The following is a 113,602-nucleotide window of genomic DNA, read 5'->3' on the forward strand; positions in this document are numbered from 1 at the left end:
TCTGAATCCGGACCGGGTTTCCCTCCCGGATATTGATATTGACTTTGACGATGAAGGGCGTCAGCGGGTGATCGATTACGTAATCGAAAAATACGGTGCCAATCAGGTGGCACAAATCATTACCTACGGTACCATGGCTGCCAAATCGGCTATTAGGGATACGGCGAGGGTGTTGGACCTACCGCTATCAGAGGCAGACAGGCTTGCCAAATTGGTGCCTGACATCAAATTAAAAAGCCTCTTTGAGCTTGCCAATGACCGTCCCCGCCTTTCCGCCAAACTTAAAAACAATAACGAGAATCTGGATAAAGCCCTGGAACTGATCCGTATCTCCAAGGGCAATGACGACAGTGCCAAAACGGTAAATCAGGCAAAGGTGCTGGAAGGATCCGTCCGAAACACCGGCATTCATGCCTGCGGAGTCATCATCACCCCCGATGACATCACGAACTTTGTACCAGTCGCATTGGCCAAGGATTCGGACATGGTCTGTACCCAGTTTGACAACTCGGTAGTAGAAAATGCCGGGTTGCTTAAGATGGATTTTTTGGGATTGAAAACCCTGACCCTCATAAAAGATGCGGTTCGAATCATACAAGAGCGACATGGCATTCAGCTGGATCCTGAAAATTTCCCCATAGACGATCAGAAGACCTACGAACTGTTTCAAAGAGGGGAGACCGTTGGCATTTTCCAATACGAATCTGCTGGCATGCAAAAGTATATGAGGGAGCTTAAACCCACTGTATTTGCCGACTTGATTGCCATGAATGCCTTGTACCGTCCGGGACCACTGGAATACATCCCCAGCTTTATCAAAAGAAAACATGGGACGGAAGCCATCTCCTATGACTTGGAGGATATGAAAGAATTCCTGGAAGAAACCTACGGAATTACGGTCTATCAGGAGCAGGTGATGCTACTCTCCCAAAAACTAGCGGGTTTCACAAAGGGCGAAGCGGACGTTCTTCGGAAAGCCATGGGAAAAAAACAAAAGGATGTACTGGACAAGATGAAACCCAAATTCATCGACCAGGCGGCTTCCAAAGGGCACGATTCCAAAAAGCTTGAAAAAATATGGAAAGATTGGGAAGCTTTTGCTTCCTACGCGTTTAACAAATCGCACTCTACCTGTTATGCCTGGATAGCTTACCAAACGGCCTACTTGAAGGCCCACTATCCGGCCGAATACATGGCTTCGGTACTGAGTAATAACATGAATGACATCACTCAGGTAACCTTCTTTATGGAGGAGTGCAAGCGAATGGGCATACAGGTATTAGGGCCGGATGTAAACGAATCCAAAAGTGACTTTACGGTAAATATGGAAGGGCAGGTACGCTTCGGCATGGCCGCGATCAAAGGAACCGGAAATGCAGCAGTGCAGGCCATCATCGAAGAACGGGAAGCCTCGGGGCTCTACAAAAATATTTTTGATTTTACCAAACGGGTCAACCTTCGGGCGGTAAATAAAAAAACCATGGAAGTGCTGGCCATGGCCGGTGGCTATGACTGCTTCAGCGAATTTCACCGCAGGCAATATCTGGAGGCTGCCGACGGAGAAGCCAGCCTGCTTGAAAAAGCCGTAAAATACGCCCAAAAGGTAATCCAGGAAGAGGAAAGTTCTCAGGTGTCGTTGTTTGGCGGAGGAAATGGAACCGATATTCCACTCCCCACCATTCCTCCACTGGAGCCCTTTAGCCAGTTGCAGCAGCTCAATATCGAAAAAGAAGTCGTGGGGCTGTACATTTCCGGCCATCCGCTGGATCAGTTCAAGGTAGAAATAGAAGCTTTTACCAATACCAGTTTACCGGAATTAACGGATCTCTCCCAGGTAAAAAACAAAGGCGAAATAAAATTGGCAGGGGCTGTCACTTCCTTTGCTCACCGTACTACCAAGAACGGAAAACCATTTGGAACACTCAGCCTGGAGGATTATCAGGGGGCACACACCTTCTTCCTTTTTGGAGAAGATTACGTGAAATTTAAACAGTATTTCATGACCGGATGGTTTTTATACCTTTCCGGCAGTGTACACCCTAATAAATACAAACCGGGAGAATATGAGTTTAAGATCAATCAGATGACCTTATTAAATGAAATCCGAGGCCGCATGATCAAAGGAGTCCGGGTGCATATAGACCTGGATGACCTTAGCCTGGACTTGATGGAAAAACTCGAAGAGATCAGCAAAAAGTACCAGGGGGAGGCAAAACTCTACATCAATATCATTGACAATAAAGAAAATATAACGCTGGACCTCATGTCGTCCCGGTATAAGATAGACCCATCCAATGATTTAATCCAGGCCCTGGAAAAGCTTCCGGAGGTGGCCTATAAAATCATTTAAGTAGGGTCGGCGGAAAATATGGACATCTGATGGAACTAATCAGATGATAATCTGATTAAGATATATATTTTCAAAATTTTAATTACAATAAGATGGCAAAAGCAATTGAAGTTACAGATACCAACTTTGAAGAAATCATCAATTCAGAACATCCGGTTTTGGTAGACTTTTGGGCAGAATGGTGTGGACCGTGTAAAATGATCGGTCCGATAGTAGAAGAACTGGCAGGAGATTACGAAGGAAAGGCCACCATTGCTAAAATGGATGTAGATGCCAATCCAGGTGTTCCTTCGCAATTTGGCATCAGAAGCATCCCAACCTTGCTAATATTTAAAGAAGGTAAAGTAGTAGATAAAGTTATCGGTGCCGTTCCTAAATCGGTACTCGCAGATAAATTAGAAGCACAGATATAATATTCTTACATCATTTACGGAATGAAGAAGGGCCTTTTCTCGAAAAAGGCCCTTTTTTTGGCTGCTTTACCGGTCATTCAGGAAATCAATTCTTTTTCCAATTGGTTGACATCGAGATCGGCAAAAACAGGTAACCGGAGCAATCTTTCCTGGTATTTTTCCGCCTGTACCAGGGGCTTTCCCTGGTACTTATCCCTAAAATAGGGACTCAGATGCAGGCATCGGTAATGAAACACCGAAAGGATCCCTTTGGATTTTAAATACGCTATCAAGTCCTCCCGGTCCCGGGGCTGATCCATCAACAAGTAAAAGGTATTGAAATTTTGCCTGGCAAAGGTGGGGATCTTAGGCAATTGGCTGGAAAACGAAGGTAAAACTTCCCTAAGATGCGATTGATACCAATACCATACCGCTGCTCTTTTTTTCTGAATGGCAGGCAGGTTTTCCAACTGCGCCCAAAGCCAGGCAGCAGCGATTTCCGAGGGGCCGAAAGCGGAGCCTAATCGTACCCACTCGTACGAGGAGCGATTTCCCTTGTCAAAATCAGAACGATTGGTCCCCCGGTTCCACACCCAATCTGCCTCCTGGAAAAACGATGGGTTATTGACCACCAACAGCCCACCTTCTCCGCAACTGATATTTTTCGTTTCGTGAAAAGAAAAGGTCGCAAAATCTCCCATACTACCCAGCGGACGGGCATCACCCTCCTTTGACATGTAATACCCATCCAACGCCGCTGCCGCATCTTCAATCAAAAACAAGTCATACCTGTTGCACAAATCAAGGATCGGCTCCATATTACATGCTACCCCACCATAATGGACCAGTACGATTGCGCGGGTTCGGCTGTTGATAAGCCTTTCGATTTTGGTCTCATCAATGCCCGGATAATCGGGTCGGCTATCGGCAAATACCAGCTGGCATCCACGGAGTGCGAAAGCATTGGCGGTACTTACGTACGCATAGCTTGGCAAAATCACCTCGTCCTCAGGTCCAAGGTTTAGCAGCAAGGCTGCCATTTCGAGTGCCTGTGTACAGGAATGTGTCAGAAAGGTTTTCCTGAATCCAAATGTGCTCTCAAAAAATTGTTGGCATTTATAAGTGTATTTCCCATTCGAGGATAACCTGCCTTGTGCCAGTGCATCCTGGACGTATACCCATTCGTTACCGGTTACATAGGGCTGATTAAACGGGATCGAATACATATATCAAAGTCCCTTGGAAGATAACCCCGGCTCCTGACCATGCTGATCCTTCGCTTTGTTCGGGTTTTTGTAGTAATTCAACTGAGAGACCCCTCCCGATACAATAAACTTCATGATTTCGGTACTGTTTACATTTTTCAAGCGCGTCACGTTCGCTCTGGGAACCAGAAACAGGTTTCCACTGAAATTATAGGAATGAGGAAAGTATACAGCTACCAAATCTTCCTCCCCAAGAACGTTGAGGTCATCCTGAGTCATGAAACCCAGGCGAGAGGTATTTTCAGACAATTTTACGATGATCGGAGTATTGAATTTTTTCTTATCTCCCACAAAAGCGGACATCAGGTCTTTGATACTGGTATAAAGGATATTCACCAAGGGAATTTTAAAGACGATTTTTTCCAGCTCTTCAAAAATAGACTTGGTGATAAAAATACTTGTCAGGTACCCTACCAGCGTTATGAAGACCAACATGACAAGGATTCCCAATCCTGGAATGTTTACCGGGATAATGTTATCGAGAAATTGAACCGTAAGTATGATAATGTATCCCGTCAGAAAAAAGGGTACGACAAAAAGCAATCCTCGCAGAAAGTAGCCTAAAATTCGCTTTGATGTAAAATCTGCCATGGCGGTTGTTAGTTAAAAGTAGTAAAGAAAGAAAAAAACCCTGCTCTCAAAAAAAGTGAACAGGGTTTTACAATTTGTACCAAATAGAGTCTGTATACGGAATATTACAAATCTATTCCCATGAAGGACATGAAGGCGATCCCCATAAGCCCGGTGATCAGCATGGTAATACCGAGACCTTTCAAACCGTTAGGGACGTTTGAATACTTCAATTTTTCCCGAATGGCAGCTAACGCCACAATGGCAAGAAAGAATCCCGTTCCGGAACCAAATCCATAAACCGTAGCCTCTGCCAGGGTATAGTCCCTTTGCGCCATAAAAAGCGACCCTCCCAAGATGGCACAGTTTACCGCAATCAAAGGAAGAAAAATACCCAGTGCACCATAAAGTGCCGGCGCGAACTTCTCAACGACCATTTCCACCAATTGAACCATGGCGGCGATGATGGCGATAAACATGATAAACCGTAGAAAGGTAAGGTCGATCGTGGCAAACGATGCTCCCAAAAAGGACAATGCACCTTCTTTCAATATAAATTCATTCAAAAGCCAATTGAGCGGCACGGTAATCGTCAAAACGAAAATTACAGCAGCACCAAGGCCCAGAGCCGTGCTCACTTTTTTGGACACCGCCAAAAACGAACACATCCCCAGGAAATAGGCAAAAACCATGTTGTCAATAAAAATTGACCGTATTGCTAAGTTAAATAATTCCATTCCTTCTAACTTTTAATGTTCCACATAACCAGTCTTGGTGCGCTGCACCCAAATCAGCAGGCCTAGAATAATAAAGGCCCCTACCGGAGATACCATTAAGCCATTGGTAGCCAACTGGAAGTCGGAACCAAAAAGGCTGGATATTCCATCGAAAATAGGAATGCCAAATAGCGAACCTGATCCCCATAATTCCCTGAAAAAGGCCACTGTCAGAATAATCCACGAGTATCCCAACGCACTTCCAAATCCGTCCAGTATCGAATCGTATGGTTTATTACCAAGCGCAAAGGCTTCCAGGCGTCCCATCACAATACAGTTGGTGATAATCAAGCCTACAAAAACGGACAATTCCTTATACATATCGTAAGCGAAGGCCTGCAATACTTCATTTACCAGGGTAACCAAAGAGGCTACCACTGCCAACTGTACGATGATTCTCACCCTGGTTGGGATTTTATTCCTTAACAGGGATATCGACAAATTGGCCATTACCATGACAAAAATCACTGATAATGCCATGACCAAGGTAGGCTGCATCTGGGTGGTAACCGCTAGCGCAGAACAAATACCCAACACCTGAATGGTTATGGGATTGTCATCTACCAAAGGGTCGGTCATTAGCTTCTTCCTTCTTTTCGAAAGAAGCGCTTCTGACTCTTTTAAAGCTATTTCTTTTTCAGCAGTGTCTGTACTCATATCGTTGTTCTATTGAAACGTTCAAATTAATTGGATGCCATTCTGGAAGAACCTTCTTTATTCTTTTCCATGTAAGCCTTGTAATGCTCCAGATAGCTTTTCAACATTCTATTTACCCCGTCGGCCGTAATGGTAGCTCCTGACAAGCCATCCACTTTATGCGGATCTCCGGAGTAGTCTTTACCTTCTCCTTTTTGCATCACTACCGATACCAATTCGCCACTTTCATCGTATATGGACTTTTCTTTGTATCGCTCCTGAACATCAGTGGAGGTTATTCTAGCACCTAGTCCCGGGGTTTCCCCGGCATGAGAAAAGGTAATCCCCTCAATTGTCTCCATATCCGTTTGTAAGGCCAGGTATCCCCAAATATTGTCCCACAGCCCGTTTCCATATACAGGAAAGATATAAGAGGCAACAGCATCTTCGTTTCCTTCTTCCTGGAAAATAAATACAGGATATAACCTGTCTTCCGGTGCCTTCTTATAGTTTTTTCCCACATCGATGGTTTCGGCAGTTACCTGCGCTCCATCCTGCTCTTCTACCTCTTCTCCTTCTATATTCACCACCTTCGAAGAAATTCGATTCTGGTAAAAGGTATTGATTTCCTCAGGCTCCATGGCATCAATTTCATCGGCCGCGATCACGGCACCTAAAATTTGCTTTTTGGTGTCTAGTTCCTCAGCCTTTTTCTGTATGGGCTTCAATACCTCAGCGGTTCCGGAAAGCAATAATCCCAAAACTACGGTCAGGATTATTGAAAATGTGATGATGTAAGCGTTAGACTGTTGCACGTTGTAACCTCCTTTTCTTGTTAGCTTTTACTACATAATGATCGATCAGCGGGGCGAATACGTTCATAAACAACACCGCAAGCATGATTCCTTCCGGATAGGCAGGATTTGTCACCCTGATAATGATCGTAAGTACACCGATCAGTAAGCCATAAACCCACTTTCCGGATTCCGTCTGAGCAGCCGAAACCGGATCTGTTGCCATAAATACAATTCCGAAGGCAATTCCTCCCATCACCAGGTGATAATGCGCCGGCATCGCCATGAATTCGTTTACCGCCAACAATTGCATAATAGCAGCCATGATATAGGCGCCGCCAAACGCACTCAGCATTATCTTCCAACTAGCCACGCCGGTGAACAGTAGAATCGCTGCCCCTAATAGGACCATTAATGTGGATGTTTCCCCAATGGAACCTGGAATAAATCCGAAAAACATGTTAGCAAAGCCAAACATATTATCCATGATTGCCGAATTGTGACTGGCAAGATTAGAAGCGGCATCTACCCCTTCTTGGCCGGATTGATACGCAACGGAAAGGGCGGTAGCACCTGAAAATCCATCTACTGGTGTTTTATCACCCAGGTAGGTCCAAACCTGATCGCCTGAAATCTGGGCAGGATACGCAAAGTACAAAAAGGCCCTGGCTGTCATGGCCACGTTAAGAATATTCATACCCGTTCCGCCGAAAACCTCTTTGGCAATCACTACTGCAAAAATGGTAGCGAGTGCGACCTGCCATAACGGTGTCGTAGCAGGAACCACCAGAGGAATCAACATTCCGGTCACCAAAAAACCTTCATTAATCGGGTGCTTCCGGACCACAGCAAAGGTAGCTTCCACCAACCCTCCGGCCGCATAGGCGACGATAACGATCGGCAATACCAGCGTTAGTCCCAGTATAAACTTATCTCCAAAACTCGCCGCTTCACCTACTGCGAGGTAGTGCATATGGCCGGTATTGTAAATACCGAATAACAAACAGGGAACCATGGCGATCACCACGGTGATCATCATCCGCTTCAAATCGATTGCGTCCTTCACCTGTGCCCCTCTGGGTGCTGTTGTGTGTTTGGGAGAAAACAGAAATGTTTCTCCAGCCTCATACAAGTAATAGAGGTTTTCTAATTTTCCTCCCTTTTGAAAAAGGGGCTTCTGCTTATCCAACAGGTCACGTAAAAACTTCATATGGTTAACTAAATTGAATGAGTTCTATACCTTTTCTAACTATTTCCTGCACCGGGTGTTTGGAAACATCCACAAATTCACAAAGTGCCAGGTCCTCCTCGATTACCTCATAAATTCCCAACTCCTCCATTTCATCAAAATCTTCTGCCATGATAGCTTTTAGAAGGTATACCGGATAGATATCCATTGGGGTCACACTTTCAAAAACACCTGTTTGGACGAAAGCTCGTTCTTCTCCTCTCACATTGGAATCCAGGGCATATTCCTTTTTTGGATGTAAAAAGGACAGCAGACCGAGCGCCTTGTGGTAGCTCAGTTTTTCCGTAGTAGGTTTCATCCACCCCAGAAATTCATAATAATCTCCTTCTGGAATGGTGGTCAGCTGGTGATCATAAAATCCAAGGTATCCATCCCGCTTAATTTTCTCGCCAGTCAACACGTTTCCCGACACCACCCGTACGTTATCCGAGTTCGTATTTCCAGCCACATAGCTATCCACACAGCTTCCAATATAGGTTTGGGCGTAAACAGGGGTCTTTATCTCGGACCCCGTTAATGCAATTAGCTTGGAGGCATCATAGTGACCATTCGTAAACAATTTCCCGATTTGGACTACCCCATAGGGGTTTAGGGTCCAAACCGTTTCGCCTTTATTGATGGGAGCAATGTGGTGAATTTGAACCCCTACGTTTCCGGCAGGATGAGGGCCGGAAAAATAATTGGTTTCCACGCCCTGAATGCTCGCCATTTCGGATGATTTAGACTCACCGGAAAGTCCCAGAAAGACACTGCCCTTGGTAAGTTTCTTCAGCACGTTGATACCAGCCTGAAAGTAGTTGGCCTGACCTTTAAGGAGGAAATCATAATCCGGAGCCAATGGGTGGGTATCAAAACAGGAGATAAAAATATTCTTGGGTTCGTCCTCCGGATCAGCTACAACTCCGTAAGGGCGTTGAATAATTTGAGGCCATACTCCCGTAGCGGTCATGTGATCCACCAGTTTTTCCCTACTGGCCGCAGCAATATCGGCTTCGGTGAATCTTTCAAAATTCTCAAAATTGATTTCGCTGTCTGCCAGGATTTTAATTTCCAGCAATTTTCTTTTTTCTCCTCGCTTGATTTCAACAATCTCCCCGGAAACAGGTGCTACGTATTGCACTTTTTCCAATTTCTTATCGAATAAAATAGGAGAACCTGCCTTTACCGTATCACCTTCTCTGACGATGACCTTTGGCCGTCGCATTCCGATGAAGTCTGTAGGTTTGATGGCAAAGGTTTTGACAGGCTGAAAATCACCGATCTTTTTTTCGGCTTTACCAACCAGGCGTATATCAAACCCTTTTTTAAGCTTGATTTGTTTTGACATATTTAATTTTTGAAACTATATGATCCTATGAAAAACGCCTCAAATCTAATAAATTACATTAGTTATTAGAAGCTAATTCCGTGTTTATTTATCAAATATTGAACGGCCGCCCAACTCTTTTACTCTTATTTATAATTGCGCTTCCACCGAGGGCGTATCCAGAAACAGGATGTGTTCCTTTACTTGCTCCATCAACCACATAGGAGTAGAAGTAGCTCCGCAAATGCCCACCTTATCTTCAGGCATGATCCATTCTCGGTTTATATCTTGCTCATTTTCGACAAAATAACTCCTGGAATTTACCCCTTTGCAGACCTGATAAAGGGCCTTACCGTTCGAACTTTTTTTGCCAGATACAAAGATGATCACATCATTTTCCTCGGAGAATTTTTGTAATTGAGGTTCCCGGTTGGATACCTGCCTGCAGATGGAATCATTGGCATTAAAATCCAGCTCTTCCATATGTCCTTTGGCTTCTCGAATTCGCTCTTCGATTTTTTGTTTCAGCGCATAAAAGCCTTTGGTGCTTTTTGTGGTTTGGCTAAATAATGTCACCGGCCTTGAAAAATCAATTTGTTCAAGGTCTTCATCATCCATCACCACGATGGCTTTTTCAAGGGTTTGACCGGTGAGACCAATAACCTCGGCATGCCCCTTTTTTCCGTAAATAACGATTTGCCCCTCCTGGTTTTGCATTTTATCGAAGGCGGTTTTTACCCGGTGCTGTAGCTTCAATACCACCGGACAGGAGGCATCGATTAATTCAATGTTGTTTTCAATGGCCATGCGATAGGTTTCCGGTGGCTCTCCATGTGCCCGGATTAGAACCTTGCAATCGTGAAGACAACGTAAATCTTCCCTGTCAATCACCACCAGACCTTTGTTGCTCAATCGTCTTACTTCCATATCATTATGGACGATATCCCCAAGACAATACAATTTCCGATCGTCAACCATTTCATCTTCGGCCATCTTTATGGCGTATTCCACACCAAAACAATATCCTGAATTTTTATCTATCGTAACTTCCATAAACTTAATCCATTCTCTCCTTTGCCAATTCCAGTATGCTCAAGACCTGCTCGTTAAAATCCAAATAACTCGTATCCAACTCCACGGCATCTTCTGCTTTTTTTAAGGGACTTATCGCCCTTCCGCTGTCTTGCTCATCTCTTGATTCCAGATTTTGCTGCACCTTATCCAAGCTTACCCGCTGCCCCTTTTCCAATAACTCACGCTGCCTTCGCTCCGCCCGAATTATAGTATCGGCTTTCATAAATATTTTCAACTCCGCATCCGGGAAAACAACGGTACCAATATCCCTGCCATCCATCACAATGCCTTTATTACTTCCCAACTTTCGTTGCTTTTCTACTAAAGCAGCCCTTACCTGGGGAATCTTGCTAATCTCACTCACTTTGGCCGAAACTTCCATTCCTCGTGCCTCCCTCTCTACATTAACTCCATTCAGATAAACTTGTTGGGTTCCATCGGCCTCATTATGTCGGAATTCAATTTCCATTTCCCGGAGGCTTCGATCAATTTCCTCTGGCTCGGAAGGATCAATTTGATTTTCTAAAAAATAAAGGGTAACCGCCCTGTACATAGCACCGGAATCCAAATACGTATAGCGCAACGCTTTAGCCACCGCCTTTGCTGTGGTACTCTTCCCACAACCGGAATATCCGTCAATGGCAATGATGATTTTTTTCATTAATAAAAAATGAATGGTACCTGCTTTCCTTTTCAAATGCAAATATAGTATATTTATGACTATTCTGGGCAGTAGACCTTATTTGTATTGGTTTTTTATTCCATTCTGGCGTACAAACCAACAGAAATAGTACTATTTAAACTTTTAACAGCGGAATGACGACAGCTTACAGCCTGAAGGGGCAATTGGTGGATATTGAAAAGAGAGAAATATATCCCGCAAAGATTGAGGTGAACAATGGCCGTATCCAGGCTGTTGATCGCCTACCTACGGCACCTCCCCACTACCTGCTTCCCGGTTTTATTGATGCCCATGTCCATATTGAATCCTCTTTGCTGGTCCCTGCGTCTTTTGCCCGACTTGCCGTGATCCATGGCACCGTTGCCACTGTCTCTGATCCCCATGAAATTGCCAACGTTTGCGGCATAGAGGGCATTTCCTTCATGATCGCCAACGGGGAAAAAACGGGGTTTAAATTTTTCTTTGGAGCTCCTTCCTGCGTGCCTGCCACTACCTTTGAAACTGCCGGAGATGCCATTTCTCCCAAACAAATTGAACAGCTCTTTCAGCAAGGGAATATCCTCTACCTGGCAGAAATGATGAATTGGCCCGGCGTATTGAAGGAGGATCCGCAAGTAATGGAAAAGATTCATCTTGCCCAGCAGTATGGAAAGCCCGTAGATGGACATGCCCCGGGGCTTACAGGCGAAAATGCCGCCAAATACGCTGCCGCCGGAATTACCACCGATCACGAGTGCACTACATTTGAAGAAGGAAGAGACCGGATTCGAAACGGCATGAAGGTGGCCATTCGTGAAGGAAGCGCCGCCAGAAACTTCGATGCGTTGATTGACCTGATGGATGAATTTCCGGAACACCTCATGTTTTGCTCGGACGACAAACATCCCGACAGCTTACTCGAAGGGCACATCAATCAGTTGGTCGTCAGGGCAGTTTCCAGAGGTAAAGATCTTTTTGACGTACTCCGTGCCGCTTGCATCACGCCCGTACGCCATTACGGACTCCCGGTGGGACTGCTTAAAGTGGGCGATCCTGCAGATTTTATACTGGTGGAAGATCTTGACACCTTTCAGGTGGTTGAAACCCACATCAACGGCCAATTAATGGCCAGAGAGGGGAAGACAAGAATCCCCCACCAGGATTGCCAGGAAGTAAACCGCTTCAAGGCTGATGTTCTTGACAAGGCATCATTTGAATTAAAACACCAGGGAGGAACCGCCACCGTTATCAAAGCACTGGACAAGCAATTGACTACCCATAAAATAAGAGTGACCGTGCCGGAAGCCTCCGGAAAAGTAATCAGCAATACCGAAGAGGATATCCTGAAAATCGCAGTGATCAACCGGTATGAAAAAAACAGCATCCCACAAGTGGCACTCATAAATGGTTTTGGGCTGAAAAAAGGAGCCTTCGCTTCTTCGGTGGCACATGATTCCCATAACCTTATTGTCGTTGGCGTTAGCGACGAGGACATGAGTAGAGCAGCCAATCTGGTTATTCGCTGCAAGGGAGGCCTTGCGGCAGTTAATGGTCCGATAGAGGAAGTGCTGCCATTAGAAGTGGGGGGACTGATGAGTAAGGCAGATGCCTTTGAGGTAGCCAGGCATTATACCCGTCTGGATAAAATGGTAAAGACAATGGGGTCCCGTCTACAATCCCCTTTTATGACCTTGAGCTTTATGGCCCTATTGGTAATCCCATCTATCAAGTTGAGTGACAAAGGACTTTTTGATGGTGAAACGTTTGAATTCATTCCAATATTTGATAATCAGCAGCCTTGAAAATTTTAAAATGACAACCCTACTGTGAGCTTTTGGAATAAAATAAAACCCCGGGCCGCCCATTTTTTTTATTGGGAAAATAGCCCGGTCATGGAAAAGCAGATTTTTAATTCCACCTTGGTCATCGTCTTCATTTTTATGCTGGCCATGATGGCCTTTAATGCGATTATTGGCAATTGGTTTTTAATCGGAATTTCGTTTATTGTTATCCTTGGACTGGCGGTTTGCTATTACCTGCTTCGAGAACGAAACCAGTTTAAATATGCCTACTATCTATTCGGCGGGCTTACCTATCCCATATTGACCATTAACTTTTTCAATAATGACGGCATTGATGGTCCCACTTTCTATATTTTCATGTTATGCCACCTCATTATCCTCAGTATTTCTCCCATCCGGTCCTATCTTTTCTGGAGTTTGATTAATGGCTTGTTCTTCTTGCTGCTGTATTATGTTGGTACCTTCCACACGCAGTGGATCCCCAGATTATACGATAGCAACGGACTGATTTTTATTGATCATGCCATCACCTATATCGCCTGCCTGGCTGGAATTGGATTTCTGGTAGCCACGTTGAAACGGTTTTACAAAACTCAAAAAAACAAGGTCAAAGTAAAAAGCAATGAATTGGTCCGAATCAACCGCAGCCTAAGTAAAACCAGTTCTCAAAAGGATAAAATCATTACGATCATTTCCCATGACTTAAAAAATCCGCTTCAATCCATTATGCAGACATTGGAACTCATCAATAAGGGAGATTTACCGCCAGAAGAAATGGATTTTTTACACGAAGAACTGCTTAAAATAACGACCCGGACTTACAACATGATGGAAAATATATTGGATTGGTCCTCTTTTGAATTAAAAAATAAAGCGGTCCGGGTAAAGGAAATAAGACTAAAGGACCTCTTTGAGGACACATTGGAAATCCTCAAGGTAATCGCCAAACAAAAATCCATTTCGCTAGCCGTTCATTACCGCAAAAATCCGACGGTAAAAATAGAAACGGACCGATTGCTATTGATTCTCAGAAATCTGGTCCAGAATGCCATTAAATTTACTGCTACTGGGGGCCAGGTAAGCATCGACATTACTGGCCAAAAAGCCTTAATCATTATTTCCATACAGGATAATGGTATTGGAATTTCTCAGGAACGCCTCAGAAAAATATTTGAACAGGATATCAAGTCCACTTACGGCACTGAGCAAGAAAAAGGAACAGGAATGGGCTTGCACCTTTGCTTCCAAAATGCAAAGAGATTAGGAGGGAGCCTGGAGGTAGTCAGCAAAGAGGGAAGCGGATCCAACTTCACCTTGACCATACCCAATGGGCTGGATTCAGCTTCTACCTAAAAACAGGGCGTTTTCCACTTTAAAAAGTGCTTCATAAATCGACTTGCCCTAATCTCCAGGCCCTGGCGAGCATGGGAAGCTGAGCATAACTTCTAATGCCTGCCTTTACCCCTTGAGATTTGAGGTAAAAATCATTCGATTTCCTGCTCAATTCAAGAAAATAAGGCCTTATCTCCAGATTGCTCTGTTGAATCTCCCGAATATCCTGCCGGATTGCAATGGGAAGTTGACTAACGAATTGTTGGTAGGATTCCGGATTCATTCGGTACAAATCGTTTAGCTGGTACCGGAAAAGTTTAAGCGCCCCTATGTAGCGCAAATAGGAGTCTTCGCTGCTGGCACAGACCAGCCAGCCCATAAAGTTGGCTTCTCCTTCATCGGTAATTCCGAAACCATGGGCAAGTTCATGTGCCAGGGTAAAGGTTTTTTCCAGGGGATGCAAGCTGGGGTCCAGGTATCCTTCGCCGGTAAACGGAAAGTAAATTCCAAAAATCCCCATTCGTCTCAAGGTTCCAGCCGGGTATAAAGGCTTCACGGAAGGACTTCCAAACCAGGAGTACCTGATCTTCTCCAGGGTTTCCTGCATCTCTTCTCTAAGTTGGTTTTCCAGTGCTTCAACGTCTCGCAAATACAGCAGTGGCAGGGAATCCGGTTGCAGTTCCTCCCGCAGTGCCAACAAATTCGCTTCCGTAAACTGCATTTCTTCCAGCAACTGATCGCTGGCCAACGGCTCCGGACGAAGCCCCAGGTGCCTGTAAAGTGGCAGCCGGTAATAATTAAACCCCCAAAGAAATAAAAACAAAAAAACCGTCCAGCCACAGAAGTTAAGCAGGCCTCTGAAAATAAAAAAGGCCTTCTTTCTACTACCTTTATTTTTTAGCATCAACTCTCTACCAAAAAAAAACACCACCGGCAGGAGGCCACCGGCAACGAGGTAAACAGCTGGGAAAGGTAGTTTTCCTAAGGAATTGTCCAATATTCCCCGAATAAGGGGAAATAGGCCATTGGCGTACCAGCGTTCCGTAAACTGCGGAAATGCTTCGGAAAGCAACCGTAACAAAATAGCCAGGAATCCTAAAATACCACCAATCCACTTTCCAAAGACCATCTACCGGATGTGAAAAACCTTAGATCCCTTCCGCTTCTACAGCCTTCACGTCAGGCAACATGCCGGTCAAAAGATTCTCTATACCCGCCTTCAAGGTAACCGTACTGGAAGGACAACCGGAACAAGCTCCCTGAAGCAGCACCTTGACAATCCCGTCTTGGAAACTGTGAAACACAATGGCTCCCCCGTCTTGTTCTACGGCGGGCCGAATATATTCATCTAGAATTCCTTTGATTTTCTTGACGGTCTCGCTATCATTCTCATCAAATAGTGGGTCCACATCCAGGTCTCTGGCAATAACCGACTGCCCGGTCTCCAAAAATCCCTTGATTTGATTGCGGATATGATCCTGAATGTTTTCCCAAAGAATGTCGCTTTTCTTGGTCACGGTGACAAAGTTGGCAGCAATAAACACCCGTTCTACAGCGGCAAAATTGAATAATTCCTTAGCGAGAGGAGACTTTTCAGCACTAGGTTCATCCGGAAAATCAAAACTAACTCCGTCCTCAACAAGCATGAAATTCACGACAAATTTTAAGGAGTTGGGATTTGGATTAGCCTCTAAATAAAGATGAACAGGTTTTTTTTGTGCTTCCAGCATGGCATTTATTATTTTAGTATTAAATATTTCATTTCTAAGCAACTGTAAAACGCCCGGAATGGAATGATGGTTCGGTAAATTGGCAATTCGTTTATGAAAAATCTACTCAAGAGGCTGTAAGTGGATTAGACTTTCGGATTAGTCCCTCCGGCAGTTCGCCCTCGGTAGATGCCACCACGGTACAAACCATGGCATCCCCCGTCACATTCACAATGGTCCGGAACATGTCCAGAATCCGGTCCGGTGCCAAAATCAAGGCAATTCCCGCTGCAGGAACGCCGATTGATTCCAGGACAATGATCAACATGATGATCCCTGCCCCTGGTACTCCCGCAGTTCCTATGGAAGCCAGGGTAGCGGTCATCACTATTAATAATTGCTGACTCAAGCTCAGATCCATCCCCAACGCCTGGGCAATAAAAACAGCGGCCACGCCCTGATACAAACTGGTCCCATCCATATTGATGGTGGCTCCCAACGGCAAGACGAAGCTGCTTACTTCTTCCGAAACGCCTATTTCTTCTTCTACCTGTTTCATGGTCACAGGAAGGGTAGCGGAGCTGGAACTAGTCGTGAAGGCCAATAACTGGGCTGGCCGAATGGCCTTGAAAAAGTCCTGGTACCTGACTTTGGTAAATGATTTCAATATCAACGGATACGTTACCAATGTCATAAATGCCAAGCCTCCCAAAACGACCAAACTGTATTTTAGCAAAGCGAGCAACAACTCCAGGGCGGAACTCGGATTGTCGCCTGTGATTTCCACAATCAGCGAAGCCATGAGCGCAAATACCCCATAGGGCGCTAAAATCATGATAAATCCTACGATTTTGATAATTACATCATTCAACCCATCAAAAAAGGCGATGACCGGCTCGGCTTTACTTTTGGGTATTTGAATCAGGGCAATGCCTACGATAATGGCAAAAAACACCACCTGCAGCATGCTCGCATTTTCGGTAGTTGCTTGAAAAACGTTTTCCGGCACCATGTCCACCAATGGCTGTAAAGGACTTTGCTGCTTGAGTTCTTCGGCCTGCATGGATTTAGTATCCGCCGTTTCAGTATAGAGGCTCATCAGGTTGTCCCGGGTCTCCACCGGCAAGCTTTTTCCGGGGCTAAAAATATTCACAATTAGCAACCCTACGGATACAGATAGTGCCGTGGTAAAAATATAGGTCAGAATGGTTTTTCCACCAATTCTACTCAGTTTGGAAATATCCCCCAGATTGGAAACACCTACAATCAGTGAGGCAAGCACCAAGGGTACGGCAATCATCTTAAGCCCGTTGATAAAGATGGTACCTACAGGCTTGATGTAATTAAGGGTAAAATCCGGAGATATGCCAAGTTGTACGACGGCTAAACCTACGATAAGACCCAAAACCAATCCGATGATGATCTGGGTGTGAAGGGGTATTTTTTTTTTCATGTTTGGTTAGTGGTTGAAGTGGTTATAGTTTGCTTGAGCGATTCAATAACAGGTAATCGGCCAGGACCATCGCGCACATGGCTTCCACAATGGGCACAGCGCGTGGGACTACGCAAGGGTCGTGACGCCCTTTTCCGGAAACAACAGCAGGATCACCCTGTGTATCAATGCTCTCCTGATCCTGCATGATGGTCGCTACCGGCTTAAAGGCTACTCTGAAATAAATGGCTTCCCCATTGGATATTCCTCCCTGAATGCCGCCGGAATGGTTGGTCCTGGTTTTTATTTTATCACCTTCCTTGTAAAAGGCATCATTGTGTTCGGATCCTTTCATGCTCACGCCCTCGAAGCCACTTCCGTATTCGAAACCTTTGACAGCATTTATACTTAGCATGGCATGCCCCAAGGCGGCATGCAACCGATCAAAAACAGGTTCTCCAAGTCCTACAGGAACTCCCTGGGCGACACAACTCACCACCCCGCCTATGGTATCCCTGTTTTTTCTGGTTTCATCGATTAGATGAATCATTCGCTCGGCAGCCTCAGCATCCGGACACCGCACTATGTTTGATTCTGTCTGGGTAAAGTCCAGTTCCTCGTACGTTTTTTCCAACCGCTCGTGCCCTGCCTGACTCACATAAGCATTGATAGAAACCCCAAATTCCCGCAGCATTAATTTCGCGATGGCCCCTGCGGCTACTCTCGCGGCCGTCTCCCTGGCACTGCTTCTTCCTCCCCCCCGGTAATCCCGGACACCAAATTTTTCGTGGTAGGTAAAATCTGCATGGGAAGGCCTGAACTTATCCGAAATGTGGGAATAATCCTTGCTTTTCTGGTCGGTATTATAGATGACGATGGCAATGGGCGTACCCGTGCTTTTTCCTTCAAACACTCCTGACAGGATTTCAAACCCGTCTTCCTCCTTTCTCTGAGTGGTGATTTTTGATTGCCCAGGCTTTCTTCGCTGCAACTCCTGTCGAATGAACGCTTCATCTACGGATATTCCAGCCGGACAGCCATCAATAATCACTCCCAACCCTTTTCCGTGTGACTCCCCGAAGGTGGTGATGGTGAAAACATTACCAAATGTATTGCGCATGAATTATTTTTTCTTAAACATTAAAAACCCCAATAAAACAACTGCCAGCAACAGCAAGCCATTTATCAGTGCGGAAAAATAATATTTATATCCCTGGTTTAAAAGCTTATTGTCTTCTACTTCGATCAGATCGTATAATCCTCCCAGACGGGAAGAGGATATGGCCTGATTAATCTTGCTCTCCCCGGTTACCCGGACTATTGACTGGGGCACCAAGGTATCGTATTGGGCCAACTGCGGATTAAAATAAATCCACTCAAAGTGATCTTTCAGCGCTACTTCCTCCTGCTCATTTAAGGTAATAAAATAGCCAAACTCCTTCATTCCGGTTACCTTTCCTCTGCCCCGGTTTATTTGTACCTGCTCATTGGGGTCGAACGTATTCAGCTTTTGCCTACGTTTGAGCCGAGGCGGACGAATGGAGCTGATATTTCCCTCTCCTATAATGGTAAAATCATAGGTAAAACCTTCTCCTGTCTGTACCTCCTTTTCCTCAAAACTTTCCCTCAATCGATAATTACCAACACTCACTTCATTTTTTAAGGGATGCGGGGGCAGCGCATTTACCTGAATGGACCTGGGTTGAGAATAGAAGGTTTTGAAATCCTGCAAGCGATTGCTGCCAAAAAAGCTCGGGTTTTTGGCTATGCGGTATTTGATCATCTCCCAGCCCACAGAGGGAAAGTCCACCGACCCGGCGTTAAACGGAAAAAAACTGGCTTCATACACTTTGTATTTGGTCCACTGTTTACCTCCAAACTCCACCCTTTCAGGCTGAATACTGGTAATATTAAAATTTTCTTCCCAGGCATTTCCAGGCTTAATTTCATTGATGATCCGCTCTAGCTGCTTTCCTGGTTCGTGAAAATTAAAGGGTGCCTGATTGCTTTCTGACATGTAAAATGCCAAACTTACATTGAACCCTTCTCCTACGTAAACCTCTTCTTTGTCGACAGAAAGGGAGAAGAAAGCATCGTCTTCAACCTCCACATACTCCGGCTCCTCAGAGTTATTGCCTCCGAAGAGATCATCAAAAGGATCCAGCGCGCGGTTATTTCGGGCACTGGCGCGGGCATCCACTACGGTAATGGTCTTTCCTGGAGAGGAAACACTTTCTTCATTCACGGTTAAGGTGAAATTTGGTAAGGTAAATTGTCCCTTCCGAAGGGGCTTATAATATTGGATAATACTATTCGTGCTGCTCATTTGTCCGTTTACAATGTTCATGGACGAACTTTGCGACACACCCTGCTTCTGGAATCCCGAAATGTCGGGCAATTGATCATAGGATCGGATTTTTTCGCCGGAAACCGTTACTTTAATGGTAAAGGTTTCATTCAGTGCGACTTCACTTTCTCCCAATTCTATGCGGATATCTTGCGCCCCGGCCATTAATGAAAAAAGGAGCGCAAGGGATACGAAAAGAACGCGGTTAATCGTTAAGGACATAGAAGATGCTTGTGGTGCTTATAATTATAACTGCAAATAAACAAGTATATTTTATACGTAACAAATCTAATTTTAAACCGTATACCGTAAATAAATCAATCTTTTTGCCAAACCTAATTAAAATAACATGAACCATGATGGAATATGTTAAAACTATTTTATTAAAGGTAAGTTTTGACAGCAAACTCTTCGAGAAAGAGTTGCGAAAGGGCCTGAATCTATTGGTTCCAGCCGAGCTGGAAGAGTTCAGGAAATGGTGTTACAAGACATTTTCCAAACTATACGAGCCGATTTTAAACAAGTATTTTATAAAATTGGCCGGTTAATCCAACCTCTATCAGCCCCAATAGCATTGGGGCTTTATTTTTGCCGAATGGGTCAAGTTTATTTCTAGAGGCATTTTTCCTCTGCTTTGTGCAGAAATTTGGCTACTTTTGAATTATTAACAAAAATACCATGGAAAGGAAACGTTCAGGATTTGATGAAATCGAAAAAATGCTCCAAGAAGTTGGAAGCAAAATCGAGATTTTGATAGAAAAAGGAACCAAGGCTACCGGAGAGGCGAGCGAAGAAATTGAGAAAAAAATCCAGGAACTCCGCGGAAAAAAGGAAAAACTGGAAAAGGAACTCAACGAAAAAAAAGCATCGTTTGAAGAAAAATACCAAGGAAAAAAAGGAAACGCCCAGCCTTTTCTGGATGAATCCCTGGCTCATTTCAAACAAAGCATTCGATCCCTTGTAAAGGCCATCAATGAATTTTTAAAGTAATTCCCGTTCCCGGATCAAAAAGACCAGCGTTTACTTTATAATTGCTCCTCTGGAAACGGAAACCATGCTGCCCCCAAAAAAGCTCCCTCAATAAACAAGAAAAAAGAGTTTCGGTTTCGACAGACGAAATAGATCTGAATAGTTTCCTGCCATTGGCTTTTTGGTACAAGAATACAAACGAATTTGGTAGCGAAATTAAATGCCCTTATTCCCTAATTTCGGTGCCCCTTCAAACCCTCCCATTCTCAGCAATTGAATAATCAAAAATACGGTTGTAATTTTACACTATGAATTACCTTTCAGTAGAAAATTTAAGTAAATCATTTGGCGAGCGGGTTTTATTCACCCGCATTTCCTTTGGTCTGGAACGCGGTCAAAAGACGGCGCTGGTTGGCATAAATGGGGCGGGGAAATCCACCTTGATGAAAATAATCATGGGAGAGGATATTCCGGATGAGGGGCAAGTAGTGATAAATCAGGAGGCCAAGATAGCTTATGTACACCAAAATCCCGTTTTCTCTGGAGATAAAACCATTTATCAGACGGTGTTTGACGATCCGGATAACGAGATCATCCAAGTAATTCAGGAATACCAAAAAGTGCTTTTGGATGCTGAGAACGACGGACAGGGGAAACTCCAGCCCATGCTGGAGAAAATGGATCGCCTGCAAGCCTGGGACTTCGAATACCAAATCAACGAGGTACTGGGCAAATTAGGGCTGCACGATACGGACATCCCCGTTTCAGCACTTAGCGGAGGGCAAAGAAAACGCGTAGCACTAGCGCGAGCCATATTGAATTTTCCGGACCTGCTACTACTGGATGAACCTACCAATCACCTGGACCTTGAAACCATCGAATGGCTGGAAGAATACCTGTCCAAGTCCAATCTTTCCTTGCTGATGGTTACCCACGACCGGTACTTCCTCGACCGGGTTACCAATCAAATTTTAGAACTGGAGCAAGGCAATCTCTACCGCTATGCCGGAAACTACGGCTATTTTCTAGAGAAAAAAGCAGAAAGAAAAGCCAACCAGGCCACCGAACAGGAGAAGGCAAAAAGTCTGTATAAAAAAGAACTGGATTGGATCCGGCGCCAACCCAAAGCTAGAGGGACCAAGGCTAAATACCGGGTGGATGCCTTTGAAGAAACCAAAGACAAAGCCTTTCGCCCCTCGGAAGAGCGGGATATTAGCCTGGAAGTTACTTCCCGAAGGCTGGGTAAAAAAATAGTGGAACTTGAGAAAATCCATAAATCATATGGAGATCTGACACTAGTCGATGACTTCAGCTACATTTTCAAAAAGGGAGATAAAATTGGCATCGTTGGCCCCAATGGAGCTGGCAAGACCACCTTCCTGAATATGCTGACGGGTATGAATACCCCGGATAAAGGCGAAGTTACGATCGGACAAACCACCGCCTTTGGCTATTACAGGCAGGAGGAGAACAGCTTTGACGAGGAAAAGCGACTCTTAGATTGCGTAAAAGAAGTTGCCGAAGTGGTCACCGTGGCTGGGGGAAGTACCATCACGATCAGCCAATTTCTCAACCAATTTGGTTTTCCGCCAAAACAGCAGCACACTCCCATATCCAAACTCAGCGGTGGGGAAAGACGGCGGCTTCAGTTGCTAATGGTGCTGGTGAAAAGCCCCAATTTTCTGATTCTGGATGAGCCGACCAATGATCTGGACATTGTCACGCTCAATACGCTGGAGGATTTTCTGGAAAATTTTCCGGGATGTCTGGTCATCGTTTCTCACGACAGGTATTTTATGGATCGACTGGTAGACCACCTGTTTGTCTTCGAAGGACAGGGAAAAATAAGCGATTTTCCTGGAAACTACACCGATTACAGGGAGAGCTTAAAGGTAAAAAAGGCAGCCCCCAGCAAAAAAGAGGCGACAAAAGCAGCGAAAGCCACCGAAGCTCCCGCCAGCAGCTCCAACAAAGCAAGCTACAAAGACAAAAAGGAATTCGAATCCATAGAATCGGATTTAAAGAAGCTCCACTCCCAGAAAAAAACACTGGTAGATAAAATGGCTAGAGGTACAGATGATCACCAACTGCTGACCGACTGGTCTCAGGAAATAGAACAAATCGATAAGAAGGCTGAAGCACTGGAAATGCGCTGGCTCGAATTAAGCGAGTTGGATGGAATAGGATGAAATTACTGTTATTAAATCCCTCTTCAATATTACCTCCAAAAATCTCCGAATAGAAAAAATTACCGGAAAGGGTAAAATCCCACCAATGCTTACATTTTTTCCAAAACAATGGCAATAAGTTTTTCCACCACCTGCTCGGGAGCTTCTGAAAAACGGTTGCTTATGCGATTGGCCACGATGGCATTAAGACTGAGCATGTCATGCCCCAAAAGTCTGCCCATGGCATAATAGCCGGCGGTCTCCATTTCAAAATTTGAAAAAACTCCGGGATTTACTTCTAGTTCGCTCAAGGTGGAGATCATTTCCGGAATTTGGGGATTAAGCCTTACCGCTCTTCCCTGTGGCCCATAAAATCCAGGGCAGGTGACCGTAATCCCCTGGGGAAGATCCGTAAACCTTTCTAATAAACTTTCCGATCCCCGCACGCAGTAGGGCAAAAAAGGCAAATTCAATCGCTCCTTCACCAGCTGGGAAATACTGCGTTCTTCCCCGCTCTGCGGGAGTTGGTAAAATGCCATCAAGGTGTCCAATCCCAGCGCGAAGGAAGAAGCCAGCAGGCTTCCCGCTGGAAGACTCCCTTGCATGCCACCTGAAGTGCCTACACGGATAATAGTGAGGCGGGTAAGTGTGTTTTTCGGAAGCCTGGTGCTGAAATCGATATTGAACAAAGCGTCCAATTCGGTCATAAAAATCTCCACGTTATCCGTACCCATCCCGGTGCTGATCACACTGATCCTTTTTCCATGGTACCATCCGGTATGAGTTACAAATTCCCTTTTGCGGACCCTCAGCTCTACCTTATCAAAGTGTCTGGAAATCTCCTGAACCCTGTCGGGGTCGCCTACGGCAATCACCGTCTCTGCCACCTCACCAGGTTTCAAATTCAGATGGTAGATACTGCCATCCGGATTGAGAATAAAATCCGACTCAGGCAGAGGTTTTACCATGCAGCGCCGTTTTTATTTTGTCCACATTGGGCTTTTGGTAAAGCCCCTTGTAGGGGTTGTATCCGTTTGTGTTTTTCTGATAGTAACCGGTGCCATTATAGGCTCTTTTCCTGGGATGTGCTTTACAGGTATCCGAACAGGCCCCTTCCATTTCCCAGCCGCAAGATTCACAAATGGGTACGTGAACATTACAATCGGGATTGGCGCAGTTAACCATGCGATCCGAATCGGTACCACAGACAAAACACTTCGAAATAATTTTCGGATTGACGGAATTTACTTCTACTGCAAGTCGATTGTCAAAGACATAACACTTGCCTTCAAAATCTGCTCCACCTGCTTCCAATCCGTACTTGATGATACCACCATGAAGCTGGTAAACATCCTGAAATCCTTGTTCCAGTAAAAAGGCAGAAGCCTTTTCACATTTGATGCCACCGGTACAGTAGGTCAATACCTTTTTGTCTTTCAGATGCTCCAGCTCCTTGACTTTTTCCGGGAAATCACGAAAATTATCGATATCCAGCCTGATGGCATTTTTAAAATGACCCAACTCGTGTTCGTAGTTGGAGCGAACATCCAAAATAACCACGTCCTCTTCATCCTTAAGAGACTTGAATTCAGAAGGTTCCAGGTGTTTTCCGGTTTTCATCCGGGGATTGATATGTTTCAGTCCTGAATGGACAATTTCCTCTTTTGCCCGCACGTTTATTTTTGCGAAGGCATGCTCCTGGTGTTTGTCTACTTTGAATTCAGTGTCAGCAAATCTCGGATCGGAGGTGACATAGGCCATGTACTTGTCACAATCTTCCTTTAGCCCGGAAACCGTGCCATTGAGCCCTTCCGGAGAGACTATAATTCTCCCCCGGATATTATTTTCGACGCAGAACAAATGATGTTCATCCCTATATGCTTCCAAATCCTCGATTGGAGCATAGCAATAATAAAGTAAAATTCGATATTCCATAACTCAAGCCCTGTTTCCGACAGGGTGTTATTTTAATACGCCAAATATAAACTGCTAGTATTTATTTTTCAACTACTTGCGCCGGATTGCCAAAAACGGTCTGATTGGCCTCCACGTCTCCAATTACGACGGAACCGGCACCGACCCGAGCATTTTTCCCAATGGTAACCCCTGCTACCACCGTCACTCCGGATCCCAGGAAAACCCCATTACCAATCGTCGTTCCTGAATTTACCACCGCCCCGGCACCTATTTGCACGAAGTCCCCTATTTTAGCCTGATGCTCTATGGTTGCGTTGGTATGGAGAATGCAGTGATTTCCAATGCTGGCACCTGCACCGATGCTAACCTTTGCATTGATAAAGTTTCCATGGCCTATCGCCGCATCTGTTGAAATATAGGAAAGGCGGTGCAAAGCGTTGACGGGTTGTACCTTTCGCTTCTCATTGAGCATTTTTACCAAAGAGGCTCTGTACCGGGCATCATCCACCGCCACGAACGCTTCACATTTTTTACCGATCAATTTTAAAAACCCGTCGTCTTCCGGGTTTCCCAAAATCGCCACATTGTTTATTTCCTTTTTGTGAAGGCTTTCGTCCTCATCCAGAAAACCATACACTACCAGATCATGGCTGTTGAAAATTTCAAGTGCGGGATGAGCGATGCCCTTGGCGCCAAATATAATAATGGGTTTCTCCATGATTCTTTTTTTGAACCGCAAAATTAACGGAAATTCCTGTCCCGTGCAAAGATACTCATTTATTGCCTCGGAGTATGTTTTGGCCAATTTTGCAGGAAAGGCACTTCCTTTTGGAACAATAGCCATGATACAAGCCCAGCATCCCCTGGCTGTCAAAGGCCTGCAATGGCTCCCAGCCAGCCCCTGAAAAAATAGCAATCAAACTGTTTTTCTCTGCCGGGATTTCCTGAAGAAAATTAAAGCATTTTTCCTGCCAAAGCCCCAAGTCCGAGTATTGCCCATAGGCATACCAAAGCGGTACCACGAAGTTGATGGCCAGTAAATTCAACAGACCCTCCGTTAGTTTGCCGCTGGTTTTCGATTTCATGGGCTTTCCAAAGTGATAGTGTTGCTGCCAATACGGACTCACCGTCATCTCAAAAACCTTCCGAAATGAGGACACATCCTGGAGCCGATAGAGAACGTTTGAAAATAAATTCGGACTGGAATTCAATAGGGCGGCCAGCTGGGACAAGCGAAAGGAAGGGAAGTTTCCCGGCCTGACTTTCATGAATTTCCACTCCGATCCGAACAATTCCCTTTTCAAACCGTACTTCCGCTGCAAGTAACTGTACTCTGCTGCCAACCGTTGCTCATACCCGGGACTCAAATCTAAGGAAGGCTGCATCATAGCAGCCTGCCCGTATATCAGGGCTTCCACCTGCAACAGGTTACCTGCACTTTTTTTGAGCAAATTGTACGGAAGACTTTTGGCTACCTTCAGCATGGGTTTGGCATTGGTCTTAAAACCAAAAGAATAAAACAACCACTGATAAGCCGTCTCTTCCCAATCTTGCTGATTTTCTTCTAACAAGGATAAGACCTGTTGACTTTTTCCCTGTAAACGCTCCACCAATGCCTTTTCCAGCGTGGAGAATTTTAATATTCCAGGAACTCCGGCCAATGCATCCGTGCACAAAAGTTTTTTTGGCGAAAACAACAGTTTCTCGTAGTTCTTTATCACGTCCAAAGGAATCTTGCCCTGAAGCGATAAGGTAGGAAGCGTGGTGCCATCCGCCCGGGTGACGGGTTCGTCGTCCTCCCATACCACATGCAAAACCACGCTATTGTAAGCCGGGTCCTTTTGATGTTGATGGGACTTCCAATCGGAGGAACGTAGGTGAATTTCTACATGACCAAAATGCTTGATCCCAGCGATCAGGATTTCGGCTTCTTTAAAGTCCGGACCTTCGTGCTGGTTATGAAATCCGATTTTGTAAACCGACAGGGGCAACCCATTGCTGGTCTCCAGTCCTTTTTTGTCAAAATACTGGTACTTCCAGACCATCTGAAGAAAATCCTCCTGAAAACGAATCATAAAAAAGGGAATGAAAATCCCTATGAATATACAAAAAAATCCGTTTTTTGAGAAAATACCTGCGCAAATATCAGCCGCAGTATTGATTTAGTAGCTTTTCCATGGAGGTTTGAAGCGACTGGGCTTCCTTCATGGCAGCCTCGGCAAAATCCCTCCCGGATGAGGCATAAATTATTCCACGAGAAGAATTCACCAACAATCCGCAACTCGCATTCATACCATACCGGGCAACTTCTTCCAGGCTTCCCCCCTGCGCCCCCACTCCGGGTACCAGTAAAAAATGTTCCGGGATGATTTCCCGTACCGATTGAATCGCCGGGCCCCGGGTAGCCCCCACCACATACATGGTATTCTGTGTTGTCCCCCAGGATTTACTTTTTTCCAATACCGATGCAAATAAAGGCGTTCCGTCCTTGTCCTCTATCAATTGAAAATCATGACTCCCCCGATTGGAGGTCAGTGCCAGTAAAATCACCCATTTCCCTTCAAATTTCAAAAAAGGACTCACACTATCCTCACCCATGTAAGGGGCTACTGTAATGGCATCAAAATTCATTTTTTCGAAAAAGGCCCTGGCATACAAGGTAGAAGTATTTCCAATATCCCCTCTTTTGGCATCGGCAATGGTAAAGACTTCGGCGGGCAAATAGTCCAGGGTTTTCTGCAACGTCTCCCATCCTCCGGGGCCCAGGGCTTCGTAAAAGGCCAAATTAGGCTTGTAGGCGACAGCCTGATCGATGGTGGCATCAATGATCGCCTTGTTAAAGGCAAAAATCGGATCTTGCTCCTTGAGAAGGTGGTCGGGGATTTTTTCCAGGACTGGGTCCAACCCAACACAAAGAAACGACTGCTTTTTTTGAATTTCCGCGTATATTTCCCCTGATGTCATGCCACAAAAATAGAAAAAATAAGCACAGTAGTGCCAATGTATACCTACCTTACCTCAGGTCGATGACTTCAACATCCTGATTTTCTTGGGTATTAAATACGAAATAATCGTCCATAACATTGACATTGCTGTCCAAATCTTTAAACGAATACGTAAACGTGCCTCCTACGTCATCTTGGATTTCCCAGGCAACGAGATCCAGCTTGGACTTGTCAATAAAAAGCGTGATTTTCTCAAATTGAGATGATTTCTTTTCGGCAGTAAGTAGAATTTCATGAACAGCCACTCCATTCTTCTGATCACTTCCGACTAACTCAGCCTGATATCCCTTTTGATAAATCGTATAAATGTTGGAAGGGGTCAGTTCCTCTGTATCTTCCTCCACGTTATTAATGGTTACCTCCTTATACTTGCTGGATTTGATGAGGGTCCATACGGTATTCCCATTATTAAAAATTTCCTGGTCATTGAGCGTAAGCCGGTATTTTTCACCCTTGACGGTTACCTCTCCCGTATTGGTTTGTATCAAACCTTCATCTTCGGTAGCGTAAGCATATTCAAAGGTAGCCGAAAACCCGTTCAGCTTTTGGTAATTTTCACTTACTTCTGATAAAATCTCTACCGCTTTGGGGTCATTCTGCCCAACTGCGATTTGAAAACTCAAAAGGAAAGCAAGACTTAAGGCGATTTTGTTTTTGCTTGTCATTTTTCTTTTACAATCTGTTCTAAAGGTTATTCAATAATTGTTCCAAACTGTTTTCATCCTGTACCAATACCTCTCTGGCTTTGCTCCCTTCAAATGCTCCTACCACACCAGCCGCTTCGAGCTGATCAATGATCCTTCCTGCCCGGTTATAACCTAGTTTCAATTTCCGCTGGATCAACGAAGTACTTCCCTGCTGGTGCATAACGATCAACCGGGCGGCATCGTCAAATAATGGGTCTCTGTCCGCAAGGTCTACTTCTCCCAAACCACTATCTCCTTCTTCGCCCACGAATTCCGGGAGTAAATACGCATCCGGATAGCCCCGCTGATCACCAATCCATTCGCATATTGAATCCACTTCCGGGGTATCCAGAAACGCACACTGTAGCCTGATCACATCCGAACCCATGGATAACAACATGTCTCCCATGCCAATTAACTGCTCGGCACCCCCTGCATCCAGAATGGTGCGGCTGTCGATCTTGCTGGTAACCCTGAACGACAACCTGGCGGGAAAATTAGCCTTAATAATGCCGGTAATTACATTAACGGAAGGTCGCTGCGTCGCCAGCACCAGGTGAATCCCAATGGCTCTGGCCAATTGGGCAAGCCTGGCAATGGGACCTTCTATTTCCTTTCCTGCTGTCATCATCAAATCTGCCAATTCGTCGATCACCAAAACAATATAGGGCATAAATTGATGCCCCTTTTCAGGGTTCAATTTCCGGGCAACAAACTTGGTATTATACTCCTTCAAATTTCTGCAACCTGCATCCTTCAACAAATCGTACCGATTGTCCATTTCAATGCAAAGCGAATTTAAGGTATAAATCACCTTTTTTGTATCTGTGATTATGGCTTCCTCGGCGTTGGGAAGCTTTGCCAGAAAGTGCCTTTCTATTTTATTAAAAAGGGTTAATTCTACCTTTTTCGGATCTACCAGAATCAACTTTAGCTGTGAAGGGTGCTTCTTGTAAATCAGGGAGGCAAGAATCATGTTTAATCCTACCGATTTTCCCTGGCCTGTGGCTCCTGCCATCAGTAAATGGGGCATCTTGGCTAAATCCACAACGAAAACCTCATTTGAAATGGTTTTTCCAAGGGCCACCGGCAGGTCCTTATCGCTCTTCATGAATTTTTCCGTACCCAATACCGACCGTGCGGCCACTAATTCTCGGTTTTTATTCGGTACCTCAATCCCTATGGTGCCTTTTCCCGGAATGGGAGCGATGATTCGGATGCCCAAAGCGGCCAGACTCAGGGCGATGTCATCCTCCAGATTCTTGATCTTGCTGATTTTTACCCCTGGATCCGGAATGATCTCGTACAACGTGACAGTAGGTCCAATGGTGGCCTTAATTTCCTGAATCCCGATTTTGAAATTAACAAGGGTTTCTACAATCTTATTTTTATTCTCCTCCAACTCCTGCCTGGTGACCGTAACTTTTTGCTGATCGTATTCATTCAGCAAGTCCAGCGTGGGAAATTGATAGCTGGGAAGGTCCAGCGTAGGGTCGTAGGGATCAGAGTTCACGACGGTATCGGCCGTTTTTTCTTCCTCGTGTTGGGCGGCTACAAAAAAGTTATCAGCAGCTTCTTCCTCCTCCGATTCGGTCATTTGAGTTCGATCCTCCACATTGAATGCAGGTGATTCAGAACCGGCCTTTTGAGGAGCTGGCTTTTCTCTATCAGATAATTTCCAGCTATTCTCTGATTCTTCTTCTTCTTCTGAGAAATCCAAATCCTCCGCGACCGCTGTGTTTTCAGGAACCGGATCCTGCAAGGGATGAGCTGCTTTTTCATCTTCTCCCCCGGCAGCGGTGCCCGTTTCAGGATCTCCAAACCAGCTGATTTTCTCTACGTTAAAAAACACAATGACAAATATTAAGAGCGAACCGAAAATAAGAATGAACGTTCCCCAACCCAGTAATTCGTCCGCAATCAGCGCCAATTCGTATCCCAAACCCCCACTTAGGAATGCGAGGTAATTAAATCCATCAATTAAATGGACCAGGTACCCTAATAACAATCCCAGCCACACCAGAAAAAACAAGGAGAAAAAAGCGTACCGACTCAAGGAGATCAGGCTATTTTTAAACGATAGGCGATAGCCCCATAAAAACAGAAAGGGAGGGAAAAGCAAAGCAGCCAGCCCAAACCATCTGAAAATCATGTAATGCGACATCACCGCACCACTGTATCCCAGAAGATTTTGGGTCTCCCCACCTTTTGTTCGTAAAGGTACGCCCGAATCACTCACCAGACTTTGATCGGCCTGTCCTGCAAAAAGGTAACTTAAAAATGCCAAAAACATGAAAATGGCAAACATCATAAAAAAAATGCCAAATGATAAACCCCAGCGTTTATCCTTAAAAACAGCCCATGTAAGGGTGCGCGTTGGCTTTTCTGCTCCTTTTACGGGACCTGATTTTTTCTTAAACGTATTTTTTTTGTACGTATTTGCAGTCATGGTTATTCCTTTCCTCCACTATTCGGGATGTAATTTAACGCTTGCATTAGAAATAAAAAAGAATTGCTAGCTCCCTCAACCCTTGATCAAACCCTTTTTCAATCGCTTCACCAAGGCTGGCCCCTCATAAATCATTCCAGAGTAAATTTGCACCAGACTGGCCCCGGCTTCCAGTTTTTCCCTGGCATCCGAAACAGAAAAAATGCCTCCAACCCCAATAATCGGAAAAGCATTACCGGATTTTTGAGCCAGGTACCGGATTACCTCCGTGCTCCTATCCTTTAATACCTTACCACTAAGACCCCCTGCTCCAATGGCCGCTACCGCTTCCGGAGAGGTTTTCAACCCGTCCCTTTCAATGGTTGTATTGGTGGCCACCACCCCATCGATTCCGGTTTCCCTAACGATAGCAATGATATCATCCAATTGTCCATCGGAAAGATCCGGGGCAATTTTGAGCAACACCGGTCTGGTCTTTGGGTAACTCTCCATGGTCTTTTTCACTGCCGTTAACAAGCGCTGAAGCGGCTCCTTGTCTTGCAATTCCCTTAACCCAGGGGTATTTGGCGAACTTACATTTACTACAAAATAGTCAACATAGGGATGCAAGACATGAATGCAATATAAATAATCGTCCAGGGCTTTATCGTTCGGGGTATCCTTATTCTTACCAATATTTCCGCCCACCAGCATTTTGGCATTCCGCTTTTTAAGCCGTTCCACGGCAGCCGCCACTCCCCCATTGTTAAACCCCATTCTATTGATCAGGGCCTGGTCTTCGGGAAGTCTGAAAAGTCGGGGTTTGGGATTACCGCCCTGAGCCCTGGGAGTGAGCGTGCCGATTTCTATAAAACCAAAACCAAGCATGGCCATCTCGTCTATTAGCTTTGCATCCTTATCAAAACCAGCCGCCAGGCCAATGGGATTGCTGAACTTCAATCCAAAAACCTCCCTTTCCAAATCCCGGTGCTCAAAAGCAAAAGCTGATTTAATCAGGGAATGCAATAAGGGCAAATTAAACAGCCTTTTGATCCAGGAAAAGGTGAAATGATGCGCTGACTCAGCGTCTTGAAGGAATAAAATAGGCTTAATTAAATACTTATACACGTCGGCAATCATTTTTCTAAGCCCAAAATTAAACCAATTCTCCGACATCCCCTGCTATTCGATTCACAAAGTACGGGCAAATACGTTCCTTCCCTACATTCCATTTATTCTTGCCCATCTGATTTAGGAGACAGATGGAAGAAATCAAGCATACGGCAAGCAGGACATAGTGGAATGAATATTCTACCATGCGAGATGTCCCCCAATAAGGATCAGGAAAGGCAATGCCCTCCGTGGGTACGGGACAAGCTATGTTCGCTAAAAAATAGGACCATATAAAATCGAGTTGCCTGAGTACTAATTTAACTCAGATCGATAAGCTCCTTTCTACCCGAGGCTACTGCTTTGTAAATAGTATCTATGATGATTAGATCTTTCAGGCCTTCCTCGCCATCTACAGGCACTTTTGCGGTGTCCCCTTCCAGTATGATTTCTGCCATGCGGTCCATTTGTACCGTCTGATGGGTGATATGGGGGTTTTCCAATGGACCTTTATGTGTTTTCCCCTTTATAGGACCGTATCCCGTAGAAGGCTGCATCTCGGCAAAACCCTGGGTGCCGTTAAGAAAAAACCGATCCAGGTTTCCCATACTATAAGTGGAAAGACAGGAGGCCACAATTCCTTCCGGAAATCCAAACTGAAATAATATCGTTTCATCCACTCCTTCTTTGAATTTTACCGGATCCGTTTTGGTCTCCTGAGCAGTTACCCAGATGGGCTCTTTTCCTATCATGTATCGGGCACCATTGATAGAATAAATACCGATATCCATCATGGCTCCCCCTCCTGCGAGTTCCTTATTTAGGCGCCATTGGCTAGGATCGCCGATTTTAAACCCACTCAGGCCCTGAAAAAATTTGATTTCTCCAAATTCTCCTGCTTCTCTCATGCGGATAACCTCTAGGGTATTGGCTTCAAAATGCATGCGGTAACCCACCAAAAGTTTAACGCCTGCCTGCTTGCAAGCTTCCACCATCTCTCTGCCCTGTTCCGCATTGAGGGCCATTGGCTTTTCACAAATGACGTGTTTCCCTGCTGCTGCCACGCGCAAGGTCTGGGGATGATGAAGCGCATTAGGAGTAATGATGTACACGGCATCAATGTCCGGATTGTCCTTAATCGCATCAAAATTTTCGTAGTTATAGCAGTTTTTGGGCGGGATGTCGTACTTTTTCTGCCAGTCTGAAATTTTTGAGGGGGTCCCACTGATGACACCGACCAATTTTGCCTTTTTACTGTCCTGCATGGCTTCTGCTACCCTGGTTCCATAACTCCCAAGTCCCATAATAGCGACACGCAGCATGGTATCCTGAGAAGCACTTTTTTGCCAGCCGGAGAAGGAGATGGAATTAAACCGGGGTATCAGCGGTAAGGAAACTGCAGAAAGGGTTAGTTTTTGTAAAAAGTTTCGTCTACTCTTCATGGTCCTTTGGTTTTTGGTTATCGTCGATGGTTCTGAATTACGTCAAATGCAAGATATTGGTTTTTTCCGATATATAGAACATAAAAATAGGCTTACCTTTGTTCTGTAAAAGGAAAAATAAGGTAATCTATTCGAAAACGGTGGAAAAAATTAAGTACCAGCAAGAAAACCATCTGTCTGTCTATGAATTCCAGGAAGTGCTTATTGCTTCCACTTTGGGAGAAAGAAGACCGGTGGCAGACATAAAAAGACTGGAAATCATGCTACGGCATGCCAATCTGACCCTCACTGCTAGAAAGGACGGACTGCTGGTTGGAGTCGCCAGGTCACTAACAGACCAAGCCTTCTGCACCTATTTATCGGATCTGGCTGTTCATCGGGACTTCCAAAAACAGGGGATAGGCAAAACATTGATCTTGAAGACCAAAGCGGCCTATCCCCTGGCTAAGTTAATTCTCTTATCCGCTCCTAAAGCAGTGGAATATTACCCTAAAATCGGCATGAGCCGGCATCCCCATTGCTACTTTTTGGATGACCTGACTAAGGTCACCTGATCGGAAATCCCCACTACTGGTATCCTACCTTGCTAAAGGTGGCCGTTTGGAGTTTACACGGAGCCGGGAGAAGGCAAGTCAAATTCTGCTCTTCGCGGGTCGTACAAGAGGCGATTGGCTTCCAGCGATCCTTCTCCCACAAAATGCTCAGCCTCTCCGTCGAATTCCAGCCATGGACCTACCACGTATTCAGCCTGGTCTATTGGAACGCCCATACCATCTCTGGCTATTTCATGGATTTTCATAAATTCTTCAAACGCCAGCGGGTTATCTCCAAACCTTCCTGCCTTGGCATTAAAGGGAACTTTTTTACCCAGTCGGTAGGAAATGTTCATCAGGTGCCCCATGGTACAACTGTAATGTGCATCGTACATATTCCCATTGGCCATCATGGGATCGTTCGCTTTGCAAGCGGCAATAAAACTGCCGAATGCACCACCAGGGGTAATTTTTACGGGGCTTGCGTTGACATTTCTGGGTTGACTGCCCTGATGAGAGGTGTACTCTCCACCTTCCATCAACCTACCTCCATCTTCAAAATAAAACCGGTTAGTTACCTCTCGTTGGTAGCCCTCGTGGTCGACATTTCTAACATTAAAGAAAACGTACTGCCCGTTGGCAAATTCGGCCAGTGCAAACATGGTATTGGGTGTCTCTCCCTGATCATCCCACTTAAAACGCCCGCCAATAGCCATTACTCTTTTTGGGTGGGTATTGGCGACTTCATCATCCAGCGCCCAGTAGGCTACATCCAATTGATGCGTTCCCTGGTTATTCAATTCTCCATTTCCCACTTGCCAAAACCAATGCCAATTATAGTGAACCAGGTTTTCATGGTAACCATCGATGATGGAAGGCCCTTTCCATAAGTTCCAATCCAGGTGATCAGGTGGATTGGTTACCGGCCGGTAGCCTATTCCCTCCCTGGGCTTACAGGCAAATCCATGGGAAACTTTCATTTTTCCATACATGCCGGATTTAATTTCTCCAATTTGCTTTGCCCAGTTATCACTGCTTCGTCTTTGCGTTCCGTGTTGAACGACAATGCCGTATTTTTCGGCTGCTGCCAGGGCAATTCTTCCTTCGTGAACATCATGGCTGGCAGGCTTTTCCACATAGCAATGTTTGCCCGCCTGCGCAGCCCAGACCACCATCAGGGAATGCCAATTATTGGGAGTAGCCACACTGATGGCATCTATCTCACTGTCCTCCAACACCCGCCTGACATCTGTTTCGGCTTTTACCCGGTTACTTTTTGTCTCTCCATCTCGAAGGGACTGAACACGCTCTCCCAGTACGCGACTATCCGGGTCCACCAGGTAAGCAATTTCCGAATCCTTGTGCTCGGAGAATTCACGGATATGGGTCTTCCCCCGTCCATTTACCCCACAAACTGCTATCCGGAACCTTTCATTGGCACCTATTATTGCTCCGTAAGACTTTGCATTAAAGCCCATGGCACCGATGGTCAATCCACCCGCACCAAAAATCGATTTTTTAATAAACTCCCTTCTTTGTTTCATTATTTGGGTTTTGTTAATGTTTAATTCAAACAAGTTTGTTTATAAATAAAAGAAAATTCTTATTGGAATCAAACAGTGCGGTCCGGTTTAAAGAAAATTGCTCTAATATATCATTCCTTTTTACCAATCCAGCCTACTTTAAAAGGAGCCCCGAATCCAAAAAAACGGAAGCATCCTTTACATAAGAATGTATTTGGTGAATTTAATGACAGGGAGATCCGACTGCCATTGCCTGGGCTTAGGGATCGGTAAAAAAATGCCCCTTGCCACCAGGTTAGCCTAATAAGAGTATTGAAAAAATCCGAATTATTAATTAAGATGCCTGCAACAAAGAATCAATCAATTCCGATGGGGTTTGGATGCGGGCAATTTTGTCATCCTCTAATTCTTTTTTTAGTTCATATTCCAGTTCGAAAATCAAGCCTGAAACAAAAATTTTGTCCATTCTTAAATCATAATAAAAATTGGCTGCTTTCTTTTTCCCTGTGAGTGGAATGCCATAAGATTGAAACACCCCAATTGCTTTACGCATGGCTGTGATATTTTTCATAAATTTCCCTGAGAATTAATTTAAAATGAAGACGAATTATCCTGTGATTTTGTTGTGCCAACACGCAGGTTTTTTTATTAAAGTTTTTTAACGGAGGAATAAACCGCAGTAAAACCTAATTTTAGTCTGAAAAATGGGTTAACCTATTTTCTTTCCTTTTTTCCTACCCTGTTGCGTGTATTTCGGAGAACCAATAACCTGCGAGCTGTAAATTCCTCCGTGACCACTAAATAAGTAAGCAATTACGCAGGCTAAACCAATAAAGACCCCGGGTTCGGCGCCAAAAAGTTCCATTCCCATTAGGGTACAGGCTAATGGGGTATTGGTGGCTCCTGAAAAAACGCCGACAAAACCCATCCCCGCCAATAATGCCAATGGCAACGGTATGAATACAGATAAGGCATTCCCCAGCGTAGACCCCATGTAAAACAAAGGTGTGACCTCTCCCCCTTTAAAACCTGCTCCTAAAGTGATGGAGGTTTTCAGCAGCTTTACGAAAAAGTCATACCAGGGCAGGTCTTCGGAAAAGGCATCCACAATGGTGGGAATACCAAGTCCTATATACTTGGTAGTTCCCATAAAATAAACAGAGCTGGCAATGATCAGCCCCCCGGCCAGGGGACGCAATGGAGGATATTTGATGACTTTGGAAAAGAGTGCCGACCAGAAATGAGTGGTCTTCGCAAAAAGCCTTCCTGCCAAGCCATAACATATGCCTGCCGGAATGACCCATAGAAAGTTAATTATATCAGAATCAGGTACATAGGGAATGGAATAATGCGTATGAGGAACGTTCCATAAGCCGGCACAGGCATAATCTGCCAGATAGGCGGCAAAAAATGCCGGCAAAATAGATTCGTATCTCAATCTTCCGATAATGAGCCATTCCAAGGCAAAAACGGCCCCTGCCAAAGGGGTACCAAATACGGAAGAAAACCCTGCAGCCACCCCAATAGTCAGGATGATTTTCCGATCCTGAGCAGATAGTTTGAACCATTTGGTGAATTGGTCGGCCAAAGCTCCTCCCATTTGTACAGCGGTGCCTTCTCTTCCAGCCGACCCACCAAAAAAATGGGTAAGGACCGTCCCTCCAAGCACCAAGGGTGCCATTCGTAGCGGAATTACTTGCATGGGATTGTAAAATTCCTCCAGTAGCTGGTTATTTCCTTTCACCACTGAGCTACCAAATTGGTGGTACATCCACCCGATAAAAAACCCACCGAGAGGCAGAAAACCGATAAGCCAGCGATGACCTTCCCTGTAGCGCGTCGCCCAATCCAATGCAATTAAAAAAAAGGCTGAAGCAGACCCCACCACTAAGCCAATCACGATCGACAGAAAAAGCCAGCGAAAAGTAAATTTGAGACTAGGAACCAGTTCCTGAAAAAGAAACTTGCTCAGTGGTAAGAATTTTTTGCTCCTCTTCAACATAAACGAACGGACAACGATGCATACAAAACGAAACCTGAGAATAACAGGTACTATCAGTTGAAGCAGGAGTCATCAGCTGCAGGGAAGTAGCAGCGGTTTGTTAGGAATGATCCGACGATCGCGTCGTCCATCACCGATTCTGGTGGAACTCCATCACCAAAGGCTGCAAATATAAGGAAAGAATTTAAAACTCATCACGGAAATTATTATGGAATACCGCCTTAATTACCGGTAGGGCCCATTTGTGGAAATGGGACGCTGGCTGCGTTGCTTCATCCTGGAAAAATCCGGAACGCATCCCTTAGATGGAATAATTTTTGATGAATGAACAGTCAGTAAAAATTAACCACAGAAGAAAAAATAAGGATGCAAAATATATTGATTACCGGAGGTTCCGGATTAATCGGCAATTCGATTACAAAATTGCTTCAGAGTCAGGGCAAAGAAGTGGCCTGGCTTAGTAGAAATCCGGACAAACAGCAGCAAAAGTCTTTTTATTGGGACCCTGAGAAAGGCATTCTGGATCAGGAGTCGCTTTACTGGGCGAATGGGATCATTCATCTCGCCGGTGCTGGTGTGGCCGATAAGCGCTGGACCGATAGCCGGAAGAAGGAAATTCTGGATAGCCGCGTAAAAAGCGGCCATTTGCTTTATCAGGAACTCCAAAAAATAAAAGACAAACCCAAAGCGCTGATCAGCTCCAGCGCCGTGGGTTTTTATGGGTTTAACACAGGAGAAAAATTAGTTTTCGAAGGAAATCCTCCCGGAAAGGACTTCCTCGCTACGGTAGTGAAGGAATGGGAGACGGCGACAGAAAAAATCCAGGACCTAAAAATCCGTACCGTACTCCTGCGAATAGGAATCGTGTTATCAAAAGACGGAGGAGCCTTACCTGAAATCCTCAAGCCCCCGGTGGCAGCTCCACTAGGAAATGGAAAACAATACATGAGCTGGATTCACATCGAAGACCTTTCGAGAATGTTTGTGCATGCCTTGGAAAACCCCGGCTTATCGGGCATTTACAATGCCGTTGGGCCAGTGCCGGTAACCAACCGTGGTTTGACGAAGAAAGCAGCCCACTTTAAAGGAAAACCTTTTATAGATGTGGGTGTACCAGGATTTGCTTTAAAGATCGTCCTGGGGGAAATGGCGCAAATGGTTCTGGGCGGCAATCGGGTAAGTTCGGAAAAAATGGAGGGTACTGGATTTCAGTACCTCTATAGCGACCTGAACCAGGCTCTAAAGCAAATATTCGAATAGATTTGATAGATGGTCCATTTTCCTTGATGAAAATTAGTATTTTCATATTTGTTTTCTGAATCCTATTTATTTCTCCGACTAAATCAAGTAATATGAAATTTACCTTATCAAGCATCCTGCTTTTGCTCTTTTTTTTATCCGCCAGGGCTCAGGAGGAAGTGAGCCTGGAATATTACCTTCCCGAAACTTCTACTTACGATAACAGCATACCCAAACCTTCAGCTGTTCTGGGGTTTGAAGTCGGAGCCTGGCATGCAAATCATTCTCAGGTAGTTCATTATTTTAAGACCATTGCGGAGAATTCACCGCGTGCAGTAGTAATCGAATATGGGCAAAGCTACGAAAAGCGGCCTTTGCTAATGTTGGCTGTTTCCTCTCCTGAAAATATCCGTAACCTGGAAGATATCAAGTCGGAGAGAGCTGGGTTACGAAGCGGTACGGCCAATCCACAGGAATTGCCCGTAGTCATGTACATGGGCCATTCGGTTCATGGAAATGAGGCTTCGGGAGTAAATGCTTCCCTTCTGTCTGCCTATCATTTCACGGCCGCCTCAGAAATCGCTGAAGACCTGGAAAATATGATTTTACTTATTGATCCTGCCATTAATCCGGATGGTATAAACCGCTTTGCCTCCTGGGTAAATAGCCATAGAAGCTACCACCCCAACGGAGATCCCAATAATCGTGAGCTTAACGAAACCTGGCCGAGGGGACGGACCAATCACTACTGGTTTGATCTTAACAGGGATTGGCTTCCTGTCCAGCACCCAGAATCCAGAGGACGAATCAGTCAGCTTCAAAAATGGCTGCCGAATATTGTGTTGGACTTTCACGAGATGGGAACCAACAGTACTTTCTTCTTTCAGCCAGGCATCCCCAGTCGGAATAATCCGCTTACGCCGGAAAAAAACATGGAATTAACAGAGAAAATAGCCCAATACCATGCTCGCCATTTGGACGAAATCGGGTCTCTGTATTATACCAAGGAGAGTTTTGACGACTATTATTACGGAAAAGGATCCACCTATCCGGATATTCAGGGTGCCATTGGGATATTGTTTGAACAGGCCTCTTCCAGAGGGCACCTTCAAGAAAATGTGTATGGGGAAATCTCTTTTCCCTTTACCATTCGAAATCAATTTACTACCGCACTGTCATCCTTCGAAGCTGCCCGTGACATGCGGGTAGAACTCAACCAATACATGGTAGACTTCTACGAGGACTCCAAAACCGAATACACGGAGGATGATGACAAAGCTTACATATTTGGATCGGATGAAGACTATGGCAGAGCCTATCATTTTGCAGACCTCTTATTGCAGCACGACATTGATCTGTACAGTTTGGAAGAAGACGTAAATATGAACGGAGTGCCTTTTAGTTCCGGCAACTCCTTTATCGTACCACTGGATCAGCCGCAATATAAAATGATCAAAACCATGTTTGAAACGCGGACGGAATTTCAGGACAGCCTTTTCTATGATGTTTCTACCTGGAACATGCCCATGGCATTTAATCTGAACTCCATGGCACTCAGTAGTCGGATCCTCAATCTGGCGGAAGTGGAAGATGTCAGTGCGGGCATTCAATTCCGGGAAGGTAAGGTATTGGGGACATCCGGAGCCTATAGCTACGCCTTTGGCTGGGAGGAATACTATGCCCCAAAAGCGCTGTACCAACTGATGGAAAAAGGATACCAGGTACGAGTCACACACGAAAAATTTCAAAACCAGCTGGGTACTATTTTTAACCGCGGGACGATCTTAGTAGAAAAAGGCACTTCTGATAATAGCGAAGAAACCTTTTATGAGGACATGCAGGATATCGCTGCCAGCACGGGTGTCACGATTCACGCACTATCTACCGGATACACCTCCGGAATTAACCTGGGCTCACCCAGTATCGATGTGTTGGAAAAACCCTCCGTTGCCCTATTGGTAGATGAAGGCGTGGGAAGCTCCGATGCCGGGGAAATTTGGCATTTATTTGACCAGCGAATGGAAATTCCACTTACCCTGATGCCAGCAACCCTCCTCTCTTCTGCCGATCTTAGCCGGTACAGCGTGCTTATTTTGCCAACAGGAAATTATTCCCAAATTGAAAAAAATGGGGTCAATAAACTAAAGGCCTGGATAGAAAATGGGGGTACCCTTATTGCGAGAGGTGCTGCCATGAATTGGCTGACAGGCAATGAATTGGCGGCCTTTAAATTTCAATCTCCGAAAGACACCTCCACAGCCAGTCAAGCCCCTTATGCCAACCTGGCAAACGAAAGAGGAGCTAAAGTGACAGGTGGTGCAATATTTAAAACCAAACTGGATACCACCCACCCCATTGGCTATGGGTATCCTGCTGAAAACCTTCATGTATTCAAATCCGGAAATCAATTTCTGGAATTATCCTCCAACCCTTTTGCCAATCCCCTGGTGTATACAGACACGCCGCTGGCCAGTGGCTATGTGCATCCCGAAAACCTGGAAATGATGAAAAACAAGGGTGTCGTACAAATTTCTGCCCTGGGCAGCGGGAGAATCATTGGTTTTGTGGACAACCCTAATTTTCGGGCCTTCTGGTTTGGTACCAATAAATTATTTCTGAATGCTGTATTTTTCGGTCAGACCATCAACAACGCCTCTGCCCGGTAATCGGATTTGAAGGTGAAGCGGTGAAGCACTTTCGCGTTTCACCCTTCCTTTTTCATGGTTTAATATTCGTTTTTTTGACCCTTACAGTCCATTGACTCCCTTGCATTTTGTCAGAGCGATTTATATTTTCCATTAGTTTTGTGTAAATTGCCGACAGAAAAGCATCCTATGGCAAAAAAACTTTTCCCTTTAGATAAAAACTATATCCTTCAACAGGCCCAGTTGGCGATAGAAAAGGAAATGCTTGAATTAATGGTGGTGGAGGTGAAGAATTCCTTCACCCTTCTTTTCAACCCTTTGCAGCTTCAGGACGATACGTATCTGAGAATCCTTCAGCAGGATGATTTTCCGGTGGATCACTTATTGGTAATTTACAGGCAACTGGCAGGTATTTACCGTTTTCGATACGGATCCAACCAATTGGAATTGTTATTTGATGGCAGAAGTCACTTTGAAAAATACCAGGCGGACTGGTCCCTGTGTTTGAAGGGCTGGCTTCAAAAACTCGGTCAGCAAGAAGCCTATGTGAAAACCATGCTCAGAATGACCCTACTATACGATTCACCTTCCCGGGCACTCTTTGCCGAAAACAGATGTAAATCGCTGATCAATGAGCATTTTGGGTTATCTATCATCAAAAGAAAAGGAGACCTTTTATTGAAAACCGGTACCTAGCCGGATTGGGACTATTCGACCGATTCCAAGACAGACCTGAAAGAAACGAACTGGCTCCCAAATTTTTCTTTTAATTCTTCTCTAATGACAGGGCCGTATTTTTGTTGATAGAACTCCAAATCATCCATGCTTTCCGCAAAAAATTGGGCTGAAAAATTCACCCCGTCGCCATTGTCCTCTTGCAATAACCTAAAAAAGCGTTTTTCTATAAACAAACCCGTTTGCATTACCCTTGGCAGGTATTCGTATTTCATCCACTCAACAAATTCCAATTCCCTGTCACTGTCAATGTTTATGGTAATATTATATAGTATCATGGGTTTAGTTGTTTTTTATTAAATTTGCCCGACAATCTCCTTTTATTCTCCTTGAATCCGAAAAACAAAAGTATAAAAAAATCCCTTATTAGAGGATAGTGCTAAAATTGTACCGAAATATAGCCCATGAACGGAAAAAATCACCTTGAACGGACGGGATTCATAATAAGAAATAAATTGGCCCTCGCTAAAACCATCATCCTGATACTTCACCTGGTGGGAATTGTTGGCCTCTATTGGGAAAGCAGCAGGCCATTTTTCCAATTGGTTACCCCGCTGCATTTACTATTGGTCACGGCGATCCTTCTCTATTTTCATGAAGCCTATAATCGTTGGTTTATTTTGTTTGTATTGAGCGCATTTAGTATCGGAATGATCACTGAAATAATCGGCGTAAATACGGGGCTCATCTTTGGGGATTATTCCTATGGACCCGTTCTTGGCCCGAAACTGATGGGCGTACCCTTACTTATTGGGGTCAATTGGTTTTTGATGGTATACCTTACTGGGGGCGTACTTTACCGAATGATAGGAAACGATTTCCTTGCAGCATTTGCCGGTGCCGCTCTTATGGTGGTTATGGACCTAAACCTGGAGCCAGTAGCCGTCGCTCTCGACTTTTGGCAATGGGAATCGTCAACCATTCCTTTTTCCAATTACCTGAGTTGGTTTCTAATAGCCCTGATCATCCAGTTGATTTTCAGAAAATCTCCGTTTAACAAAGAAAACAAACTAAATTTCTTTGTTTTTATTAATTTACTCCTGTTTTTTTTCGTTCTGGCTATTATTTTGCGATAAAAAAAACATTTCATTCGCATAAAAGTTACCTTGAAGATGATAAATGCTTTATTATTTATACTAGTTGGATTTTTGACTATGGAATTCTCCGGATGGTTTATTCATAAATTTATCATGCATGGACCCCTTTGGAATATTCACAAAACACATCATACCCACACCAAAGGCTATTTTGAGTTAAATGATTTGTTTTCCTTGCTTTTTGGCAGTATCGCCATCCTACTAATTTTTCTGGGAATGGAAACCTTGGATTTTCGGTTTTGGATGGGTATCGGAATCAGTTTGTACGGCTTGAGTTACTTTTTCCTACATGATATTCTTATACATCGAAGAGTTAAGTTCTTTAAAAAACCAAAAAATGGGTACTTGGCAGGTATTTTCAAAGCCCACCAAGCGCACCATTCCACTCGAAACCGGGATGGGTCGGTATCCTTTGGGCTCTTTATTGTTCCTTTTAAATATTTTAAAAATAACCGAGATGAGTAATTATTCCATAAAGGACCTTGAGCAACTCTCAGGGATAAAAGCCCATACATTACGGATTTGGGAACAGCGGTACAATTTACTCACTCCCAAAAGAACGGACACCAATATCCGTTTTTACGACGATGATGATTTGAAACTGATCCTGAATGTGGCACTATTGAATGACAATGGCTATAAAATAAGTAAAATCGCCAAAATGACCTTTGAAGAAATAAAATCAGAGGTCCTGAAATTGACAGAAAGATCCTTTGCTTACGACGATCAAATCCATTCTTTGATCATCGCCATGGTGGAATTGGATGAAAATCGCTTCGAAAAAATCATTTCGACAAACATTCTGAAAATAGGGTTTGAGTTGACCATGTTGAACATCATTTACCCCTTCCTATCAAAAATTGGTATCTTATGGCAAACGGGAAGTATTCATCCCGGGCAGGAGCATTTTATCAGTAACCTCGTAAGGCAAAAATTAATCGTGGCCATCGATGGGCAATTGTATTCCGGAGGAGGAAAAAAATTCCTGCTGTATTTACCTGAGGGGGAGCTCCATGAAATTTCCTTACTATTTTCCTGCTACCTTTTAAAGTCCCATGGTCACAAGGTCATTTACCTTGGTCAAAACACCCCAGATAATGACCTGAATAGCGTGTATAAGGTACACCAACCGGATTTTCTGGTAACAGTCATTACTACATCTCCCTCCGGAGAGCAAGTGCAGCCTTACTTACATTCTCTATCTGAAAGATTTCCGGATGCTGGAATTTTGGTTTCGGGGTACCAGATAGTCGGTCAGGACCTAACCATCCCATCCAATGTCCATGTGATGCATTACTTGAAAGACATAAAAGAATATTTACATTCCCTCACCTCCGTCGCTTAAGGCCATTTAGGTCTGCCTGGTACTTATCTCGTGGGAAGGTCAGGCATCTTCGCTGGGCATGCTTGCACTTTTTCCATTCCTCATTTCGCCATTTCTGGCATACAATGTCCACTTAAGTAATTTATCGCTAGAATTTACGATTTATTCCAATGGATTTTTATGAAATCCAACTATCTTTCTTATTCGAAACATGCAATTGTACAAGCTATATTCTGTTCAGGCACGGCGAGGTAAAGGGCTCAACGAATCACCCCGATGACATGCGCCTGAACTATTGGAGTCAAATAGAAGCGGGAGCAACACTGACCAGTGCTAATCTCCACAAGCTTTGTCACCCATTTGCGATGTTTTATTACCTCAGCAACCAAAACATTATCAAACCTCAATTGATGCTTAGACGATGAAAGGACCAAAATACGTTAGCCATTATTGTCAGTCCCTGCCATTTATATGGATAATAATTCTGCTTATTAGTTCCTGCCAACAGGGACCTAATTTGCCGGAGGCTGACCCGGATAATGGCGGCTTGTTCCTGCCAGATGGTTTCGAGGCGGTAGTCGTAGTGGACAGTATCGGAAGGGCACGTCACCTGACCGTTAATGATAATGGCGATATTTACGTAAAATTACGAGTCCCGAATGAAGCCGGTCAGGGAATTGTTGCCCTAAGGGACACCGACAGAAATGGAAAGGCCGACCTAATCGAAACCTTTGGAGATTACAATGACACGGGCAACTATGGTACCGGTATGGAGATCCATAATGGTTACCTGTATTTCAGCACCGCCGGCGAGGTCTACCGGACCCGGCTGGATCCAGAGAAATTGGTGCCGGAGGGAGAGGTGGAGCTCATCATGAAAGATGATTATAAAAATGCAGTGCATGGTTACGAACATATCGCTAAGCCAATTGCTTTCGACAATCAGGGATACATGTACATACCCTTCGGCTCTCCCGGTGATGTCTGTCAGGAGTTTAACCGAAGGCCTGGTGCTCCCGGCTTAAATCCCTGCCCTCAATTGGAATGGCATGGAGGCCTCTGGAGGTTTGATGCGAATAAGCTAAATCAAACCCAGCAAGACGGGTACAGGTATGCAACGGGTATTCGGAGCGTGGTTGCCATGGATTGGAATGAGAAAGAAAACAGCCTGTACGTCGTGCAGCATGGAAGGGATAACCTGCACCGTTCCTGGCCGGATCTATTTTCCAGATGGGAGTCAGCCGTTCTGCCCTCTGAGGAATTTTTCAAGGTGGAAGAAGGAACCGATGGTGGCTGGCCCTATTATTACTACGACCAGATTCGGGAAAAAAAGCTATTGAACCCGGAATATGGAGGAGACAAGGAAAAAGCAACCGGTGCTGAGAATGTGGAATCGCCATTATTGGGATTTCCGGGGCATTTCGCCCCAAATGACCTATACTTTTATCAGGGAGATCAGTTTCCGGACAGGTATAAAGATGGAGCCTTCGTCGCCTTTCACGGTAGCACCATCCGTGGGCCTTATCCCCAGGGAGGATACTTTGTAGGATTTGTACCTTTCGAAGATGGGAAGCCATCCGGACCTTGGGAGGTCTTCGCCGATGGCTTTGCCCAACTGGACACCATCGTCAACACTGGCGATGCCGCTGCCCGACCCATGGGAATTTCCATGGGCCCGGACGGTTCCCTGTACATCACCGAAAGTGTGCAGGGAAAAATATGGCGGGTCATGTATACCGGCGAAAAGTCTGAATTTGGGGAAGCTGCATTGGCAAAACTGGAGGAACGTAAAAATAGCAGAACGAATATCAAGAATCCGGACGAACAAAAAGACAACCTGGAAAAAGGTTTGTTGGAAACCGGTGCGCAAACTTACAATATTTATTGCGCTACCTGTCATCAGACGAATGGAAAAGGGGATGGAACGCGCTTTCCACCGCTTTCGGAGACAGAATGGGTGACCGCTAATAGGGGGCCAAACAGGAAAAGACTGATCAGTCTCTTGCTAAACGGTCTGGAAGGACAGGTTGAGGTAAACGGAGTAGCTTACAACGGCATCATGCCCGCACATTCCTTTTTAAGCGATGCGGAGGTGGCAGGTGTGCTGACTTACATCCGGAAAAGCTTCGGTAATAACGCCTCCAGCATTTCTGCTGCCGAGGTAGCTCAGGTGCGCAAGGAGCTGAAATAATTTGTGTACGAAAGTTCAATTAGTTAAATTCATCCGACCATGCAGCTTATTTACTTCCTATTTATATTGTTTTTCGTTGAATCCCAAAACGCTATCCCAGACAGCATGAATCCTCCCGGACCAAACCCTGCCGAATACCTTATCCAGCCCGTAAATCAGCCGCTAACCATTGATGGAAATTGGGAAAAACCCGAATGGAAAGAAGTGCCAGCGGCCAATATTACCCTGCATATGGGGGAAAAGCCTACCTTCAGCCCCCGTACCCAGGTAAAGCTTAGGTACGATAAACAAAACATTTATGGTATTTTCAAAGTCGAAGATAGATTTGTACAGGCATTAGTGCAGGAAATAAATGGCCCGGTATCCACCGACTCCTGCGTGGAGTTTTTCTTTTCCCCGGATGTTTCCAAGCCATTGGAGTACTTTAACCTGGAGATCAATGCCGCTGGCGTGCCCTTGTTTCACCATGTCACCTCTCCGCGCAAAGAATACGAAGTGGTCAGCTCCGAGCTGATCAAAAAAATAGAAATTGCGCATAGTCTCCCTGGAGAAGTCATTCCTGAAATAAAAGAGTCCACCACCTGGTATATTGAATTCCGGCTACCCGTCGAACTATTAATGCAATACCGATCCATCACTCCCCCCGCACCCGGGGTAGTCTGGAAGGCCAATTTCTACAAAACAGGCAGCCGGACCAGCAATCCTCATTTTATTACCTGGAATGAAGTCGTTAACCAGCGTCCGGATTTTCATTTACCCAAGTACTTTGGCAACCTTATCTTTCAATAAACCATGAAGAAAACCTGTCTATCACTTGCCATTCTATGCTGGAGCCTGCTTTCCATTCAAGCCCAGCAATACGATATATTGATCAAAAACGGACATGTTATCGATCCAAAAAATCAATTGGACGAGGTGATGGACATTGCCATAAAAGATCAGAAAATCGCCCGGGTAGCCAAAAACATGGCTGCTGAGGATGCAAAAAAGACAATCAATGCACAGGGAATGATTGTGAGTCCCGGACTGATAGACATTCATGGTCATCATTTCTTCGGCACGGTCCCCCACCGGTATTTAAGCAATAGTTTTTCGGCTTTGCCTCCAGACGGGTTTACCTTCCGGGCAGGAGTAACCACGGTAGCGGACGCAGGTGGTGCGGGATGGCGAAATTTTCGACAATTTAAAGAACAAGTGATCGACAGGTCCCGAACCCGGGTTCTTGCCTTTATCAACATCGTGGGGGATGGAATGAGTGGGGTCGTGCCGCGAGAACAAGACCAGGGAGATATGGATGCCAAAATGACGGCTATGGTAGCCCGGCAGTTTCCCGAAATAATCGGCGTTAAGATCGCCCACTACCGGGGACATGAGTGGGAACCCTATCGCAAAGCGGCAGCAGCAGGTGTCGCTGCGAATATCCCGGTAATGGTGGATTTGGGAGGTGCGGATCCTGCCCTACCGCTGGCAACGCTCTTCCTGGAGATCCTGAGGCCAGGAGATATTCTGACACATATGTATGGCAGGAATTACTCCGGGCACGGGCCAAAAGAAGCAGTTATTGATGAGAGCGAAAAGGTAAGGGAGCACTGGTGGATGGCCCAAAAGAAGGGGTTGATTTTTGACGTAGGACATGGTGGCGGATCTTTTTACTACGATATCGCCGTTCCTGCCACGCAGCAGGGTTTTTGGCCCAATACCATTAGTACCGATCTGCACACGGGCAGTATGAATGGCGGTATGAAGGACATGTCCAATGTGATCTCCAAAATGGTAAATCTTGGCATGAGCCTCCAGGAGGCCATAGAAGCGTCCACTTGGAAACCTGCTCAGGTAATTCAGCGGGAGGACTTGGGTCACTTATCCGTGGGAGCAGAGGCGGATCTGGCCCTCTTTACTTTGCATCAGGGAGCATTTGGATTTTTAGATTCCGCAGGGGAATCCAATACCGGCACTCAAAAATTAGAAACAGAACTTACGCTCAGGGCGGGTAGCATCGTTTGGGACCTGAACGGTCTGGGCAGCAGGCCTTGGAATGACTAATACCGTTAGGAATAGTGAATCAAATAAACAACTAATTACTTATGCAAAAACCACTACAATTTCTATTATTATGGGGACTCATGACCGTTTCATGGATGGGTTATTCACAGCAGAATCCCGAACAGAAGTTAAAGGCCATGGGCATCACGCTAAGCGAACCGTCCCCACCTACAGCCAATTTTGTTCGGGCAGTCCGTACCGGAAACCTGGTCTTTTTGTCTGGACATGGTCCCAGCCGTGGGGATGGGACAAGCGTACAGGGAAAGCTAGGTACGGAACTTACGGTGTCGGAAGGACAGGAGGCCGCCCGGCTTACCGGGATCGCTTTGTTAGCTACATTGAAAGCTGAAATAGGAGATTTAAATAAAGTAAAACGAATCGTTAAAGTCCTGGGAATGGTAAATGCTAGTTCGAATTTTACCCAACAACCCAGCGTTATGAACGGATTTTCCGACTTTATGGTAGAAGTATTTGGGGAGAAAGGCAAGCATGCCCGATCTGCAGTAGGCATGGGCTCGCTTCCCAACAACATTGCGATAGAGATCGAGATGATAGTGGAAATAGAAGATTAGAATATTCCGTTTTGGACTCAAGCAGAATCCGTCCAAAGCGTCATTAAACGAGAAAAAGATGTTAAGCAGAAGAAAATTATTAAAAAGACTGGGAGCACTTCCATTGGTAGGAGGCATGATGGGCAGTGGAATTCCCTTATCAGGAACCCTGGCAGCCCCTACCGATGCCTTACCCAAACGAGACCTGGTACAGGAACTGGGGTTACGGAGTTTTATAAATGCAGCTGGCACCTACACCGCCATGACCGCCTCCCTGATGCCCAAAGAGGTTATGGAAGCCATTAACTACTCTTCCCGGCATTATGTAATACTCGACGAGGTACAGGACAAGGTAGGTGAGAAGATCGCTGTACTCTGCCATGCCGAAGCCGCCACGGTCACAGCGGGCTGCTGGTCTGCGATGGTTTTAGGTACGGCGGGAGTATTGACTGGCAAAGACCGGGATAAAATCAGGCAACTTCCCAATCTGGAGGGGATGAAATCGGAAGTCATTGTACAAAAGTCTCACAATGTAGGTTACGTTCATGCCATTACGAATACAGGCGTGAAAGTAGTAGAAGTGGAAACAGCTGCAGATGTTGATCGCGCCGTAAATGACAAAACCGCAATGATGTGGTTTCTAAATTACCAGGCGCCGGATGGCAAAATAAACCATGAAGAGTGGGTGGCCCTGGGAAAAAAGCACGGGATCCCGACCATGATCGATATGGCGGCGGATGTACCCCCGGTAGAAAACCTATGGAAATACAATGATATGGGATTCGACCTGGTGTGCGTATCGGGAGGAAAGGCCATCAAAGGGCCCCAAAGTGCCGGTATCCTTATGGGGAGAAAAGACCTGATTGAAGCTGCCCGCCTGAGTGCTCCACCCCGTGGAGGAACCATCGGAAGGGGCATGAAAGTGAATAAGGAGGAAATCCTTGGCATGTACGTGGCCCTGGACGAATACATCAAAAAAGACCATGAAAAGGAATGGAAAGAATGGGAAGATAAAGTGGCCTATGTAGCCGGAGAGGTCGAAAAAATTGATGGTGTGACTACCGATGTCTCGGTACCTCCTATCGCCAATCACACCCCCTATCTCAAAATTTCCTGGGATGATTCCATCCAACTTACCCGTGAACAACTGCAGGAAAAATTACGCATGGGGGATCCCTCCATAGAGGTCATTAGCGGCGGCGATCATGCCATCAGTATGACAGTCTTCATGCTCCGGCCGAAAGAAGAAAAAATTGTAGCCAAGAGAATTGCCGAAGAGTTACGCATCGCAAAAGTTTAAACCATGAAAATCAAAAAACATAGTATGTTATTGCTGCTGATGCTATTCAGCAGCCTTGTATCGGCCCAAACCTATGATTTATTAATCAAGGGAGGAAGATTGATCGACCCGAAAAACAACCTGAACGGTGTCATGGATATTGCCATCACGGAGGGGAAAATAGCCAAAGTGGCGGCATCCATACCTGTTGGACAGGCCAAAAAAGTAATCCCTGCCGATGGACTGCTGGTCACTCCCGGCCTGATCGACATTCATGGCCATGTTTTTCACGGTACACAACCCAATCACTACCTTAGTGATGGATTGATTGCAGTGCCGCCGGATGGTTTTACCTTCCGATCCGGGGTTACCACCATTGTGGATTGCGGAGGGCCTGGGTGGAAAAATTTTGACACCTTTAAGAAAAATATAATAGAGCCTAGCAAAACACGTGTACTCGCTTTCATGAATATCGTTGGAGAAGGCATGCGTGGGGGTGCCTGGGAACAAAATACAGGCGATATGGATGCCAAGCTAAGCGCCATGGTGGCGCAGCAAAACCGACAGTATGTAGTCGGTTTTAAAGTGGCTCACTACAGCAGTAGGGACTGGATACCCATAGATCGGGCCGTCGAAGCCGGAAACCTGGCCGATATACCTGTGATCGTAGACTTCGGTGGTTCTACCCAATTTGAGCCCTTGTCGATCCGGGAACTTTTCTTCGAACGATTGCGACCGGGAGACATTTACACCCATGCCTACGCGGAATTAAACGGAGCCCGGGAAACGGTGGTTAACCGGGAAACCCGGGAATTTGAGCCCTTTGTTCTGGAGGCTCAAAAGCGGGGGATTATTTTTGATGTGGGGTATGGAGGTGCCAGTTTCGAGTTCAAACAAGCTATCCCGGCGCTTGCCGCCGGTCTTTATCCAAATACCATCAGCACGGACCTTCACACGGGAAGCATGAATGCTGCCATGAAAAACATGCTAAACGTCATGACCACCTTTATGGCCATGGGCATGGAACTCCCCCACGTAATTTCAGCAAGCACCTGGGAACCCGCACAGGTAATACAACGCACAGAGCTGGGACACCTCTCGGAAGGAGCTATTGCCGACCTGGCAATTCTAAACATCCGAGAGGGTGACTTCGGTGTTTGGGACCGCTCCGGTCAGAAAATAGCCACTAAGCAGCGGCTGGAATGTGAAATGACGATAAAAGACGGACAGGTTATGTATGATTTCAACGGCCTTGCCGCACAGGATCTGATCCAATAGGAAATATATCCACCCTAAAATGATAAAAAGTTTTCCCAAAATTGGGAAAACTTTTTTTTGTTCCCCGGATAGCACTTAAATACAAGATTAACTATTTTGAATTTAAAAAAATGTAATTCTATTTTTATAGATAAAAAAGTAATTTTATTTTTTGTATTTGAATAAAAATTTAATTTAATTTTGCGTTTGTTGATGGCTCACAAACGAGCCATTTTTAGCAACTAATTTTTATACCATTATGAAAGGGAGTTTTACAATCGTTGAGTACCCGGATGCCAGCCAAGAGGTAAAGGTCATCTATGATGATACCAAAAAAACCCTGGGAATACCCTTTGTGCTGAACTGGTTTAAATGCCAGGCAGGAAATCCAGCCTTATTGAGAGGAAACTGGATGAAATTAAAAGCGACACTTTGTGAAGGAGAGGTACCCAATATTATCAAACAATTGATCATCTATACGGTATCATCCGAAAGGAAATGCAATTATTGTGCAGAGGCGCACAAACTATTTGCGGATATGCTGGGAAAATCATTGAGTTCGGATCCGGATTTTTTAATATCCGAAAATATGGATAGCGAATGGGTACCGGAGAGTTATAAAGTAGCCGTCAGAACGGTAGCCAATGCTGCCCTATCGGATGGGCATGTGGAAAACTCCGATTTCAATGTCCTCAAGGAAGCTGGGTTTTCGGAATCAGAAATTCAGGAACTTTTTGCTCAGGCGGATTTGGTGAACATGCTAAATACCATCGCCAATATTTCAGGAATTAAGATCGATAACGAAATCGTAGAACTGAGCTACTCCTTGTAAATGGAAGGCACACAATCCTATCTGGGCTATAAAATCTTGTTTGAAGCGATGGTGCGGTTTTCAGCGGGAATTTCAGAAGTAAAAAGCCTGGAAAATCTACCTGGTGAAATCAGCCGTCATCTGAAATACCTGATCAACTTTCAAGACTTCCGCTTTTATTATGTCGTTCCGGAGGGAATGGACGGCATCTTAGTAGACAAAGGGGGTTACACCAGCTATGAGTTTCGCTGCCATTTAGACCCCAACTCCGTGGAGGCCGAAGTAATGGAGACCGGTATACCTACACAGGTTACCTGCTCCGAAACCGGCCATCAAATTCATTGTTGGAAATTCACTACTGGCAGGAACCAGGACAGCCTCATTCGAATTCGGTCTCAGGATACGGTTTCACTAGCGGAAAATAGCATTCCAATAATTAAAGTAATAAATAAAATGGTCGCTGCGAGAGTGGAAAACCTCAAAATGATCGATCTGATCCACCGGCAAAACCAGAAATTAGAAACGTTAACTGTGTCCTTGCATTCAAAAAATGAAGAGGTTAGGGAACTTAACCGCTTGCAGGAAGCCACTATTGAGGTAAAAACAGCCCGCCTGAAAAGCTCCAACAGCAAACTTAAAGCATTGATACAATTTAATTCCCATCAACTTCGCGAGCCGTTAACCCGGGTGCTGGGAATGATAGCTATTAAAGATGACATACCGCAGGGTGAATTTATTTCGGATATTCTACCCCTGATGCAGGAATCCGTCTTGGATCTGGACCTTGCCGTAAGGGAGGTAATTGAGCGGTCCGAATTGCTAAAAGAAGAAATCGAAACTACTTAAAAAAGAAAGATATGAAAGTTTTTTTAATTGATGACCAAAAAATCACCAACGTGCTTAATAAAAAATACCTGAATATGATTCGCGAGGATTTGGTAATCTACGATTTTGATGATCCGGAATTGGCACTGGAAGCACTGGAAAGAGAAAAGCCCGCATTGATCTTCCTGGACTTGAATATGCCAATCGTAAGTGGCTGGGATATCTTGAGCTTTATGCGAAACCACCATATCGAAATCCCCGTCATCATCCTGACTTCATCCAATAGCCAGCAGGACCGGGAAAAAGCCACCCTTTATCACAATGTCTTTTCTTTCCAACTAAAACCCCTAACCAAGATTGGGTTCACCGACTTGCTGGATGGTGCGCTAAAATCGGGTAATGAGGGAGAGATCGGATCGAAACTAGTACCTGATCAGAACACAGAAAAATAACATCCGGGGCAGTAGGCGTGGCACTACCCTTCTTTTTTTTCCTTTAAATTTACTTTGTCTGTCTTATTTACGATATCCCGGATAATATCGTCCAGTTCTTCTGCCGAATCCAGTATCATTTTTCGGAAATTATCTTTTCCAAAATCCCGTTCCAGGCTATCCATACCCATCACCAGACTCATCAATCGGGCTAAAGGGGCTCTCACCACGTGAGACTGTAACCAGGCGATTTCTTGCAAACGTTTGTTCTGATCCTCTATCGCATGAATATACCGCATCCGATCGGTAATATCGTTCGCCAACACCACCTCTGCTTTTATTCCCTGATAATCAATTACGTTACCTTTAATTTCCACCGTGATTATTTCCCCATTCTTTTTTCGGTGCTTGAAGATCTTGGGACCAGGGTCAGGTTTTCCTTCCCTAATCCCCGAAATAACTCTTTCCAATCGGGACACTTCTTCTTTCGGACGGATATCCCGCAGACTCATGCTCAAAAATTCCTCTTTTGAATAGCCATAGTGATCGATTGCCGCCTTATTGACATCCAGAAAATTCAAGGTCTCCAAACTATACAGGTACATGGGTTGAGGACTTAAATGAAAAAGCTCTTTGTAACGTTTTTCGGAATCTTTTAACTGACTGGATATCTGGTACCTCCCAATGCTATAAATAATGCTTTTGAAGAGCGATGTAGGAGATAATTCATCTTTCAGCAGGTAGTCAGAAACACCAAGAGCCAGGGACTTCATGCCAAATTCTATATTGGAATACCCCGTAAGCACCACAATACTCACGTCTCCGGCCAATTCTTTTACCTTTACTATCAACTCCTCCCCTTGTAAATCAGGCAAAGTTAAATCCAGGATAACAGCATCCAGATGAATTCCCGGGTCCTGCAGTTTCTCCTTGGCTTCCTGAAAAGTATGGGCAAAGGTCAATTTCAGGTTCAAAATCTTCTCATGAAGATACTCTTCAATTAAAAGAACATCACCCATGTTATCCTCAACCAATAATAAATGATATCCCTCGTGATCTTTTATCATTCCATTAAAAAAAACTAACCAGGCAGCTTCCTGCTTTTTGTGTCTGCTGCCTGTTATTATGATTGCTGTTTTCCAATTATGCCGTTTTATTTAATCTTTTATAAAACAATTTAATTAACTCAATAATAAATCTAAATCCAATCAATCCGTAAATTTTCTACTGCATAAACAGTAGAATAACCAGATCGTTACATTTTTTTGACTCATTGTAGGGATTTGGGTACCGTAAAGTAGAAAATGCTTCCTTTTCCCTCTTCCGAATGAAAGCCAATGGTGCCACCAAGGTTCTCAATGATTTTCTTACTCATGGCCAGACCGATCCCGGACCCGGAATACGATTTATTGGCATGTAACCTGGAAAACAAAATAAAAACCCGGGATTGAAACGACTCTGGAATGCCGATGCCATTGTCAATTACCTGAAATTCCCAAAAATCCGCCTTTTCCGCTGCCTGAATCTCTATTTTAGGTTGTTGCTCGGGATGCTGGTATTTAAGTGCATTGTTGATCAGGTTTTGGAATACCTGATGTATGGGAGCGATTGGAATTTTCAATTTCGGAAGCTTACCAAGAATAATCTCCGCCCCTTTTTGATGTATCAATTCTTTTTGTAACCCCAATATGTTGTTTACGATCTCCTCAATGGCCACTTCTTTTACCTTCTCATCCATTCTACCTACCCTGGAATAAGCCAAGAGATCCATGATGATATTTTTCATGCGGCTGGCACCATCCACCGCATAATGTATAAATTCCTTCCCCTTTGTATCCAATAATGGATTGTATTTCTTTTCCAAAAGCCCCAAAAATCCGGTAATCATTCGCAAAGGCTCCTGCAGGTCATGAGAGGCGATATAGGCAAACTGCTCCAGCTCCTCGTTGGACTTTTCCAACTCTTTGGCTTTTTTCTGAAGCTCATCATTAAGGTTTTTAAGTTTTTCTTCCTCGTTTTTCCGATCGGTTACATCCCTTGACATGCCCACTAAGCCTACTACCTTCCCTTTTGCATCCTTCAGAGGAACCTTATTGGTCAGTAACCAGACCCGGCTACCCCTACGGTCAAAATAATATTCCTCCACGTTCATTTCCGGCTTGCCATCCTGAATAATTTTCCGGTCATAGGCAGCCATTCCATCGGCTATTTCTTTTGGAAAATAGTCATAGACCGTTTTTCCCAAGGTTTCCCCTTCGGTTTTAGCTCCTAACGAATGCTCATATTGGTAGCGGTTATTAATGATGTGTTTTCCAGAAGTATCTTTAACATAAATCTGAATCGGCAGGTTATCAATGATCGCACGCAAAAGCGACCGCTCTTTAATTAAGGACTCGTCTGCCCGTTTTTTTTCTGTAATATCATATCCAACCCATATGTACTGGTATATCTTCCCCTGATTATCTCGAATAGGAATGACCACCGTATCCACCCAAAAGATCCCCCCTTTTCTTTTTTGACCCCGAAGTTCTCCCCGCCATATATTCCCTGACAGGAGTGTGTCCCAACAGTTGGCGATCAACTCCAGGTCCCGCTCATCGTAAAGGGTGGTAAGAGAAGCTTTCTCGATACTATCTTTATCATAACCTGAAATATCTTGAAATTTTTGGTTGAGGTATACCACCTTTTTCCCTTTATCCAAAATCATCACCAGACAGGATTCGTCGAGTGCAAACCGGTAATCAGACAATTCCTTCAGGCTCTCCAATAGCTGATCCTCGGCTTCCAGCCTTTCCGTAATGTCATTGATCAAAACCATCGAGCACCTTTTTCCCTCTATTTCTACCAGGTGACCGGTTATTTTCACAAGCATAACCTCACCCGCTTTATTGCGATGTCTCCATATTTCATTGTGTATGTCTCCATAAACATCTGCCTGCCGGGTATGCTTTTCGATAAGGGGAATATCTTCCGGAGGTCTGATGTCCCGAATATTCAATCGCAAAAACTCTTCCCGGGTATACCCGTATTTCAACAGTGCTTGCCGGTTACAATCGATAATATGAAGGGTGTCAAATTCCCATACAAACATGGGCATGGGATTTTCCTCAAACATATACCGGTACAGGTGATCCGAACCGGAGGAAAGGTTAATAGCCGGGAACGATGCCTTGTCCAACAGTGATTGCAACATTCCACAAGGCTGCAATGAATCTCCTTCGGGGATCACCCTTCCCTGAATCCTCACCCAGTCCCCTGAAAGAAGCGCTAATGTTTCTTCAAATTCCTGATTTGATTGCAAAAGCCTCTCCAGACTGTGCGCAATCGTCTTGTCAAAAGGCGGTTGAAATAAATTTTTGAAAGATTCGATCGACAAAGTTTGCCCACCGGTAAACCCAAGGATCGCTGCCCCATCGGGACTTAAACGGACAACTTGATGGTCTGAATCAATTTCCCAGGCCCCAATGCCACAGGCATCCAGAATACGTGACCACTGGCGGTATTCCTGTTCGTTAACACCCATGACTTTAGAATTTAACTTAAAAATAGTTTGACGCTGGTATTACCTCTTAAAGGACCTTCCAGGGATTTCTACTCTAAACCAATCAATATTTCCACCGTCTTGCAAGGTAATATAGGCCGTTCTACCATCTGTTCCTCCAAAGGCAATATTAGAAGGCTTTTTCCCTGACACATTGATTTCCTGCAACAATTCCCCCTCCGGAGACAGCTTGGCTACCGTACCTTTTCCATGTCGGGTTACATACAGGTTCCCTTCGGTATCCACCCGCATCCCGTCCATTCCAAAATCATCAAACGTATGAATGAGCCTTTTATTGGAAATCTCTCCCGACTCCCCGAGGTCATAAGCCCAAACGGTACGCTGTACGGATTCATTTACATAAAGGGTTCGATTATCCTGGCTGACTTCAATGCCATTGGTCGTCCCCATGTCAGATTCAAGTAATACAAATTGGCCATCCAGCCCTACCCGCCAGAGCTGCCCGGTGCTTTCCTGCCAGTTTGGATCACTGGCAAACAGGATATCGTTGTCCATAATCGCCAGATCGTTGGGCTGATTTAAATCGTCATGGTGGGCATATACCGAAATCTCCCGTGTATCCATATCCACCTCCAACACATTATGACCCGTATAATCCGCGATCAACATGTTGCCCTTTGAATTGAAACGGATGCCATTGCCAGTACTTCCCTCGGGAAGGGTTACAAACAAGCTGGCATCTCCCTCAGGAGAAACCTTACCAATGGTGCCGTCTTTTTCAAAATTCACTACGTACAGGTTTCCATCTGCATCTACCGCCGGGCCCTCAATACCCGTGGTGAATTCGCCTCCACTGGTAAGAGAATGACTGAGGTACAATGATTCCTCTTCTTTCATATTTTCCGTTTCTTTTTCGTTTTTCCTGGGACTACAGGCCAATACCGTTACTAGAATCAAAACAATACACAAATGGCTACTTTTCACAAAGGACATGAATAACATCATTAATTAGGCAAAATTAATCGTTTCTATTGATCTACTTCAAAGAAAATAAAATGGACCCGATTTTCCATTACATTAACCACACAAAATATAAGGAATAATTTTATCAAATCAGAACTATTCCTGGCCTATCCACAGAACGCATGGCCAGCAGGTAACTTCCAATCCCATCGCCTCCCGGATTGCCATCAGCCTGAATATAGGCTATTATGCATTTGGAGAAAAAAATTTATTGCCATATATTCCGAGGTTTTATTGTTTACACAAAAATCAATTCCCAAATTCAACTCATGGAAAAACTGAAAAGAAGATCAACGTTAAAAAAGTTATTTGCATCCCTGGCTGGAATCGCTGGCATCGGAACAGTCGCTCAGGCCAAGGTTGAAAGTGCCCACGAGAAAGAGGCATTTAGCATACAGGAGGAACAAGACGTACCTTTGTTTTCTGGAGCTACCAAAATGGGTAATACGGTGTATATAGCAGGAAAAGGGGCTCATTTTGAAGGCGACATCAAGGCGCATACCGATCATGTACTGAAAGAACTTGAAAAGGAATTGGTAAAAGCGGGAAGTTCTATGGAAAAGGTGCTGAAAGTAAATGTATACTTGCATGACCTGAGCGATTACAAGGGAATGAATGAAGTATTCAGAGGAAGATTTGGAAGCAACCCCCCTGTAAGAACAACTGTGGCTACCTACGGAGGTGTTCCCGGGGATTCCCTGGTTGAAATGGACTGTATCGCCTACATCTAACTAAAACAATTATCCCAAAGTAACCCAAAATCATTTCCCCTTGAAAAAAGAACGGATTTTTAAGTACCTGATTGGAGCAGGCCTTATCTGCCTGCTCCTGGTTTTCGTCTTCATTTTATCAGGCAAAATCGACTCGGCAGGCCCCCTGCTGATTCTTTTTTTCGCACTCCTGGGCATTGGATTTCGTGGATTCAATCAGCTGAAAGGCTATACCTATACCACCATGATATTTGCCGGGGTCACCGCAGCCATGTATTACCCGAATTACTTCGTCGAATACAATGGCTATGCCTACAGCAATCTGATCACCCCCTTGATTCAGATCATCATGTTTGGAATGGGAACTTCCATGTCTATTAAGGATTTTGCCGGGGTAGTCAAAATGCCCAAGGGGGTATTTGTCGGATTGCTGTGCCAATTTACCATTATGCCGGTGCTGGGTTTTATTCTGGCCAGCCTGAGTAATTTCCCACCCGAAATAGCGGCCGGTCTCATCCTGATCGGAAGCTCACCCAGTGGGTTGGCATCCAACGTCATGAGTTACCTGGCTAAAGCCAATCTGGCCCTGTCTATTACCATTACAGCTATTTCTACCCTGCTTGCGCCGTTAATGACCCCGTTATTAATGAAATTTTTGGCTGGAGAATTTGTAGCCATAGATGTGCTGGACATGATGTGGAGCATCATAAAAATGGTCATCATCCCAATTGGTGCCGGCCTGCTGTTTAACCGCTTTCTCAGCGGCAAGGCCAAATGGCTGGACGATGCCATGCCATTGGTTTCCATGATCGGTATAGGTGTCATCATCGTGATCATCACAGCCGCAGGCCGGGACAGCCTACTGGATATCGGCGGGCTTTTGATCCTTTTGGTCTTTATTCATAACATTATGGGCTATAACCTGGGTTTTTGGTTCAGCACATGGCTTGGATTATCGGAAAGGGATGCGCGGACAGTAGCCCTTGAAGTGGGAATGCAAAATGGCGGACTGGCCTCCGGACTGGCAAAGGAAATGGGCAAAATTGCGACCGTGGGTCTCGCACCGGCAGTCTTTGGACCATTGATGAACATCACTGGATCCGTACTGGCTTCCTATTGGCACCGAAAGCCACCAAAAGAATGAACCAACCATTTCCATTAAAATAAACTTTCCTTCCCGTTAAAATAAACTTTCCCAAAGTTCTAAACTTTGGGAAAGTTTATATACACGCAATTTACCGTTATTTTGCGCATAGACGATATACGTTATCCCCTGCACTTCCATTACTTTGATATCTCTGACCTCTCCGGGAAAAGGCAGTCCTACCTTTGCCGGAGGCATCAACTTCCAGGCACCCGGCGCGTTCATGGCAAAGACGAAGCCCGGATTGGCATCCAGCCTTCCCGTACTGACCCGGGTCCTGCTCAGGTTTCCGCCCGTCAGCAAAAATGACTTTTCCATACCTGGTAATCGACCCATTTCAACCGCGTACAGGGGGGAAAATTGAGCCGCTGCCGGAAGGGGTTGAATGGAGTATTGACCCTTTCCGTCGTTTTCCAAAAGTACTGATTGTAATTGATGTGCAAAGAGAGTATCGGCTCCCGTCATTTCCAGCGTTCCATAAATATCCCCCACGCTTGCTTCGGCAAAAGACCGGTAATCGGCAAATTCACCCTTCATCATGGGTAACTGTCCGATAAGTTCATCCCGGCTGAACGCAAAAGAATTGGTATCGGCTTTATAATAGGTCAACAATGGATCCACCCGGCCATTATTATCGAAATCCTTAAACACCACTCGCAACGGCTGCTCCCGGTCCGCCTGGTAAACGGTGTTCTCTCCGTAATTTCCTGCCACAATATCCAGGTCTCCGTCTTCATCCACGTCCAACACCGCCAGGCGCAACCACCAGCCTTTGGTTTGTTCGACCATTTCCTCATTAATCAGCTCCAAACGTCCATTTTGATTTTTGTAGATGTGAATTCCCATCCACTCGCCTGTCAAAATCAACTCCGCATCTCCATCTCCATCTGTGTCTGCAAATTGAACGTCGCTCACCAGTCCGGGAGCAAGCAAATCCCGATTGTAATCCATCGTAGCGTCTCTGAATTGCCCCTTCCCATCATTGAGCAACAAATAACTGCGGGGTGGCTCCGGGTATTTTCCAGGTAAATACCTGCCTCCAACAAACAAGTCCTCCCAACCATCACCATTGATATCGGCAATGGACACCGAGCTGCCGCTTACCCGCATCTCCGGAAGGGCCGCCCCATCCCGGACCAACCGACCCGTTCCGTCGTTCAGATATAAACGATCCTGGTAGGCCGGGTTGGACTCCGGAAAATCCGTTCCGCCACTGACCACATATAAGTCAGGAAACCCATCCCCGTTTACATCCAGCCAAACGGCATCCGTATCAATAGCCAAACTATCAGCCTGCAGTCCCGGCTGTACTGATTCGTAAAAACTTCCCTTCTGATTCTGAATAAAAAGTTTGCCAGCCTGATCCTTCCCTCCTCCGATAAATAGATCCTGAAGACCGTCTCCATTCACATCTGCTGTAGCCATTTTTGGGCCAATGGACCCCATGGTGTTTGGCATTAACCGATCTTGACTAAAATCCAGGAAAGAACTTTCTCGGTGAACAAAATCCAGCCCAAGGGCACCATCTACTTCCTCAAACAAGAGGCGCTCCGTGTGATCAACATTAAATGGGGCTTCCTGCGATGCTTCCTGGTCCAGGCGAATGGTCTGGTTCACTGCTAAATCATGGAGCACCTGATAACCGTTTCCCGGCCACCATACTTCCAGACTGTCAATCCGCACCACGCTTCCCAGGCCAAAAACGAGTTCATGGTCCACCGACGATTGGTAACCTCGGGTAGGTATCATTTCCTGCTGCCAATGCATCCCTCCGGCATAAACCCTGACTTTGGCACCAATTCCACTGGTATTTTTTGTATTCCCTTGCAATTTGATTTTTAGAAAAGCCCTTTCATACAGCTTTTCGCTATTATTTCGATAAATACTCACCGGATCATTGGTGTGACAAACAATCAGATCCAGGTCCCCGTCACCGTCCAAATCGGCATAAGCAGCGGCATTGGATACGGTTTCCTGATGAAGCCCCCAGTCACTTGCCTTGTTTTCAAAAGTCAAATCCCCCTGATTCTGGTACAAATAATTTTGAACATAGATAGGAGGCATTTTATCGATCAATTCAATCAATGCTTCTTCTTTCCCGGTTTGATTCGTTTTAATCCGTTCACTTACCATATAGTTCAAAAAATCCATGTCCAGGTAATTTCGGGCATAACCGTTACTGATAAAAATGTCTTTCCAACCATCGTTATCAAAATCAGCCGCCAGTACCGCCCAACTCCAGTCCGTATGCGCCACCCCCGCATAGTGTCCCAGCTCAATGAAATTTCCATCCCCCTGATTGAGCTGCAGCATGTTTCGCATGGACTGGGCGTGAAATCCCTTGTTTAGTAGTTCCCGGTACTTATCATAATTTTCAGGCCCCAGCATGGACTTCTGGTTAAAATTGAACTCCGGCATCATATCCATGGTAAGCAAATCCGGAAGCAGGTCATTATTCAGGTCAGCCGCGTCGGCTCCCATGGAAAAAAGGGAAACGTGCCCCATGTGCTCCTTAATACTTTCCTTAAACGTACCATCCTGCTGGTTGTAATAAAGGTAGTCTTCTTCGTTGTAATCGTTGCTCACATAGATATCCAGCCAGCCGTCATCGTTTAAATCGCTAACTGTCACGGCCAAGCCAAATCCCAATACGTTATCAATTATACCGCTTTCCCGGGTTACATCCACAAATTTACCCTGATCATTCCGATACAACTTATCCCCCAGATACTCCCCTGTCCGTTGCTTAAAGGAACCGTCTATTCTACTAAATCCAGCATACTCCTGCGTGGAATGGTTCAAGAGAAACAGGTCCAGGTCACCATCATGGTCGTAATCAAAAAACGAGGCCTGGGTGGAATAGCCTGGGTCATCTAACCCGAAATCTGCAGCGGCTTCCCGAAAGGTCAGGTCTCCCTGGTTTATATAAAGCAGGTTTTTCCGGTTGTTGGGATCATTGGCAGCCGACCGGCAAACATAAATATCCAGCAGTCCATCTCCATCTACATCCGCCATGGTAGTGCCCGTATTCCAAAGGCCGGCCGCAGCCACACCCGCAGACTCCGTAATGTCTTCAAACTCAAAATTGCCTTTGTTTAGGTACAGTTTACTAGCCATCATATTGCCCGTAAAATAAATGTCCGGCAATCCATCCTGATTGATATCTCCCACGGCTACACCACCGCCCTGATAAAAGTAACCGTAAGTCAATACATTAAAGTCATCCGATTCGCGCACGAGGTTTTTGAAATCGATACCCGTTTTTCGGGATGGTAACTCAGTAAAAACGGCGTTGGGGTTTTCTTGCCTGCAGGAAATTGCAACAAGAAAAACAAAGAGCCAATAGGAAAGGCTGAAATGACGTATCATACCTGCTGATTTGAATGCAAATTAAAAAAGTGCCGTTAAGAACGGCACTTTTCTATTTAATTGATTAATAAGTTTTACTAAGCTTACTCGGGTTTGGCATCCCACCAAAGTTTGGTTCCGTTGGTGTTACCTCCCCTGCTTGTCAACTCCGGCAACTCCTCTGCAGCAGTAACCGCTTCATTGTTATTATCGTATTCTCCTTGAACAAAGATCAACCTTGGCATCACTTCATCCGCTGGCACATCTTCATTGTCTGAATTCAATCTCGGATAGGGGGTAGGATAATTGGTCCTTCTCAATTCCGCCCAGGCTTCCCATCCATCCGGATAGATAGCAACCCACTTTTGGGTACAAATCTGCTCCAGCTGTTCTTCTTTGGTGCCCCCAGTTAAGAAAGCTACTGGCACATTTGAATTGGGTCCCATGTTCCATTCCGGATTATCAGGGAAGGTTACCGGCTTTGGTGTATTGTCGCTATTGATATAGTCTTGAATAGCAGCAGGATCTGCTCCGATTCTAGGCTCAGACATAGACAATTCGATACCTTTCTCATAGTATTCCTGTGCAGAGCCGCCCATGGCCCAGCCTTCCAGCGCGCCTTCAGCCAGCAAAAACTGAACCTCAGCAGCACTAATGACTCTCCAGGGCTCACCGGAAGCACTTCCACCCCTACCTTCATTCAAGAAGATAACACCCATATCTGAGTGCGCGTCATTCCAACCGGTTTCTCCCAAATCTTCCCGGGAAAGTCCGTTTCTTAAACCTTGATAGGGTTCTCCCTCCCCGCTTTCCTGATAATCAACCGTTTCACTGAAATAAACTCCGGTACGCGGATCATCATAACCCACCATTACACTTTCCATCAGGGCACTCATTCGGAATTCACCCCAGTTGGTAATAATCCAATACGGATTTCTGGACTGTACCGTGGTATTGATAAAGGCACTGTCATCATTCGACTCCATGACGCCATCGGCCACGGCTTTTTCTGCCTCAGTCTTGGCTAGTGCAGGATCGGCGTACTTCACCCGCATGGCCAATCTCAGCCTCAGGGAATTGGCATAGGTTAACCACTTATCGGCAGATCCCCCAAATATCTGGTCATGCCCAACAAAGGCACTTCCACCGGTATTTTGCTTCAACACCGCTACGGCTTCATCGAGTACCGTGAATAAATCCCGGTATACCTCTTCCTGAGAATCGTAAGGCACCACTGTCTCACCGTTTCCGTAAGAGGAATAAATAATCGGTCCCCAATAATCGGAAATACGGTGGTATGCCTGTACTTTCCATACTTTGATAAAGGCATTTTCCAGGGGGAGTTCGTTTTCCTCTGTAAATTCCTCCACAAACTGAATAACGGGAGCTGCCTGACCGTAGAAATAATTCCAGGCACCGTTTGACCAGCCACCCACCTGTATGTGGCGATCAGAATCAAAGTTCACCTGCGTGGTGGCAAAATATTGCGCATATAAATCTGCAAACAAGCTTTGAGCGGTCTGAAAGCCAGCCGTACTTCCTCCAGGGGCAAGATACATCGCCCGACCTTGTGCATTGGCGAAAGCCTGTCCCAACAGACCAATGTCCAGGTTGGACGCTACAATCGCATTGGGTTGGGTATTTAACTCTTCAAAGTTTTCCGTACAAGCGCCGAATGTCAACGCCGTAAGGGATAAACCCATCGCTATATTAGATATTTTTATCATCGTTACTATTTTTAAAATCCTAAATTAACATTAAAACCAAAGGATCTTGCCGTCGGAGGGCCAAAGGAGTCAAATCCTTGTGCAGCTGCTGAGGTTCCAACCGTCACATCAGGGTCAATGTTCTTCGCTTCATTCAGGAAGAAAAACAGGTTCCTGGCTACAAAGTTGATACTAACACTGTTCAAAGGCAAACTTTCCAATTTGGCTGCAGGGATGGTATACCCAATCACTGCTTCTCGCAATCGAACGTTAGTAGCTGAATAGGAGAATACTTCACCTATCGGCGCATTTCTACCTCCCATATTTACCCAAAACAACTCGGCAGTTGTTTCAATGTCATTAGGAACGAAGGTACCGTCTTCTGTTTCTTTGACGGCCGTTTCGTGTTCCATGAAGTTTTCACCGAATACCAATCCACCTTCTCTCCCTTGTAAGGTCTCCTCAGTCATACCATCGGCGTAGATAATAGCGTTGGTAAGCGAAGCAATGCTACCTCCCTGACGGAAATCAATGGTAAAATTAGCACGGAAATTCTTATAGGTGAATGAGTTCTGTATACCTCCCAACCAAATTGGATTGTAATTGGCAACGCGGACTGTAAATCCAGGAGTCGTTCTCGGAACACCATTATCACCCACAATTACTCTTCCCTGATCGTCTCTAAGGTATCCTCTGGAATAAACCTCTCCAAACATTTTACCTTCTTCCACCCTAAATTGTCGCAAGAAGTCTCCTCCTACTACAATGCTGGGCCGCTGGTCATTGATTTCATTAACCATGGAAATGTTGCGGGCGAAGTTTGCCGTGATATTCCAGTTAAAATCGGCTCTTCGAATCGGAGTAAGATTCAACACCACCTCAATTCCTTCGTTCTGTACATCCCCACCATTGGTAAAGAAGCTGGAGGCGCCTGAACCTACCGGCAAGGCCACCGTAAAGAGCTGATTGAATGAATTGGTTTTGTAATAGGTGAAGTCAACACCGAGACGATTGTCCAGGAATCGGAAGTCACCACCCAATTCAATGGACTGCGTAGTTTCGGGGAGTAAATTTTCGTTAGGAAGGGTCGTACTCAACGATAGGTATCCTCCCAATCCACCTGCTGCAAAAGCAGCGGTACGTTGAAGCTGGTAGGGGCTGGTGTCGTTACCAACTTCAGCGAAGGACCCTCTTACTTTCGCAAAAGTGAACCACTCCGGAAATTCTACCAAATCAGATACGACAGCATTTAAGCCTACGGAAGGATAAAAGAAAGACCAATTATCCTTTGGAAGGGTAGAAGACCAGTCATTTCGGGCCGTAATATCCAGGAAAACAGCATTTTTCCAGGCAATCTGCGCAAAAGAGTAAAGTGAATTCACATCTTTCGGAGCACCTACCCCGTGGCTTGAAACCACCTGCTGAGTATTAGTCAAGGCAAAAAAGTTCGGAACGACCATGTTCTGACCGGTATTGGAATTCAACGCCGAATTTCGGTTGATACGGCTATTTCCTCCGGCATTGATATTAAAATACCAATCATCGCTTAAGGATTTCTCATAGCTGATCAGGAAATCGGTGTTTATCTCCATGTTCTCAGACTGGCCTACCGAAAACCTTCCGTTTTGAGCGATGATGTAACTGTCATTGTATAGTTTCTCCTCGCTGTTACCAAACGATCGGTCCAGGGCAGCTCGACCCAAAACGGTCAGCCCTTCGGCTATTTCATAACTCAATGAAGAAAAGGCCACCAACCTGTCTGAAGTATTCTTTCTCAGGTTTCGATTAATGGTCCAATAAGGGTTGGCACCCCCGTTAGAGCCCGGATTAAAGTAATTCTGCCGTAACAAACCGGCCTGATTCACATATTCATATCTGGCGAAATCCTCCGTGGTGATGTTTCGAGGCATACGCATAATATGCCGGTTGGGGTTGGAAAAACTTTCTCCCTGAGACAATTGGTTGTCTATGTCCTGACGAATGTAGTTGACTTTTGAGTCCAGCGTTAATTTCTCCGATAATTTATTGGTCAAACGCAGGTTGATACTGTGTCTGCCTAACTCGTTCCCAGGAACCACGCCTGCAGCGTCGGTGTAGGTATAGGAAAAATAGGTTTGATTTCGCTCGTTTCCGCCGGTAATGGCAAGCGTCGTAGCTAAATTGTGGCCCGTCTGATAAAAATCATTGATATTATCCGGCTGTGGAGAAAAGGAATAGGTATCCTGAGACCTGTTTGGATCCGGAGACCAGTGGGCTACAGAAGATCCATCCATTCTGGGTCCCCAGGAAAACTCAGATCCGGGAGCATAATTGCCATTACTTCCCTGTCCGTATACGTTTTGAAAATTGGCCAAAATCAGCGGTTGGTCAAACATGTACGAGGTGTTTAAACTTACCTGGAAACCGCCTTCGCGACCCCTCTTGGTATTGACCACGATCGCACCGTTGTTTGCCCGGCTACCATAAAGAGCGGCTGCGTTAGGTCCTTTCAGAACGTTTATGCTCTCAATATCATCCGGGTTGAGGTTCTCAATCCCATTGGCAGGCACGCCATCCACAATATACAAGGGCTGGCTGTCTCCACTAATGGATCGGTTTCCTCTCAATACTACCCGGGTGCCTCCACCCACACCGCTACCGGAGCGGTTGATGGACAACCCGGCTACTTTACCGGAAAGTGAATTCATCACGTTCAACTCCCTTGCTTCCGAGAGTTCCTGCGTACTTACATCCTGTACGGTGTACGTAAGTGCTTTCTTTTCCCTTTCCAGACCGAAGGCGGTTACCACCACTTCCGATAGGGCCTCCAGCTCGGAGGACAAGGTTACATTAATCTCCGTATTGTTACCAACAACTCTTTCCTGAGATGCGTATCCCAGGTAAGAAAACACCAGCACGGATTGTGCATCAGGTACACTAATACTATACTGACCATCTATGTCCGTAATGGTGCCGGTATTAGTTCCTTTAATCAATATACTGACACCCGGCAAAGGGGAATCAGCGTCTGCATCAGTCACGGTACCCGTGACCGTTCGTTCCTGAGCCATGCCTTTTATCGCAAAGAGGGCCAGAAATAAAATTAGTAAACTTTTTTTCATAAGTAAATGAACAATTGAATTGAATTGGATTTTGGAAATTTTTCCAATGTTTAATTTTAACCATCACTGTTGGATATCAACAATACCTTTCGGAAATCATCCGAAGCAATTTATTTCAATGCATCGACATTATTTTTCAGAATTCAATTTTAGCAATTCTTAAATAAATACGTTCGGTCAGGTTGGCTAGATTGGGTAATTTTTAATTAATGTAGGCTTAATATTAGGAAGAATTTAATTCACAAGCAACCGAAATACCGTTGAAATAATTTTTGGGTTTATAACAAACTAAAAATCAAAAAATAGCAAATCCTGTCAACAATAATTAAAAAAAATGTTTTACCGTTTTTTTTAAAATTTCGGTCGTTTTCGAATCTTTTCAATAGAAATAATATTTTTATTTCGGTTTCGTGTCATTTTTTTCGCTTGTCAAATAGACAAAACTCGCTTAAATTAATTCATTTTACTACCAATAACACAATCTTATATTTAAATATAAAAGTAATTTTACAAATTAACACAGAAAACTCGTAATACACCCATGAATCGTATTCTTTTGCCGTCTATCTATTTTATTCTCCTTTCAACATGGATGATGTTTATAGTCCCTTCTTGTAAAAGCCCGGTCGGTCCACCCCATCCGGACCAGGATAACGGCGGGCTTTCATTACCCGAGGGATTTGGGGCTTTGGTGGTCGTGGATAGTATTGGCAAAGGAAGGCATTTGGCAATCCGGGAGAATGGGGATATCTATGTCAAACTAAGATATGCAAGAGAAGTGGGAAGCAACGTAGCCTTGAGGGATACCACTGGCGATGGCAAGGCAGATATCATCACTTATTTCGGGGAATATGAAGACGAAGGCAGTCTGGCAAACGGGATGCGAATTCACGACGGGTACCTATATTATAGTGCCGCCAGGGTAGTGTACCGGAATCGCCTGGTACTTGGAAAACTAATCCCCGACAGCCCGATGGAAATTGTACTTACTGATGACCACGAACACGGCATCCACTGGCATATCACCAAACCGGTTTCCTTCGACCGGGAAGGAAACCTATACGTCCCCTTTGGTAGCCCTTCCAATGCCTGCCAGGATTTGGTAAATAAGCCGGGCGGCATACCCGGTTCCGAAGGATTGGATCCCTGCCCCGAGCTAGCCGAACATGGCGGGGTCTGGAAGTTCCCTATGGACAAACTGGGAATGACCCAGAAAGATGGGGAACTGTTTGCCACAGGTATACGAAGTGTGGTAGCGATGGATTTTAACCAGCAGGACAATCACCTGTACCTGGTCATGCACGGAAGAGATAACCTCCACCTGCTCTATCCGGAAACCTTTACTCCATGGGAGAGTGCCGTTTTGCCATCGGAGGAGTTTATCAAAGTGACCAAGGGCGCCGATTATGGCTGGCCGTATTGCTATTACGATCAGATTCAGGGGAAAAAGGTGCTGGCACCCGAATACGGAGGCGATGGAAAAATCATTGGTAGGTGCGGGGATATGGATGATCCGGTGATGGGATTCCCGGGTCATTGGGCACCCAACGATTTGCTCTTTTATAAAGGCGAACAGTTTCCGGAGAGGTATAAAGGAGGTGCTTTTGTGGCTTTTCATGGTTCTACTAACCGGGGTCCCTATCCACAGTCCGGCTACTTTGTCGCATTCGTACCCTTTGAAAACGGACAACCTACCGGTGATTGGGAGGTTTTTGCCAATGGCTTTGCTGGCACCAATCCGATAATAAATGTCAGCGATGCGGAATTCAGACCCATGGGCTTGGCCGAGGGGCCGGATGGCTCCCTGTATATTTCAGATTCAAATAAGGGGAAGATTTGGCGAGTCCTATTCACAGGCGATAAACATTCCTTCGGCGAAGAATCACTTGCAGCCATGGAAGCGCAAAAACAGTTAGCGAATATTCGAACCCCCCACCCGGATCAGGACAACCTGGACCGAGGGAAACAGCCTCAGGGAAACCAGGTATACAGTACCTATTGCGCTCCCTGCCATCAACGAGACGGAAAAGGTGCGGCGGGACGAATTCCTGGATTGCACCAAACCGAATGGGTGTCCGGGGATAAAGAACGCCTTATTCGGATTGTAGTTGAAGGACTGGACGGGGAAATAGAAGTGAACGGAGAACGCTACGATAATGTGATGCCAGCCCATGGATTTCTTGATGACCAGCAAATCGCAAGTGTACTGACCTATCTACGGCAGCATTTTGAAAACCAGGCCAGCCCTATTCTACCCGAAGAAGTAGCCTCCTTACGCACCAATTCTCAAGAATAATAGCGGTAGCAGCGTTACACCAATTCCATCAATGCCAGGTAACCTGTATAGGAAATCACGCAGGCAAACACCAGTGCAGCCACCAAGCCGGTATTGAGCCAAACCCCCGCCTTATGAATGCCCATAAGTTGTTTTTGATTGATGAGATACAGCATGCAGGCAATGACGAGGGGCAAAACGAATACGGCGGCCACCTGGGTTAAGATCTGAGCAAAAATGGGGTTGGCTCCCAGGATGGGAACGGTTAACCCCACCAGGCAGGCAATTCCTGTTAATATCCTGAACCTGCTGGACCCGGTATCCAGTTCTCCCTCCTTGTAGTCGGCAACCAACAAGGGAGCAACCATCAAAATCGGAAAAACAGAAGATAACCCGGCACTTAATGCGCCAGTCATGAAGACGGCAACGGCAAATTTACCGGCTACCGGCTCAAGAGTGTATACCATATCCATTACCTTTTCGATGGTCTTGCCTTCGGCATAAAGGGCTCCGGTCGCAGCAGCCATGATGGAAAGATTTATTACCAGCATCAAAATGGCGCTGGTCAATGCGTCCTTGGATTGCTCCCGCGTGTGCGCAGGTCCCCAGCCCTTACCTTTCATCAGAAGGGGCCTCACGACAAAAGTGGGTGCGGCCATCGTGGTGCCCACAAAAGCGGCTACCAATAATTTCCCTCCTGCCACATCCGGTACGGACGGAACAAGCCCTCTGACCATCTGGGCTGGATCCGGTAGCACCACAAACATGGAAATAATAAAGGAAATCCCCATGATGGTCACAAAAACGATCAATACCTTTTCGAAAAAGGAATACTGCCCCACCCAAAGCAAGGAATACATCAGTACAATCAACACGATCGCAATTCCCAACACCGGCCAGTAGGAGGCTCCGGAAATGCCGGGAAAAAACAAGATAACCATTTCATAAATCGCATTGGCGCTCAGTCCTAATATACCCGAAAGAGAGTTCCATTGGGCCAAAACGATTCCCCCCACTACCAGGTATGAAATGAGCTTGCCTCCTTTTAATTTGGTTTTGAAACTATAGATAGACGTTTGCCCGGTAATGACGGCGTACCTTCCATAAGCTTCCATCAACACCCAGGAAAACAAACAACTCAGCACCAAAACCCACAGCAATTGCATGCCGAATTGGCTACCGGCTTTGGCCATGGACGTGACACTTCCCGTCCCGATGGTATAACCAATGCAGAAAATACCGGGGCCGATACCCAGCATCCAGATCCATATCTTTTGCAAAAAATTGGTTTTCGGGGCATTTTTGGATTCGTTCATAAAGTGACAAGGTAAATTTGGGTTAGCAAGCTGTTAATTTGAAAAATTTTATCATTAATAAAAAGCGAAACGGTCGGTAAGCAGGCATTTAATAAAATAGGGCTTTGTAAAAACATTTTTTTTTGCAATATTTCCGTACTTCCCAAAAGAAAAACCTACGTTTATCGCTTCTTTCATCTAAACCCAACGCCCATTGACTAGCTATGAATCCTTCTCTGGTTTGGTGCTGCATCGACTGCTTGCCATTGCTTGTACCCTGCTGCTTGGCACGGTTCCAGTTGCGGCCCAGGAAATCGATCTTTTATTAAAAGGCGGCCACCTGCTGGATCCGAAAAATGGGATCAACGAACCCATGGACCTGGCCATTTCAGGCAAAACCATACTAAAGGTTGAAAAGGACATTCCTGCCAGTAGTGCAAAGAAAACGCTTGATGTCAGCGGGCTGTACATTACCCCGGGACTGGTAGACATGCATGTGCATGTTTTTCATGGCACTAATACGGATTCCTACATCGCCGACGCGCTGACCAGTCTTCCTCCCGATGGGTTTACCTTTCGATCTGGGGTTACCACCGTCGTAGATGCGGGTTCTTCGGGATGGCGAAATTTCCGTCAATTCAAAGAACAAACCATTGACCGCTCGCAAACCCGGGTATTGGCACTGCTGAATATCGTAGGCACCGGCATGTATGGCAGATTCGAGGAACAGAACGTGATGGATATGAATCCTACCATGACGGCTCACATGATCAACCGCTTATTTCCGGAGATACTGGTAGGTATCAAATCAGCGCATTATTGGGGAGATTTTACCCAAGTAGACCTAGCCGTTGAAGCCGGAAAGCTGGCCAATGTACCCGTTATGGTCGATTTTGGTGAGCACCAGCCACCCAATTCCATCGAAGCACTTTTTATGCAGCACCTGAGGCCCGGCGATATTTTCACTCACACGTTTTCCTACGGCCCCACTAATCGGGAAACCATCGTAGATGAAAATCTGAACGTGAAACCCTTTGTTTTTGAAGCCCAGAAAAGAGGGATTCGTTTTGATGTGGGGCATGGCGGAGGCGCTTTTTCCTTCAGACAGGCTATCCCGGCTATAGAACAAGGGTTTTTGCCGGATGTGATCAGCTCTGATCTGCATAAAGACAGCATGAATGGCGGATTTAAGGACATGGCCAATTTACTATCCAAGTTTATGAACATGGGACTGAGCCTGGAAGAAGTCATCCTCCGGGCCACCTGGAATCCCGCCCAGGTGATCCACAGGGAGGATTTAGGAAATCTGGACCCCGGATCAGAAGCAGACATCGCTGTTTTTAGGTTGGTCGAAGGAGATTTTGGCTTTCAGGATATTCGTAGAACGCGAATTGACGGAACTCAACGATTGGAAACCGAATTGACCCTACGGGCCGGCAGAATCGTCTGGGACCTGAACGGAATCAACGCTCCTCACTGGGAAACTGAAATTAGCAACCGATAATGGTTTACTAAAATGAAACACCTGTGTTTACTTATTCTGGTGATTGGATGTTGGTTGCCACTTTCTGCCCAGGATTTTGACATACTCATCCAAAGAGCCTACCTGGTGGATACTAAAAACAAGATCCAGGACACCATGGACCTGGGAATAGCGGATGGAAAAATAGCCCTGGTAGCTCGCTCTATTCCCGCCGAAAAGGCCAAAAAAGTAATCAATGCCTCCGGATTGATTTTGAGCCCCGGATTGATCGACATTCACACCCATGTTTTTGTAGGGAGCAAAGCCAGCACGTTTGCGGATGGTTTTTCCAGTGTTTCCCCGGATGATTTCACCTTTCGCTCGGGTGTCACCACGGTGGTGGATGCCGGCACTTCCGGATGGCGGAATTTTGAAACCTTTAAAAAAAACGTGATCGATGCCTCCCAAACCCGGGTATTGGCATTTTTAAATATTGCCGGTACCGGAATGAGCGGCCATTCGACACAGGAAAACTTACAAGACATGGATCCGGAAAAAGCCCTGGAAATGCTTCAGCGGTATCCGGATATTTTGGTTGGCATCAAGATAGGGCATTATACAGGACCCGAGTGGTTGCCCTTTGAAAACGCATTATTGGCTTCGGGAAATGCCCAAAAACCCTTGCTGGTGGAGTGCCACCTGCCCCGGTTTACCCTGGCCGAGCAATTGGAAAAAATGAGGCCAGGAGATATTTTGACCCACAGTTTTGAGGAAATTGACGAACGCATGCCCATCGTGGATGAACAAGGGCAGCTGCGTCCTTTTGTAATGGCGGCCTACAAGCGGGGCGTGCATTTCGATGTGGGTCATGGCGGTGCGGGGTTTTGGTTCAGTCAGGCTATCCCGGCTTTGCAACAGGGCTTGAAACCGCACACATTTGGAACAGACCTCCACCGGTTTAGCATGAATTCCGGTATGAAAAACATGCTGAACGTCATGTCTAAATTCTTGGCCCTGGGTATGGAGCTGGAAGCAGTCATTCAGCGGGCCTCCTGGCAAGCGGCCCAGGTCATCCAACGGCCGGATTTGGGCCATTTGACGGAAGGAGCCGTCGCGGACTTGACGCTGTTAAAATTACTGGAAGGGGATTTTGGCTTTGTAGATGCCGGTGGGAATCGAATCAACGGAAAACACAAATTGGAAACAGAGCTGACCATAAAAGGCGGTAAGGTCGTCTATGATCTGAACGGGCTGGCGGCTAAAACTTATAATTATCAGTGATATGGATAGAAGAGAAATGATCAAAAACCTGGCGATCCTCCCCATGGGGGGAAGCCTGATGAGCATGTCGCCACTCATCGACAACCGAAAAAAGGCAACCGGCCCTCTTGCCCTGGACGAAAACATTTACCGTTCCCTGGGCGTGGAGCCCATCATCAATTGTCGCGGCACCTTTACCATTATCGGCGGCTCCATTGAGCGCCCGGAAGTGCATCAGGCCATGGCCGCTGCGGCCAAAAACTTCGTGCAATACGATGAGCTGGCCTTTGCCATTGGCGAGCGGCTGGCAGAAATTACCAAAGCAGATTTTGGAATCATTACGGCAGGTTGTGCAGCGGCCATGAAACACGCCACGGCCGCCTGTGTCACCGGCGGCAATCCGGAAAAACTCCTCCGAATACCCGACTTATCGGGAATGGACAAAACAGAGGTCATCATCCCCCGCCATTCCAGAAACGTCTATGATCATGCGGTGCGAAACATCGGCGTGACCATTATAGAGGTGGACAGTCCTGAGGAGTTAGAACAGGCACTAAGCCCTAAGACGGCCATGATTTACCTAATTTCCGGGAGAGGAGCCGCTACAGGCCAACCTTTATCCCTGGAAAACATCGCTAACATCGCTAAAAGTCACGAAGTCCCTATCTTAATGGACGCTGCTGCAGAAAACCTGACCATCCCCTGTGTCCATTTTGAGCGGGGAGCCACCATGGTGGCGTACAGTGGGGGTAAAGCCATCTGCGGACCCCAATGCGCGGGCCTGTTACTCGGAAGAAAAGACCTGATGCTGTCTGCCTGGCAAGCGAGCTCTCCTCACCATGGACCTGGAAGGGACAATAAAGTGGGCAAGGAGGAAATGCTGGGCATGCTGGCAGCAGTGGAAGCCTGGACCACCCGCGACCACGAAAAAGAATGGGAAACCTGGATGCAATGGCTCAACCAAATTGCCGACCGGGCTACCAAAATCAAAGGAGTGACGCATTCCATCAACCTCCCTGAGGGGCTAAATAACCGGGCTCCCATGCTACTGATTCATTGGGATCCGAACCTACTGCATATCACGGGTGCTGAGGTAGCCGAACTCTTTGGCCGCACGGCTCCCCGGATCGCCGTAGGAAGCCGAAACCAGGATGGGCTTACCGCCATTACCATCAGCCCTAACCAAATGCAGGAGGGGGAAGCCAAGGTGATTGCTGACCGAATTCATCAGACGCTGTCGGAAAAAAGAAAAGCGATAGACCATTCCATGACTCCTGCTACCGCAAACCTCAGCGGAAAATGGGATGTCGAAATGGCCTTTTTCAGTAGCCAAAGCACCCATACATGGGTTTTGACGCAGGACGGAAACTGGCTCAACGGCACCCATATGAGTGATTTTGCCCACCAGGATATTTACGGAAGCATGGAAGGAAACAAAGTGGTCCTTCGCAGTAATTTCCGAAAACCGGGCGATTCGGTAACCTTTATGTTTACGGGTAATCTAAGCGGAGACACCCTCGAAGGGGAAGTGTTCATGGGAGAATACCTGACGGCAAAATTTACAGCCAAAAAATCTGGGGACAGGCCCCGAAAAGAGAAAATCATGGTACCCTCAGGGCCTCCCTTGGCGACCTAAGGTTTTTCTATTGACAATTTGCCCCAAATGACCGCATTCACCACCTTTAAAAACAAACAGACTTATGAAAAATTATGCATTACTCCTGTCATTCGCCTTTCTGATATTGCTTTCCTGTGAGGAAAAGGTTTCGGAAGTTTCGGAGGAATCCACCGTACAGGAACAAACAGGAGACGGTGTCGATGCGGAACAACGACTCCGGGATCTGGACATAGAATTGATCATGCCTAACCCACCCACTGCCAATTACCTCAAAGCCAAAACCGTAGGAAATGTGGTGTACCTGGCGGGTCATGGGCCGGATAGACCCGATGGCACTCAGGTAATCGGGAAATTGGGCGCAGATCTGGAATTGGAACAAGGTATCGAAGCGGCTCGCTTTACGGGAATTTCCCTGCTTTCTTCACTTAAGGCCGAAATAGGAGATCTCAACCGAGTAAAAAACATCGTTCGTGCCCAGGGCATGGTCAATGCAGACCCCTCCTTTAAGCAACATTCTCAGGTAATCAACGGCTTCTCCGACCTGATGGTAGAAGTTTTTGGGGACAAGGGAAAGCACGCCCGCGCCGCCATAGGCATGAGTTCGCTGCCCAACAACATCGCCGTGGAAATCGACATGATTGTCGAACTTTATGAGTAATTGATTTTATTATCCGGTGAAGGATACTATTTTTATCCGTCCCTAAACCAAAATAAAAAGGGAAGCTTAATCGCTTCCCTTCATTTTCTTGTTTATACCCTGAAAAACCAAAAACCATATCATTGTATGTCAATGAAAGTAAGCCAACCCGAAACTACTTTTCAAACCCTGGTTGAACAATTCAAGGCGTGTCGACTGAAAACAGAGGAAATTTGTGCGCCTCTGACCGCAGAAGACCATGTACCTCAGCCCATCGTTGATGTCTCCCCGCCCAAATGGCATTTGGCGCATTCCACCTGGTTTTTTGAGCAGTTTCTGCTTGGCCCGTTCAAGTCGGGTTATAAGGTTTACGACACGGATTTTGCATATTTATTTAATAGCTATTACAATAATGCGGGCGAACGGGTTTTGCGGCCAAACAGGGGCCTAATGAGCCGGCCACCTGTAAAGGAAATAATGGCTTTCCGATCGCATGTAACACGAGAAGTGTTGGGGCTGCTTTCTTCTGGCAAGGCCGGTACCGAAGCCCTGGAAATTCTGGAGTTAGGCATTCATCACGAGCAACAACACCAGGAATTGCTAGTATATGATATCAAATACATTTTAGGCCATCAGCCCACTTTTCCGGTATACGGAGCGTCGTTTGCTGTGCAGGCGGAAAACCAGGAATTCTCCTGGATCCCGATGGAGGAGGGGATTAATGAAATCGGCTTCTCCGGGGATGGCTTTTGTTATGACAATGAATTGGGAAGGCACCGGGTCTTTCTGGAGCCTTATCAAATTGCCAGCAAACTGGTCACCAATGGGGAATATATGGAATTCATCGCCGACGGTGCCTATTCGGATTTTAATCTTTGGCATGCCGACGGATGGGATTACCTGCAAAAAAATACCCTAGAGGCTCCCCTGTACTGGCATTATACCAAAGGAGAATGGCACCATTACACGCTAAATGGACTGATGCCCGTGGACCCGTCACTACCGGTTCAACATGTGAGCATGTACGAAGCCTATGCTTTTGCCGAATGGAAAGGCCTGCGCCTACCTACGGAATTCGAGTGGGAGGCTGCTGCGGACCGATTTTCCTGGGGACAACTCTGGGAATGGACGGGAAGTGCCTACCTTCCCTACCCCGGATTTCAAAAAGCCCCGGGAGCGCTGGGAGAATACAACGGAAAATTTATGATCAACCAACACGTTTTGAGAGGTGCCTCCGTGGCCACGGCAGCCAACCATAGCAGAAAAAGCTACCGTAATTTTTTTGCGCCTGCCTCTCGATGGATTTTTTCTGGAATCAGACTTGCCCAATCCCTATGACAACAGACACATTTGAAAAGGATATCCTTAAGGGATTGCAATCAAACCCCAAGAGACTTTTTTCCAAATACTTTTATGATCATAAAGGCTCTGCCCTGTTCCAGCAAATCATGCACCTGCCGGAATACTACCTCCCTGCTTGTGAAACAGAAATCTTACAACACCGGGCAAAAGACATCATCAACAAACTCCCGGAGGCTAACTACGACGTCGTAGAACTTGGTGCCGGAGATGGCAGTAAAACCGCGTATTTTCTGGATGCCATGATCCGGGAAAAGAAGAAAGTCACCTATATTCCCCTGGACATTTCTCCTGAAATACTTTCGGTAAATGAAGAAATCATGCGGCAGAAACTTCCCGGTCTGTGTGTCAACCCCATTGCCGGGGACTACTTTGAAACCCTGAAAAATATTTCGTCAAGAAAAAACCCGAAAATTATTCTGTTTCTTGGCAGCAATATCGGAAATTTTGAAGGAGAAAAAGCCCTTGACTTTATCCGCTTTGTAAAAAGTTTTATGGGAAAGGGGGATTACTTTATGCTGGGAGTTGACCTGAAAAAGCATCCCAGAACCATTCTTGCGGCGTATGATGATCCCGCCGGCATCACCAAAAAGTTTAATATCAACCTTCTGGACAGGATCAATAGGGAATTAAATGGAAATTTCAATACCGCTGATTTTGATCACTATGCGAGTTATGATCCCATAAGCGGGGCCACCAATAGCTACCTGATCAGTAAAGTCGAACAAAAGGTCCGGGTATCTGGCCAAACCCTTACTTTTTCTCCCTACGAAGCCATCCATATGGAGATTTCGCAAAAATACAGCCTGCATGACCTGGATCGGATCAGGGAAAATGCGGGATTCAATAAGGACCATCATTTTACCGATAGCAAATCCTATTTCAGCATCAGTCTTTTTGAGGTATAAGCCTACTTATCGAACCCGGGCCTTACAAAAAGATCCATATCGGGAAATGTCTGTTCCAATTCCGCCTGGACTTGCTGAAGAGCCGCCATAATCCTGAATAGGGCACTTTCCTCTTCTTCAAAGAATCCCAGGAGCGTTGCCCATGCCCGCAGGGAGCGTTCAATGGCGATCCGTGTTATTTTGGCAGTACCATTGTAATCCCGATCCTTCTCGGGAAGTACCTTTTCATAGCCTCCCTCCTTTCCCATCAAAGCCCGATGGCTTTTCGCAACTATGAAGTGATGGTACCAACGAATTACTTCCAGACTTTCCCTCAGCAGCAAAATTTCCCTTTCTCCTTCCTGCATCGTTCTTATCCCCAGCTCCACCTCCTCAAAAATTTTATCCATGCAGATCTTTACCAGTCCTTGTTCCAGCCATTGCCGGGAGAGTTCCAAATAAGCCATGGATTTTTGTGTCAAGGGGTGCTTTTCTACCGCTGTTTTTTGTTCAGCCCTTTCTTTCTCAAACTCCGGATCCGTTCTTGTCAGGTCTATGCCCTTTTCCCTGGCCATTTTATCAAGCAGTTTTATGGCTTCTTCCAGAGTTTTGGTAATGGGTTCCAGGGATGTTTCCCATTTCGGATCATTTGCAGCTACCTGCCGATCCTCTTTTTCCATGGCAAAAACCCTACACCTGTCGGCATAAACACATCGCTCACACCAACGGTCGCAATAATTGTGGATGCCTGAAATAAAATTATCCATGATGTTGTAACCGGTTCACTAATGAAGATACTAATTTCAGGCAGATTCCTGAAATAGTAGGGCGGAAACCTTATATTTAGCATTCGAATTTTTGCCTATTACCATCATGATCATACCCGAAAACCCTTATTTATTGCTTACTCCCGGACCTTTGAGTACCAGTAAAACCGTACGTGCCGCCATGAACCGGGACTGGTGCACCTGGGATTCGGATTACAACGAGCTGGTCCAAAAGATACGTTCTTCCTTGGTAGAACTGAGTCAAGGTGGTTCTGGTTATACATCGGTATTGATGCAGGGAAGCGGAACCTTTTCAGTAGAAGCTGTCCTTTGGACCTGCCTAAAGCCCGATAGCACCCTTCTGGTAATTTCAAATGGTGCTTATGGCAAACGAATGGCAAAAATTGCCTCCATGATGGGCGTGGGATTGGAAGTACTGACGTTCTCAGAAGGCAAACAGCCGGACCCGGAAATCGTGGAAAAAACGCTGCGAGCCCATCCGGAAATCACCCATATAGGCATGGTACACTGCGAAACGACTACCGGTATGCGCAATCGGTATGCGCCCATTGCCGAATTGGCCGGGAAATGGGGGAAAGTTTTCATTCTGGATGCCATGAGTAGCTTTGGAGGTATTCCCCTGGATATCCGCGCCCCAAAAATCGACTTCCTGATCAGCAGTGCCAATAAGTGCATTCAGGGGGTGCCGGGATTTGGTTTCGTGTTGGCCAATAAAGGCCTGCTGCTGGAGTGCGAGGGTAATTCGAAAAGTCACTCGCTAGACCTGTTTGATCAATGGCAAACCATGGAGGAAAACAAGGGCAAATGGCGATTTACCTCGCCCACCCATACCGTTCGGGCCTTTTTACAAGCCTTGCAAGAACTGGAAGAAGAGGGAGGCATAGAAGCGAGGTATCAACGCTACTGCACGAATCACGAAATCCTGATTCGAGGAATGGAAAATGCGGGTATTCGGGCTTTCCTTTCTCCGGAAGACCAATCTCCGATCATAACGGCCTTCCATGAACCTGAAAATTCCGGTTTTTCCTTTGAAAAACTGTACCACTTATTGAAATCCGAGGGTTTTGTCATTTATCCGGGAAAGGTTTCGCAAGCACCTACTTTTAGAATTGGCCATATCGGACATGTTTTTCCGGAGGACATTCGCCGCCTGGTAGCTGCCGTGGAAAAAATAAAATTTTGGTAAAAAAGTAGTATCCGGAGACCAAATGCTACGCTTTCGGAAATACCCGGACACTACTTTGGTTAAAATCTACATGCCCTATTTCTTGCCGTAGGTGATTCCCTGCCAGTCGTCCGTTCGGAACGGATCAGCAGGAAGTCCTTCCTTATTGTACAGGTTGAGATCATCGGGATTGTCTGCCCAGCCGTATCGCACCGCAACCGGCTGCGCTATATCTCCGGTTTCCAAAACGATCTGGTTTCCATCCTGAAAGCCTTTGACCCAGTGAAATTCCTTGTCAGCGCCAGCCACGGCAAAGCCCTTTACATAGCCGTATTTATCCTTGACCATCAAGCCAGAACCCACCTGATCGAAACTGATCCGGATCTGATTTCCCTGAACTTCCATGGATTTAAAGGTGGGGCCGCTGTAGACCACATCCATTCCATAGGCTACCTTTTTTGCAGCACGAGCCAGTCTTTCTCCAACTGTCCATTTATCTCTGGGGTGGATGTCATCGGCCTCCCCTTTATCAATGATCACTGCCTGTGCGGTATTGGGAAGGGATAAGGTCATGCTTTGAGCTTCCCTTAATTCGGCCCAGTCACTATCGCCCGGTTCTTCTTTCGGTTGTCTGAAATTGGCCAACTGCACCCAAATAAAGGGAAAATCGCCCTGTCCCCACTGTTTTCTCCAGTCTTCGATCATCAGTGGAAAGATCTCCCGGTATTGATAGGCCCTTCCGGCATTGGATTCCCCCTGGTACCAAAGGGCTCCTTTGATGGCAAACGGTATCACCGGCTCCAGCATGCCATAGAAAAGGCTGGTCGGCCAGTTGTTGGGCCTCCGGACCTCCGGATCGGAAAAATCGGTAGGCCCCTCTACCTGATTGGTGGCGATCCGTTGGCTGAAATCTGCGTGCGTAGCCATTGCCTCTGCACTGGTCCATGCCTCGGAAACCGTACCACCCCAATTGATGTCCAACAGTCCTATCGGCACATCCAGGTCTGCTTGAATTCTTCGGGCAAAATAGTAACCGATGGCGGAGAAATTTTCAACGGAAGCCGGTGTACAAACGGACCACTTGGCTTCGGCTACATCTTCCAGAGGCTGCAGGCTCAGGTCCCTTCCTACCTCAAACAAGCGGATATTGGGATAATCGGCCACTTTGATACTGTCCTCCCCGTTGTTGGTGTTTTTCAAGGCCCATTCCATGTTGGATTGGCCTCCCAGCACCCACACATCCCCCATCATGACGTTTTCATAGGCAAGTGATTCTTTCGATGTGTTAACCGTTAATGTATAGGGTCCCCCTTTTGGAAAAGCATCCAGTTTAAGTTCCCAGTTTCCTTCCCGATCGGCTCTGACCCGATATTCCTTGTCCTGAAAGGTGACAATCACTCGTTGTCGCGGATCGGCCATTCCCCATACGGGGATTTCCTGGCCTCTTTGCAACACCATGTGATCCGCAAAAACCCGCGGTAATTTCAGCTCCGCCTGTACCTGAAACATCCACAGGCATAGGGCGATAAGCATCCCAATTTTTTTCATTGTTATCTGAGTTTAGTTTAATTGAAAAAAGAATTGATAATATACGATTTTTGACCCAAAATTCAGTATTCAACCAATTTTTAACTTTTTCGTTGTTTTAATTGATAAAAACTTATTTTCTCTGATCCAAAATTAGGTTTTTTCCGGCCTTCAATGGTTATGGTTTTTGGATCAAGATGGAAGGAGTTAAGAAAAAGAGTTAGCTCCCTTAGGAGATCCACTCTTTTTTAGCCTGGAATTCTGATTCAAAAATCAAATGATGGAAACGTAAAAGAGATTTATTCTCTAAACTATAACCCATCATTTGAAATAAGATTTGACAGCCTTGATCTCTTTGGTTCGTTTTTGGGCAAGCCTGTCCTGAAAAGCAAAGCGGCTCAGGGCCTGTCCTGAACACCTAAGTGAATCAGGGCCAAAAATGAACAGGAAGAAATAAAGGTCAAAATGGCCTTTAAACCATTAAAATTGAGTTTTAATGGGAAAATTTTAGAACCGTAAACCTGAATATTATTATAAATTAGATGGAATTATGCAATAGGCTTCGTAGTGCCTGCCCCGTTTTTCAGTGGGAGTTTTTTACTCCTTTCGGCTTTGACGCCTTCGAAGCAGCACAATCGCCGTCGCAGGAAATTTTTTCCGATTTAGCTTTTATATTGTCTTTTATTAATTCCGAAGAAAAGACCATACTCAGCGGTATAGTCGAGTGGGATTTATATTGAATCTACTATTTTATTTCTGAATCGGATGTGGAGGCGCAATTGAATCGTTGTACTTGGCTTTGCCTAAAAGCCAGCTAAAATCTCCTGAGAGTTGCGGTCCGTTATTACTGACTTCCCCATTAACAATTTTATAGATCCCAGCACTTGAATGACAACCCATACAGCTTTCGGTTCCAAAAATGGTTATTGCGTTTTTGGGATTGCCTTCCATTAAATCAGACGCATTTTGGTTTCCTCCTTGAAAAAATGTTTCCATAGTTAAATTAGTAAGCAAAGCAATATTTGGATCTCCACCCGGCTTGTTTACGACAGACTCAGGAACCGTATTGTCGTCTTTGCCATTTGGTCCAGGTAGTGCGTTTTGGTTTAACGGATACTGAGTGTCAACTAGCATATAATACTGCCATATACTGCCTTCTTGTGCAAAATAGGCTTGCATTTGTTTGTTAATGTTTTTTACCCTCACTGGAATGTCTACCATTCTAAAAGCCTGGGTTTTCATTACTTTTTCCGATGCCCAATACTGCTCTGGGTAAATACTATCTTTTTTTTGCTGATCCTTGCCTGTTAATTGCCAATAATCTCCTTGTGGGTCTTCCATAAACTTAAAGGTTGTACCGTTAGATACATCGTAGTTTACCGGGCAAATTTCGCAATTCGGATCACGTAGGGTTGGGTGAATTAATTTCCGCTTACCATTAACTTCAATAACATTCTGATCCAGGTTATCTACGTGCTCAAAAGTGGACCAAACCCACTGCTTTGCGGTTGGCGTTTTTTGGCTTATGTGCATTCCAATTAACCCAATGTCTTTTTTAACTAAATCACCGGCATCATTATATACGTACCCTTCATCTTGGTAGTAGCGAGATTTAATGTCTGAATCTTCTAGAATCTTCCATGCAAATTTAATTTCTACTGCTCCTAAATTTCCAGCGTTGTAATCTCCAGCAGGAAAGTCCGCAATAGCGCCTGTACTTGTAAAATCTAACTGACCATTTATGTTGTACAATTGATTCTCTACTACATAATCAAATTCAATTTGATTCATAAGTACCTCGTATACTACCACGTTGCCGTTTTGATCGTACAACTTCCCAGCAAAAGCTTGATCGGTCTCATCGGCTATATTGCTAAAATTGTCGGGATGTGTTGGTGTGTTCGAAGATAGTACAATTCTAGCGTCAGCATCAGCTAAAACCTCTTTGGGAATTTTCAGTCCAAAGTCTGTTCTGGGAGCTCCCCATGGAGCTGGTTTTTGACCATCTTCCCGATACACCTGAAAGGCCTCTTTCCAACCTAACCAAGCTGGTTCACCAGCATCTGTAAATTTAGATTTAGGGGTTCCATCTTTAGCTACTGGCCATTGAATAGCCATAAATGCTTGCCAGCTGTAGCGATTAAAGCTTTCATTTAAGGCGTAAATATCTCCTTCTTTTTTTAGCTTTTCTTGTAATACAGGGTCAACATCGACCGGGATATTAGGTGAAAATGCAACTGGTGGTGCAATTTCATCATAGCTCCCTCCCCCTTCACAAGAGAAGAGCATCATTCCCACAAATACGAAAAAAAAGAGGCTCCGTTTAGTTGTAAATAGAAGTGACACTCGTTTAAAACAAATTGATCGTTCCATAATTGTGAGTTATTTGAATAATATTAATTTTCAGATGTTGCCTTTTCTACGGTTCCAAAATCGTAATTTTTGAAATCGTTTTTCTTCGGAATAATTGGCAGGCAGCTTTTTTGGTAATTCAGATACTGCATACTCATAATCCGATCTTATTTCAGAAGCCCTATAGGCTCTCCATTCAAACAACCCAAAGCAGCATCGGCTCCATAAATACTAACAGACACCATAGTTTTCACTACCCTGAGGAATTTAAGCTTTTTATCCTGGCCTATCTACTTCATTTCTTTACACTAGTAGATAGTATTCGCTTAATGTATGAGGCGAATATTGATAGTAGGATTGCCTATTTCCCTAAAAGGAATCACAGGGCGGTTACCTTCCTCGTCCATACGTGAAAGTTGTATCTCGACCTTTACTTTTCCGTCTGCTTTTTGCAGTCTTTCGTTTTCAAATTCAAAATCAAAGCTCACAAGTGCTTGTTTCACACAATTAGCACAATTCCCTGGTTCTGTAGCCTGAAAGAAGAATCTCCTTTGTAGTAATTCCCCTCCTAAATACAAGGAAACTGTAAACGAACCAGGTATTTTTAAGCGATTTACATCTTTCACTCTGAGAGATACATAAGACATATGGCTTAGTGTAAACTCATTTTTGTTGGATTGGCCTTTATTAGCACTACGATGTGAAGACATTTCATCGGCTGAAAAATTTTCAGGCTTCGTTAGCGGAAGTGGAGGCTCCACATAGTTGACTCCCATTTTAGTGAGATCGATGGTCTGATCCACTGTAAGTCCTAACGTTTTCGTAAAGGGATCCATAATATTTAATCCAACTCCGTCAATCCAATCGGTAGTATCGCCACAAGCTTTGACATTTTTCTTAAAATCATCCACGTTGGTCGTATGGTGTAATTTTTGCCATTGCCACATCAAACGATCCCAGTTTGCATGGAATAACCAAAAAACGGGTTCAAAACCAGTTACATCCTGATTTGCAGTAGTAGCCCCGTTGCAGTTGTGGATCATATCATGTGCATGCATCAATGATTCTGATGCAACATATACTCCTGTATTAGTTAATCCATTAAAGGCATTCCATGTTGGAAATTGAATAATTTTATCAAGATATACTTTATTCGTATTTGTAGGATCGTGGGTGGCATCTCTGAGGTATTTCCATTTTTCCTCATTGTAGGTGGCAGCATCATTCCGAATAATACTTCCATCTGCCTTTAGTGATCCATTTTTAACCTCCTGCGGGTACTGATTTATAAACTCCTGAGGCACTTTAAACGTAGCGAATGGTCCTTCCGAGAAGATTTCAGGATATCGATCATCCGAAATGTCCCAATAAGGAAGGGTCACATCCTCACATCCGGGAATAGAGCGTAATGCATTTTCAAATTGAAGAATATATGCCCGATGCCAAGCTAAAAATGGATGAATATGATGTTCACAATAGGTTGGGGCTGGATACCAATGGATTCCTCCTAATTGGTAAAAACTATTTGGATCATTGTTATCCAAATCCATGATGCCCTGAAAGGCTTTGATGAGGTTTTCCTTTTCAACCCCTTGAATATCATTTACGTTTTTCCTCTGACGCAGGCTCGTATCTTCGGCAATAGCAGCTTGGTTCTTTTTGAATGCATTCAAAGCTGCTTGATCTTTGGGGCATCCGTGAGTAAGCCAATTACGAAATGAGAAGGCCTTATTTTCGTTCCAGGGAGTTGGTTTTGGTCCCCAGGGCGCCGGCATCATTTTATAATATACGTAGTAATATATTTTCGCACTCAAGCTACTAACCTCTTGGTAGCTAGCGAGATCAATAATACCTTTCATATGAGGTACGTCATAGTCCTCCCTGAAAAACCATTGAACTTCATTATCCCAAATGGGTTCAGCAATAATAGATGGAAAATCGGGGTTGTTTAGTTCTGCTTTGGTCATACTAGTTTCTCTTTAGTGTAAAAAATTTATTTGTACAGTTGATAGTAGTTTTTTTCTATTTGCTGCCATAATGTATGGGTACCGAGCGTTACTCAATGCACTGATGTTTCCAATCCTTCAGCGTTATTACCTGATACTCTGTGCTATGAACTTTTGATAATTTCTTTGTATTCCCGTCTAATGTAAGAAATTATGTTCTAATTTTTTTATAAGTTTCCCAAAGAAAAGAAATGACCAAAGCCCTGCCGTTTAGGTTTTGGGACTACCTATAAACCACATGGCTTATTATAACAAAAAAGCGCAGTATACTACGAGACAGAAACCGAAAAAAGGTATAAAAAGGCTGTTAGGATAGCAGCAGGAAATCAGGAAAACTAAGGAGCGATTTAGGTTCAACTAATTTAACTTAACAACCTATATTGTCGGTCCAATAATAGGGCAGTATTATACCAATTCATTTTCTACCTGTATGATTGCAGCCTTTGCCTGATGATAAGGACTACCCGTTTCGTCTCCTGGCAATACCACACCTGCACCAAATACATCAAAGAAGGAAGAATCGGGAGTTTTAAGTTTTCAAAAAAGGCAAATCCTTCCTAATTTTTAAATTCCCTTACCCTAAGGGACCTTCTCTGCCGCTTATTTCAAAGGGGTTCCCTTGAGGGCTTGTCCATTCGTTGTTAATACCTGAAAATGATGAACTCTATTCACCCCTTCGTACTTCCAGACCATTTCTTTTTCAGGTGTTAACTCAAAGAGTTTGATCCCCTCTTTCGCTCCATAGCTCGCAATCACCGTATTTCCATTGGGTAAACGCTGGGCACCACAAGGATCTTGAAAAGGGTTTCCTGCAAAATCTTCATTGCTTACTTTCCAAACTACTTTTCCAGCAGCATCCACCTCAACGGTTTTATTCCCATTCGTTAAATTGATCAGGGTATTACCGTTCGCAAGACGAATCGCTGTAAATGGCCAGTTTCTGGCTTCCCGACCACCTAATTCGGGTAAATCTGTACGGAAAGTCTGTAATACATCGCCTGAAGGGCTATATTCTTTAACTGCAAACGCCAATAAATGGGGAACGAGATAGTTTCCGTTGGCTAATTTTCGAGCCATACGGGTTTGCATATGTGCATTGTCGGTTTCAGGTTGCAAAGGAACCGCTACAGCTATCTCTCCCGCTTGATTTACCTCCAATATTCGAGGGGTATCTCCTAATTCTGTAATGAGGGTATGGCCATTATCCAGACGAACAGTCGTACCTAATTCTTTGTTTAACGCTGACTTTTCATATCGAAATACGACCTTTTTATCCTTGTCAAACTCAAGTACTTCTTCTGACCAGCAGATCAATACATGTCCATTATCCAAAACATATCCATCTCTCGCACCTGGACGTTCAGCATCCCATAGGATTTCTCCTGACTCGCCCAAAATTCCCGTAAAGTCGGGACCTGCGATAAAAAATGAATGGGTGATTTCCGCCGCAATTGCTTGTTTTACAGATTCGCCCGAATTGTTTTTCGGACAACTACAGGCAGAAACAAGTATGCCTGATAGCAAAAGTAGGTAGGTGTGTAGTTTCATTTTTGTTTGGGGGGGGGGTGATACTCAAAAATGGGGCTACTACCAAGGTAAGCAATTGGAAAGAGAAAACCAGAACTACTTAGCGCTTTTAATTCAGCGGGTATATCCAGGTCTAAACTATTTATTTCACCCATTATTTCTAGAACAGGACGATTTATTTGATTTTGGTACTTAACGATCAGCTAAGCACAGTCGGCTTAGCCTTTCAAAAAACTCAAATGTATCGGATTCAGGTACTCTTTGCAATTAAATAAGTAAGCCGATTGGGCTTAGCGCCTGTTATGCTCTTTCTTATTCATCAGGGATTTCTTCTCCAGATAGGCATTTAAGAATGTTCTTTGAAATTCGTTCGTTGATCTTCAAATCAATCTTGAATGTTTCAGTGAAATCGTTAAGGTCAGAAAATATAACTGTAAAGATGTTCTTCAGTTGATTTGTCTCAAAAGTCACTTTTTTTCGGATGATTTTCCCGACGTTTATTTGACTATTTGGGACTATATCGAATTCAATTTGGCAGAACATGAATAGTTTGAGGAATTGAGAGTATTCGTGGTTACATAGAAAGTAGGTCAATCCAGGAACTCTAAAGAAAATTTGCCTGACCCAAATTCTTACTCCTTCAATTTCATGTAGTTCCTTGGTTTGGTTATCATATCCATGAATGCCAATCTCAATTTTCTCGCACAAATGGGCAAGTAGTTGCTTATTAGAACATGCTCTGGTAAGAAATTCTATTAATGGGTCATAATTTAAATCTATGATATCGTCTCTTTCAACAATTAGCAAGATGTGACCAGAATCTGTTAATAGTTTATTGCCGTCCCAATAGCTCTCTAACTGTGAAGTATAATCAACGGTTCGAGAAACTAAGTTGCGAAGAGCTGTCTTTGATTCTGAGTTAAGTTGTTGATTTTTGGGAATTGGGATTGTCCAAGACTGACCTGTCCGGCTGGTGTATTCACCCTTGCAGATTTCCCAATACACGATTTTGTTAACGTCATCAACCAAAATTATGAGCACCGGAATATCAAGGTTGAGATAGTAATTTAGGTGTTCAAAACTATCTCTGAATAACCAATGATTCTCATCAAGTTCATTCAGATACGATTGTCCAGTTTTGGATTGAAAGGCTATTGATTTCCCTGATACATTTTCACCATCAATTATATCCAAGTATCCGTCTATTCCAAAGTCATCTTCTTGATGGTTAGGCCTAAGAATCCAGCCCAATTGTTCTTCAACGATTATCTTCAACTCATTCAAGCCTTTCCGACCAGTTTGATTCGAACGTTTGTATTTAGGAAGATCCATAATCTAGAGGTATTGAGCATAACGTACGGCTAAAGTGCACCATGCACTCTATTTGCCTTCCAACGGTCAGTAAAACTAACAACTATTTTTAATATAAAAACAAATATGGGCCGTACAGGCATAAAAACCGGGTTTTGGGTAACATATTACGAACAAGAGCTGACTTAACTTTTCGTTTATAAACAACTGAAAGCTCCTAACTCAAGGATAAAAACGCCGCCAACCAAGGGATAAATGCTTCCCCGGTCAGTCTGCCGAAGTTCGTTGTTCACCTCTTATACCACTTAGCTAATTCAGCGCAGAAAAAGTGAGCATAAATAGTGATAATGACCCACCCCCTGTAGATAAATTTTAGTTTTTGATTAAAAAAATCCTCCTAAGGGGGATTGCCTTAATTAAGGGATGGTCAGAAAACCGTATGTAAGCCTAGGCCTTAAAGCTCAACTATTTCCGTCCCTTCCGCAACGTTGACCTCATAGGTTTCCAGTTGCAGGCCAAATTTCTCCAGGTAAGCCCCTGTAATGGAAGCTATAAATTCCTTTGTAGCAGATTTCTTTAGGAGATTTAGGGTACAACCTCCGAATCCGCCACCCATCATCCTGGCACCTAACACATAGGACAGGTTTCGGGTATAGTCCACTAAAAAATCAAGTTCCGGACAGCTGACTTCATACGCTTCAGAAAGTCCCTTATGAGAGCCGTAAAGCAGGTGGCCAACCGCTTCAAGGTCATCATGAGCAAGGGCATTGCTGGTAGTTATCACCCGTTCGTTCTCCCAGATCACATAAGCGCAACGCTGGTAAACCAGGGGAGCCATTTCCCCTTTTGCCTTTTCCAGCATTTGAGGAGTAACATCCCGGAGACTATTCACTTCGGGAAACTGCTGCTTTACCCGGTTGACACCCTCCTGACATTCTTCCCTTCTTTTATTATAGGCTGATTCCGCCAAGGTATGGGCTACTTTGGTGTTACAAAGGAGCAATTGAAAATCCCCGAGTTCCAGCGGGAAGTAGAAATGCTCCAGCGAACGACAATCAAGTCTGATCACTTGATCCTTTTTACCCATCATGGAAGCAAACATATCCATGATGCCACAATTGACACCAGCAAAGGCATGCTCTGCTTGTTGCGAATACCGGACCAGATCCGACTTCTCAATGTGCAGCTCAAATAACTCCGACAATCCCAGGCCCACACCATTTTCCAGGGCGGCAGAGGAAGACAAGCCCGCACCAATGGGAATATCACCTCCAAAAACACAATCAAAGCCTTCCAGTTTATGTCCTGCCTGTAGCAGTTGCGCTGCCACTCCCATGACAAAGTTGATCCAGCCTCTACGGGGCTTTAATTCATTCAGGGAAAAGGTTTCCTCTTCTTCGAAATCCAGGGAATAAACCCGGCAAGTCCCGGTAGCATTTTTGGCGAAACCCAGGTAGATGTATTTATCGATGGCCGCCGGTAACACAAAGCCCTCATTATAATCGGTATGCTCCCCGATCAGGTTTATTCTTCCCGGCGAACGAACCAGCAGGGGCTGGGATCCAAATTTTTTCGTAAATACAGTGTGAATCTGGTTGATAAGCGACATAAAAAGCGATTTTAAGAGAACTTATTCTTCCTGGTATACCGTAAATAAAACCGTTTCCCCGACAACCGATAGGGTCTTTCTATCGATCAGGTCCATGTTGTCCTCGTGGGTATGATGGTAATGACCAAAACCATAATCCGGACTGTATTCGATGATATTAATCATGGGGATATTGGCATCCTGATTGACGAATAGGTGGTCGTCTGTGATGGCTTCCGTCCGCCTCATAGGAAAGAAATTACCATGTCCCAGCCGGTGCGCATAATCCCAAACCTTATCCACCAGATTTTTAGCATACTGCATGGAGTATCCTTCCTTGTGGAACCGGGCGTTCTTGCCTCCCACCATATCCAGCAAAATCCCGTAGTAGGCAGTATACCCCCGGGAATGGGGGTTTTTGGACCAGTGCTGCGAACCCAAACACCACCAGACCTGGCTGCCATCCCTGAAGTTTTGGTGTTCCGGTTCGCCATCGTCTTCCCCGTCAAAAAACACCATATCAATCCCTACATCTGGTTTCAGGCTGTCGGTATGTAACACACGGGCTATTTCCAGCAGGACCCCCACGCCGCTGCCCCCATCATTGGCTCCGTCTATGGGTTGATCGATACGCTCTGTATCCTTATCCGCGATTCTACGGGTATCCCAGTGGGCTGCCAATAGAATTCGTTTGCTCGCCTCCGGCCGAAAACTTCCGATAATATTGGTCAGCTCCAACTCTTTGCCGTCATAGGCCGTGGCCGTGAATTCCTGTTCAGTTACCGAAAAACCATATCCTTCCAACATTTGCACCAACCAGTCTCCCGTTTCCCGGTGGGCCGGAGTATTGGGCACCCGAGGACCAAAGTCCACCTGCTTTTGGATAAAGGCGTAAGCCGAATCCGCATTGAAGGAGGGGAATGGCTTGGCGGTAAATTCTTCCTCGGCTTTTTCTTCCGATATTCGCTGTTCGCCACAGGACCAGAGGACCCATCCCAAAAGAATTATCCAGGTACTATTCTTCATATCCCCAATCTATTTTATCTTTCATATCCTTAATGATCAGACCGGCATCTTTTAATCCCGCCCGGATCTGGTCTACTTTTTGGTAATCTCTGGCTGTTTTGGCACGACTGTACAAATCCAGTATGACCTGAAGCAGTTGCTCCTGATTGTCTCCCTTTTCTTCCTTAAGGCCCAAAATTTCCGAAATGAAGGAACGATATGTCTGAATCAATTCATTAAACGCTTCTTCCCCCAACTGAGCGGGATGCAGTTGTCCGGTGTACAAACTATTGATTTTTTTCAAGAGGTTGAACAGGTGTCCGATTGCCTGTGCGGTATTGAAATCATCATCCATAGCGGCATAGGCAGCATCGATGTTTTGCCGAACCTGACCGACCTGTATTTCATCTATAGAAACATCGCCATCTTCACTATACACCAGACCATTTGCGATTCGGAACCCATTAATAAGCTTCTTGTAGCCTTTTTGGGCAGATTGCAGGGCCTGATTGGAAAAGTCCAGGGTCGAGCGGTAATGGGCAGTGAGAATAAAATACCGAACGGTCATGGGACTGTAAGCCTGCTCCAGCCTGTCGTGATCCCCAAGGAACAATTGCTGTAGGGTAATGAAATTCCCCAGGGACTTACCCATTTTTTGCCCATTGATAGTAATCATATTGTTGTGCAGCCAGTACTTGGCAGGATCGGTGTGGTGGCAGGCGTTTCCCTGGGCTATTTCACACTCGTGATGGGGAAACATCAGGTCCATTCCGCCACCATGAATATCAAATTGATTTCCCAGATATTTGGAGCTCATGGCGGTACATTCCAGGTGCCAACCCGGAAACCCCAGGCTCCAGGGAGCTTCCCATTTCATCAGGTGTTCGGGCGAGGCTTTCTTCCATAGGGCAAAATCCAGGGGGTTTCTTTTTTCCGATTGGCCATCTAATTCCCTGCTACCACTCATCAGCTCTTCTACCACCCTTCCAGACAGTCGCCCGTATTTGGTGGTTTCATTGTATTTGAGCACGTCGAAATAAACACTGCCATTGACCTCGTAGGCCAATCCTTCCTTAAGGATTTGCGCCACCAATTGGATTTGTTCCGGGATGTGTCCCGTGGCGCGCGGCTCGATACTGGGCCGGATGGTGTTTAGCAACTCCATGTCCCGGTGATAGGAAGTGGCGTATTGCTGGGCTACCTCCATGGGTTCCAGTTGTTCTAGTTTGGCCTTTTTGGCTATTTTATCCTCCCCTTCGTCGGCATCGGCCTCCAGATGCCCCACATCCGTAATATTCCGTACATACCTGACCTTATACCCCAAAAAAGAAAGGTAACGATACACTGCGTCAAAGGTCACCGCTGCCCGGGCATGTCCCAGGTGAGCATCGCCGTATACGGTCGGACCGCATACATACATCCCCACATGGGGAGGGCGAAGGGGCTCGAAAAGCTCTTTGTTTCTGGACAGGGTATTGTATATTTTTAACTTTTTTGAATGCATGGGGCAAATTTATCAAACTTTCAATACTTTTTTTAGGAAAATAATTTTATTACATTTGTGCTAGAATTCATTAGTGATCTTAGAGGGGACAAGCAGTCCCCTCTTTCATTATGAATCAATTTGGAGGGAAATCCTTGGGGCAAGTAAGCAAAAAGATATGAATTTGAGGCAAACGATAGAGGAAATAGTGGAAAAACACCTTCCGGATGCCAGCCATTTTGTGGTCGACATTCAAATCGTCGAAAAAGGCCCAAAAAAGTCCCTTCACATACTAATTGATTCGGATCAGGGGGTCATCATTGATACCTGTGCCGCTGTCAGTCGGGCAGTAGGGGAAGAGATTGAGGCCAAAGAGCTAATGGACACCGCCTATGTAATGGAGGTATCATCTCCCGGGGTGGATTTTCCATTGAGCTCCAGAAGGCAATATCAAAAAAATGTGGGTCGCAGCCTGAAAGTTACTTTGGAAAATAACGACACCATCGAAGGAAAGCTGGCAGAAGTGGACCAGCGGGGTATCCGCATCTTGGTAAAGAAAAAAGCAAAAGGAAAAAAGGCGGTTGAAGAAAGTCTCGACCTGCCCTTTGAACAAATTAGGAAATCAATAGTAGTAGTCTCTTTCAAATAAAAACAATGGATGCTAAAGTTCTGATTGAATCATTTGCAGAGTTTGCAAGATCGAAAAATGTGGACCGACCAACAATGATCCGCATTCTTGAAGATGTATTTCGAGCAATGATTCGCAAAAAGTACGAAACAGATGAAAATTTTGACGTGATCATCAATGCTGACAAAGGGGATCTGGAGATCGTTCGAATCAGGGAGATTGTAGACGATAACTCGGAGGATATCTGGGATTACGATAAGATAAGCTTGTCAGAGGCAAAGAAAATTGAACCCGATTTTGAACTGGGAGAAGAAGCCTACGAAAAAATCGAATTGGAAGATTTTGGCAGAAGAGCCGTGATGATGGCGCGACAAACCCTGATCCAGCGAATCAAGGATTTGGAAAAGGATTTGCTTTTCAATCAGTACGAAGAGTTGGTAGGCGAAATCATCAATGCAGAGGTCTACCAGATTCTCGGAAGAGAGATCCTACTGATGGATGGGGAAGGAAACGAACTCATCATGCCTAAGAGCGAACAAATCCCCAAAGACCGTTTCCGAAAGGGGGATACGGTAAGGGCGATTGTGCATAAGGTAGAAATGATCAATGGTAACCCAAGAATCATTTTGTCCAGAACTTCTCCGATCTTTCTGGAACGTCTTTTTGAAAACGAGGTGCCAGAAGTATATGATGGACTTATTACCATCAAAAAGATCGTTCGGGAGCCTGGGGAAAGAGCAAAAGTTGCCGTGGAGTCGTACGATGACCGCATTGATCCCGTAGGGGCCTGTGTAGGAATGAAAGGCAGCAGAATTCATGCTGTGGTACGCGAATTGCAGAATGAGAATATTGACGTTATCAATTATACGGAAAACCTGGACCTATACGTATCCAGGGCCTTGAGTCCGGCAAAAGTATCTTCCCTTCAGGTAAGCGAAGAGGAGAAAAGGATCTCCGTGTACCTTAAACCGGATCAGGTATCCCTTGCCATCGGCAAGGGAGGCTTTAATATCCGCCTGGCCAGCCGTTTAGTCGGCTACGAGATCGATGTATTCAGGGAATTATCTGGTTATGAAGAAGAGGAAGATGTGGATTTGTCCGAATTTTCTGACGAAATTGAAAGTTGGGTCATAGCGGAACTGAAAAAAACAGGTTTGGATACCGCAAAAAGCGTATTAGCGCTGACCAAAGAAGACCTATTGAGGAGAACCGAACTGGAAGAAGAAACGATTGATGATGTATTTAAAATATTAAAACAAGAATTTGAATAGCAAATAACGATAGATTATTCGTTATCCCCTTTATATTTGCATTAGAATAAAATACAGGAATAGGTATTAGTATGTCAGAAGAAAAAATGATGCGATTAGGCCAGGTAGCCAGAAAGCTCAACGTCGGTGTAGCGACCATCGTTGAGTCCATGGCGAAGAAGGGCTTTGAGGTAGAAGGAAACCCGAACTCTAAGATCAGCATGGAGCATTTCAATATGCTTGCCAAGGAGTTTAGGTCTTCTGCCCAGGAGAAGGAAGAGGCCTCCCATCTTTCCATTGGCAAAAGACACAATGAAAATTTTACGATCAAGGCGGAATCTGAGTCTGAACCGGAGAAGGAGATAAAAAAACCTGAACCGGAAAAGCCCGCTCCCAGTCCAAAGGAAGAAAAACCTGCTTCCGAAAAAGACACTGACAAAATTTCCACCGAAGCCCCCAAGCTTCAGGGCATAAAAGTAGTGGGTAAGATTGATTTGGAAGGGAAGCCTTCCAAACCGGAGGAATCCAAAAAGGAGGAAAAACCAAAAGCGGCGGAGCCAAAGGCAACGGAACCGAAAGAAACGGAACCTAAAACGCCGGAACCTAAAACAGCCGCTCCCGCTCCAGAACCTGAGGAAAGCAAAAAAGAGGAGAAAAAGGAAGAGAAGCCGAAAGAAGAAAAACCAGAAGCAACATCTCCTGAGAAAGAAAAACCGGAAGTCCCTGCGGCGAAACCCGCCGAAGATAAACCGGTAGAACCAACGCCTGAAGCAGCGGAGCAAAAACCTATTCCTGAGAAAGCTCCAGAAGAAAAGAAACCAGCAGAGCCCGAAAAGCCAGCCAAAGAAGAAGAAAAACCAGCCGAAACCTCTGAAAACAGGGTCATTTCTGCTAAAGCAGATTCCCTGAAAGGCTTGACCGTTCTGGGAAAAATAGAACTTCCCAAAGACAAGTCGAAGAAGAAAACCAAGCCGGTAGCCTCTTCTGATGAACGAAATAAAGAGAAGAAGAAGCGGCCTAGAAAGCGTATTGACAACCGTCCCGCAGCCGGTGCCGCAGGCGCCCGACCTGCAGCAGCTGGTGGCGCTGGAAAAGGACCGGGGCAAGGTGCCCGAAAGGGTAATAACAGGGGTCCTGCGGGAAGACCTGGCGCAAGAGGTGCCGGAAACGCTCGTTTCCAGAAAGAGGAACCGACACAAAAAGAAATTCAGGATCAGATCAAACAAACCCTCGCCAGGCTACAAGGCGGCGGTAGATCCGGAGGAAAAGGAAAAAACCGTAGGGATAAACGTTCGGATCGATCCAAAGAGGTTAGCGACGCTCCTGAGGAAAGCAAAGTATTAAAAGTAACCGAATTTATTTCTGCCAATGACCTGGCATCCCTGATGGATGTCTCCGTCAATGAGGTAATATCCGTCTGCATGGGATTAGGGATGTTCGTGTCCATAAACCAGCGACTGGATGCAGAAGCCATCACGATTATTGCCGATGAATTCAACTACGATGTAGAATTCACCAAATCCGACGAAGAAGAAGCCGAAATTAAGGTGGAAGAGGATCCGGAAGAGATGATCGAAAGGGCTCCCATTGTAACCATCATGGGACACGTCGATCATGGTAAAACCTCTTTACTGGATTATATCAGAAGATCCAAGGTAACACACGGCGAAGCCGGAGGAATCACCCAGCATATCGGGGCTTATGATGTGGAAACCACCGACGGGCACAAAATCGCCTTTCTGGATACTCCCGGACATGAAGCCTTTACCGCCATGCGGGCCAGGGGAGCAAAAATTACAGATGTGGCCATCATCGTAATCGCCGCGGATGATAATGTCATGCCGCAGACGAAAGAAGCCATTAACCACGCACAAGTAGCTGGCGTACCGATGATCTTTGCCATTAACAAGGTAGACAAACCTAATTCCAACCCGGATAAGATCAGGGAAGAATTGGCCAATATGAACCTGTTGGTAGAAGACTGGGGTGGAAAATATCAATCCCAGGAAATATCTGCCAAGACAGGCGCCGGAATAGATGACTTGCTCGAAAAAGTATTGCTGGAATCCGAAATACTGGAACTCAAGGCCAATCCAAAGAAAAACGCTGTGGGAACGGTTGTGGAAGCCTCCCTGGACAAAGGAAGGGGTTATGTCTCCACCGTAATGGTCCAGGCAGGAACGCTTCGCATTGGAGATACCATCCTTGCAGGCCAACACTATGGCCGCGTAAAGGCCATGTTTGATCATTTAGGACAGAAAAAAGAGGAGGCAGGTCCTTCTACTCCGGTACAGGTGCTCGGACTTGGTGGAGCCCCACAAGCAGGAGATGTATTCAAAGTCTACGATTCGGAAAGAGAAGCCCGGGAAATTGCCAACTCAAGAGAGCAAATTCAGCGGGAACAAAGCCTTCGAACCAAGAAGCACATCACTCTGGATGAAATTGGCAGGAGACTCGCGATTGGTAGCTTTAAAGAACTCAACATCATTATCAAAGGTGATGTGGATGGTTCGGTAGAGGCCCTGTCCGATTCCTTACTCAAATTGTCCAAGGAAGAAGTAAAAGTAAACATCATCCACCAAGGTGTGGGACAGATTTCCGAGTCCGATGTCTTGCTGGCTTCTGCTTCGGATGCCATTATCCTGGGATTCCAGGTAAGGCCATCAGCCAATGCCAAACGCCTGGCTGAACAGGAAGAAATCGAAATCAGACACTATTCCATTATCTACGATGCGATCAACCAGATCAAAGATGCCATTGAAGGAATGCTGGAACCTGAGTTCGAAGAAGTCATTACCGGAAATATAGAAGTCCGTGAAGTGTTTAAGATTTCCAAGGTAGGTACCGTAGCAGGTAGTTACGTGACGGATGGCTACATTCACCGAAAAAATAAAATCCGGATTATTCGCGACGGCATCGTGATTCACGAAGGAGAAATCAGTGCCTTGAAACGCTTCAAGGACGATGTAAACGAAGTGAAAAACGGGTACGAATGTGGTGTTTCCATCAAAGGATTCAATGATATCGAGGTAGGAGATACCTTTGAAGGATATAAAATGGAAGAGATCAAACGGAAAAAATAATCCGCTTAAATTGATTCCAACGAATAAAGGCTGTCCCGTAAAAATGACAGCCTTTTTTTATTTTCAATAAAGATTGATTTTTGCACACACGCCATGGAAACCCTGTTAGCCAGCCTTAAAATTTTGACGCTATTGGCGGCTATTGCGTTGATGCTTGGATTTATACGGCCAGTATATGTGCTGTGGTTTTTGCACCGCAATAATCGCCTGCTGGTATTGAAGTACTACGGGCTGCCTGCATTGATCTTTTTACTTTTCTGGCTTTTCCTGGAAAGGGGAATGCCCTAAACAGCTATCCCTGCCTTTTGCCCTTCCGAACGGATGTGGCTGGCGGCCAGATCGTATTCCTCCTCGGAGCTCAGGTGTTCCATCATCAGTGGAATATCCGAAAGCCGGCTAACTTCCTGCAGGAATACCCCGTAATCCAACACGCCCAGGCCCGGCCGCACTTCCGAAAATTGGGGCATGTAATAATCTTCCCGGAGCTGTATGTCCTTGGCATGGCAACTCCGAATATGGGGTCCCAGTTTCCGGAAACATTCCCGGATCAGGGCTGCATTGCCATAGTACAAGTTGGGGGTGATAATCAGGTTCATGGGATCCATATGAACGCCAAACGCCTTTCGGTCTACCGCCCGTACCAGATCCAGGTAGCTGTCCGCCGAATCGGGATACGCCCAGGGCATGGGTTCCAGCGCAAAATAGGTCCTTTCAGGCTGCACTTCATCGATGATTTTCCGGGTCACCTCCACGATCTCATCAAAGGTATCCCGGGTCAGGTTATCCTGGTGAGGGCCTGCCCAGTGCACCGGGTTTTTCGACCCACTGATATTTACACAGCAGTTGGCGCCAATGCATTCCGCCAGTTGCAGGGATTGGGTACATTTTTCGAATGCCCCCCGGGCCATCTCCTTGTCCGGGCTGATGGGATTGCTCCAGGCACCTACTTCAGCAATGACGATGTCGGCTTTTTTGGCTGCGGATTTATAGGCCTGGATCTCCTCTGCGCTTGCCGTGAGGGAAAGGGGGCAATAGGCGGCACGGAATCCTTTGGCGCCTAAAGCGGCAACCCATTCCTCCGGATCCTGGGGCTTGGAAAACAGCGGTCCGCCAAGGCGTACAGCGGCTTTTGGAGCGGCTAAAGAAAAGGCTTCCGTTCCCAGCATCGCCAGTCCCAGTGCAGACAGGCTCTTTTTTGAAAAGGCTCTTCGGTTCATATTTGGGTTATTTGGTTTGGAAAGGGAATATAAAGAAAAAATGGAATAGCTTTATACCCGTGGTACTGAAAGTAAATGCGCCTTAATGGCGAGCGTTGGAAATTGAATGGACTTTTAGTAATTTTTAAAATCAACTATTTATTCCCTTATGACTATTCCAGCCGATCTAACGCTTCCAATCCAAAAACTTTCAGGCGTATTTAATAATACCACCAATTCCTATAAGATTTTTACAAAAGAACAACCCAAACGTCCCTGGGTTAACGGAAAAAATATTTCCACCATTGTTAAGAAAGCTAACAAATGCCATTTTCTTTTGGAAGGAAGTGGCTAAAGAAGATGGTGATCTTTTTTGTATTTACTCCAATGAAGAAATGTCGATGGAAAACTTTTCCATCGACCATTTTATTCCCTGGAGTTTTGTAACCCATGACCAGCTTTGGAATTTAATCCCGACTTCAAGATCCGTAAACTCTTCAAAAGGCAACAATTTTCCTTCCCTAAGTGAATATTTGGATCCCTTTGTAGAAATTCAGCATAAGGCTTTTAAAATCTTCCTAGAAAATAACCAAAAGCATAAAAACCTACTTTACGATTACACCACCATCTTTAAAGATGATTTAAATGGCATTGCAAGATTAAAGCCAGATGAATTTGGAAATGTCTTGAAAGAAAACATTAACCCCCTTTATCAAATTGGAGAAAATATGGGTTTTTCTACTGATTGGACGCTATAGTGGATCGTAGGGACCTTAATACTACTATCGAATTAGGCTGCTTGCGGATACCTCAATAGTCATTAAATTGTAAATAATTCTAGAAAAACCCCTTCCATAGGAATGCGGCTTTAGCCCATTCCAAAAAATTGCATTCCAAAACCGCGGCTTCAGCCAAAATGGAAGAAATACCAGGGCAGGTGTTTTCGAACCGGATTCGGTAAGCAATCATATCAAAGAATCCATCGGATGTAGGTTTAATGTGAAATTTGGAATTGGACCCCTCAAGGATAACTAATTTGGCTAAAGCCAATAATACTACCCCCCCTATTGCCTACCGCTAAAGCAGTAGGCAATTGATCAAAAAATCATCGCTGCCAAATACGGATAACAAGACCGATTATCGGTGGGCAATCCTAACGACCTGTTTAGACAAAAGACGCAAGCTATTTTTGGAGTCACACCACCTGCCCCTTTTCCCGGAGCAAATACCGGATGGCGTTAGACAGCAGCAATTGATCCAAGGAATTTATTTCCGAAAAAGTAACCGAATGATGTCCAAAATTCAATAGCAAAACCCCCTCCCATAGGAATGCGGCTAAAGCCCATCAACCGATAAACAAGCCTCATGAAGCTGTCTTATTGTCTTGTCCTGAAATAGGTTTACAAAATCAAACCATCACATCACCGCATCATCAAATCACCACATCATCACATCATATCATCCTACACCGCCAAACCCCCGTCTTTCCATCCATTACGGTAACCGCAATCAAAAACTCTTCGCCCCCATCCTTTAGCCGGAATTTCTTTTTAATCCCCTCCGCTTTCATGGGATGGTTACGGGAAATCACATGGACCTTGCCTTCCGGGTACAGCTTTTTCAATACCTTCTTGTCCAGCCGGATTTCCTCCAATACCTTAAAAACACGCCCGGGCACGCCCTCCGGAAAATGATCGCTGGTGTAGATATGCGTGTGGACATGCAGTTTGGCCAATCCTTGTTTTACGGCAAAACATTTGAATGCTCCTGCTTTTAGTATGGAAGCATACGGAATCACCAGAAAATTTCCTGGCAAAGAAAATTCAGGCCTTGCCTGCGCTTCCTCTTCCGGAGAAAAGGTAAAGCTGCTGGGGCCCTGCTCCCTTATTTCCACGGCGACAATCCTTAGTGGCTGGCCCGAACCATCGTTAATAAGCAACAACTCCTTCACCTCGTTTTTGACACTCAGCACATGGACCTGGGTGATTCCGGGCAGTTCCCGGCAAGCCTCCCTGATATCCAGCATGGGAGAGGCCTTTACCATAATGGACTTGGCTTTTTGCCGAAACAAGGTCCAATTACTCACCACATCCGGTTCCAGGTCTTTCAATTGGAATAATTTCTGATTGCTTTTTCCCCTTCTGGCAGGATCCACATACAGCCAATCAAATGTCAGGGTGGATTGCCGCAAAAAGGCCAGGGCATCCTGGTGTACAAAGGAAACCTGTTGGTTTTTAAAAAACCGGGTGAGGTTATGCCGGGCCAACGCCACCAGCTCCTCCTGCTGCTCCACATAGCTTACCTGCTCCATTTTTTCCCCCAGGTAGAAGGTATCCACCCCAAAGCCGCCGGTCAGATCTACCAGGGTTTTTCCCTGCACCAAACTGCTTTTATACTTGCCCGTGGCCTCGGAGGAACATTGTTCCATGGAAAGGGCAGGCGGAAAAATAAGGGAAGGGTGAGTCGCCCAGGCTGGCAGCTTGTGCCGCGCTTTTTGCCGCATGGCAATCTGTCGGGCGGCCACCTTGATGTCCAGGCCGGGGATTTCCTTATGCCGTAAAAGCAATTGTGCAGGATCTTCCTCAAGATGATCCTGCACAAACTGCATTAATTTGGGATGATATAGGGCTTCCAGCTCCACTTATACCATGCTGTGGTCCACCAGGTACTCGGCGATCTGCACCGCATTGGTGGCAGCTCCTTTTCGTAAATTATCGGCTACAATCCACATGTTCAGCGTGTTCGGCTGGGTCTCATCCCGCCGCAACCTTCCTACAAAGACCTCGTCTTTCTTATGTGCATTCAATGGCATGGGGTAAATGTTATTGGCCGGATCATCTTCTACCACAACACCCGGGGTGTTGGACAGCAGTTGTTTTACCTCATCCAGGTCAAAGTCTTTATGGAATTCTACGTTCACCGACTCGGAATGTCCTCCCATAACGGGTATCCTTACCGCCGTTGCGGTCACCTGAATGCTATCGTCACCAAAGATTTTTTTGGTTTCATTGATCATCTTCATTTCTTCCTTGGTGTAGCCGTTTTCCTGAAACACATCGATATGAGGCAATACGTTCAAGTCGATTTTATACGGGTAGACCATCGTTGCCTCTTCTCCTTTTCGCTCGGCCATCATTTGGTCTACCGCATCTTTCCCCGTTCCAGTGACCGACTGGTAGGTAGAAACCACAATCCGCTTGATGCCGTATTTCTCCCGCAAGGGAGCCAGGGCAAGCACCATCTGAATGGTGGAACAGTTGGGGTTGGCAATGATGCGATCATCAATGCGCAACACCTTGCCATTGATTTCAGGAACAACCAGTTTTTTGGTAGGGTCCATTCTCCAGGCAGAGGAATTATCAATCACGATGGCTCCAGCCTCGGCAAACTGAGGTGCCCATTCCGAAGAAGTAGCCCCTCCGGCGGAAAAAATGGCGATATCCGGTTTTTCAGCCACGGCCTGTTTCAGGCCTATTACCGTGTAATCCGTTCCCTTAAACGCAATCTTTTTCCCAGCAGATCGCTCTGAGGCGACCAGCAAGAGTTCGTCGAAAGCAAAATTGTGCTCACTCAGCACTTCCAAGATTTCCGAGCCTACCAGTCCGGTGGCTCCCACTACGGCTAACTTCATGTTGACTATTATTTTGACCGGTTCTACTTTCCTGAAGAATCCACAGGAAAACTTTTTTTCATTGAATTACGCGTGTTGTATATTCTGTTTATTATATTCAATCTATGAAAGCCATCATTTTGATCGGACACTTCATTACTTTTTTACTCCTTGGCCTCGCCTTTATTCCCTCTTCAAAGCCTATGGAAACACAGGATTTTGAAGAAAAATTCGTCATTGTGAACCACCCGGATGAGTTTTTGCCTGGATGGTCTGCCAACGAAATCAGTGACGGATCTTCCCGGGTATTTCAGGCGACAGGTGAAGGACTGAACCAGTCCCATGCCCTGGGCATTCAACCTATAGCAAGTTTCAGTGCGCAAATTTACATAAAAATAGCGACTGTTGGAGTATCCAACCCTACAATTTCCTTTCAGGCCAGAACCAGCAAAAATGGGAACGGAAACCGGTCGGCCTTACTCTACTTCTCCTTTTCAGAAAATCCGGAAGACGGATTCAGCGAACGCATTGCGCTGGGAGATGCCGGGACTTTTCCAAACGAAGACGGATCCTACACGGCCTATTCTCTTCCCATCCCGGAAAAATTCAGGAACCTGGAAACCCTAACCGTGTTAATGGAGATAGCATACGGACCGGGTTCCGGCACGGCTGCGCGGGTGTATTTGGATGGGTTTTCCGTACAAAACGACAACCAACAAACGGAAGAAATCGCTGTCAACGGCCTGGAAATCATAGGAGAAAACACCCTTTCCCTCCAATTCAACCAGGCGGTGAACTTGGATAATCAGGCCATTATCCTTAGCAACGGATATGGAAACCCCGAAAACGTAACCTTTCCCGAACCGTCGGTTATGCTCCTCGAATTCGCTGGTCAGTTGTATACCAATGACTATTTGCTGGCATTCGACCAGGTTGAAGCGGTAGCCACAGGGCAGGTTTTGGAAAATTGGGAATATGCCTTTTCCATTGAAACCCCCACTCCAGCCGGTGCGCTGATCATCAATGAATTGATGCCCGATCCCAATCCAAAAGGTAAGGTCCCTGCGACTCCGGTTTTGCCGACAAGTAGTACGGCCGAGTACATTGAGCTATTTAACCGGCTGGACAAACCCATACGGCTTAGGGGTTTTACCTATAATGAGGTGCTGATTGAAACGCAGGTAATCGAACCACTCTCTTACCTGATCCTTTGCTCTCCTGCCACAAAGCCGGCTCTGGAAGCCTATGGACAGGTGGCCACCGTCAATCCCTTCCGCACCCTTCCCAATAATTCCGGCAAGATCGAGATAAGAGACGGATTCGGCAATTTGGTAGATAGCCTGGAATATTCCGAATCCTTTTACCGCGATCCTGAAAAGTCAACGGGAGGCTGGTCAATCGAACGCATCAATCCCTTTCAGGCTTGCAGCGATCGCTTTAATTGGAGGGCTTCCACCGCAGCGACAGGCGGCACACCGGGAAACGAAAATGCGGTTTTCAGCGAGGAGCCGGATAGCCGGCCGTTTGAATTGCTGGAAGTATTCCCGCTTTCGGCCGACCGGATTCAGCTTACATTTTCCAAGGCATTACCCCAGGAGCTTGGGCAAACGCCGCCGTTTACGCTTGCCGGAGAGCCCTTGCCGGTAATCGAACACTCAGAAAATGTCCTGTTGCTGCAGCTACCGGAACCCATGGTTTCAGGGAATCGGTACGCATTGGAACCCGGGGACCTGGTCGATTGCTTTGGGGTGCCTCTGTCCTCTGAAACCGTTTCCTTTTTATTTGATGCAGATCCTCCCCGCTTGACATCCGTATGGGGAATTTCCGAAAAGGAGCTCTTACTGGTATTTAATGAAGAGCTGGATAGCCTCGCTGCTTCCCGGTTTGAAAATTACCGAATAGTAGATCGACCCGTAGAAGTACTGGCTGCTCAAAGGCGGGAAACCAATGAAATTCGCTTGCAACTCGATACCTCGTTACAAATAGGAAACGATTATACTGTTCGGGTTGACAACATTTCGGATCGGTATGGCAATTTTCTTTCTACCGAACAAATTACCTTTACCTGGGAAAATTACCTGGACAGCTTGGCCTTTTACGCCCCCACCATTCTGAAAGTTCAATTCGCCGGTTCAGTAAATCCCGAATCAGCCATGCATCCGGAAAACTATCAATTACAACCCGACTTCTTGCAGCCTGCCCGGGTATTGGCGGTGGCAGAAGAAGAAAATGCATTTCTATTGGTATTTGACCGGGAATTTTCACAAAACCAGGACTTGATTTTGGAAATTACCGGTATCGAAGATCAGGAGGGGAAGGGCCGGATCACCTTTAGCCAGCCTTTCCGCTGGGATACCCGGAAAATACAACTAAGTGAGCTACGCATCCCTTCCTCAAAAAGTCTGTTGCTGGAGTTCAATAAAGCGCTGGACCCTAAGTGGGCAGGGATTCATCAATCGTATGAAGTGACCGAAGGGGTCGGATCTCCGGAATCGGTAAGCTTACCCGGACCATCACGTGTGCTGCTGGAGTTTGCCAGCGAATTTACTCCCGGAAAATCCTACCGGCTTCAAATAAAAAACCTAAAAGATCTATACGGAGAAGAACTGACGCAAACCATTAGCAGGTCCTTTAGCTGGGATACCCTTCCTCCTAAAATTGACACCGCCTATTTACTTTCTCCGTATGAGCTGCAATTGGTTTGGAGCAAAGCCATCCATCCGCCCGATTCAGTACTGGTTGACGGTAAGCTTGAGAAAGCATTTTCCCTTTCATCTAATGGGCTAAATTTAACGCTTCATGCCCAGGAGCCACTGAATTCCGATATCCTGGATATTCGAGTTCCCATGGTGCAAGCCCGGACGGGAGAAATAAACGTGAATGATGCATACAAACTGGACCATTCTCAGTTTACCATCAGTAAAATGGACATTCTGGATTATCAAACTATAGAGGTAACCTTTACTGATTTCCCGGATCCGGGATCGGTGCTGTTTCCCGATCATTACCGAATCGGCACGTGGCCGCCGCAGGAAGTTCGGCTGATGGAAAACGGCTATCAAGTCAGTCTTTCTCTGCAGGAGAACCTGATGGTTGGAGATACCCTACAGGCTTCCATTGCTTCGGTGAAGGGGGCAAACGGAAAAGCCAGCCTTCCCAGGGAAGCCTCGATGTTATTCGATGATGGCATTTTAGACCTTTGGATGGAAACTGCCCAAGTGCTTCACATCAGGCAACAAATCCCGCTGGATAAAAATACTCCCTGGGATGGAGATTTTCATTTTTTGGAGGATGATCGGGGTTTGGAGGCCCTCCTCAATCAAAGTAAGCCCCAGCAAATTCAGGTAATTATCGATGAACCGCTTCCTTTGGGTTCTCTTTGGACCCTACAAGTCCCGGCCCGAATGGGAGCGAATGGTCGCAGACTTCCCGGGAGTTTACGGCCTTTTTCCTGGAGTCCGCTGGCTCCGGAATTACTCGAAGTGGAACTATTGCCGGAGCATAATCTACTGCTGCATTTTGACAAGGAACTAAACCCGGTTCTGGCGGTGGTGCCGGGATTCTATTCCGTGAATGGGGATTCGCCTAATTGGATTACCTTAGAAAACAGTGGAAAAGAGATCCTGCTTGCCTTCGAAAATGGCTGGGAGCTGGGAGAGGAAATTAGCTTGCTCATAGAAGGCCTGGAAGATTTGGATGGCAACACCATCCATCCTGTCGCGATGAGCCTGACCTATCAGCCACCCGAAATCCCTGCATTCAGAGAGCTAATCCTTAACGAAATGATGCCAGCACCCCGGCCGGGCAGCGGACTTCCGGAGGTGGAATACCTGGAACTGTTTAACCCCACCGAAAAGACCTTCCAATTAGGCGGTATGAAGCTTTCCAACAGCCGCAGTGAAATCACGCTCCCGCGTTCCGGCCTGGGTCCGGGTGAATACCTCATTCTTTGTCCCGCGTCTTACGCAGAGTCCTTTGATCGGTTTGGGAAGGTACTAGGGCTTAAGGCCTGGCCCACGCTACTGAACGGCGGGGACGTGGTGACACTAACAAATTCCCGGGGAACCCTGATAGACCGGATAATCTTCGATCCTTCCATGCCGCTCGGAAGCGAAATAGGCAGCAATGGCTACAGCCTGGAAGTAATCAACCCTTATTATCCCTGCGAATCCATTACCAACTATGCTCCTTCAAGCAGTGAAAATAGGGGGACTCCCGGAGGACAAAACTCAGTATTCGACGATTTTCCCGACCGCACGGCACCTCGTCTGCTTGCCGCGGTGCTGGAAGACGAATCCCGAATTATCCTACGATTTTCGAAACCGGTAGCCATTCATAACCAAAACAGCAACGTTAACTTGTCCCCCGAAAGGATCATAAAAGCCTCGTATAAAGATTCACTGGACTCATTTCAGTGGGTGCTGCTCCTTCAGGAACCCCTGCAAGCAAATCAGGTCTATGAGGTAAAGGTAGAAAATTGGCAGGATTGTGCAGGAAATCCCCTGTCGCCAGATGCCAATAGTTTGTTGGTCAGGGTTCCGGGCAGGGCATCGGAAGGAGACTTGCTGCTAAATGAAATTCTATTTAACCCGGCTACAGGTGTTCCGAAATTTGTGGAGATCTACAATCATTCCGAGAAGTACCTCAACCTTAAAAACTGGAAGCTGGCCAATGCAAGGGATGAAGAAATCAGCAACCGACGAGTAATTTCCGGCCAGGATTTGATTTTGGATCCATTTGATTACCTGGTGCTGACCACAGACCGCCAAAAACTGGCCGAACAGTATCCCCTCAGCAATCGGGAAAAATTTGTGGAAATGAGTTTGCCCAGCTATCCAATTCGTTCTGGAACAGTAATTCTATTGGATCCGGAAGAAAACTGGGTGGAACGAATGGATTACGATGAGGACTTTCACCATGCATTTCTTCGGGATGTCAAAGGAATTTCGCTCGAAAGGTATTCCGTCACGGCTCCTACCAACGAACCGGAGAATTGGCATTCTGCCGGAGCCCATGTGGGCCATGCGAGCCCTGGGGCTAAAAACTCCCAAGTGTACGAGCAGGATAATGCTGGATTGGGCATTCAGTTGTCACCCGAGGTCTTTATTCCCATGGCTGCTGGTGAACAGCCGTTCACCACCATCTCGTATAAAATGCCCGCACCCGGTTTTCAGGCAACGCTACGCATTTTCGCTCCTACGGGAATTCCGGTAAAAGTAGTATGCCAAAATGAAATCTGGGGCGCAGAAGGATTTTATACCTGGGACGGCAGCAATGAAAGCGGGGAAAAAGTGACGGCAGGATACTACATTCTGTCTGCGGAATTGATCCACCCTAACGGACAAGTCCAGCACATCAAAAAAACAGTGGTCGTGGGGGCGAAATTTTAAAAATAAAATGTCCTGGGAAAATAATTTTTGTACTTTGGAGCCAATTTCCATTGAATGAACCCATACTAACTTGTTTGAAGGCTGTATCTATGAACCCAAAAGGCTGTTTTCAGGTATTTCTACTCGTTTTTTTATTACACCTGCTAGGATGCCAGGCTGACCGGAATAAAAAACCTGAATATACCCTGCGCTTTGGCCATCTGGCCAATCGGGAACATGGTTGGCATAAAGCCAGTTTAAAATTTGCCGAAGAGGTAAAAAAACGATCCGAAGGTCGGATAGAAGTCATTGTTTACCCAAACGAGCAGTTGGGAAAAGAGATGGACGTACTCACAGGTCTCCTGGTAGGCAGTGCCGATATCATGATTACGGGTGAGTCCTTACAAAGCTGGAGCCTTCCCAAATCCATCCTGTGTGCCACGCCCTTCGCCATCCGGGATTCCGAACATCTGAAGAAGGTAGCCGGGGGACCCTTGGGTAAAGAAATCGAGCAACACATTCTGGACGTAGCGGGATTTCGCCCCATCGCCTGGTTTGAAAGAGGAGCCAGGAACCTTACCGCCAACCGGCCGATCCGCCATCCGGATGAATTGCAGGGAATGATTCTTCGGGTACCTGCGGTATCCTTGTACGTGGACACCTGGAGCGCCCTGGGTGCCAAACCTACCCCTATGGCCTTTTCGGAGGTATTCACCGCCCTGCAACAATCCACCATTCATGGACAGGAAAACCCCTTTGCGCTGATCAAAGACGCAGGCTTGTACGAGGTGCAAAAGTATTGCATGCTGACCGAGCATGTCAAGAGCTGGGCCTACGTGGTCATGAGCAATAAAAAATACGAAATGTTGCCTCCGGATTTACAGGAGGTTATTGATGTATCTGCGGGGATCATGCAGGAATACGAACACGAATTGTTTCTGGTTCAGGAAAAAAAAGATTACCAATTTCTACTGGATCAGGGGATGGAATTTATAGAAGTGGATAAAAATGCCTTTAGAGAAGCCGCTACAAAGGCAGTCATGCAGGCCTTTAACGAAGAACAAATTGACTTGCTAAGAAGAATTCAGGAAGTACCATGATGAAAACCAATTTCCCGTTGCTGGACAAAATACTCGGCCACTTTGTAAGCCTGAGTTTTATGGTGATGATAGCCGTGGTACTGCTTCAGGTCGTGGCCAGGTATGCCTTACCCTGGGCACCCAACTGGACGGAGGAGTTGGCACGTTTTAGCTTTATTTACTTGGTCAGCGTAGGTGCTGCCCTGTCCATAAAGGACCAGGGATACGTAAGTGTCAATACCTTTCTGGACAGGCTTTCCCCTAAGGCCAAAGCCCGCATGCAAGCCGTAATATTACTGTTCATCCTGATCATTATGGGCACCCAATTTATCTTTAGCCTGCCGTTAATGGATATTGTCAGCCTGCAGAAATCCCCTGCCCTGAACCTCAACATGGCTTTTATGTATGCGGCCATGGCAATTATGGGACTATTTACCAGTCTGTATGCATTGTTGGAACTACTAAAAAAGCTAAAATGACCGTCCTCCTTTTCGTTGTTTTTCTGGTGCTTTTAATTCTGGGCTTCCCGATTGCCTTTGCCTTGGGCATTTCTGCATTTTCCTATCTGATTTTTAGCGATATCCCATTGATGGTCATCCCACAAAAAATGTATGCCGGCATTGATGTGTTTGTCCTTTTGTCCATTCCGGGTTTTATCCTGGCGGGCAACCTGATGAACGCCGGAGGCATTACCCAGCGAATCATTCATTTCTGCAATGCCCTGTTGGGCCATATTCGGGGCGGCCTGGGCTTAGCCAATGTGGGGGCATCCATGCTATTTGGAGGGATTTCCGGAACGGCGATAGCAGACACCGCAAGTATTGGCTCGGTAATGATTCCTGCGATGAAAAAGGAAGGCTACGATGCACCCTTTTCCTGCGCCATCACTGCCTCTTCTTCGACCATCGGCCCCATCATCCCCCCCAGTCTTCCTATGATCATAGCGGCCACCTTGACCGGAATGTCGGTTGGAAAGCTCTTTATTGCCGGCATCGTCCCTGGTTTATTATTGGGATTAGGATTTTTACTTACCGCTTATTTTATAGCCGTGAAAAAGAACTATCCGAAAAGCGATCGGAAATCTCCGATGTTCATTTTCAAAAGTTTCATGCAGGCATTTTGGGCGATAATGATGACGCTGCTAATCCTATTCGGCATTATCGGCGGTGTGTTTACGCCCACAGAAGCATCCATCGTGGCGGTAATCTACGCAATGGGCATTGGACTTTGGGTATATAAGGATTTAACGTTCAGACGCATACCTAAAATTTTATTGCAATCGGCCAAAACAACCGCTTCCTTAATGGTGCTGGTGGGCTTTGCCAACCTTTTTGCCTGGATCATGACGGTGGAAGAGTTACCCCAACAGATTGCCACCACGCTGCTCCAACTCACGGAAAACAAGTGGGTATTGCTATTATTGATAAATTTGTTGTTACTTTTCGTTGGGGCTTTTATGGAAACCATCGCTGCGCTGCTGATATTGTTTCCGGTCTTGTTAGGCGTAGCGGTTCAGGTTGGGGTAGATCCCGTTCAATTTGCCATTATCATGGTTGTAAATTTGGTTATCGGCCTTACCACGCCACCTGTGGGTGTTTGTTTGTTTGTAGCCTCCAGCATAGGAGGAGTATCCTTGGAGAAAATTGCTCGTGCCGGATTGCCCTTCCTCTTGGTGAGTTTGCTGGTGCTGATATTGGTGACCTATATTCCGGCTGTGAGCCTTTGGCTTCCGGGCCTTTTTTATGAATAAGGCAGGAAAAGACATTTTGGCATTTAAGGATTATTTTTTGACATTTTGACGGATTTAAACTTATAAAAACTGTCTTATTGTCCTATTATTCAGTGTATTACCTCATTTTTTGAAATGGCATTTCTTTTGAAAAGAATGAATAAAAACGAATCTGAAAACCAAAATCCATAACGCCATGACACTGATGAAAGCAGCAAACAACGGAAAAAAATCACAAGTACCTGCCTTTGATAACTTGTTTGACAGGCTATTTGACATGCCTTCGGCCTTTGATCTGGGTGCACCAGTCAGCCGTTTTAAAACCAGCGTACCGGCAGTAAATATCAAAGAGAACGATAAAAATTACCTGCTGGAACTGGCTGTGCCCGGGTTGAAAAAAGAAGATTTCAACATCTCTTATGAAAATGAGCACCTGGTAATTGCTTCCGAAAGGAAAACCGAAGAGCAGCAAGAAAAGGATCAGGTAACCCGAAGGGAATTTCACTATGAATCTTTCCAAAGATCCTTTTTCCTACCCGAAGAGAAAGCGGACATTGATAACATCAATGCGCAGTACAAGGATGGCATTCTGTTGGTAACCATTCCAAAAAAAGAAATCAAAAAAGAGGTTAAGCAGATTACGGTTGGTTAATCTAAATGTTGAAACCCATAGGAAAAGCTCCCAAACTGGGGGCTTTTTTTATGTCAGTGATCACGGGATTTTTAATTCCAACCTTATTCAACCCGAAAAATGCATAAGGTATGCTCCCGGATCCTTCTACTTATTTGGTAAAAAAAGGAACCATATAAGTTATATAAGAACATATTAGGCGCTCCCTGATCCTTAAACTATCTGTGCGGATCGGTGTTATCTGTGGTGCACACTTTTTTCGGAAATAAATGAGGAACCATATAAGTTATATAAGAAACTATAAGTTTTTTTGATCCTTAAAATATCTGTGCGAATCTGCTCGAATCTGTGGTGCACACTTTCTTCAGCAATAAAAAAAGAACCATATCAGGCATTTAAGAGCATATAAGATTTTCCCTACCCCCCTTCAATGACCTTATATGGTTAAAAAAAGAAATCCATAAAAGGTACTTAAGAAGATACTAGGCGCTCCCTGATCCTTAAACTATCTGTGCGGATCTGTGGTATCTGTGGTGCACACTTTCTTCAGCAATAAACAAGGAACCATATAAGGCATTTAAGAGCATATAAGAATTTTCCTGACCCCTTCAATGCCCTTATATTCCTTATATGGTTAAAAAAAGAAATCCATATAAGGTACTTAAGAAGATACTAGGCGCTCCCTGATCCTTAAACTATCTGTGCGGATCTGTGGTATCTGTGGTGCACACTTTCTTCAGCAATAAACAAGGAACCATATAAGGCATTTAAGAGCATATAAGAATTTTCCTGACCCCTTCAATGCCCTTATATTCCTTATATGGTTAAAAAAAAAGAACCATATAAGGGATATAAGAACATATTAGCCTCTCCCTGAGCCTTATCTGTGCGGATCCGAGTAATCTGTGGTGAACATTTCTGCAGCTTTGGGCATAAAAAAAGCCCTTGTGGAATAAACCAAAGGGCTTTTGAATAAATGAGGCGGCGATCCCGACGAGTCGGGACAGGCTCTACTCTCCCGTGCGCCGCGGCGCACCAGTAC

89 protein-coding genes and 1 riboswitch (1 of these 90 only partly in view) are annotated in these 113,602 nt (G+C 45.5%); of the genes, 43 read left to right on the top strand and 46 right to left on the bottom strand.

Annotated elements, in window-relative coordinates; all coding sequences use genetic code 11:
• Together dnaE and trxA are read left to right on the top strand one after the other, a co-directional pair.
• Nucleotides 1-2,350, top strand: the 3' portion of a protein-coding gene (gene dnaE / locus GJS45_RS08785; RefSeq protein ID WP_162341101.1) for a DNA polymerase III subunit alpha. The gene continues 1,937 nt to the left of window position 1, outside the view; 2,350 of the gene's 4,287 nt are visible here — the last part of the coding sequence; its start codon lies off the left edge, out of view; the stop codon is at nucleotides 2,348-2,350.
• A 92-nt stretch (nucleotides 2,351-2,442) separates the two neighbouring features.
• Nucleotides 2,443-2,763, top strand: a complete 321-nt coding sequence (trxA, locus tag GJS45_RS08790) for a thioredoxin (RefSeq protein ID WP_162341102.1) — start codon at nucleotides 2,443-2,445, stop codon at nucleotides 2,761-2,763.
• 77 nt (nucleotides 2,764-2,840) lie between these two features.
• Here the strand turns inward: trxA and rffA are convergent, their stop codons facing one another.
• From rffA to cmk, 9 genes are all read right to left on the bottom strand, one after another.
• Complete coding sequence (rffA, locus tag GJS45_RS08795) at nucleotides 2,841-3,968, bottom strand: dTDP-4-amino-4,6-dideoxygalactose transaminase (protein WP_162341103.1); 1,128 nt, start codon at nucleotides 3,966-3,968, stop codon at nucleotides 2,841-2,843.
• Between the two features lie 3 nt (nucleotides 3,969-3,971).
• On the bottom strand, nucleotides 3,972-4,598 hold the full coding sequence (locus GJS45_RS08800) for a DUF502 domain-containing protein (RefSeq protein WP_162341104.1): 627 nt from the start codon (nucleotides 4,596-4,598) through the stop codon (nucleotides 3,972-3,974).
• A gap of 104 nt (nucleotides 4,599-4,702) precedes the next feature.
• Nucleotides 4,703-5,314 (bottom strand): NADH:ubiquinone reductase (Na(+)-transporting) subunit E, encoded by a 612-nt coding sequence (nqrE, locus tag GJS45_RS08805; RefSeq protein ID WP_162341105.1) that lies wholly within the window; start codon nucleotides 5,312-5,314, stop codon nucleotides 4,703-4,705.
• Nucleotides 5,315-5,326: 12 nt separating this feature from the next.
• Nucleotides 5,327-6,010: an NADH:ubiquinone reductase (Na(+)-transporting) subunit D gene (locus GJS45_RS08810; protein ID WP_162341106.1), complete on the bottom strand. Its 684-nt coding sequence runs from the start codon at nucleotides 6,008-6,010 to the stop codon at nucleotides 5,327-5,329.
• Between the two features lie 26 nt (nucleotides 6,011-6,036).
• Nucleotides 6,037-6,804 (bottom strand): NADH:ubiquinone reductase (Na(+)-transporting) subunit C, encoded by a 768-nt coding sequence (nqrC, locus tag GJS45_RS08815; protein WP_162341107.1) that lies wholly within the window; start codon nucleotides 6,802-6,804, stop codon nucleotides 6,037-6,039.
• Nucleotides 6,791-7,993: an NADH:ubiquinone reductase (Na(+)-transporting) subunit B gene (locus tag GJS45_RS08820; protein WP_162341108.1), complete on the bottom strand. Its 1,203-nt coding sequence runs from the start codon at nucleotides 7,991-7,993 to the stop codon at nucleotides 6,791-6,793. Before GJS45_RS08820 ends, nqrC begins: the two co-directional genes overlap by 14 nt.
• 4 nt (nucleotides 7,994-7,997) lie before the next feature.
• Entirely contained in the window at nucleotides 7,998-9,359 is a 1,362-nt protein-coding gene (locus GJS45_RS08825) for a Na(+)-translocating NADH-quinone reductase subunit A (RefSeq protein ID WP_162341109.1), read from the bottom strand.
• A 129-nt stretch (nucleotides 9,360-9,488) separates the two neighbouring features.
• The gene (locus GJS45_RS08830; RefSeq protein ID WP_162341110.1) at nucleotides 9,489-10,391 is read right to left on the bottom strand and encodes a 4-hydroxy-3-methylbut-2-enyl diphosphate reductase; all 903 of its coding nucleotides are present in this window, start codon (nucleotides 10,389-10,391) and stop codon (nucleotides 9,489-9,491) included.
• 4 nt (nucleotides 10,392-10,395) lie between these two features.
• On the bottom strand, nucleotides 10,396-11,073 hold the full coding sequence (gene cmk, locus GJS45_RS08835) for a (d)CMP kinase (protein WP_162341111.1): 678 nt from the start codon (nucleotides 11,071-11,073) through the stop codon (nucleotides 10,396-10,398).
• A gap of 155 nt (nucleotides 11,074-11,228) precedes the next feature.
• Here cmk and ade point away from each other — a divergent pair, with 155 nt between their 5' ends.
• Nucleotides 11,229-12,875, top strand: a complete 1,647-nt coding sequence (gene ade, locus GJS45_RS08840; RefSeq protein ID WP_162341112.1) for an adenine deaminase — start codon at nucleotides 11,229-11,231, stop codon at nucleotides 12,873-12,875.
• A 90-nt stretch (nucleotides 12,876-12,965) separates the two neighbouring features.
• Nucleotides 12,966-14,228, top strand: coding sequence for a sensor histidine kinase (locus tag GJS45_RS08845; protein ID WP_162341113.1), 1,263 nt, complete (start codon nucleotides 12,966-12,968; stop codon nucleotides 14,226-14,228).
• A 31-nt stretch (nucleotides 14,229-14,259) separates the two neighbouring features.
• Here GJS45_RS08845 and GJS45_RS08850 read toward each other — a convergent pair whose 3' ends face one another.
• The 5 genes from GJS45_RS08850 to GJS45_RS08870 form a co-directional block, all read right to left on the bottom strand.
• Nucleotides 14,260-15,336: a DUF3810 domain-containing protein gene (locus tag GJS45_RS08850; protein WP_162341114.1), complete on the bottom strand. Its 1,077-nt coding sequence runs from the start codon at nucleotides 15,334-15,336 to the stop codon at nucleotides 14,260-14,262.
• 19 nt (nucleotides 15,337-15,355) lie between these two features.
• Nucleotides 15,356-15,937 carry a NifU family protein gene (locus tag GJS45_RS08855; protein ID WP_162341115.1) on the bottom strand — a complete coding sequence of 194 codons (582 nt, stop codon included), beginning with the start codon at nucleotides 15,935-15,937 and terminating at the stop codon, nucleotides 15,356-15,358.
• Nucleotides 15,938-16,043: 106 nt separating this feature from the next.
• Nucleotides 16,044-17,369, bottom strand: coding sequence for a dicarboxylate/amino acid:cation symporter (locus GJS45_RS08860; RefSeq protein WP_162341116.1), 1,326 nt, complete (start codon nucleotides 17,367-17,369; stop codon nucleotides 16,044-16,046).
• Between the two features lie 22 nt (nucleotides 17,370-17,391).
• Nucleotides 17,392-18,468 carry a chorismate synthase gene (gene aroC / locus GJS45_RS08865; RefSeq protein WP_162341117.1) on the bottom strand — a complete coding sequence of 359 codons (1,077 nt, stop codon included), beginning with the start codon at nucleotides 18,466-18,468 and terminating at the stop codon, nucleotides 17,392-17,394.
• Between the two features lie 3 nt (nucleotides 18,469-18,471).
• Nucleotides 18,472-19,917, bottom strand: coding sequence for a BatD family protein (locus GJS45_RS08870; protein ID WP_162341118.1), 1,446 nt, complete (start codon nucleotides 19,915-19,917; stop codon nucleotides 18,472-18,474).
• Nucleotides 19,918-20,051: 134 nt separating this feature from the next.
• Between GJS45_RS08870 and GJS45_RS08875 the strand changes: the two genes are divergently transcribed.
• The 3 genes from GJS45_RS08875 to GJS45_RS08885 all read left to right on the top strand — a co-directional run bounded on the left by GJS45_RS08875 (nucleotide 20,052) and on the right by GJS45_RS08885 (nucleotide 22,853).
• Nucleotides 20,052-20,243 carry a hypothetical protein gene (locus GJS45_RS08875; RefSeq protein ID WP_162341119.1) on the top strand — a complete coding sequence of 64 codons (192 nt, stop codon included), beginning with the start codon at nucleotides 20,052-20,054 and terminating at the stop codon, nucleotides 20,241-20,243.
• 130 nt (nucleotides 20,244-20,373) lie between these two features.
• Nucleotides 20,374-20,685, top strand: a complete 312-nt coding sequence (locus tag GJS45_RS08880) for a hypothetical protein (protein WP_162341120.1) — start codon at nucleotides 20,374-20,376, stop codon at nucleotides 20,683-20,685.
• 287 nt (nucleotides 20,686-20,972) lie between these two features.
• Complete coding sequence (locus tag GJS45_RS08885; RefSeq protein ID WP_162341121.1) at nucleotides 20,973-22,853, top strand: ABC-F family ATP-binding cassette domain-containing protein; 1,881 nt, start codon at nucleotides 20,973-20,975, stop codon at nucleotides 22,851-22,853.
• Between the two features lie 89 nt (nucleotides 22,854-22,942).
• Here GJS45_RS08885 and GJS45_RS08890 read toward each other — a convergent pair whose 3' ends face one another.
• From GJS45_RS08890 to GJS45_RS08930, 9 genes are all read right to left on the bottom strand, one after another.
• Nucleotides 22,943-23,800: a nucleoside phosphorylase gene (locus GJS45_RS08890; RefSeq protein ID WP_162341122.1), complete on the bottom strand. Its 858-nt coding sequence runs from the start codon at nucleotides 23,798-23,800 to the stop codon at nucleotides 22,943-22,945.
• Nucleotides 23,781-24,767 (bottom strand): oxygen-dependent tRNA uridine(34) hydroxylase TrhO, encoded by a 987-nt coding sequence (gene trhO / locus GJS45_RS08895; RefSeq protein ID WP_162341123.1) that lies wholly within the window; start codon nucleotides 24,765-24,767, stop codon nucleotides 23,781-23,783. The genes GJS45_RS08890 and trhO overlap by 20 nt, the downstream gene beginning before the upstream one ends.
• Nucleotides 24,768-24,828: 61 nt before the next feature.
• The gene (locus GJS45_RS08900; protein ID WP_162341124.1) at nucleotides 24,829-25,467 is read right to left on the bottom strand and encodes an acetyltransferase; all 639 of its coding nucleotides are present in this window, start codon (nucleotides 25,465-25,467) and stop codon (nucleotides 24,829-24,831) included.
• Between the two features lie 55 nt (nucleotides 25,468-25,522).
• Entirely contained in the window at nucleotides 25,523-26,824 is a 1,302-nt protein-coding gene (locus GJS45_RS08905; protein ID WP_162341125.1) for a DUF2851 family protein, read from the bottom strand.
• 70 nt (nucleotides 26,825-26,894) lie between these two features.
• Entirely contained in the window at nucleotides 26,895-27,713 is an 819-nt protein-coding gene (gene pyrF / locus GJS45_RS08910) for an orotidine-5'-phosphate decarboxylase (protein ID WP_162341126.1), read from the bottom strand.
• 49 nt (nucleotides 27,714-27,762) lie between these two features.
• Nucleotides 27,763-28,419: a LolA family protein gene (locus GJS45_RS08915; RefSeq protein ID WP_162341127.1), complete on the bottom strand. Its 657-nt coding sequence runs from the start codon at nucleotides 28,417-28,419 to the stop codon at nucleotides 27,763-27,765.
• A gap of 19 nt (nucleotides 28,420-28,438) precedes the next feature.
• On the bottom strand, nucleotides 28,439-30,889 hold the full coding sequence (locus GJS45_RS08920) for an FtsK/SpoIIIE family DNA translocase (RefSeq protein ID WP_162341128.1): 2,451 nt from the start codon (nucleotides 30,887-30,889) through the stop codon (nucleotides 28,439-28,441).
• A 75-nt stretch (nucleotides 30,890-30,964) separates the two neighbouring features.
• A complete protein-coding gene (locus GJS45_RS08925; RefSeq protein WP_162341204.1) occupies nucleotides 30,965-31,996 on the bottom strand; it encodes a quinone-dependent dihydroorotate dehydrogenase in 1,032 nt (343 codons plus the stop codon).
• Nucleotides 31,997-32,298: 302 nt separating this feature from the next.
• Nucleotides 32,299-33,420 carry a Gfo/Idh/MocA family protein gene (locus tag GJS45_RS08930; protein ID WP_162341129.1) on the bottom strand — a complete coding sequence of 374 codons (1,122 nt, stop codon included), beginning with the start codon at nucleotides 33,418-33,420 and terminating at the stop codon, nucleotides 32,299-32,301.
• 140 nt (nucleotides 33,421-33,560) lie between these two features.
• Between GJS45_RS08930 and GJS45_RS08935 the strand changes: the two genes are divergently transcribed.
• On the top strand, nucleotides 33,561-33,974 hold the full coding sequence (locus GJS45_RS08935; RefSeq protein ID WP_162341130.1) for a GNAT family N-acetyltransferase: 414 nt from the start codon (nucleotides 33,561-33,563) through the stop codon (nucleotides 33,972-33,974).
• A gap of 53 nt (nucleotides 33,975-34,027) precedes the next feature.
• Here GJS45_RS08935 and GJS45_RS08940 read toward each other — a convergent pair whose 3' ends face one another.
• From GJS45_RS08940 to GJS45_RS08950, 3 genes are all read right to left on the bottom strand, one after another.
• The gene (locus GJS45_RS08940) at nucleotides 34,028-35,497 is read right to left on the bottom strand and encodes a Gfo/Idh/MocA family protein (protein WP_162341131.1); all 1,470 of its coding nucleotides are present in this window, start codon (nucleotides 35,495-35,497) and stop codon (nucleotides 34,028-34,030) included.
• A 313-nt stretch (nucleotides 35,498-35,810) separates the two neighbouring features.
• Nucleotides 35,811-36,047: an acyl carrier protein gene (locus GJS45_RS08945; RefSeq protein ID WP_162341132.1), complete on the bottom strand. Its 237-nt coding sequence runs from the start codon at nucleotides 36,045-36,047 to the stop codon at nucleotides 35,811-35,813.
• A gap of 138 nt (nucleotides 36,048-36,185) precedes the next feature.
• Nucleotides 36,186-37,478: a voltage-gated chloride channel family protein gene (locus GJS45_RS08950; RefSeq protein WP_162341133.1), complete on the bottom strand. Its 1,293-nt coding sequence runs from the start codon at nucleotides 37,476-37,478 to the stop codon at nucleotides 36,186-36,188.
• Between the two features lie 56 nt (nucleotides 37,479-37,534).
• Nucleotides 37,535-37,645: riboswitch (Fluoride riboswitch) on the bottom strand.
• 199 nt (nucleotides 37,646-37,844) lie between these two features.
• Here GJS45_RS08950 and GJS45_RS08955 point away from each other — a divergent pair.
• The 3 genes from GJS45_RS08955 (at nucleotide 37,845) to GJS45_RS08965 (ending at nucleotide 42,058) form a co-directional block, all read left to right on the top strand.
• A complete protein-coding gene (locus GJS45_RS08955; RefSeq protein ID WP_162341134.1) occupies nucleotides 37,845-38,738 on the top strand; it encodes a TIGR01777 family oxidoreductase in 894 nt (297 codons plus the stop codon).
• 92 nt (nucleotides 38,739-38,830) lie between these two features.
• Nucleotides 38,831-41,383, top strand: coding sequence for a M14 family metallopeptidase (locus GJS45_RS08960; protein ID WP_162341135.1), 2,553 nt, complete (start codon nucleotides 38,831-38,833; stop codon nucleotides 41,381-41,383).
• Nucleotides 41,384-41,551: 168 nt separating this feature from the next.
• On the top strand, nucleotides 41,552-42,058 hold the full coding sequence (locus GJS45_RS08965) for a hypothetical protein (RefSeq protein ID WP_162341136.1): 507 nt from the start codon (nucleotides 41,552-41,554) through the stop codon (nucleotides 42,056-42,058).
• A gap of 11 nt (nucleotides 42,059-42,069) precedes the next feature.
• Here GJS45_RS08965 and GJS45_RS08970 read toward each other — a convergent pair whose 3' ends face one another.
• On the bottom strand, nucleotides 42,070-42,375 hold the full coding sequence (locus GJS45_RS08970) for a DUF4286 family protein (protein ID WP_162341137.1): 306 nt from the start codon (nucleotides 42,373-42,375) through the stop codon (nucleotides 42,070-42,072).
• Nucleotides 42,376-42,501: 126 nt separating this feature from the next.
• On the opposite strand from GJS45_RS08970, the gene GJS45_RS08975 reads away from it, so the two are divergent.
• The 12 genes from GJS45_RS08975 to GJS45_RS09030 all read left to right on the top strand — a co-directional run bounded on the left by GJS45_RS08975 (nucleotide 42,502) and on the right by GJS45_RS09030 (nucleotide 53,927).
• The gene (locus GJS45_RS08975) at nucleotides 42,502-43,173 is read left to right on the top strand and encodes a carotenoid biosynthesis protein (protein ID WP_162341138.1); all 672 of its coding nucleotides are present in this window, start codon (nucleotides 42,502-42,504) and stop codon (nucleotides 43,171-43,173) included.
• A 36-nt stretch (nucleotides 43,174-43,209) separates the two neighbouring features.
• A complete protein-coding gene (locus tag GJS45_RS08980) occupies nucleotides 43,210-43,659 on the top strand; it encodes a sterol desaturase family protein (RefSeq protein ID WP_162341139.1) in 450 nt (149 codons plus the stop codon).
• Nucleotides 43,652-44,539 (top strand): MerR family transcriptional regulator, encoded by an 888-nt coding sequence (locus tag GJS45_RS08985; RefSeq protein WP_162341140.1) that lies wholly within the window; start codon nucleotides 43,652-43,654, stop codon nucleotides 44,537-44,539. Before GJS45_RS08980 ends, GJS45_RS08985 begins: the two co-directional genes overlap by 8 nt.
• 400 nt (nucleotides 44,540-44,939) lie before the next feature.
• Complete coding sequence (locus GJS45_RS08990) at nucleotides 44,940-46,709, top strand: c-type cytochrome (RefSeq protein ID WP_162341141.1); 1,770 nt, start codon at nucleotides 44,940-44,942, stop codon at nucleotides 46,707-46,709.
• Between the two features lie 39 nt (nucleotides 46,710-46,748).
• Nucleotides 46,749-47,498, top strand: coding sequence for a carbohydrate-binding family 9-like protein (locus GJS45_RS08995; protein ID WP_235954687.1), 750 nt, complete (start codon nucleotides 46,749-46,751; stop codon nucleotides 47,496-47,498).
• Nucleotides 47,499-47,501: 3 nt separating this feature from the next.
• Nucleotides 47,502-48,752, top strand: coding sequence for an amidohydrolase/deacetylase family metallohydrolase (locus GJS45_RS09000; protein WP_162341142.1), 1,251 nt, complete (start codon nucleotides 47,502-47,504; stop codon nucleotides 48,750-48,752).
• A gap of 80 nt (nucleotides 48,753-48,832) precedes the next feature.
• Nucleotides 48,833-49,324 (top strand): RidA family protein, encoded by a 492-nt coding sequence (locus tag GJS45_RS09005; protein ID WP_394366582.1) that lies wholly within the window; start codon nucleotides 48,833-48,835, stop codon nucleotides 49,322-49,324.
• A 58-nt stretch (nucleotides 49,325-49,382) separates the two neighbouring features.
• Nucleotides 49,383-50,603, top strand: coding sequence for an aminotransferase class V-fold PLP-dependent enzyme (locus GJS45_RS09010; RefSeq protein ID WP_162341144.1), 1,221 nt, complete (start codon nucleotides 49,383-49,385; stop codon nucleotides 50,601-50,603).
• A gap of 3 nt (nucleotides 50,604-50,606) precedes the next feature.
• Complete coding sequence (locus tag GJS45_RS09015) at nucleotides 50,607-51,860, top strand: amidohydrolase/deacetylase family metallohydrolase (RefSeq protein WP_162341145.1); 1,254 nt, start codon at nucleotides 50,607-50,609, stop codon at nucleotides 51,858-51,860.
• A 238-nt stretch (nucleotides 51,861-52,098) separates the two neighbouring features.
• Nucleotides 52,099-52,671: a carboxymuconolactone decarboxylase family protein gene (locus GJS45_RS09020; protein WP_162341146.1), complete on the top strand. Its 573-nt coding sequence runs from the start codon at nucleotides 52,099-52,101 to the stop codon at nucleotides 52,669-52,671.
• Nucleotides 52,672-53,496 (top strand): hypothetical protein, encoded by an 825-nt coding sequence (locus tag GJS45_RS09025; RefSeq protein WP_162341147.1) that lies wholly within the window; start codon nucleotides 52,672-52,674, stop codon nucleotides 53,494-53,496.
• 11 nt (nucleotides 53,497-53,507) lie between these two features.
• Nucleotides 53,508-53,927, top strand: a complete 420-nt coding sequence (locus GJS45_RS09030; RefSeq protein ID WP_162341148.1) for a response regulator — start codon at nucleotides 53,508-53,510, stop codon at nucleotides 53,925-53,927.
• A gap of 23 nt (nucleotides 53,928-53,950) precedes the next feature.
• Here GJS45_RS09030 and GJS45_RS09035 read toward each other — a convergent pair whose 3' ends face one another.
• From GJS45_RS09035 to GJS45_RS09045, 3 genes are all read right to left on the bottom strand, one after another.
• Complete coding sequence (locus GJS45_RS09035; RefSeq protein ID WP_162341149.1) at nucleotides 53,951-54,973, bottom strand: PAS domain S-box protein; 1,023 nt, start codon at nucleotides 54,971-54,973, stop codon at nucleotides 53,951-53,953.
• Between the two features lie 203 nt (nucleotides 54,974-55,176).
• The gene (locus GJS45_RS09040) at nucleotides 55,177-57,429 is read right to left on the bottom strand and encodes a PAS domain S-box protein (RefSeq protein WP_162341150.1); all 2,253 of its coding nucleotides are present in this window, start codon (nucleotides 57,427-57,429) and stop codon (nucleotides 55,177-55,179) included.
• Between the two features lie 39 nt (nucleotides 57,430-57,468).
• Nucleotides 57,469-58,401 carry an SMP-30/gluconolactonase/LRE family protein gene (locus GJS45_RS09045; RefSeq protein ID WP_202928058.1) on the bottom strand — a complete coding sequence of 311 codons (933 nt, stop codon included), beginning with the start codon at nucleotides 58,399-58,401 and terminating at the stop codon, nucleotides 57,469-57,471.
• A 299-nt stretch (nucleotides 58,402-58,700) separates the two neighbouring features.
• Between GJS45_RS09045 and GJS45_RS09050 the strand changes: the two genes are divergently transcribed.
• Nucleotides 58,701-59,162 carry a RidA family protein gene (locus tag GJS45_RS09050; RefSeq protein WP_162341151.1) on the top strand — a complete coding sequence of 154 codons (462 nt, stop codon included), beginning with the start codon at nucleotides 58,701-58,703 and terminating at the stop codon, nucleotides 59,160-59,162.
• 40 nt (nucleotides 59,163-59,202) lie between these two features.
• Nucleotides 59,203-60,285, top strand: coding sequence for a bile acid:sodium symporter family protein (locus tag GJS45_RS09055; protein WP_162341152.1), 1,083 nt, complete (start codon nucleotides 59,203-59,205; stop codon nucleotides 60,283-60,285).
• 36 nt (nucleotides 60,286-60,321) lie between these two features.
• Here GJS45_RS09055 and GJS45_RS09060 read toward each other — a convergent pair whose 3' ends face one another.
• The 3 genes from GJS45_RS09060 to GJS45_RS09070 form a co-directional block, all read right to left on the bottom strand.
• Nucleotides 60,322-63,654: a VCBS repeat-containing protein gene (locus tag GJS45_RS09060; protein WP_162341153.1), complete on the bottom strand. Its 3,333-nt coding sequence runs from the start codon at nucleotides 63,652-63,654 to the stop codon at nucleotides 60,322-60,324.
• A gap of 83 nt (nucleotides 63,655-63,737) precedes the next feature.
• Complete coding sequence (locus GJS45_RS09065; protein ID WP_162341154.1) at nucleotides 63,738-65,360, bottom strand: SusD/RagB family nutrient-binding outer membrane lipoprotein; 1,623 nt, start codon at nucleotides 65,358-65,360, stop codon at nucleotides 63,738-63,740.
• Between the two features lie 11 nt (nucleotides 65,361-65,371).
• Nucleotides 65,372-68,440, bottom strand: coding sequence for a SusC/RagA family TonB-linked outer membrane protein (locus tag GJS45_RS09070; RefSeq protein WP_162341155.1), 3,069 nt, complete (start codon nucleotides 68,438-68,440; stop codon nucleotides 65,372-65,374).
• 541 nt (nucleotides 68,441-68,981) lie between these two features.
• Here GJS45_RS09070 and GJS45_RS09075 point away from each other — a divergent pair.
• Nucleotides 68,982-70,736, top strand: coding sequence for a c-type cytochrome (locus GJS45_RS09075; protein ID WP_162341156.1), 1,755 nt, complete (start codon nucleotides 68,982-68,984; stop codon nucleotides 70,734-70,736).
• Nucleotides 70,737-70,750: 14 nt separating this feature from the next.
• Here the strand turns inward: GJS45_RS09075 and GJS45_RS09080 are convergent, their stop codons facing one another.
• The gene (locus tag GJS45_RS09080; protein WP_162341157.1) at nucleotides 70,751-72,031 is read right to left on the bottom strand and encodes an Nramp family divalent metal transporter; all 1,281 of its coding nucleotides are present in this window, start codon (nucleotides 72,029-72,031) and stop codon (nucleotides 70,751-70,753) included.
• 223 nt (nucleotides 72,032-72,254) lie between these two features.
• On the opposite strand from GJS45_RS09080, the gene GJS45_RS09085 reads away from it, so the two are divergent.
• From GJS45_RS09085 to egtD, 6 genes are all read left to right on the top strand, one after another.
• A complete protein-coding gene (locus GJS45_RS09085) occupies nucleotides 72,255-73,514 on the top strand; it encodes an amidohydrolase/deacetylase family metallohydrolase (RefSeq protein WP_394366583.1) in 1,260 nt (419 codons plus the stop codon).
• A gap of 12 nt (nucleotides 73,515-73,526) precedes the next feature.
• Nucleotides 73,527-74,753: an amidohydrolase/deacetylase family metallohydrolase gene (locus GJS45_RS09090; RefSeq protein WP_162341159.1), complete on the top strand. Its 1,227-nt coding sequence runs from the start codon at nucleotides 73,527-73,529 to the stop codon at nucleotides 74,751-74,753.
• Between the two features lies 1 nt (nucleotide 74,754).
• Complete coding sequence (locus GJS45_RS09095) at nucleotides 74,755-76,368, top strand: aminotransferase class V-fold PLP-dependent enzyme (protein ID WP_162341160.1); 1,614 nt, start codon at nucleotides 74,755-74,757, stop codon at nucleotides 76,366-76,368.
• Nucleotides 76,369-76,432: 64 nt separating this feature from the next.
• Nucleotides 76,433-77,008 (top strand): RidA family protein, encoded by a 576-nt coding sequence (locus tag GJS45_RS09100; RefSeq protein ID WP_162341161.1) that lies wholly within the window; start codon nucleotides 76,433-76,435, stop codon nucleotides 77,006-77,008.
• Nucleotides 77,009-77,140: 132 nt separating this feature from the next.
• Nucleotides 77,141-78,325 carry an ergothioneine biosynthesis protein EgtB gene (egtB, locus tag GJS45_RS09105; RefSeq protein WP_162341210.1) on the top strand — a complete coding sequence of 395 codons (1,185 nt, stop codon included), beginning with the start codon at nucleotides 77,141-77,143 and terminating at the stop codon, nucleotides 78,323-78,325.
• The gene (gene egtD, locus GJS45_RS09110) at nucleotides 78,322-79,254 is read left to right on the top strand and encodes an L-histidine N(alpha)-methyltransferase (RefSeq protein ID WP_162341162.1); all 933 of its coding nucleotides are present in this window, start codon (nucleotides 78,322-78,324) and stop codon (nucleotides 79,252-79,254) included. The genes egtB and egtD overlap by 4 nt, the downstream gene beginning before the upstream one ends.
• Nucleotides 79,255-79,256: 2 nt before the next feature.
• Here egtD and GJS45_RS09115 read toward each other — a convergent pair whose 3' ends face one another.
• Nucleotides 79,257-80,000: a hypothetical protein gene (locus GJS45_RS09115; RefSeq protein WP_162341163.1), complete on the bottom strand. Its 744-nt coding sequence runs from the start codon at nucleotides 79,998-80,000 to the stop codon at nucleotides 79,257-79,259.
• 106 nt (nucleotides 80,001-80,106) lie between these two features.
• Between GJS45_RS09115 and phnW the strand changes: the two genes are divergently transcribed.
• Nucleotides 80,107-81,207, top strand: coding sequence for a 2-aminoethylphosphonate--pyruvate transaminase (gene phnW, locus GJS45_RS09120; RefSeq protein WP_162341164.1), 1,101 nt, complete (start codon nucleotides 80,107-80,109; stop codon nucleotides 81,205-81,207).
• A gap of 75 nt (nucleotides 81,208-81,282) precedes the next feature.
• Here phnW and GJS45_RS09125 read toward each other — a convergent pair whose 3' ends face one another.
• The 8 genes from GJS45_RS09125 to cysS all read right to left on the bottom strand — a co-directional run bounded on the left by GJS45_RS09125 (nucleotide 81,283) and on the right by cysS (nucleotide 94,006).
• A complete protein-coding gene (locus tag GJS45_RS09125) occupies nucleotides 81,283-82,734 on the bottom strand; it encodes a sialate O-acetylesterase (RefSeq protein ID WP_162341165.1) in 1,452 nt (483 codons plus the stop codon).
• A 729-nt stretch (nucleotides 82,735-83,463) separates the two neighbouring features.
• Complete coding sequence (locus GJS45_RS09130; protein WP_162341166.1) at nucleotides 83,464-85,086, bottom strand: hypothetical protein; 1,623 nt, start codon at nucleotides 85,084-85,086, stop codon at nucleotides 83,464-83,466.
• Between the two features lie 305 nt (nucleotides 85,087-85,391).
• A complete protein-coding gene (locus tag GJS45_RS09135) occupies nucleotides 85,392-87,032 on the bottom strand; it encodes a tyrosinase family protein (RefSeq protein ID WP_162341167.1) in 1,641 nt (546 codons plus the stop codon).
• 639 nt (nucleotides 87,033-87,671) lie between these two features.
• Complete coding sequence (locus GJS45_RS09140; protein WP_162341168.1) at nucleotides 87,672-88,619, bottom strand: beta-propeller domain-containing protein; 948 nt, start codon at nucleotides 88,617-88,619, stop codon at nucleotides 87,672-87,674.
• A gap of 291 nt (nucleotides 88,620-88,910) precedes the next feature.
• On the bottom strand, nucleotides 88,911-89,930 hold the full coding sequence (locus tag GJS45_RS09145; RefSeq protein WP_162341169.1) for a DUF4365 domain-containing protein: 1,020 nt from the start codon (nucleotides 89,928-89,930) through the stop codon (nucleotides 88,911-88,913).
• A gap of 433 nt (nucleotides 89,931-90,363) precedes the next feature.
• On the bottom strand, nucleotides 90,364-91,518 hold the full coding sequence (gene galK, locus GJS45_RS09150) for a galactokinase (RefSeq protein WP_162341170.1): 1,155 nt from the start codon (nucleotides 91,516-91,518) through the stop codon (nucleotides 90,364-90,366).
• 21 nt (nucleotides 91,519-91,539) lie between these two features.
• Nucleotides 91,540-92,523 carry a M28 family peptidase gene (locus GJS45_RS09155; protein WP_162341171.1) on the bottom strand — a complete coding sequence of 328 codons (984 nt, stop codon included), beginning with the start codon at nucleotides 92,521-92,523 and terminating at the stop codon, nucleotides 91,540-91,542.
• Nucleotides 92,513-94,006 (bottom strand): cysteine--tRNA ligase, encoded by a 1,494-nt coding sequence (cysS, locus tag GJS45_RS09160; RefSeq protein ID WP_162341172.1) that lies wholly within the window; start codon nucleotides 94,004-94,006, stop codon nucleotides 92,513-92,515. The genes GJS45_RS09155 and cysS overlap by 11 nt, the downstream gene beginning before the upstream one ends.
• Nucleotides 94,007-94,163: 157 nt before the next feature.
• Between cysS and GJS45_RS09165 the strand changes: the two genes are divergently transcribed.
• The 4 genes from GJS45_RS09165 (at nucleotide 94,164) to GJS45_RS09180 (ending at nucleotide 99,234) form a co-directional block, all read left to right on the top strand.
• Entirely contained in the window at nucleotides 94,164-94,634 is a 471-nt protein-coding gene (locus tag GJS45_RS09165) for a ribosome maturation factor RimP (protein ID WP_162341173.1), read from the top strand.
• A gap of 5 nt (nucleotides 94,635-94,639) precedes the next feature.
• Entirely contained in the window at nucleotides 94,640-95,884 is a 1,245-nt protein-coding gene (gene nusA / locus GJS45_RS09170; protein ID WP_162341174.1) for a transcription termination factor NusA, read from the top strand.
• Nucleotides 95,885-95,955: 71 nt separating this feature from the next.
• A complete protein-coding gene (gene infB, locus GJS45_RS09175; protein ID WP_162341175.1) occupies nucleotides 95,956-98,946 on the top strand; it encodes a translation initiation factor IF-2 in 2,991 nt (996 codons plus the stop codon).
• Nucleotides 98,947-99,039: 93 nt separating this feature from the next.
• The gene (locus tag GJS45_RS09180) at nucleotides 99,040-99,234 is read left to right on the top strand and encodes a hypothetical protein (protein WP_162341176.1); all 195 of its coding nucleotides are present in this window, start codon (nucleotides 99,040-99,042) and stop codon (nucleotides 99,232-99,234) included.
• On the opposite strand, the gene GJS45_RS09185 is transcribed toward GJS45_RS09180, so the two are convergent.
• Complete coding sequence (locus GJS45_RS09185) at nucleotides 99,231-100,163, bottom strand: sugar phosphate isomerase/epimerase family protein (RefSeq protein ID WP_162341177.1); 933 nt, start codon at nucleotides 100,161-100,163, stop codon at nucleotides 99,231-99,233. The two genes, GJS45_RS09180 and GJS45_RS09185, sit on opposite strands and share 4 nt — an antisense overlap.
• Nucleotides 100,164-100,489: 326 nt before the next feature.
• Between GJS45_RS09185 and GJS45_RS09190 the strand changes: the two genes are divergently transcribed.
• Entirely contained in the window at nucleotides 100,490-100,900 is a 411-nt protein-coding gene (locus GJS45_RS09190; protein ID WP_162341178.1) for an HNH endonuclease domain-containing protein, read from the top strand.
• 695 nt (nucleotides 100,901-101,595) lie between these two features.
• Here the strand turns inward: GJS45_RS09190 and GJS45_RS09195 are convergent.
• On the bottom strand, nucleotides 101,596-102,750 hold the full coding sequence (locus GJS45_RS09195; protein WP_162341179.1) for a THUMP-like domain-containing protein: 1,155 nt from the start codon (nucleotides 102,748-102,750) through the stop codon (nucleotides 101,596-101,598).
• A gap of 33 nt (nucleotides 102,751-102,783) precedes the next feature.
• Nucleotides 102,784-103,773 carry an aspartate-semialdehyde dehydrogenase gene (locus GJS45_RS09200; RefSeq protein ID WP_162341180.1) on the bottom strand — a complete coding sequence of 330 codons (990 nt, stop codon included), beginning with the start codon at nucleotides 103,771-103,773 and terminating at the stop codon, nucleotides 102,784-102,786.
• 104 nt (nucleotides 103,774-103,877) lie between these two features.
• Here GJS45_RS09200 and GJS45_RS09205 point away from each other — a divergent pair, with 104 nt between their 5' ends.
• The 5 genes from GJS45_RS09205 to GJS45_RS09225 all read left to right on the top strand — a co-directional run bounded on the left by GJS45_RS09205 (nucleotide 103,878) and on the right by GJS45_RS09225 (nucleotide 112,581).
• Nucleotides 103,878-109,142, top strand: a complete 5,265-nt coding sequence (locus tag GJS45_RS09205) for a lamin tail domain-containing protein (protein ID WP_162341181.1) — start codon at nucleotides 103,878-103,880, stop codon at nucleotides 109,140-109,142.
• An 89-nt stretch (nucleotides 109,143-109,231) separates the two neighbouring features.
• Complete coding sequence (locus GJS45_RS09210) at nucleotides 109,232-110,221, top strand: TRAP transporter substrate-binding protein (protein WP_162341182.1); 990 nt, start codon at nucleotides 109,232-109,234, stop codon at nucleotides 110,219-110,221.
• Nucleotides 110,218-110,679 carry a TRAP transporter small permease gene (locus GJS45_RS09215; RefSeq protein ID WP_162341183.1) on the top strand — a complete coding sequence of 154 codons (462 nt, stop codon included), beginning with the start codon at nucleotides 110,218-110,220 and terminating at the stop codon, nucleotides 110,677-110,679. The genes GJS45_RS09210 and GJS45_RS09215 overlap by 4 nt, the downstream gene beginning before the upstream one ends.
• A complete protein-coding gene (locus GJS45_RS09220) occupies nucleotides 110,676-111,950 on the top strand; it encodes a TRAP transporter large permease (RefSeq protein WP_162341184.1) in 1,275 nt (424 codons plus the stop codon). The genes GJS45_RS09215 and GJS45_RS09220 overlap by 4 nt, the downstream gene beginning before the upstream one ends.
• A gap of 175 nt (nucleotides 111,951-112,125) precedes the next feature.
• The gene (locus GJS45_RS09225) at nucleotides 112,126-112,581 is read left to right on the top strand and encodes an Hsp20/alpha crystallin family protein (RefSeq protein ID WP_235954688.1); all 456 of its coding nucleotides are present in this window, start codon (nucleotides 112,126-112,128) and stop codon (nucleotides 112,579-112,581) included.
• Nucleotides 112,582-113,602: the final 1,021 nt, after the last annotated feature.

This window comes from Cyclobacterium salsum (assembly GCF_010119245.1).
Lineage (GTDB): Bacteria > Bacteroidota > Bacteroidia > Cytophagales > Cyclobacteriaceae > Cyclobacterium > Cyclobacterium salsum.

Excerpts from the sequence above, each read along its gene's own strand:
- GJS45_RS08940 (WP_162341131.1), bottom strand. The coding sequence starts at position 35,497 with ATGAAACAAAGAAGGGAGTTTATTAAAAAATCGATTTTTGGTGCGGGT.
- GJS45_RS08960 (WP_162341135.1), top strand. The coding sequence starts at position 38,831 with ATGAAATTTACCTTATCAAGCATCCTGCTTTTGCTCTTTTTTTTATCC.
- GJS45_RS09050 (WP_162341151.1), top strand. The coding sequence starts at position 58,701 with ATGGAAAAACTGAAAAGAAGATCAACGTTAAAAAAGTTATTTGCATCC.
- GJS45_RS08870 (WP_162341118.1), bottom strand. The coding sequence starts at position 19,917 with ATGTCCTTAACGATTAACCGCGTTCTTTTCGTATCCCTTGCGCTCCTT.
- GJS45_RS08950 (WP_162341133.1), bottom strand. The coding sequence starts at position 37,478 with ATGTTGAAGAGGAGCAAAAAATTCTTACCACTGAGCAAGTTTCTTTTT.
- GJS45_RS09135 (WP_162341167.1), bottom strand. The coding sequence starts at position 87,032 with ATGACCAAAGCAGAACTAAACAACCCCGATTTTCCATCTATTATTGCT.
- aroC (WP_162341117.1), bottom strand. The coding sequence starts at position 18,468 with ATGCGCAATACATTTGGTAATGTTTTCACCATCACCACCTTCGGGGAG.
- GJS45_RS08970 (WP_162341137.1), bottom strand. The coding sequence starts at position 42,375 with ATGATACTATATAATATTACCATAAACATTGACAGTGACAGGGAATTG.
- GJS45_RS08930 (WP_162341129.1), bottom strand. The coding sequence starts at position 33,420 with ATGAAGAGTAGACGAAACTTTTTACAAAAACTAACCCTTTCTGCAGTT.
- GJS45_RS09195 (WP_162341179.1), bottom strand. The coding sequence starts at position 102,750 with ATGCAGTTTGTGCAGGATCATCTTGAGGAAGATCCTGCACAATTGCTT.
- GJS45_RS08995 (WP_235954687.1), top strand. The coding sequence starts at position 46,749 with ATGCAGCTTATTTACTTCCTATTTATATTGTTTTTCGTTGAATCCCAA.
- GJS45_RS09225 (WP_235954688.1), top strand. The coding sequence starts at position 112,126 with ATGACACTGATGAAAGCAGCAAACAACGGAAAAAAATCACAAGTACCT.
- GJS45_RS08890 (WP_162341122.1), bottom strand. The coding sequence starts at position 23,800 with ATGGTAAAACCTCTGCCTGAGTCGGATTTTATTCTCAATCCGGATGGC.
- GJS45_RS09040 (WP_162341150.1), bottom strand. The coding sequence starts at position 57,429 with ATGGGTGTTAACGAACAGGAATACCGCCAGTGGTCACGTATTCTGGAT.
- GJS45_RS09185 (WP_162341177.1), bottom strand. The coding sequence starts at position 100,163 with ATGAACCGAAGAGCCTTTTCAAAAAAGAGCCTGTCTGCACTGGGACTG.
- GJS45_RS08825 (WP_162341109.1), bottom strand. The coding sequence starts at position 9,359 with ATGTCAAAACAAATCAAGCTTAAAAAAGGGTTTGATATACGCCTGGTT.
- nqrE (WP_162341105.1), bottom strand. The coding sequence starts at position 5,314 with ATGGAATTATTTAACTTAGCAATACGGTCAATTTTTATTGACAACATG.
- GJS45_RS09210 (WP_162341182.1), top strand. The coding sequence starts at position 109,232 with ATGAACCCAAAAGGCTGTTTTCAGGTATTTCTACTCGTTTTTTTATTA.
- GJS45_RS09020 (WP_162341146.1), top strand. The coding sequence starts at position 52,099 with ATGAAAGGGAGTTTTACAATCGTTGAGTACCCGGATGCCAGCCAAGAG.
- GJS45_RS09080 (WP_162341157.1), bottom strand. The coding sequence starts at position 72,031 with ATGAACGAATCCAAAAATGCCCCGAAAACCAATTTTTTGCAAAAGATA.
- cmk (WP_162341111.1), bottom strand. The coding sequence starts at position 11,073 with ATGAAAAAAATCATCATTGCCATTGACGGATATTCCGGTTGTGGGAAG.
- GJS45_RS09155 (WP_162341171.1), bottom strand. The coding sequence starts at position 92,523 with ATGAAGAATAGTACCTGGATAATTCTTTTGGGATGGGTCCTCTGGTCC.
- GJS45_RS09180 (WP_162341176.1), top strand. The coding sequence starts at position 99,040 with ATGGAAACCCTGTTAGCCAGCCTTAAAATTTTGACGCTATTGGCGGCT.
- nusA (WP_162341174.1), top strand. The coding sequence starts at position 94,640 with ATGGATGCTAAAGTTCTGATTGAATCATTTGCAGAGTTTGCAAGATCG.
- GJS45_RS09025 (WP_162341147.1), top strand. The coding sequence starts at position 52,672 with ATGGAAGGCACACAATCCTATCTGGGCTATAAAATCTTGTTTGAAGCG.
- GJS45_RS09165 (WP_162341173.1), top strand. The coding sequence starts at position 94,164 with ATGAATTTGAGGCAAACGATAGAGGAAATAGTGGAAAAACACCTTCCG.
- GJS45_RS09045 (WP_202928058.1), bottom strand. The coding sequence starts at position 58,401 with ATGTCCTTTGTGAAAAGTAGCCATTTGTGTATTGTTTTGATTCTAGTA.
- pyrF (WP_162341126.1), bottom strand. The coding sequence starts at position 27,713 with ATGACATCAGGGGAAATATACGCGGAAATTCAAAAAAAGCAGTCGTTT.
- GJS45_RS08980 (WP_162341139.1), top strand. The coding sequence starts at position 43,210 with ATGATAAATGCTTTATTATTTATACTAGTTGGATTTTTGACTATGGAA.
- GJS45_RS09100 (WP_162341161.1), top strand. The coding sequence starts at position 76,433 with ATGAAAAATTATGCATTACTCCTGTCATTCGCCTTTCTGATATTGCTT.
- GJS45_RS08990 (WP_162341141.1), top strand. The coding sequence starts at position 44,940 with ATGAAAGGACCAAAATACGTTAGCCATTATTGTCAGTCCCTGCCATTT.
- galK (WP_162341170.1), bottom strand. The coding sequence starts at position 91,518 with ATGTCGCTTATCAACCAGATTCACACTGTATTTACGAAAAAATTTGGA.
- GJS45_RS09010 (WP_162341144.1), top strand. The coding sequence starts at position 49,383 with ATGTTAAGCAGAAGAAAATTATTAAAAAGACTGGGAGCACTTCCATTG.
- GJS45_RS09145 (WP_162341169.1), bottom strand. The coding sequence starts at position 89,930 with ATGGATCTTCCTAAATACAAACGTTCGAATCAAACTGGTCGGAAAGGC.
- GJS45_RS09200 (WP_162341180.1), bottom strand. The coding sequence starts at position 103,773 with ATGAAGTTAGCCGTAGTGGGAGCCACCGGACTGGTAGGCTCGGAAATC.
- infB (WP_162341175.1), top strand. The coding sequence starts at position 95,956 with ATGTCAGAAGAAAAAATGATGCGATTAGGCCAGGTAGCCAGAAAGCTC.
- GJS45_RS09125 (WP_162341165.1), bottom strand. The coding sequence starts at position 82,734 with ATGAAAAAAATTGGGATGCTTATCGCCCTATGCCTGTGGATGTTTCAG.
- GJS45_RS08915 (WP_162341127.1), bottom strand. The coding sequence starts at position 28,419 with ATGACAAGCAAAAACAAAATCGCCTTAAGTCTTGCTTTCCTTTTGAGT.
- trhO (WP_162341123.1), bottom strand. The coding sequence starts at position 24,767 with ATGGAATATCGAATTTTACTTTATTATTGCTATGCTCCAATCGAGGAT.
- GJS45_RS09130 (WP_162341166.1), bottom strand. The coding sequence starts at position 85,086 with ATGGAACGATCAATTTGTTTTAAACGAGTGTCACTTCTATTTACAACT.
- GJS45_RS08905 (WP_162341125.1), bottom strand. The coding sequence starts at position 26,824 with ATGATTCGTTTTCAGGAGGATTTTCTTCAGATGGTCTGGAAGTACCAG.
- GJS45_RS09015 (WP_162341145.1), top strand. The coding sequence starts at position 50,607 with ATGAAAATCAAAAAACATAGTATGTTATTGCTGCTGATGCTATTCAGC.
- GJS45_RS08975 (WP_162341138.1), top strand. The coding sequence starts at position 42,502 with ATGAACGGAAAAAATCACCTTGAACGGACGGGATTCATAATAAGAAAT.
- GJS45_RS09075 (WP_162341156.1), top strand. The coding sequence starts at position 68,982 with ATGAATCGTATTCTTTTGCCGTCTATCTATTTTATTCTCCTTTCAACA.
- GJS45_RS09205 (WP_162341181.1), top strand. The coding sequence starts at position 103,878 with ATGAAAGCCATCATTTTGATCGGACACTTCATTACTTTTTTACTCCTT.
- GJS45_RS09140 (WP_162341168.1), bottom strand. The coding sequence starts at position 88,619 with ATGAAACTACACACCTACCTACTTTTGCTATCAGGCATACTTGTTTCT.
- rffA (WP_162341103.1), bottom strand. The coding sequence starts at position 3,968 with ATGTATTCGATCCCGTTTAATCAGCCCTATGTAACCGGTAACGAATGG.
- GJS45_RS09095 (WP_162341160.1), top strand. The coding sequence starts at position 74,755 with ATGGATAGAAGAGAAATGATCAAAAACCTGGCGATCCTCCCCATGGGG.
- GJS45_RS08850 (WP_162341114.1), bottom strand. The coding sequence starts at position 15,336 with ATGGTCTTTGGAAAGTGGATTGGTGGTATTTTAGGATTCCTGGCTATT.
- GJS45_RS08855 (WP_162341115.1), bottom strand. The coding sequence starts at position 15,937 with ATGCTGGAAGCACAAAAAAAACCTGTTCATCTTTATTTAGAGGCTAAT.
- GJS45_RS08810 (WP_162341106.1), bottom strand. The coding sequence starts at position 6,010 with ATGAGTACAGACACTGCTGAAAAAGAAATAGCTTTAAAAGAGTCAGAA.
- GJS45_RS08800 (WP_162341104.1), bottom strand. The coding sequence starts at position 4,598 with ATGGCAGATTTTACATCAAAGCGAATTTTAGGCTACTTTCTGCGAGGA.
- GJS45_RS08985 (WP_162341140.1), top strand. The coding sequence starts at position 43,652 with ATGAGTAATTATTCCATAAAGGACCTTGAGCAACTCTCAGGGATAAAA.
- GJS45_RS08945 (WP_162341132.1), bottom strand. The coding sequence starts at position 36,047 with ATGAAAAATATCACAGCCATGCGTAAAGCAATTGGGGTGTTTCAATCT.
- GJS45_RS09005 (WP_394366582.1), top strand. The coding sequence starts at position 48,833 with ATGACCGTTTCATGGATGGGTTATTCACAGCAGAATCCCGAACAGAAG.
- GJS45_RS08845 (WP_162341113.1), top strand. The coding sequence starts at position 12,966 with ATGGAAAAGCAGATTTTTAATTCCACCTTGGTCATCGTCTTCATTTTT.
- GJS45_RS08820 (WP_162341108.1), bottom strand. The coding sequence starts at position 7,993 with ATGAAGTTTTTACGTGACCTGTTGGATAAGCAGAAGCCCCTTTTTCAA.
- GJS45_RS09065 (WP_162341154.1), bottom strand. The coding sequence starts at position 65,360 with ATGATAAAAATATCTAATATAGCGATGGGTTTATCCCTTACGGCGTTG.
- GJS45_RS09060 (WP_162341153.1), bottom strand. The coding sequence starts at position 63,654 with ATGATACGTCATTTCAGCCTTTCCTATTGGCTCTTTGTTTTTCTTGTT.
- GJS45_RS08860 (WP_162341116.1), bottom strand. The coding sequence starts at position 17,369 with ATGAAAAAAAAAATACCCCTTCACACCCAGATCATCATCGGATTGGTT.
- egtB (WP_162341210.1), top strand. The coding sequence starts at position 77,141 with ATGAAAGTAAGCCAACCCGAAACTACTTTTCAAACCCTGGTTGAACAA.
- GJS45_RS08965 (WP_162341136.1), top strand. The coding sequence starts at position 41,552 with ATGGCAAAAAAACTTTTCCCTTTAGATAAAAACTATATCCTTCAACAG.
- GJS45_RS09220 (WP_162341184.1), top strand. The coding sequence starts at position 110,676 with ATGACCGTCCTCCTTTTCGTTGTTTTTCTGGTGCTTTTAATTCTGGGC.
- GJS45_RS09215 (WP_162341183.1), top strand. The coding sequence starts at position 110,218 with ATGATGAAAACCAATTTCCCGTTGCTGGACAAAATACTCGGCCACTTT.
- GJS45_RS08885 (WP_162341121.1), top strand. The coding sequence starts at position 20,973 with ATGAATTACCTTTCAGTAGAAAATTTAAGTAAATCATTTGGCGAGCGG.
- GJS45_RS08880 (WP_162341120.1), top strand. The coding sequence starts at position 20,374 with ATGGAAAGGAAACGTTCAGGATTTGATGAAATCGAAAAAATGCTCCAA.
- GJS45_RS09070 (WP_162341155.1), bottom strand. The coding sequence starts at position 68,440 with ATGAAAAAAAGTTTACTAATTTTATTTCTGGCCCTCTTTGCGATAAAA.
- GJS45_RS09090 (WP_162341159.1), top strand. The coding sequence starts at position 73,527 with ATGAAACACCTGTGTTTACTTATTCTGGTGATTGGATGTTGGTTGCCA.
- ade (WP_162341112.1), top strand. The coding sequence starts at position 11,229 with ATGACGACAGCTTACAGCCTGAAGGGGCAATTGGTGGATATTGAAAAG.
- GJS45_RS09030 (WP_162341148.1), top strand. The coding sequence starts at position 53,508 with ATGAAAGTTTTTTTAATTGATGACCAAAAAATCACCAACGTGCTTAAT.
- cysS (WP_162341172.1), bottom strand. The coding sequence starts at position 94,006 with ATGCATTCAAAAAAGTTAAAAATATACAATACCCTGTCCAGAAACAAA.
- phnW (WP_162341164.1), top strand. The coding sequence starts at position 80,107 with ATGATCATACCCGAAAACCCTTATTTATTGCTTACTCCCGGACCTTTG.
- GJS45_RS08875 (WP_162341119.1), top strand. The coding sequence starts at position 20,052 with ATGATGGAATATGTTAAAACTATTTTATTAAAGGTAAGTTTTGACAGC.
- egtD (WP_162341162.1), top strand. The coding sequence starts at position 78,322 with ATGACAACAGACACATTTGAAAAGGATATCCTTAAGGGATTGCAATCA.
- GJS45_RS08830 (WP_162341110.1), bottom strand. The coding sequence starts at position 10,391 with ATGGAAGTTACGATAGATAAAAATTCAGGATATTGTTTTGGTGTGGAA.
- GJS45_RS09035 (WP_162341149.1), bottom strand. The coding sequence starts at position 54,973 with ATGATAAAAGATCACGAGGGATATCATTTATTATTGGTTGAGGATAAC.
- GJS45_RS08900 (WP_162341124.1), bottom strand. The coding sequence starts at position 25,467 with ATGGAGAAACCCATTATTATATTTGGCGCCAAGGGCATCGCTCATCCC.
- GJS45_RS08955 (WP_162341134.1), top strand. The coding sequence starts at position 37,845 with ATGCAAAATATATTGATTACCGGAGGTTCCGGATTAATCGGCAATTCG.
- GJS45_RS08920 (WP_162341128.1), bottom strand. The coding sequence starts at position 30,889 with ATGACTGCAAATACGTACAAAAAAAATACGTTTAAGAAAAAATCAGGT.
- GJS45_RS09000 (WP_162341142.1), top strand. The coding sequence starts at position 47,502 with ATGAAGAAAACCTGTCTATCACTTGCCATTCTATGCTGGAGCCTGCTT.
- GJS45_RS09115 (WP_162341163.1), bottom strand. The coding sequence starts at position 80,000 with ATGGATAATTTTATTTCAGGCATCCACAATTATTGCGACCGTTGGTGT.
- trxA (WP_162341102.1), top strand. The coding sequence starts at position 2,443 with ATGGCAAAAGCAATTGAAGTTACAGATACCAACTTTGAAGAAATCATC.